The organism is Corallococcus sp. M7 (genome assembly GCF_054512695.1).
Genome location: NZ_CM137252.1, coordinates 2168646 through 2282576 on the forward strand (window position 1 = coordinate 2168646; position 113931 = coordinate 2282576).

Annotated in this window: 100 protein-coding genes, 1 tRNA gene and 2 pseudogenes (2 of these 103 running past the window's edge); 61 read left to right on the forward strand and 42 right to left on the reverse strand. The window is 69.1% G+C overall.

The window, feature by feature from the left end:
* On the reverse strand, positions 1–592 hold the start of the coding sequence (locus ACX114_RS09080; RefSeq protein ID WP_459296702.1) for a hypothetical protein. Its footprint begins 653 nt before the window's first position; 592 of the gene's 1245 nt are visible here — the first part of the coding sequence; the start codon lies at positions 590–592; its stop codon lies beyond the left edge, outside the window.
* A 130-nt stretch (positions 593–722) separates the two neighbouring features.
* Here ACX114_RS09080 and ACX114_RS09085 point away from each other — a divergent pair, with 130 nt between their 5' ends.
* Positions 723–1862: a sensor histidine kinase gene (locus tag ACX114_RS09085; protein WP_459296704.1), complete on the forward strand. Its 1140-nt coding sequence runs from the start codon at positions 723–725 to the stop codon at positions 1860–1862.
* Positions 1859–2659: a LytR/AlgR family response regulator transcription factor gene (locus ACX114_RS09090; protein WP_459296706.1), complete on the forward strand. Its 801-nt coding sequence runs from the start codon at positions 1859–1861 to the stop codon at positions 2657–2659. The genes ACX114_RS09085 and ACX114_RS09090 overlap by 4 nt, the downstream gene beginning before the upstream one ends.
* A gap of 9 nt (positions 2660–2668) precedes the next feature.
* On the opposite strand, the gene ACX114_RS09095 is transcribed toward ACX114_RS09090, so the two are convergent.
* Positions 2669–3124: a hypothetical protein gene (locus tag ACX114_RS09095; RefSeq protein WP_459296708.1), complete on the reverse strand. Its 456-nt coding sequence runs from the start codon at positions 3122–3124 to the stop codon at positions 2669–2671.
* 195 nt (positions 3125–3319) lie between these two features.
* Here ACX114_RS09095 and ACX114_RS09100 point away from each other — a divergent pair, with 195 nt between their 5' ends.
* Entirely contained in the window at positions 3320–4459 is a 1140-nt protein-coding gene (locus ACX114_RS09100; protein WP_459296710.1) for a serine hydrolase domain-containing protein, read from the forward strand.
* A 3-nt stretch (positions 4460–4462) separates the two neighbouring features.
* Here the strand turns inward: ACX114_RS09100 and ACX114_RS09105 are convergent, their stop codons facing one another.
* Positions 4463–5356 (reverse strand): LysR family transcriptional regulator, encoded by an 894-nt coding sequence (locus tag ACX114_RS09105; protein WP_459296712.1) that lies wholly within the window; start codon positions 5354–5356, stop codon positions 4463–4465.
* A gap of 104 nt (positions 5357–5460) precedes the next feature.
* Between ACX114_RS09105 and ACX114_RS09110 the strand changes: the two genes are divergently transcribed.
* Entirely contained in the window at positions 5461–6051 is a 591-nt protein-coding gene (locus tag ACX114_RS09110; RefSeq protein WP_459296714.1) for a glutathione S-transferase family protein, read from the forward strand.
* Between the two features lie 78 nt (positions 6052–6129).
* Complete coding sequence (locus ACX114_RS09115; RefSeq protein WP_459296716.1) at positions 6130–6816, forward strand: hypothetical protein; 687 nt, start codon at positions 6130–6132, stop codon at positions 6814–6816.
* Here the strand turns inward: ACX114_RS09115 and ACX114_RS09120 are convergent, their stop codons facing one another.
* The 3 genes from ACX114_RS09120 to ACX114_RS09130 are packed head-to-tail and all read right to left on the reverse strand — an operon-like array spanning position 6817 to position 9579.
* Positions 6817–7545, reverse strand: coding sequence for a LytR/AlgR family response regulator transcription factor (locus tag ACX114_RS09120; RefSeq protein WP_459296718.1), 729 nt, complete (start codon positions 7543–7545; stop codon positions 6817–6819).
* Positions 7511–8599 carry a sensor histidine kinase gene (locus tag ACX114_RS09125; RefSeq protein ID WP_459296720.1) on the reverse strand — a complete coding sequence of 363 codons (1089 nt, stop codon included), beginning with the start codon at positions 8597–8599 and terminating at the stop codon, positions 7511–7513. Before ACX114_RS09125 ends, ACX114_RS09120 begins: the two co-directional genes overlap by 35 nt.
* An 8-nt stretch (positions 8600–8607) precedes the next feature.
* Positions 8608–9579, reverse strand: a complete 972-nt coding sequence (locus ACX114_RS09130; RefSeq protein WP_459296722.1) for a DJ-1/PfpI family protein — start codon at positions 9577–9579, stop codon at positions 8608–8610.
* Between the two features lie 194 nt (positions 9580–9773).
* Here ACX114_RS09130 and ACX114_RS09135 point away from each other — a divergent pair, with 194 nt between their 5' ends.
* From ACX114_RS09135 to ACX114_RS09160, 6 genes are read left to right on the forward strand one after another with little or no spacing between them, the layout of a single operon-like run.
* Positions 9774–10118 carry an ArsR/SmtB family transcription factor gene (locus ACX114_RS09135; RefSeq protein WP_459296724.1) on the forward strand — a complete coding sequence of 115 codons (345 nt, stop codon included), beginning with the start codon at positions 9774–9776 and terminating at the stop codon, positions 10116–10118.
* A complete protein-coding gene (locus ACX114_RS09140) occupies positions 10115–10681 on the forward strand; it encodes an SRPBCC family protein (protein ID WP_459296726.1) in 567 nt (188 codons plus the stop codon). The genes ACX114_RS09135 and ACX114_RS09140 overlap by 4 nt, the downstream gene beginning before the upstream one ends.
* 11 nt (positions 10682–10692) lie before the next feature.
* On the forward strand, positions 10693–11109 hold the full coding sequence (locus ACX114_RS09145) for a DoxX family protein (protein ID WP_459296728.1): 417 nt from the start codon (positions 10693–10695) through the stop codon (positions 11107–11109).
* The gene (locus tag ACX114_RS09150; protein ID WP_459296730.1) at positions 11106–11540 is read left to right on the forward strand and encodes a DUF1801 domain-containing protein; all 435 of its coding nucleotides are present in this window, start codon (positions 11106–11108) and stop codon (positions 11538–11540) included. Before ACX114_RS09145 ends, ACX114_RS09150 begins: the two co-directional genes overlap by 4 nt.
* A 51-nt stretch (positions 11541–11591) precedes the next feature.
* Entirely contained in the window at positions 11592–12086 is a 495-nt protein-coding gene (locus tag ACX114_RS09155; protein WP_459296732.1) for a hypothetical protein, read from the forward strand.
* An 11-nt stretch (positions 12087–12097) separates the two neighbouring features.
* Entirely contained in the window at positions 12098–12538 is a 441-nt protein-coding gene (locus ACX114_RS09160) for a hypothetical protein (protein ID WP_459296734.1), read from the forward strand.
* 108 nt (positions 12539–12646) lie between these two features.
* Here ACX114_RS09160 and ACX114_RS09165 read toward each other — a convergent pair whose 3' ends face one another.
* Together ACX114_RS09165 and ACX114_RS09170 are read right to left on the reverse strand one after the other, a co-directional pair.
* Positions 12647–14077, reverse strand: a complete 1431-nt coding sequence (locus ACX114_RS09165; RefSeq protein ID WP_459296736.1) for an SH3 domain-containing protein — start codon at positions 14075–14077, stop codon at positions 12647–12649.
* 64 nt (positions 14078–14141) lie between these two features.
* Complete coding sequence (locus ACX114_RS09170; RefSeq protein WP_459296738.1) at positions 14142–15035, reverse strand: GNAT family N-acetyltransferase; 894 nt, start codon at positions 15033–15035, stop codon at positions 14142–14144.
* 85 nt (positions 15036–15120) lie between these two features.
* Between ACX114_RS09170 and ACX114_RS09175 the strand changes: the two genes are divergently transcribed.
* Entirely contained in the window at positions 15121–16968 is a 1848-nt protein-coding gene (locus ACX114_RS09175) for a M48 family metallopeptidase (RefSeq protein ID WP_459296740.1), read from the forward strand.
* Between the two features lie 23 nt (positions 16969–16991).
* Here ACX114_RS09175 and ACX114_RS09180 read toward each other — a convergent pair whose 3' ends face one another.
* Both ACX114_RS09180 and ACX114_RS09185 read right to left on the reverse strand, forming a co-directional pair.
* Positions 16992–17897: an SMI1/KNR4 family protein gene (locus tag ACX114_RS09180; RefSeq protein WP_459296742.1), complete on the reverse strand. Its 906-nt coding sequence runs from the start codon at positions 17895–17897 to the stop codon at positions 16992–16994.
* Positions 17898–17991: 94 nt separating this feature from the next.
* Positions 17992–20016, reverse strand: coding sequence for a CBM96 family carbohydrate-binding protein (locus ACX114_RS09185; protein ID WP_459296744.1), 2025 nt, complete (start codon positions 20014–20016; stop codon positions 17992–17994).
* 361 nt (positions 20017–20377) lie between these two features.
* Here ACX114_RS09185 and ACX114_RS09190 point away from each other — a divergent pair, with 361 nt between their 5' ends.
* Positions 20378–21565 (forward strand): hypothetical protein, encoded by a 1188-nt coding sequence (locus ACX114_RS09190; protein WP_459296746.1) that lies wholly within the window; start codon positions 20378–20380, stop codon positions 21563–21565.
* 781 nt (positions 21566–22346) lie between these two features.
* On the opposite strand, the gene ACX114_RS09195 is transcribed toward ACX114_RS09190, so the two are convergent.
* Together ACX114_RS09195 and ACX114_RS09200 are read right to left on the reverse strand one after the other, a co-directional pair.
* Positions 22347–22559, reverse strand: a complete 213-nt coding sequence (locus ACX114_RS09195) for a hypothetical protein (protein WP_459296748.1) — start codon at positions 22557–22559, stop codon at positions 22347–22349.
* 203 nt (positions 22560–22762) lie between these two features.
* Entirely contained in the window at positions 22763–23509 is a 747-nt protein-coding gene (locus ACX114_RS09200; RefSeq protein ID WP_459296750.1) for an O-methyltransferase, read from the reverse strand.
* A 110-nt stretch (positions 23510–23619) separates the two neighbouring features.
* Between ACX114_RS09200 and ACX114_RS09205 the strand changes: the two genes are divergently transcribed.
* Entirely contained in the window at positions 23620–24513 is an 894-nt protein-coding gene (locus ACX114_RS09205; RefSeq protein WP_459296752.1) for an AraC family transcriptional regulator, read from the forward strand.
* Between the two features lie 150 nt (positions 24514–24663).
* A complete protein-coding gene (locus tag ACX114_RS09210) occupies positions 24664–25686 on the forward strand; it encodes a deoxyhypusine synthase family protein (protein WP_459296754.1) in 1023 nt (340 codons plus the stop codon).
* Between the two features lie 68 nt (positions 25687–25754).
* Here ACX114_RS09210 and ACX114_RS09215 read toward each other — a convergent pair whose 3' ends face one another.
* Positions 25755–27023, reverse strand: coding sequence for an SBBP repeat-containing protein (locus ACX114_RS09215; protein ID WP_459296756.1), 1269 nt, complete (start codon positions 27021–27023; stop codon positions 25755–25757).
* Positions 27024–27166: 143 nt separating this feature from the next.
* Positions 27167–28078, reverse strand: a complete 912-nt coding sequence (locus ACX114_RS09220; RefSeq protein ID WP_459296758.1) for an NmrA family NAD(P)-binding protein — start codon at positions 28076–28078, stop codon at positions 27167–27169.
* A gap of 105 nt (positions 28079–28183) precedes the next feature.
* Between ACX114_RS09220 and ACX114_RS09225 the strand changes: the two genes are divergently transcribed.
* Positions 28184–28735 (forward strand): TetR/AcrR family transcriptional regulator, encoded by a 552-nt coding sequence (locus tag ACX114_RS09225; RefSeq protein WP_459296760.1) that lies wholly within the window; start codon positions 28184–28186, stop codon positions 28733–28735.
* 101 nt (positions 28736–28836) lie between these two features.
* Here the strand turns inward: ACX114_RS09225 and ACX114_RS09230 are convergent, their stop codons facing one another.
* Together ACX114_RS09230 and ACX114_RS09235 are read right to left on the reverse strand one after the other, a co-directional pair.
* Positions 28837–33495 (reverse strand): Ig-like domain-containing protein, encoded by a 4659-nt coding sequence (locus ACX114_RS09230; protein WP_459296761.1) that lies wholly within the window; start codon positions 33493–33495, stop codon positions 28837–28839.
* Between the two features lie 341 nt (positions 33496–33836).
* The gene (locus tag ACX114_RS09235) at positions 33837–36788 is read right to left on the reverse strand and encodes a PQQ-dependent sugar dehydrogenase (RefSeq protein WP_459296762.1); all 2952 of its coding nucleotides are present in this window, start codon (positions 36786–36788) and stop codon (positions 33837–33839) included.
* Between the two features lie 146 nt (positions 36789–36934).
* On the opposite strand from ACX114_RS09235, the gene ACX114_RS09240 reads away from it, so the two are divergent.
* Positions 36935–38695 (forward strand): hypothetical protein, encoded by a 1761-nt coding sequence (locus ACX114_RS09240; protein WP_459296763.1) that lies wholly within the window; start codon positions 36935–36937, stop codon positions 38693–38695.
* A 13-nt stretch (positions 38696–38708) separates the two neighbouring features.
* Positions 38709–39104 carry a GFA family protein gene (locus ACX114_RS09245; RefSeq protein ID WP_459296764.1) on the forward strand — a complete coding sequence of 132 codons (396 nt, stop codon included), beginning with the start codon at positions 38709–38711 and terminating at the stop codon, positions 39102–39104.
* A 34-nt stretch (positions 39105–39138) separates the two neighbouring features.
* On the opposite strand, the gene ACX114_RS09250 is transcribed toward ACX114_RS09245, so the two are convergent.
* Positions 39139–39855, reverse strand: a complete 717-nt coding sequence (locus ACX114_RS09250; RefSeq protein ID WP_459296766.1) for a TetR/AcrR family transcriptional regulator — start codon at positions 39853–39855, stop codon at positions 39139–39141.
* A gap of 39 nt (positions 39856–39894) precedes the next feature.
* Between ACX114_RS09250 and ACX114_RS09255 the strand changes: the two genes are divergently transcribed.
* A complete protein-coding gene (locus ACX114_RS09255; protein WP_459296768.1) occupies positions 39895–41022 on the forward strand; it encodes an FAD-dependent oxidoreductase in 1128 nt (375 codons plus the stop codon).
* Positions 41023–41036: 14 nt separating this feature from the next.
* Here ACX114_RS09255 and ACX114_RS09260 read toward each other — a convergent pair whose 3' ends face one another.
* Together ACX114_RS09260 and ACX114_RS09265 are read right to left on the reverse strand one after the other, a co-directional pair.
* Complete coding sequence (locus ACX114_RS09260; RefSeq protein WP_459296770.1) at positions 41037–41726, reverse strand: hypothetical protein; 690 nt, start codon at positions 41724–41726, stop codon at positions 41037–41039.
* A gap of 46 nt (positions 41727–41772) precedes the next feature.
* A complete protein-coding gene (locus ACX114_RS09265) occupies positions 41773–42291 on the reverse strand; it encodes a putative immunity protein (protein ID WP_459296772.1) in 519 nt (172 codons plus the stop codon).
* Positions 42292–42340: 49 nt separating this feature from the next.
* Between ACX114_RS09265 and ACX114_RS09270 the strand changes: the two genes are divergently transcribed.
* Both ACX114_RS09270 and ACX114_RS09275 read left to right on the forward strand, forming a co-directional pair.
* Positions 42341–43159, forward strand: coding sequence for an SIR2 family NAD-dependent protein deacylase (locus ACX114_RS09270; protein ID WP_459296774.1), 819 nt, complete (start codon positions 42341–42343; stop codon positions 43157–43159).
* A 79-nt stretch (positions 43160–43238) separates the two neighbouring features.
* The gene (locus tag ACX114_RS09275) at positions 43239–44660 is read left to right on the forward strand and encodes a hypothetical protein (RefSeq protein ID WP_459296776.1); all 1422 of its coding nucleotides are present in this window, start codon (positions 43239–43241) and stop codon (positions 44658–44660) included.
* Positions 44661–44685: 25 nt separating this feature from the next.
* On the opposite strand, the gene ACX114_RS09280 is transcribed toward ACX114_RS09275, so the two are convergent.
* A complete protein-coding gene (locus ACX114_RS09280) occupies positions 44686–45807 on the reverse strand; it encodes a helix-turn-helix transcriptional regulator (protein WP_459296778.1) in 1122 nt (373 codons plus the stop codon).
* 156 nt (positions 45808–45963) lie between these two features.
* Here ACX114_RS09280 and ACX114_RS09285 point away from each other — a divergent pair, with 156 nt between their 5' ends.
* The 4 genes from ACX114_RS09285 to ACX114_RS09300 all read left to right on the forward strand — a co-directional run bounded on the left by ACX114_RS09285 (position 45964) and on the right by ACX114_RS09300 (position 49065).
* Entirely contained in the window at positions 45964–46464 is a 501-nt protein-coding gene (locus tag ACX114_RS09285; protein WP_459296780.1) for a hypothetical protein, read from the forward strand.
* A 335-nt stretch (positions 46465–46799) separates the two neighbouring features.
* Complete coding sequence (locus tag ACX114_RS09290; protein ID WP_459296782.1) at positions 46800–47540, forward strand: hypothetical protein; 741 nt, start codon at positions 46800–46802, stop codon at positions 47538–47540.
* Between the two features lie 3 nt (positions 47541–47543).
* A complete protein-coding gene (locus tag ACX114_RS09295; RefSeq protein WP_459296784.1) occupies positions 47544–48119 on the forward strand; it encodes a class I SAM-dependent DNA methyltransferase in 576 nt (191 codons plus the stop codon).
* A gap of 37 nt (positions 48120–48156) precedes the next feature.
* Positions 48157–49065: a Vgb family protein gene (locus tag ACX114_RS09300; protein WP_459296786.1), complete on the forward strand. Its 909-nt coding sequence runs from the start codon at positions 48157–48159 to the stop codon at positions 49063–49065.
* Here ACX114_RS09300 and ACX114_RS09305 read toward each other — a convergent pair.
* Both ACX114_RS09305 and ACX114_RS09310 read right to left on the reverse strand, forming a co-directional pair.
* Entirely contained in the window at positions 49062–49640 is a 579-nt protein-coding gene (locus ACX114_RS09305; RefSeq protein ID WP_459296788.1) for a TMEM175 family protein, read from the reverse strand. The two genes, ACX114_RS09300 and ACX114_RS09305, sit on opposite strands and share 4 nt — an antisense overlap.
* Before the next feature lie 42 nt (positions 49641–49682).
* On the reverse strand, positions 49683–50555 hold the full coding sequence (locus ACX114_RS09310; protein WP_459296790.1) for an aldo/keto reductase family oxidoreductase: 873 nt from the start codon (positions 50553–50555) through the stop codon (positions 49683–49685).
* 15 nt (positions 50556–50570) lie between these two features.
* Between ACX114_RS09310 and ACX114_RS09315 the strand changes: the two genes are divergently transcribed.
* Both ACX114_RS09315 and ACX114_RS09320 read left to right on the forward strand, forming a co-directional pair.
* Positions 50571–51563 (forward strand): LysR family transcriptional regulator, encoded by a 993-nt coding sequence (locus ACX114_RS09315; RefSeq protein ID WP_459296792.1) that lies wholly within the window; start codon positions 50571–50573, stop codon positions 51561–51563.
* A complete protein-coding gene (locus ACX114_RS09320) occupies positions 51560–52030 on the forward strand; it encodes a nucleoside deaminase (protein WP_459296794.1) in 471 nt (156 codons plus the stop codon). Before ACX114_RS09315 ends, ACX114_RS09320 begins: the two co-directional genes overlap by 4 nt.
* Positions 52031–52063: 33 nt before the next feature.
* On the opposite strand, the gene ACX114_RS09325 is transcribed toward ACX114_RS09320, so the two are convergent.
* Entirely contained in the window at positions 52064–55888 is a 3825-nt protein-coding gene (locus ACX114_RS09325) for a kelch repeat-containing protein (RefSeq protein WP_459296796.1), read from the reverse strand.
* Between the two features lie 402 nt (positions 55889–56290).
* Here ACX114_RS09325 and ACX114_RS09330 point away from each other — a divergent pair, with 402 nt between their 5' ends.
* Positions 56291–56920 (forward strand): hypothetical protein, encoded by a 630-nt coding sequence (locus ACX114_RS09330; protein WP_459296798.1) that lies wholly within the window; start codon positions 56291–56293, stop codon positions 56918–56920.
* Positions 56921–57007: 87 nt separating this feature from the next.
* A complete protein-coding gene (locus ACX114_RS09335) occupies positions 57008–57346 on the forward strand; it encodes a hypothetical protein (protein WP_459296800.1) in 339 nt (112 codons plus the stop codon).
* A 21-nt stretch (positions 57347–57367) separates the two neighbouring features.
* Here ACX114_RS09335 and ACX114_RS09340 read toward each other — a convergent pair whose 3' ends face one another.
* Together ACX114_RS09340 and ACX114_RS09345 are read right to left on the reverse strand one after the other, a co-directional pair.
* Positions 57368–58846: an FAD-dependent monooxygenase gene (locus ACX114_RS09340; RefSeq protein WP_459296802.1), complete on the reverse strand. Its 1479-nt coding sequence runs from the start codon at positions 58844–58846 to the stop codon at positions 57368–57370.
* 120 nt (positions 58847–58966) lie between these two features.
* Complete coding sequence (locus tag ACX114_RS09345; protein ID WP_459296804.1) at positions 58967–59887, reverse strand: alpha/beta hydrolase family protein; 921 nt, start codon at positions 59885–59887, stop codon at positions 58967–58969.
* Between the two features lie 56 nt (positions 59888–59943).
* Here ACX114_RS09345 and ACX114_RS09350 point away from each other — a divergent pair, with 56 nt between their 5' ends.
* Both ACX114_RS09350 and ACX114_RS09355 read left to right on the forward strand, forming a co-directional pair.
* A complete protein-coding gene (locus tag ACX114_RS09350; protein WP_459296806.1) occupies positions 59944–60918 on the forward strand; it encodes an AraC family transcriptional regulator in 975 nt (324 codons plus the stop codon).
* Between the two features lie 14 nt (positions 60919–60932).
* Positions 60933–61589: a metallophosphatase domain-containing protein gene (locus tag ACX114_RS09355; protein WP_459296808.1), complete on the forward strand. Its 657-nt coding sequence runs from the start codon at positions 60933–60935 to the stop codon at positions 61587–61589.
* Positions 61590–61643: 54 nt separating this feature from the next.
* Here ACX114_RS09355 and ACX114_RS09360 read toward each other — a convergent pair whose 3' ends face one another.
* The gene (locus tag ACX114_RS09360) at positions 61644–63014 is read right to left on the reverse strand and encodes a PQQ-dependent sugar dehydrogenase (RefSeq protein ID WP_459296810.1); all 1371 of its coding nucleotides are present in this window, start codon (positions 63012–63014) and stop codon (positions 61644–61646) included.
* A gap of 204 nt (positions 63015–63218) precedes the next feature.
* Between ACX114_RS09360 and ACX114_RS09365 the strand changes: the two genes are divergently transcribed.
* Together ACX114_RS09365 and ACX114_RS09370 are read left to right on the forward strand one after the other, a co-directional pair.
* Positions 63219–63839 (forward strand): hypothetical protein, encoded by a 621-nt coding sequence (locus ACX114_RS09365; RefSeq protein ID WP_459296812.1) that lies wholly within the window; start codon positions 63219–63221, stop codon positions 63837–63839.
* A 97-nt stretch (positions 63840–63936) separates the two neighbouring features.
* Complete coding sequence (locus ACX114_RS09370) at positions 63937–64794, forward strand: DUF2911 domain-containing protein (RefSeq protein WP_459296814.1); 858 nt, start codon at positions 63937–63939, stop codon at positions 64792–64794.
* Positions 64795–64817: 23 nt separating this feature from the next.
* Here ACX114_RS09370 and bshA read toward each other — a convergent pair whose 3' ends face one another.
* Genes bshA through bshC form a run of 3 tightly spaced genes read right to left on the reverse strand, consistent with a single transcriptional unit; the run spans position 64818 to position 68454 of the window.
* Entirely contained in the window at positions 64818–65981 is a 1164-nt protein-coding gene (gene bshA, locus ACX114_RS09375; RefSeq protein ID WP_459296816.1) for an N-acetyl-alpha-D-glucosaminyl L-malate synthase BshA, read from the reverse strand.
* A complete protein-coding gene (bshB1, locus tag ACX114_RS09380; protein WP_459296818.1) occupies positions 65978–66784 on the reverse strand; it encodes a bacillithiol biosynthesis deacetylase BshB1 in 807 nt (268 codons plus the stop codon). Before bshB1 ends, bshA begins: the two co-directional genes overlap by 4 nt.
* A complete protein-coding gene (bshC, locus tag ACX114_RS09385; RefSeq protein WP_459296820.1) occupies positions 66781–68454 on the reverse strand; it encodes a bacillithiol biosynthesis cysteine-adding enzyme BshC in 1674 nt (557 codons plus the stop codon). Before bshC ends, bshB1 begins: the two co-directional genes overlap by 4 nt.
* Before the next feature lie 75 nt (positions 68455–68529).
* On the opposite strand from bshC, the gene ACX114_RS09390 reads away from it, so the two are divergent.
* The 7 genes from ACX114_RS09390 to ACX114_RS09420 all read left to right on the forward strand — a co-directional run bounded on the left by ACX114_RS09390 (position 68530) and on the right by ACX114_RS09420 (position 75145).
* Positions 68530–71013 (forward strand): PIG-L family deacetylase, encoded by a 2484-nt coding sequence (locus ACX114_RS09390; protein WP_459296822.1) that lies wholly within the window; start codon positions 68530–68532, stop codon positions 71011–71013.
* Positions 71010–71189, forward strand: a complete 180-nt coding sequence (locus ACX114_RS09395; protein ID WP_459296824.1) for a hypothetical protein — start codon at positions 71010–71012, stop codon at positions 71187–71189. The genes ACX114_RS09390 and ACX114_RS09395 overlap by 4 nt, the downstream gene beginning before the upstream one ends.
* Positions 71186–72898, forward strand: a complete 1713-nt coding sequence (locus tag ACX114_RS09400; protein ID WP_459296826.1) for a sodium:solute symporter family protein — start codon at positions 71186–71188, stop codon at positions 72896–72898. Before ACX114_RS09395 ends, ACX114_RS09400 begins: the two co-directional genes overlap by 4 nt.
* 107 nt (positions 72899–73005) lie before the next feature.
* The gene (locus ACX114_RS09405) at positions 73006–73191 is read left to right on the forward strand and encodes a hypothetical protein (protein WP_459296828.1); all 186 of its coding nucleotides are present in this window, start codon (positions 73006–73008) and stop codon (positions 73189–73191) included.
* A gap of 120 nt (positions 73192–73311) precedes the next feature.
* Positions 73312–73479, forward strand: a complete 168-nt coding sequence (locus ACX114_RS09410; protein WP_459296830.1) for a hypothetical protein — start codon at positions 73312–73314, stop codon at positions 73477–73479.
* Entirely contained in the window at positions 73472–74071 is a 600-nt protein-coding gene (locus tag ACX114_RS09415) for an RNA polymerase sigma factor (protein WP_459296832.1), read from the forward strand. Before ACX114_RS09410 ends, ACX114_RS09415 begins: the two co-directional genes overlap by 8 nt.
* A 54-nt stretch (positions 74072–74125) precedes the next feature.
* Entirely contained in the window at positions 74126–75145 is a 1020-nt protein-coding gene (locus ACX114_RS09420; protein ID WP_459296834.1) for an SDR family oxidoreductase, read from the forward strand.
* A 66-nt stretch (positions 75146–75211) separates the two neighbouring features.
* Here the strand turns inward: ACX114_RS09420 and ACX114_RS09425 are convergent, their stop codons facing one another.
* Entirely contained in the window at positions 75212–76045 is an 834-nt protein-coding gene (locus ACX114_RS09425) for a penicillin-binding transpeptidase domain-containing protein (RefSeq protein ID WP_459296836.1), read from the reverse strand.
* A gap of 172 nt (positions 76046–76217) precedes the next feature.
* On the opposite strand from ACX114_RS09425, the gene ACX114_RS09430 reads away from it, so the two are divergent.
* Positions 76218–76775, forward strand: coding sequence for a DUF1993 family protein (locus ACX114_RS09430; RefSeq protein ID WP_459296838.1), 558 nt, complete (start codon positions 76218–76220; stop codon positions 76773–76775).
* A gap of 54 nt (positions 76776–76829) precedes the next feature.
* Here ACX114_RS09430 and ACX114_RS09435 read toward each other — a convergent pair whose 3' ends face one another.
* A complete protein-coding gene (locus ACX114_RS09435; protein ID WP_459296840.1) occupies positions 76830–77114 on the reverse strand; it encodes a winged helix-turn-helix transcriptional regulator in 285 nt (94 codons plus the stop codon).
* A gap of 125 nt (positions 77115–77239) precedes the next feature.
* Here ACX114_RS09435 and ACX114_RS09440 point away from each other — a divergent pair, with 125 nt between their 5' ends.
* Both ACX114_RS09440 and ACX114_RS09445 read left to right on the forward strand, forming a co-directional pair.
* Complete coding sequence (locus ACX114_RS09440; RefSeq protein WP_459296842.1) at positions 77240–77611, forward strand: SDR family NAD(P)-dependent oxidoreductase; 372 nt, start codon at positions 77240–77242, stop codon at positions 77609–77611.
* Between the two features lie 181 nt (positions 77612–77792).
* Complete coding sequence (locus tag ACX114_RS09445) at positions 77793–78527, forward strand: hypothetical protein (RefSeq protein WP_459296844.1); 735 nt, start codon at positions 77793–77795, stop codon at positions 78525–78527.
* 28 nt (positions 78528–78555) lie between these two features.
* Here ACX114_RS09445 and ACX114_RS09450 read toward each other — a convergent pair whose 3' ends face one another.
* From ACX114_RS09450 to ACX114_RS09460, 3 genes are all read right to left on the reverse strand, one after another.
* Positions 78556–78933 (reverse strand): hypothetical protein, encoded by a 378-nt coding sequence (locus ACX114_RS09450; RefSeq protein ID WP_459296846.1) that lies wholly within the window; start codon positions 78931–78933, stop codon positions 78556–78558.
* A 44-nt stretch (positions 78934–78977) separates the two neighbouring features.
* A complete protein-coding gene (locus ACX114_RS09455) occupies positions 78978–79289 on the reverse strand; it encodes a PRC-barrel domain-containing protein (protein WP_459296848.1) in 312 nt (103 codons plus the stop codon).
* A 138-nt stretch (positions 79290–79427) separates the two neighbouring features.
* Positions 79428–81458, reverse strand: a complete 2031-nt coding sequence (locus tag ACX114_RS09460) for an AsmA family protein (RefSeq protein ID WP_459296850.1) — start codon at positions 81456–81458, stop codon at positions 79428–79430.
* Between the two features lie 204 nt (positions 81459–81662).
* Between ACX114_RS09460 and ACX114_RS09465 the strand changes: the two genes are divergently transcribed.
* From ACX114_RS09465 to ACX114_RS09480, 4 genes are all read left to right on the forward strand, one after another.
* Entirely contained in the window at positions 81663–83573 is a 1911-nt protein-coding gene (locus ACX114_RS09465) for a sensor histidine kinase (RefSeq protein WP_459296852.1), read from the forward strand.
* Positions 83570–84184: a response regulator transcription factor gene (locus ACX114_RS09470; protein ID WP_459296854.1), complete on the forward strand. Its 615-nt coding sequence runs from the start codon at positions 83570–83572 to the stop codon at positions 84182–84184. The genes ACX114_RS09465 and ACX114_RS09470 overlap by 4 nt, the downstream gene beginning before the upstream one ends.
* Before the next feature lie 89 nt (positions 84185–84273).
* The gene (locus ACX114_RS09475; protein WP_459296856.1) at positions 84274–86013 is read left to right on the forward strand and encodes an SMP-30/gluconolactonase/LRE family protein; all 1740 of its coding nucleotides are present in this window, start codon (positions 84274–84276) and stop codon (positions 86011–86013) included.
* A 306-nt stretch (positions 86014–86319) separates the two neighbouring features.
* Positions 86320–88191, forward strand: coding sequence for a kelch repeat-containing protein (locus tag ACX114_RS09480; protein ID WP_459296858.1), 1872 nt, complete (start codon positions 86320–86322; stop codon positions 88189–88191).
* 62 nt (positions 88192–88253) lie between these two features.
* On the opposite strand, the gene ACX114_RS09485 is transcribed toward ACX114_RS09480, so the two are convergent.
* Both ACX114_RS09485 and ACX114_RS09490 read right to left on the reverse strand, forming a co-directional pair.
* Positions 88254–89702 (reverse strand): FAD-binding protein, encoded by a 1449-nt coding sequence (locus tag ACX114_RS09485; protein ID WP_459296860.1) that lies wholly within the window; start codon positions 89700–89702, stop codon positions 88254–88256.
* Positions 89703–89819: 117 nt separating this feature from the next.
* Entirely contained in the window at positions 89820–92099 is a 2280-nt protein-coding gene (locus ACX114_RS09490) for an Ig-like domain-containing protein (RefSeq protein WP_459296862.1), read from the reverse strand.
* Between the two features lie 593 nt (positions 92100–92692).
* Between ACX114_RS09490 and ACX114_RS09495 the strand changes: the two genes are divergently transcribed.
* The 4 genes and pseudogenes from ACX114_RS09495 to ACX114_RS09510 all read left to right on the forward strand — a co-directional run bounded on the left by ACX114_RS09495 (position 92693) and on the right by ACX114_RS09510 (position 97687).
* Positions 92693–93991 carry a M12 family metallopeptidase gene (locus tag ACX114_RS09495; RefSeq protein WP_459296864.1) on the forward strand — a complete coding sequence of 433 codons (1299 nt, stop codon included), beginning with the start codon at positions 92693–92695 and terminating at the stop codon, positions 93989–93991.
* A gap of 312 nt (positions 93992–94303) precedes the next feature.
* On the forward strand, positions 94304–94933 hold the full coding sequence (locus ACX114_RS09500) for a DUF2306 domain-containing protein (protein ID WP_459296866.1): 630 nt from the start codon (positions 94304–94306) through the stop codon (positions 94931–94933).
* A 134-nt stretch (positions 94934–95067) separates the two neighbouring features.
* A pseudogene (locus ACX114_RS09505) lies at positions 95068–95685 on the forward strand (serine hydrolase domain-containing protein); the annotation flags it as partial.
* An 82-nt stretch (positions 95686–95767) separates the two neighbouring features.
* Positions 95768–97687 (forward strand): bifunctional metallophosphatase/5'-nucleotidase, encoded by a 1920-nt coding sequence (locus ACX114_RS09510; protein ID WP_459296868.1) that lies wholly within the window; start codon positions 95768–95770, stop codon positions 97685–97687.
* A 270-nt stretch (positions 97688–97957) separates the two neighbouring features.
* On the opposite strand, the gene ACX114_RS09515 is transcribed toward ACX114_RS09510, so the two are convergent.
* Complete coding sequence (locus ACX114_RS09515) at positions 97958–100873, reverse strand: cell wall anchor protein (protein ID WP_459296870.1); 2916 nt, start codon at positions 100871–100873, stop codon at positions 97958–97960.
* Positions 100874–101581: 708 nt separating this feature from the next.
* Here ACX114_RS09515 and ACX114_RS09520 point away from each other — a divergent pair.
* Complete coding sequence (locus ACX114_RS09520; RefSeq protein WP_459296872.1) at positions 101582–102256, forward strand: hypothetical protein; 675 nt, start codon at positions 101582–101584, stop codon at positions 102254–102256.
* Between the two features lie 500 nt (positions 102257–102756).
* On the opposite strand, the gene ACX114_RS09525 is transcribed toward ACX114_RS09520, so the two are convergent.
* Positions 102757–103659: a LysR family transcriptional regulator gene (locus ACX114_RS09525; RefSeq protein ID WP_459296874.1), complete on the reverse strand. Its 903-nt coding sequence runs from the start codon at positions 103657–103659 to the stop codon at positions 102757–102759.
* An 86-nt stretch (positions 103660–103745) separates the two neighbouring features.
* On the opposite strand from ACX114_RS09525, the gene ACX114_RS09530 reads away from it, so the two are divergent.
* From ACX114_RS09530 to ACX114_RS09540, 3 genes and pseudogenes are all read left to right on the forward strand, one after another.
* On the forward strand, positions 103746–104051 hold the full coding sequence (locus tag ACX114_RS09530) for a nuclear transport factor 2 family protein (protein ID WP_459296876.1): 306 nt from the start codon (positions 103746–103748) through the stop codon (positions 104049–104051).
* Complete coding sequence (locus ACX114_RS09535) at positions 104048–104839, forward strand: SDR family oxidoreductase (RefSeq protein WP_459296878.1); 792 nt, start codon at positions 104048–104050, stop codon at positions 104837–104839. The genes ACX114_RS09530 and ACX114_RS09535 overlap by 4 nt, the downstream gene beginning before the upstream one ends.
* Positions 104840–104915: 76 nt before the next feature.
* Positions 104916–105026 (forward strand): annotated as a pseudogene (locus ACX114_RS09540) (IS5/IS1182 family transposase); the annotation flags it as partial.
* Between the two features lie 230 nt (positions 105027–105256).
* On the opposite strand, the gene ACX114_RS09545 reads toward ACX114_RS09540, so the two are convergent.
* Positions 105257–105329, reverse strand: a tRNA-Asn gene (locus ACX114_RS09545).
* A gap of 141 nt (positions 105330–105470) precedes the next feature.
* Here ACX114_RS09545 and ACX114_RS09550 point away from each other — a divergent pair.
* The 6 genes from ACX114_RS09550 (at position 105471) to ACX114_RS09575 (ending at position 111875) form a co-directional block, all read left to right on the forward strand.
* Positions 105471–106664, forward strand: a complete 1194-nt coding sequence (locus tag ACX114_RS09550) for an RsmB/NOP family class I SAM-dependent RNA methyltransferase (RefSeq protein ID WP_459296880.1) — start codon at positions 105471–105473, stop codon at positions 106662–106664.
* Between the two features lie 216 nt (positions 106665–106880).
* Positions 106881–107795 carry a S66 peptidase family protein gene (locus ACX114_RS09555; protein ID WP_459296882.1) on the forward strand — a complete coding sequence of 305 codons (915 nt, stop codon included), beginning with the start codon at positions 106881–106883 and terminating at the stop codon, positions 107793–107795.
* The gene (locus ACX114_RS09560) at positions 107792–108955 is read left to right on the forward strand and encodes a serine hydrolase domain-containing protein (protein ID WP_459296884.1); all 1164 of its coding nucleotides are present in this window, start codon (positions 107792–107794) and stop codon (positions 108953–108955) included. Before ACX114_RS09555 ends, ACX114_RS09560 begins: the two co-directional genes overlap by 4 nt.
* A 12-nt stretch (positions 108956–108967) precedes the next feature.
* Positions 108968–110437, forward strand: a complete 1470-nt coding sequence (gene mpl, locus ACX114_RS09565) for a UDP-N-acetylmuramate:L-alanyl-gamma-D-glutamyl-meso-diaminopimelate ligase (RefSeq protein ID WP_459296886.1) — start codon at positions 108968–108970, stop codon at positions 110435–110437.
* Between the two features lie 3 nt (positions 110438–110440).
* The gene (locus ACX114_RS09570; RefSeq protein WP_459296888.1) at positions 110441–111025 is read left to right on the forward strand and encodes a TlpA family protein disulfide reductase; all 585 of its coding nucleotides are present in this window, start codon (positions 110441–110443) and stop codon (positions 111023–111025) included.
* A 25-nt stretch (positions 111026–111050) separates the two neighbouring features.
* A complete protein-coding gene (locus tag ACX114_RS09575; protein WP_459296890.1) occupies positions 111051–111875 on the forward strand; it encodes an inositol monophosphatase family protein in 825 nt (274 codons plus the stop codon).
* Here ACX114_RS09575 and ACX114_RS09580 read toward each other — a convergent pair.
* The 3 genes from ACX114_RS09580 to ACX114_RS09590 all read right to left on the reverse strand — a co-directional run.
* Entirely contained in the window at positions 111872–112486 is a 615-nt protein-coding gene (locus tag ACX114_RS09580; RefSeq protein ID WP_459296892.1) for a polysaccharide biosynthesis/export family protein, read from the reverse strand. The two genes, ACX114_RS09575 and ACX114_RS09580, sit on opposite strands and share 4 nt — an antisense overlap.
* A gap of 14 nt (positions 112487–112500) precedes the next feature.
* The gene (locus ACX114_RS09585; RefSeq protein ID WP_459296894.1) at positions 112501–113760 is read right to left on the reverse strand and encodes a hypothetical protein; all 1260 of its coding nucleotides are present in this window, start codon (positions 113758–113760) and stop codon (positions 112501–112503) included.
* Between the two features lie 109 nt (positions 113761–113869).
* A protein-coding gene (locus ACX114_RS09590) for a hypothetical protein (protein ID WP_014394786.1) crosses the window boundary here: on the reverse strand, positions 113870–113931 show its end. Its footprint extends 502 nt past the window's final position; only the last 62 of its 564 coding nucleotides appear in the window; its start codon lies beyond the right edge, outside the window; it ends in the stop codon at positions 113870–113872.

The window sequence follows — 113931 nt, forward strand, 5'->3', positions numbered from 1 at the left end:
CGAACTTGTTGTTCGGATCCTCGGCGGTGTTGATCTCCAGGACGACCGCGCGCAGCCCCACGCCCACCGTCAGCTCGCCATCGAGGAAGCCGCGAGCGAGCTGGAACTGGAAGCGGGTCATGCTCAGGTTGAGCAGCTGCCCATTCGCGTCCTCTCCCAGGGCATAGTTCTGCATCGACGCGGCGCCGCCCAGCCCCCAGGGGCCCCACTGAATCAGCCCGCCAAGCTGCGTGAAGATGAAGTCGTCGTTGGCGAAGCCCACCGCGCCGTTGTTGTCGAAGTCGGTGTCGCGCAGCGAGCTGGGAAACGTGAAGGCCAGCGACAGGTCGTAGTCGACGTGCTTGGACGAATAGAGCGAGCGCACGGCCGGAGCGGCCGTGTTGACGCTGATGCCCTCGACGCCCTCCGCGATGGGCGCGTACGCGCCGGCCAGGTCCGACACGCGCACCGGCGCCAGCACCGGGCCCTGGTACACGTCGATGGCGTAGTTCGAGCTGGTAAGCGGCGGATTGTCCGCGAGCGCCACCCCGCTGGAGAACATGACGGCCAGGGCCGCGAGCCGGGCGAGCGAGGAGGGACGGGGAGAGGCCATGGCGGAAGCGAGGTCCCGCGAGGATACATGGCCCCTGCCAGGGCGCCGTCGTCCCGTTCGCTGCACCCCGGAGCCCTTTGGCTGCACCCGTCCGGAAGTGGACCCGGTTCGGACGTAGACTCCACGGGCCGTGGAATCCACCTCTCCCTCCGCGTCCGCGCCGTCCGTGCTGCTGTCACTGCTGCGCCGCGTGCCGCTGCTGATGCTCGTCTGCGCGGTGCCGGGCGTCGTCTCCGCGCTCCACTCCTGGGTCTATGCCCAGGCCCGGGAGCCGGGCTATCCGCTCAGCCGGGCGCTGCTGGTGCAGGTGCCGCAGTGGCAGTACTGGGCGTTCGCCACGCCCTTCATCCTCGCGCTCGGACAGCGCTTCCGCCTGGAGCGCGGCATCTGGCCCCGGAGCCTCGCGGTCCTCCTGGCCGCGCTCGTCGTGGTCATGGTCCCCTACGTGAGCATCATCTACTTCGCCGCCCGGGCCACGGGGGAGACGTGGCTCCTGGAGAGCTCCTGGGCGCGGATGCTGCCGTTGATGATGGCCAAGTACAGCGTCCTGTCCCTGCTCACCTATGGCGGCATCCTCGCCATCGGCTACGCCGTGGACTACCACCGCCGCTTCCGCGAGGGAGAGCTGGCCCAGGCGCACCTGGAGACGCGCCTGGCGCACGCGCAGCTGGACGCCCTGCGCGCCCAGCTCCACCCGCACTTCCTCTTCAACACGCTCAACGCCATCTCCGTGCTGGTGCGCAAGCAGGACACCGCCGGCTCCATCCGCATGCTCACCGGCGTCAGCGAGCTGCTGCGCATGGCCCTCCACACCTCGGGCCGCCAGCACGTCCCCTTCCACGAGGACGTGGACTTCCTGGAGCGCTACCTGGACATCGAACAGACCCGCTTCCAGGACCGGCTCCAGGTGGTGCGCGCCATCGACCCGGCCACGCTGGGCGCGCTCGTGCCCAGCCTCATCCTCCAGCCCCTGGTGGAGAATGCCATCAAGCACGGCATCGCCACCCGCTCCGGCGCGGGACGCGTGGAGCTGCGCGCCTCACGCGAGGGAGCGCGGCTGGTGCTGGAGGTGCTCGATGATGGCCCCGGGCTCGCACCCGGCTGGGACCACCAGGACGGCCGCATTGGCGTGGCCAACGTGCGGGACCGCCTGCGACAGCTCTACGGCGACCGTCATGTCTTCACGCTGGAGAACCGCGCCGGGGGCGGAGTGCGAGCCCGCCTGGAGCTGCCCTTCCAGGCCGCCGTGCCGGAGGCGCTGGGGGCATGAACACAGCCGCCGCCATCCGCACGCTCGTCGTGGATGACGAGCCCCTGGCCCGCGAGGGGCTGCGCCTGCTGCTGGGCGCGGATCCAGACGTTCGCGTGGTGGGGGAGGCCGGCAACGGACCGGAGGCGGTGCGCCTCATCCGCGAGCATCGGCCGGACCTGGTCCTGCTGGACGTGCAGATGCCGGAGCTCAACGGCTTCGAGGTGCTCGCGCGGCTGGACCCCGGCGAGGTGCCCGCCGTCATCTTCGTCACCGCGTATGACCAGTACGCGCTGCGCGCCTTCGACATCCACGCGCTCGACTATCTGCTCAAGCCCTTCCGCGACGACCGCTTCCACGACGCCATCGGCCGCGCCAAGGCGCAGATCCGCATGGCGCGGATGTCCGACCTCAGCCAGCGCTTGATGTCCGTGCTCTCCACCTACGGTGAGCGGGACAGCACGCCCGCCCCGGCGCCCACGCCCCCCGAACCGTGGATGCGCCGGCTGGCCATCCGCGACGCGGGCCGGGTGGTGTTCCTGGACGTGGACGAAATCGAATACATCGAGGCCGCTGATTACTACGTGCAGATCCACGCGGGCGGGAAGGCGTACCTCCACCGCGAGACGATGCAGAGCCTGGAGACCCGCCTGGAGCCGGAGCGCTTCATGCGCATCCACCGCTCGGCCATCGTGAACGCGCGCCGCATCCGCGAGCTGCGCAGCGAGGGCCGCAGGGACCTGGTCGTGGTGCTCTCGTCCGGCGCGGAGCTGCGCGTCGCCCGCAGCCACCGCGAGAAGTTCCAGCACCTGCGCTGAAGGCCTTCGTCACGAAGCCAGGGACGAGGAGGCGCGGCGCACCGGGAATCGCCGCCACACCTGGCGCTCCCAGAGCGTTCCCCCCAGCAGCACGGCGACGCCGCTCCAGAGCAGCAGCGCATTCTCATCCAGCGCATGGCTGAGGACGAGCAGCCCGCAGCCGGCTCCTGAAATGGCAAGCGGCGCCAGGCGGCGAAGGCGCCACGCCCTCCAGGCATTCACCGCGAGCGACAGGGAGACGGCGACCCCCAGGAAGAGCAGATGGGAAGACTCGGAGAACGAGACGCCGATCCCCACGAAGGACAGCACCTGCGCGGAGGCCGAAAGGTGCCCCGGGCACACGGCACAGGCCAGGAGCGGTATCCATGAAGCCCAGCGGCCCTCGGGGCGTGATGCCTCCACCCGATGGTGGAGGCAGTCACAGGACGCATCCGTCGTGACTGCGCTGGGGTTCGATTCAGACATGGCGTGCTCCAAGGCGAATGAGGGGTTCCAGGTAGTGCGTCACGGATTTAAATGCAACTGTGTTGCGTTTGTGGTCGCCCGTTCGCCGCACGGGCGGACCGGTTCGCCGCGAGGCCGTGCCCGCTGGCTGAACACTTTTCCCTCGGGCCATGCGCGCGGGCACGGTGCCGTCCGTCCACCCCACGGAGGCACTCCATGTCCGCGTCATCCATCCTGAGGTTGTCCGCCCTCGTCCTGGGCATGCTGTTCGCGGTGGCCCCCGCGAGCGCCGCGCCGAACGCGTCGTATCCGCTCCCGCCTGCCTCTTCACGCCACGACGCGCAGGTCCAGCAGGCGCGGGCCTTCGCCCAGAAGCTGCTCAAGGACTTCCAGTTGCCGGGCCTCTCCGTGGCCGTCGCGCATCGCGGGCAGGTCCTCTGGTCGGAAGGCTTTGGCTACGCGGACCTGGAGCAGGGCATCCCCGTCACGCCGCTGACCCGCTTCCGTGTGGGCAGCGTGTCCAAGGTCCTCACCGCCGCCGCCGTGGCCCGGCTGGTGGAGGAGGGGAGACTGAACCTGGATGCCCCCATCCAGAAGTACGTGCCGTCCTTCCCCGTGAAGCCCTGGCCCATCACCACGCGCCAGCTCACCGGGCACCTGGCGGGCATCCGTCACTACCTGGACCGGGATGAAGTCATCTTCCAGGAGGCGAGGCACTTCAGCAGCCTCACCCAGGCCCTGGGCCTCTTCCAGGACGACCCGCTGCTGTCCGAGCCCGGCACGGCCTACGCCTACTCCAGCTATGGCTTCAACCTGGTGGGCGCCGTGGTGGAGGGCGCCGCGCACGAGGAGTTCCTGCGCTACATGCAGCGCGCCGTCTTCGAACCGCTGGGCATGCGCCACACCGGGGCGGACCATCCCCACCAGCTGATTCCGAACCGCACGCGCTTCTATGCGAACGGCCCGGAGGGCGGCCACCGGCACGCCGCCCACGTGGACAACAGCTACAAGTGGCCCGGCGGCGGCTTCCTCTCCACCGCCGAGGACCTGGTCCTCTTCGGCTCCGCGCACCTCCAGCCCGGCTTCCTGCGCAAGGAGACGCTGGCCCTCCTCTTCACCTCGCAGAAGCTCAAGTCCGGCAAGGAGACGGGCGTGGGCCTCGGCTGGCGCATCGGCGTCTCCGCGCAGGGGCGGCGCATCCTCCACCACCGGGGCGCCATCGAGGGGGGACGCGCGATGCTGATGCTCTTCCCGGACTCCCAGCTCGTCGTGGCCCTGCTGGGCAACACGTACGCGGACTTCGCGGAGGAGCAGGCCGCGCAGTTGGGGGAGCTCTTCATGGCCGCGCCCCGGTGAGCCTCACTTCCGCTTTCGTCCGCGGGCCTTCGGTGTCGCCGGCTCCATCTGTGCGGCCAATACATCCACGAAGAGCCGGACCTTGGGCGGAAGGTTCAGCCGGCTGGGATAGACGGCGTGGATGGGCCGCAGCATCGCGGGCTTGGGGCCGAAGAGGATTCTCAGCCGGCCGTCACGCACGGCCTCCCGGCAGAGGATGTCCGGGACGAGCGCGATGCCCACCCCGGCGATGGCCGCCTCGCACGCGAGCTCCAGGTCATTCACCGTCAGGACCGGGTCGATCCGGGTCTTCACCCCCTCGGCCATCCAGGTGTCGAACGCGCTGTAGCCAATGCAGCGCGCGGTGCGGAGCTCCCTGGCGCTCGGGGTGCCGTGCTTCGCGAGGTAGCGGGGGCTCGCGACGAAGTGGTTCGCGCCCTCGCCCAGCTTCCGGGCCACGAGCGATGAGTCGTCGAGCGGACCGATGTGGATGGCGACATCCAGCCCCTCTTCGATGAGGTGGGGACGGCGGTCCGCCAGCACCAGCTCCACCTGCGCCTGGGGATAGCGGTCGAGGTACTTCGCGATGACGGGGGTGAGGTAGCGGCGGCCATAGAGCACCGGCGAGGAGACCCGCAGCAGCCCGGTGGGATCCGCCTGCCCCCGTTGCACCTCGCTGTTCGCTTCGTCGATGAGCGCGGCGATGGCGGCGCAGCGCTCGGAGTACACGACGCCGGCCCCTGTCACGCGCAGGCGCCGCGTGGTCCGTTCGAGGAGCCGCACGCCCAGCCGCTCCTCCAGATGGCGGATGCGCTCACTGACGGTCTGCTTGGTGATTCCGAGCTTGAGCGCCGCGCGGGTGAAGCTCTCCTCGCGGACGACCGTCGCGAAGAGGACCATGTCGGCCGGTGGAATCATGGGCGTCAAGCCTAGCCTGACAATGAGTTCGTCCGGGGCCGCATTGTCCGGGCACTCCGGCGGCCGCATGGTGAGGCCTCACGCAACGTTCAGGAGTGCCACCCATGAAGCTCTACTTCGCCCCCAGGACCCGAGCGGTCCGTCCCCGCTGGCTGCTGGAGGAACTCGGCGTGCCCTACGAGCTGGTCCAGCAGGACACCGTCACCCCCGAGTACCTGGCGGTGCATCCGCTGGGGGACCTCCCCGCCCTGGTGGATGGGGACGTCACGCTGCTCGAGTCCCTGGCCATCTGTCTGCACCTGGCCGACCGGTTCCCGGAGAAGCACCTGGCGCCGCCGGTGGGGAGCGCGGAGCGCGGGGCCTATTACGGCTGGATGGCCTTCGCCGAGTTGAGCCTCGACCCCGTGGTGATGGAGTTCTACCGGGACGCACAGCCGCCGGGAACGCGCGAAGTCCCGGAAGGGGACGTCGCGAAGCTCAGGGCCCGGCTCACGGCGGCGCTCGACCTCATCCAGGGGGGACTCGGCGGCCGTGAGTTCCTCGTGGGGGAGTCCTTCACCGCCGCCGATGTGGTAATGGCTTCCATCCTCCACCTCGCGAACACGCTGATGCTGCTCGGCGGGCATCCGGGACTGGTGGCGTACGTCAGGCGCCACTCGCAACGCCCCGCGGTGCGCAGGGCCGTGGCGGGGTGAGCCCATTGCGATAGCGTCCTACCCATGACGGCTCCCGAGCCTCACGCGTCCGCTCTCGTCTCCGTTGGGATCGCGGGGTTGTCCCTGCTCTTGCTGGCCACATGGGCCACGCTGGCTTCGCGCTACGGCCGAACTCCGCCGGACGGTCCACGTGGAGTCGTGGGCTTCACGGTGGCCCTGCTTGTCTGGGCGGGAGGCTGGTGGGCGCTCGCGTCCAGCGGAGTCCTGGCCCGCCTGGATCCGCGACCGCCGCCGTCCGCGCTCCTGCCGCCCGCGCTCGTCGTGGCGGTGGTGCTTCTGCTGCGAACGGGCACCGCGAAGCGCATGAGCCAACTGACCCCGCTCTGGCTCCTCGTCGGACTCCAGGCCTTCCGCCTCCCGCTGGAGTTGGTGATGCACCAGGCCGCGCTCGAAGGTGTCATGCCCGCGCAGATGACCTTCGGATCCGTGAATGGCGTCACCGGCTGGAACCACGACATCCTGACAGGGGCGACCGCGCTGCCGCTGGCGCTCTGGCTGCGCGCGGGCAACGTGCCCCGCCCGGTCGTGCTGGCCTGGAACGTCCTCGGCAGCGTGCTGCTGCTGGGCATCCTGGGCATCGCCATCGCCAGCACGCCGTTCCTCGCGCGGTTCGGCGGCGCTCCTTCCCAGCTCAATACGTGGATCCTCTTCGCGCCGTTCGTGTGGCTGCCCGCGGTCCTGGTGGGCTCGGCGCTGTTCGGCCACGCGCTCGTCTTCCGCCGGCTCTGGCGCGACGCCGTCTGACTACGCCAGCAGCTCCTTCACCCGCACGGCGTAGCGCCGGCTCATGGTGAGGGGGGCGTCGAGTCCTCGCAGGTGGAGGCGGAAGGTGTCGTTGTCCTCGCGCTCCATGCGCTCCACGTGCTCGAGGTTGACGACGGTGGAGCGGTGGACGCGGACGAAGTGGCGCGGGGGCAGTCTCGACTCCCAGCGCTTGAGCGACTCGTGCACCAGCAGCTCCCGCCCATCGGTGAGTACCAGGCGGGAGTAGTCGTCCTCCGCGCGGATGCAGCGGACGTCGCTCACCCGCACCAGCTCGGTGCGCGCGCCCTCCTGGACGAGCACCCGGTCTTCGAGGGTGAGCCTGCGCTCCCCGGAGGGGCGCTGCCCGGCCAGGGAGGAGCGCAGCCGCTCCAGGGTGCGCGCCAGCCGTGCCGGCGAGACGGGCTTGAGCAGATAGTCGAGCGCGTTCACCTCGAAGGCCCGCACCGCGTGCGCGTCCAGCGCGGTGACGAAGACCACCGCCGTCTCGCCCAGCTCCTCGTCGAGCAGCTCGAAGCCGGAGGCCTCCGCCAGGTGGATGTCCAGGAACACCACCTCCGGACGGCGGGCCCGCAGCACGCGGGTGGCGCCGGGGACGTCTTCCGCTTCGCCCACCACCTCCACGTCGGGGTGGGCCGCAAGCAGCCTGCGCAGCTCCACGCGCGCCAGCCGTTCGTCATCCACCAGCAGCGCCGAGAGTCGTCGTTCCATGGGACACCTTCAGCCGCAGTGTGGCACGCACCCAGCCGTCGTGTTCCTCCAGGTGGAAGGCATGGCGGCCGGGGAGGAGCACCGCCAGCCGCTCCCGCACGTTGCGCAGCCCGATGCCCAGGGAGTCGGGCCCCGCGTGCGCGTCCGCCGCGCGTCGCAGGGTGCCGGTGTTGGCCACTTCGAGGCACAGCTCGTCCGCCTCCAGCGTCGCCCGGAGGGCCACGTGCAGGACCGCGCCGCGCCGGGCCCCGTGCTTGAGCGCGTTCTCCACCAGGGGCTGCACCGTGAGGGCGGGCAGCAGGGCCTGCGCGGCGGCGGGCGACACCGCCCAGTCCACCTGGAGCCGCTCCTCGAAGCGCACCTTCTCCAGGGCCAGGTAGTTGTGGATGCCCTCCAGCTCCTGCTCCAGGGGAACCAGCGCCTGCTGGGGGCCGGTGAGCGTGCTCCGCAGCAGCTCCGCCAGCTGCGTCACCATCGTCTGGGCGCGGCCGGTGTCCTCGGCGATGGTGGCGCGCAGGGAGTTGAGCGCGTTGAAGAGGAAGTGCGGGTTGAGCTGGTAGCGCAGCGCCTGGAGCCGCGCCTCGTGGGCCAGCGCCCGGGTCTCCAGCCGGGCCCGTTCGCCGGCCTGCTTCTCCTGCCAGGACTTCACGCCGTAGTAGACGCTGCACCACCCGCCGAACACCCAGCCCAGGTCCAGCCCGCCGTGCGGCACCCACGTCCAGTCCAGCACGGTGCGCTCCGGGAAGAAGGGCGAGGAGGCCGCGCGCAGCAGCAGCCACCACACGGCGCCCAGTCCCCAGCAGACGGCGAACAACAGCAGCGCTTGTCCCCACGGGGGCAGGGGGCTTGCGCGGACGCGGCGGCAGGCGCGGTGCAGTCCCAGGCTCAGGGCGAAGCCCAGCCCCATGCGCAGCGCCTTGAAGACGAGCATGGCGTTGCGCCGCTCCACCGTCATCCCCGCGAGCACGGGCGCGTAGGTGGTGTAGGTGACCACGCCGTACCCCAGCCACCCGGCGAGGTTCAGCTTCCAGAAGAGGCGGCGGGTGTCCGTCATGGTCCAGGTCAGGGCGAAGGCGTCTGGGCGAAGCGCGCCACCACCCGCGAGTTGAAGGCGGGTAGATCCGCGGGCTGGCGGCTGGTGACGAGCAGGCCATCCTCCACCACCGCCTCGTCCACCCAGGTGGCCCCGGCATTCTGGAGGTCTCGCCGCAGGGAAGGGAAGGACGTCACGCGCCGGCCCTTCACCCCGCCCGCGTCCGCGAGCAGCCACAGCCCGTGACAGATGGCGGCCACCGGCTTCTTCGCGCGCAGGAAGTCCTGCACGAAGGTCACCGCGCCGGGGACGAGGCGCAGGGCGTCCGCGCTGTGCGTGCCGCCCGGCAGGTAGAGGGCGTGATACGCGTCCGGGCGCGCGTCGGACAGCGCCCGGTCCACCGGGAACTCGCTCACCTGTCCCGCGGACACCTCCGCGCGCACGCTGCCCGCGGTGGGGGCCACCAGCTCCACCCGGGCGCCGGCCTCCTCCAGCGCGCGCCGGGTCCCGGTCATCTCCGGCAGGTTGAAGCCATGGGTGAGCAGCAGCGCCACGGTGCGACCCGTGAGAGGGCCCGCGGGCCGGGTCTCCGCGCGGAGCGCGCGGTGGTACACCTTGCTCACGATGGCCCACCTCCCGCCCAGCTTGAGCAGGGAGATGTAGTCGACGAAGTCCGCCTTGGGCGTGCGCACGGCCACCTTGGCGACCGCGGCATCGCCGAAGACGTCCACCTGGAGCACCCGGTCCTCGCGCTCCTTGAGGGGACGCTTCACCGCGCCCTGGATGTAGTCCTGGCCGGGCCAGGTGGCCAGCGCCCCATCCGGCCCCACGGAGAGGAGCTTCGCCTCCGGATGGAAGGCGCGCTGGAGCCGGGCGCCGTCGCCGGACTTCACGCCCTCCGTATAGTCGGCCACCACCGAGCGGATGGCCGCCACGTCGTCACCGGGCGTGGCCAGCAGCCAGGTGGTGATCAGCATCGAGGTGAGGGGAGCCAGGGACATGGAGTCCTCCGTGAGGGGAGGTCGTGACCCTGGCCGTTTTTCCACCATGTCACCGGAAGCATTCCGCGAGCGGCGCCGGCGCTCGGTGAGCGGCGCCGAGGCGCGGTGAGCGGCGGGGCCACGACCGCACGCCTGCTCCCCAATAGGCGTCATATGAATTGACAGGCATATGACCCGATGGGTATATACGGCCCATGGAATCATCGTTCGCGATCATCGCGGAGCCGAACCGCCGGGCCATCCTGAGCCTGCTGGCGGCGTCGGAGCACTCCGTCGGCGAAATCGAGCATCAGCTGCGGATGCCCCAGACGTCGGTGTCCAAGCACCTGCGCGTTCTGCGCGACGCCGGCTTCGTGGAGTCGCGCATCGATGCCCAGCGGCGCGTCTACCGCATCCGGCCGGAGCCGCTCATGGAGGTCGATGAGTGGCTCGCGCCATTCCGGCGCTTCTGGACGGCCCACGTGGACGCGCTCGAACGCCATCTCGACCAGATGGACCTCGAACCCGAACCCGAACCCAAGAAGGGAAAGAAACGATGAGCCACCGTGCGAAGTACACGCCCGGCCCCGCGGCCGGAGCCCGGGTCCAGAAGGAAGGCGAGAAGTGGACGCTCGTCCTCGTCCGGGACCTGCGTCATCCCCCCGCGAAGGTGTGGCAGGCGTTGACCGACCCCACGCACCTGGCCCAGTGGGCGCCGTTCGACGCGGACCGGAACATGGCCAGCGTGGGACCGGTGAAGCTCTCCACGGTCGGAGCGCCGACGCCGATGGTCGCCGAGACCACCGTGAAGCGGGCGGAAGCGCCGAAGCTGCTCGAGTACAGCTGGGGGCAGCAGGACCTGCGCTGGGAGCTGGAACCGGCGGGCACCAACGGCACCCGGCTCACGCTCTGGCACAACATCGACCGTGGCTTCATCTCGTGGGGCGCCGCGGGCTGGCACATCTGCTTCGACGTGCTCGACCAGCTCCTCTCGGGCGACCCGCTGGGCCGCATCGTGGGGCCGGATGCGATGCAGTACGACTGGCAGCGCTTGAACTCCGAGTACGCGGAGCAGTTCGGGGTCCAGAGCCCCACCTGGAAGGCGAGCAAACCCCAGCAGTGAAGGAGCACACCATGGAATCGACCCTGCCTCAGCCGGCGCTCGTCGCCGCCAGGACGTCCCCCAAAGCCGTCACCATCACCTTCTGGATCGCCACCGCGCTCTTCTGCCTGGAGATGGGCTTCACCGCCTACGCGCAGTTGAACCTGCGGGATGCGGCGGACGGGTTCACCCGCCTGGGCTTCCCCGGCTACTTCCGCGTGGAGCTGGCGTGGGCCAAGGTCCTCGGATTGCTGGTGCTGGTCGCACCGGTGCCGTGGCGGCTCAAGGAGTGGGCCTACGCGGGCTTCGCCATCAATCTCGTCTCGGCGCTCATCGCCCACTTCGCGGTGGGAGACGGCCCGGAGGCGTGGGCCTTCGCGGCGTTCACCAGCGTGCTCTGGGTGCTCTCGTATGTCTCCTGGCGCCGGCTCCAGGCGGGACGGGCATGAAGAAGACCGTCGCGACGGAGTCCGCGTCCGCGTTGATCGACCAGCGGATCCAGGACCTGGGGGACTGGCGTGGGAAGACGCTCGCGAAGGTGCGCGCGCTCATCCACGCGGCGGACCCCGAGGTCGTCGAGGAGTGGAAGTGGATGGGGACCCCCGTCTGGTCCCATGACGGCATCATCTGCACGGGGGAGTCGTACAAGGCCGCCGTGAAGCTGACGTTCCTGAAGGGCGCGGCGTTGCCGGACCCGGCCGGGCTCTTCAACTCCAGCCTCGACGGGAACGCCCGGCGCGCCATCGACATCCACGAAGGCGACAAGATCAACGAGACAGCCTTCAAGGCGCTCATCCGCGCCGCGGTGGTGCTCAACCTGGAGAGCAAGAGCAACAAGCCGAAGGCCTCGCGCGCCAGGCGCAAGCCAACTCCGAAGTAACTGTGAGAGGCTTCCCGGACGGCCGCATCACCCTGCGTAGGAGCGCATCCGATGCTTCGTCCCGCTGTCCGGAAGCCTTTCATCCCGTTGACCCTGGCCACCGTGCTGATGGCGCTGGGTGTCCTGCTCATCGGGCCGCCCGCCTGGGCGGAGAAGCCCTCGAAGCCCACGTCCAAGCCCGCGGACCGGCACTACATCCGCAAGGTCGACCAGTCCTCCGTCGCCAAGGACAAGAACACCGTCATCGAGTCGCGGGTCGATGTCAGCCGGGACGTGAAGGACATCAACGACGGCAAGGCGAAGAAGGGCAGCGATTCAGGGGCTGTGACCTGGACGCTCAACGGGCGGACCTACGGAGCCCATGACAATGGTACGCTGTATCCCATCCGTGGCACCGGGTTCCATGAGCTGAACCGCTCGGCCTTCAAGGCATTGGGGGTCTACAACAAGTTCGACGACACCCCGCGCGCGAAGGAGATCCTGGACAAGATGGGCACGCCCCCGGGCGACAGGAAGGCCGCGCTCAAGGCGCACATCGCGGGTTGAGAGGGAGAGCCATGCAGCCGGAAAGACAGGTGGTCGGATTCATCGCGCGGGGAGCCGTGGAGGACGGGCGCCTCTTCGACAGCATCGGCCGCGCGCTCGGTCTGCCTCCCGAAGGTGTGGCGCGCTTCGACGTGGACGGCCCCTCGGATGCGGCGGTGCTCGTCGAGACTGCGCTCCGGTCCAAGGGGTTCCGCACGGATGTGACCCTCTACGTCGATGGCTCCCGCATCCAAGAGCCCTCGGGGCTCACGTCGGTGGACGTGGCCACCCGGGTCGCGGCCCTGCTCGGCGAGGAGCTCCTCGTCTCGCCTCCCGCGGACGACCCGGCGGTCGCCACCTCGTGGTTCCTGGTCACGCCCGACGGGAAGCGCTTCCGCGCCAACGAAGCCTCGCCCAGCCAGGACGAGGAGGACTCCGTCGAGATCGACCGGGCCTCCCTGCGCCCCCTGTAGCGGTCCGCGTCACCAGGGGATGACGCCCGCGTCGTCCGAGTAGGTGCCCGTGGGCCCGTCCGGACTGAGCAGCGCGAGGCGCACGGGGGCGCGCTCGGCCGACTGGGTCTAGGGCCGCGTGACGTGGACGAGGCTCGTCATCGCGTCCACGTACAGGGTCGTGTCGTCGGCGTACAGGGGCAGCAGCGGGGTGACCGACACCTGATTGAGCTTCGTCTTGCGGATCTGCTGCGTGGCCGGGTCCTTGAACACGGCGTAGGGGACATCCTGGATGACGTAGGGCTCGCCGTTCACGTGGCCGATGATCATCAGGACATGTCCCGGGACGACGACGAGGTCGCCCACCTCCGCCTGCTCCAGCGCGCGCACCCGCTCGGCGTGCGAGTCCTGCGCCGTGAAGAGGCGGTGGTTCAGCGCCGCGCTCTTGCCCTGCATCCCGGAGTTGGGCGGCAGCACCAGCCCCATGCTTCGGTACACCTCGCTGGTCAGCCCGCTGCAATCGCGCGCATTGAACTGGTGCCCCCAGCCGTAGCGCTCGCCGAGGAACTTGAAGGACTGGCGGAGGATGTTGGCGCGCGTCAGCGGCAGATAGCCCGGCGCGGTGTCGGCGGTCCGGCGGAGCAGGGTGCTCTTGAAGGCCAGGGAGCCATCCTCTTCGCGCACCGGCAACCGCACCGGCCACGAGGCATAGCTGCTGGCGCCGTTGACGGGCTCGCCGGGTGCCACGTCGGCCCGTGGCAGCGAGACCCCCATGTCGAGCTCGAGCTCGGACACCCCCGGCGCTTCCGGCGTGAAGACCGTGCGCACCTGGTCACCCGTGACGACGCGCCCGGGCGCCTTCGCCACGTAGGAGAACACCGCGTCCGCCGTGCCTTCCGCGATGTCTCCGCGCTGGACCCACGCGGGGCCCTGCGTCGTCTGGACGAACAGCCATTGCTGGTCCGCGCTCTGATGCACGATGACGACCGGCTCACCCGGGAACAGGACGCCGGCCTGGAGGCTTTCGTAGTCGCGCAGGTCCGCCGAAGCGAAGAATCGCCGGCTGGACGGCAGCGCCCGCAGGTGCGTGCGCCGCACGCTGAGGCCGTAGCGCGCGGCGGTGGTCTCCGGGATGTGCCCGGCCGCGGCGTTCTGGCGAAGCCCGTCGAGCATCGCCTCCGTCACCGGTTGGCCCTGCTCGTCGATGGCTGCCTGGATGGGCGTCTGCTGCGCGGTCCTGACCCACTCGGTGACCTGGGCCCGCGTCAGCGTGGCGGGGATGCCCTTCAGGTCAACCAAGCCGCCCTCCGGACCGAACGCGCGCAGGCGCTTCGCCGCCACCTGCCCGGCATCGAGCAGCACGGCATCGGGAGACGGCGCGCGGCGGATCCAGAACTCGGGCGTCAGCATGTCTTCGCTGAACGCCGGCACCCCGGACGGAGACACCGCGAGCGCGGACGGTGTGGCGCAGGCGGTGAGGCTGGCCGCGGCGCCCATCACCGCGAGCGAGAGTGCCCGCATCCGCCACAGGTGAAGAGAAGGGAAGGGCCGGTGGCTCATGGGGGGCTGCTCCCGCTCGAAGGTCGGTTGCTCTCCTTACGGAAGAACGAACTCCCGGTGGGGGCTATTTCGCGGAGGCGTGGCCGAGGTTGCGGTCCACCACGGTGAAGCCGGCGGACTGATAGAGGGCGACGGACGCCGGGTTGTCCTCGAAGGCGTACACGATGGCGCGCCTGGCGCCCATCCCGTGCATGCGTCCCAGCCCCTCGTGCAGGAGCGCGCGCACGAGCCCGCGTCGCCGGTGCTCCGGGGCACACGCGGCCGGTTCGAACTCGCCCACGGCGTTGAGCGCGTCGTACCAACCCAGCGCGCAGGCCGCGAGGCTGCCGTCGGGGGCCTCGGCGACGAGGTCCAACGCCGGCTGGTAGCGCGGCGCCTCCATGAGCCGCGCATACACCTCCGTCGTCATCCGCTCGGTGCCGAAGCCGCGCCGGTGGACGAGGGCGCGCGCTTCCACCTCCTCGGGGCCTCGCACCGCGCGCACCCGGTAGCCCGCGGGCAGCGGCGGCGGCGGGGGCGGCAAGCCGTGGAGCGGCTGCTCCAGATGCAGGTAGCACCCACCCGGGGTGCGCAGGCAGCCCGACCGCTGCAACGCCGCGAGCAGCGGGCCGTTGCTCTCCAGCGCCCACAGGGTGGCCGGCTTCGAGGTGCTCCCGTGGCGTGCGCGCACCCAGGGCAGCACGTCCTGCACGAAGGCGTCCGCGTGCGTGAGGGGATGCACGAGCAGGTCCACGTCGCCGTTGCCGTAGGCCCACGCGAAGCCGGCGAGCTGCCCGTGCCCGGGCTCCCACAGGGCGATGTCTTCCCGTGGCCGCACCTGGGCATTGCGCAGCAGCCGCCAGGTCAGGTCCCCCACCGCGCACTCCACGTGGGGCCCGCGCTCCGCCCAGGCCCGCGCCACGAGGCGCTCCATGGCTTCGAGGTCGGCCACGTCGCGATAGGGGCGGAGGCTGGACATCCCTCCGTTCTACTCCGTCCGGGAGCCTGGAGGGCGGGGGGATGGGGCGGCGCGCGCGGCGCGCTATGCTGTCTCACCAATCCCCATGGCCTCTTCTCGGAAATCCCCTGGTTTCGTCCGCAGCCTCGTGTTGCCCGCGCTGCTGCTCTTCCCCCTGCCGCTGTTCGGGCTCTGGTTCGCCGGTCATGCCTCCGACAGCTTCGACGCGCAGGTGCTCGAAGTCATCGAGAAGCAGATTGGACGGGACACGACGTTGAGCGACGCCGATCGTCAGGAGGCGCTCGCGTTCTATCGCGAGGTCCCCGCGTCGGCGGCCTGTCAGAGCGAAGGCGAGGAGCTGGCGAGCTACCGCAACGGGCTGGGCGAGGGCTGCTCGGACGTGAAGCAGTTCGGGTGGGCGTACCTGGTCTCCTGGGCCCTGCTGGCGCTCGGGCTGGGCTCCGCGGTGGTCGCGCTCCTGTGTGGCCTGGCCGCGTTCATCTCGCGTCCCTTCCAGTACGGCAGCTTCGTGGTGGGCTGGCACGTGCTGCGCATCACCAGCGCGCTCCAGGTGGTGGGGCAGGGCGTGCTCGTCGTGTGGCTCTCCTACTGGGTGACCGCCCTCTGGGCCAATCGTTACTACCCGAAGCTCATCGGCATCATGGGCCTGCTGGCGGCGGGGGCCATCTTCCTGGTGGTGGTGGCCATCTTCAGCCGCCCGCCCATGAACTTCGACGTGGAGGCGGAGGAGGTGCCCGAGGCGCGTGCCCCGGAGCTGTGGGCCTGCGTGCGCCGGCTGTGCGAGCGGCTCCAGACCCAGCCGCCCGACCACATCCTCGCGGGCATCGACACCAACTTCTTCGTCACCGAGAACGACGTGCGCGTGGACGGGAAGGTCCTCTCCGGCCGCACGCTCTTCGTGAGCCTGTCCCTGCTGCGCCTGCTGGAGCGCTCCGAGGCGGAGGCCGTCCTGGCGCACGAGATGGGGCACCTCCTGGGCGGCGACACGGGGCACGGCAAGCGGCTGTCGCCCATGCTCTCGCACTTCGGCCACTACCTGGAGACGCTGTACGAGGGCGGCATCACGCGCCCCATCTTCTATTTCATGGCGGCCTACCGCGCCCTGTTCGAGCTGTCCCTGGGCCGCAGCCGCCGCGCCAGTGAGCTCGCGGCGGACCGGCTGGCGGCGGGTGTCACGTCGGGGCAGGACATCGCCCGCTCGCTGGTGAAGGTGGGCGCGTACTCGAGCTTCCGGGACCGCGTGGAGGCGAAGCTCTTCGCCCAGGACCAGCAGCACCAGACGGTGGCCATCTCGCAGCGGGTCGCGCACGGCTTCTCCGAGTACGCCCAGTCCGAGGCGGTGCACGACGACCTGCAGGGCGCCGTGACGCCCCATCCGTTCGACTCACACCCGCCGCTGGGCGCGCGCATGGAGAACGTGGGCGTCCACCTGAAGCCCGCGGACATGGCGCAGGTGCTGCTGGAGCCCGTGCAGTCCTCGTGGGCGGAGGCCTTCGTGGACGCGGAGGCCATCGAGGCGCGGCTGTGGGGCGTCTACGAGGCGCGCTTCTCCCAGGCCCACGACTTCGCGCTCGCGTGCCGTTACGAGCCGTCCACGGACGAGGAGCGGCAGCACGTGGAGAAGTTCTTCCCGGCGCTCGTCTTCGAGGGCAAGGAGGCCGGATACGAAGTGCAGATGGACTACGCGCAGGTGCGCTGCTCGGAGTGGGAGCAGCCCATCGAGTTCGAGCGGATCGCCAACGCCACCACCTCCGAGCGCCTGTTCAAGAAGTACCTGGACCTGGAGGTCACCGGGGAGGGGCGCTTCCTGGGCCGGCACTCCATCTGCTTGAGCAAGGTGCAGGACCCGGACGCGGTGCTGGGGGCCTTCCAGCGCTACCTGGGCCGGAACAGGCTCATGAAGGACCACCGCTTGAGCTCGCAGGCCGCTTGAGTGGGGCCCGCCGCCCGCGGCTGTCACGCCGCGGGCGGGCGGGGATGGAAGAGCTGCCCGGCCACGAGCTCGAACCGGGTGCCCGCGGGAAGCACGGTCCCCGCGACGTTCGCATCCGCGCGCAGCGTGCCGCTGCTGAGCTTCCCCCGGAGCAGGACCACCCGTGTGCCGCCGGCCAGGGGGAACCCGTCCACGTCGTGGTCGCGGGCCAGCATGCCGCTCACTCCAGGGGAGTAGATGGGATCCTCGACCGTGACCTCGTGGAAGGGGGCCAGCGGGAGGCCGTCGACGACCAGGGGCTCCGCCGGTGTGAACCTCAGCGGGCGTCCCGTCCGCGGATGGAGAGAGAGAACCGTTCCCTCGGCGCACGCGATGCCATCCACGACCGCGCGTTCGGCCAGGGTGACGTAGTGGATGCGACCCTCGCCGGTGATGTGGACGGACGTGCCCGCCCGCGCCACGAAGCCTCCCTCGCAGCGCGCGTTGTCATGCACGGTCACGACGCCGAAGCCGCCGGTGCTCGCGTGGACATGCTCGACGTCCACCAGGCCTTCGATGCCCGGCACGCGCACGTTCTTGGGCGCCTGCCGCGACGCGAGCTGATCGAACGAGGGCATGTCACCCGGTCGCAGCCCCTCCGCGACGCGTTGCAGGAGCTCGTCGTAGGAGGCCGCGATGTAGCGGGTATCGCCATACGTCTCGCTCATGTGGAGGTAGAAGATGGCCCCCACGCCCTTCTTCAGGGCGTCCTCGACGTCGAGGTACCAGACCCCGCCGCCTCCATCCCTGGCGAAGGGAACCAGGGCGGCGGGCAGCTCTTCGCTCTCATCTCCGTGCGGGTCGATGTTGAGGCGCGTGCGCGGCCCCTCGGTGCTGCGCCGCTGGGCCAGGTCTTCCAGAAGCCTGGCGGGAAAGCGTGGGTCGATCATGGCCAGGCAGCTTCCGCCGCGCTCGCGCCGGGCGGCAAGCGCCCCGGCCCGGCCTCATGCAGGGCCGGGACGGGGCAGTGCTTCGCTGGAGGCGCTACGGCGTAAGGCGCAGGAAGAGCAGCTCGGACTCACCGCCGGGCGCGAGGTACTCCTGGGCGCCGAGCGTCACCGGGTCGCGGAAGGCGCCTTCCAGCAGCGTGCTCCCATCCGGCAGGACCTCCATCTCCGTCACGGTCAGGTCGGGGTCCATCACCCGCGACCAGAGGTGCGCGCCCGAGGCGCTGAAGCGGGCCACGAAGCGGCGGCCCTCGGCCGGGTGCCCCAGTTGTCCTCCGCCCAGGTCGAGCAGGCCATTGGACGTCGCGCGGACGGTGATGTTGCCGGCGCTGTCGACGCCGATGTCTCCGAAGGCCTCATCCTTCTCGGTGCCATACTTCCGGACCCAGAGTTCGCCGCCCGAGGCCGACACCGCCCCGAGGAGCGCATCCGACGACGGCCCGCTGTTGGCGGGCTCGCTGGTGAGCGTGTTCCCCGCGAAGCTGAAGACGCCGGAGAAGGCGCCGGCGAAGGCGAGGTTCCCGTCGGGCATGAGCGAGAGGGATTCCAGCCAGCCCGTCGCGCCATTGAAGGCCCGGGACCAGAGGAGCGCGCCCGCCGGGCTGTAGGCGGCGATGAAGGGCGTGGACGGAGCCGTGGCACCCATGCGGCCCGTGCCCGCGACGCCGGTGATGAAGACGCGGCCGTTCGCGTCCGTCACGACCGCGTCCGCGTGGACGCCGTCGTAATACGGGTCGCTGGTGCCCGCGGGGACCGCCAGGGACCACAGGGGATTGCCCTCCCACGAGAACTTCGCGAGGAACAGGCCCTCCTGGGCGTCGGTCGTCCCGGAGATGAACGTGTCACCGCCCAGGTTCAGCTCGCCCACGAAGCCGCCGGTGACGATGAGGCTGCCGTTGGCGTCGCTGGTCACCCGGCTGGCGTTGACGTAGCGCTGGGACAGCTGGGCGCTGCCCGTGGGGGCGAAGCCGCGGGCCCACACGAAGTCGCCATTGGGCGAGTACTTGGCGATGAAGAGGCCCACATCGTCCTCGTCCTCCACCGGCGGCAGGGGGCCCGCGCCCAGGTCCGGCGCACCGTTGTAATTGCCCACCACGAGGATGTTCCCCAGCGGGGTGAGGGTGATGCCCTGCGCGTGGAGGCGCACGTCAGGCTCGAAGGGGACATAGGCCCGCGACCACTGATGCGAGCCATCCGCGGCGTACTTCGCGATGACGAACCTGTTCGCGCCGGTGAAGGTCTGTCCGCCGAAGTTGCCCTGCCCACTATAGGACGCCAGCGTCACGAAGCTGCCGTCGGGGGCCGCGTCCATGCCTTCCGACGCGGCATCGAGCGACTGGGTGCCTTCGCCGCCGCGCGTCCACGTCCAAGCGACGTCTCCGCCCGTGCCCCTGCGCGTGCAGACGCTCTTCGCCACGGTGAGGTCCAGCCGCGGCACGAGGGTCGTCCCACTGGACTCCAAGGAGCGGAAGTCCGTGCCATCGCCGCTCGTGGGCACCAGCACGAAGCCGAACGTGCCCGGCTCCGTCACCACCGGCGTCACGTCGTACTCGACGAGCTGGTGGGTGATGATGCTGCCCTGGTCGCCCAGGAAGAGGCCTGACGCATGGCCCGGACGGTTGTTCCAGTTCAGCGACGCCTCACTCCACTCCGTCCCCGTCTGGTAGAGCGCCGGACCGTCGGAGCTGCCGTCCACGGCATTCAGCTGGAGCTTCGCCCGGACGATGACGCCGCCCTGAAGCAGCGCATGGGGGACGTTGAACTTCAGGAAGCCCTCTGTCTGGGGATTGGCGTCCACGACGAGCCTGTCGAACTCGCCATGGGTGGCCGTGGGGTCGGTCGCGGCGGCGTAGGTGTCCTCCGTCGCCACCACCCGGAGGTTCTCCAACTGCACCACCGCTTCGCACGCGTCCAGCTCCGCTGTCTGTTGTCCCGTGTCCCCGGACAGCGGCTGTCCGTCCTTCACCCGCTCTTCTGCTCCGCCGCAATGGGTCAAGAGCATCATTCCCGCCAGCCATCCCGCGCCCGTGCGCATCCGCCGCCACATCTTCTTCCCCGACATTTCCCTCTCCTCTACCTTTGGCTACCGCGTCTGGGTTCGCGTGCGCCCAAACCCTTGCGTCCGCGCCCCCCGATGTCTGGTCAATACAAGGGCTGTACCAACGGACGTGGTAGGGATTGAGCTGGCTTTGCCGCGCCTCTTCAAAAGTGGCGGGGCCCGGTACGCGAAGCGCGGGTGATGACCGCTGTTCGGGCCCTGGTGACGGCAGTCACCAGCTCCGGGGCTCCTCTTGGGACGTCGCGTCCGCCAACCCCTTGGAATCACGGGCCACGCCGTTCGGCCAGGGTCCGGCATGCCGGGTGCAGTAGGGGAGTGCATCGCTGTACTGCTCCCCCTTCGAAGCACTCCCGAGGTTCCCGCCATGGCCCGTCGCATCGGTTCGTCCCTGCCCCGCACCTCCACCCTCCCGACCTCCTCCACGGTGTCCCAGCCCAAGCCGCCGCCGCGCGCTTCGACGCTCCCCACCTCGACGACGGCCACGAAGCCCACGGCGACGACTCCCGCGGTGACGACTCCCGCGGTGACGACTCCCGCGAACACGGCGGCGGCCACGAAGCCCACGGCGACGACGCCCACCGCGAACACGGCGACGCCGCCGAAGCACGCGGGTGCTCCCGAGGGTCAGCCCTCCTACAGCCCCTGGGAGCTGACCTCGGGCGCCTCGGACGTGGCGGTGAGCGGTGGTGACAACAAGCTCACGGCGCCCGCGGGCGCGAAGCAGAACATGCTCCTCGACAAGCCGGGCAGGCCCTTCGAGAAGGACACCTTCGGCGGTGGCCGGCTGAGCGGCAACGTGGGCTCCATGCAGGCCTCCACCACCAGCCACAGCGGCGGTGGCGTGCACCACTACTCGGCGCAGGCCGAGGTGCAGGGCCCCAACGCCTCCTACGGGTGGCAGAAGTCGCACGCGGGCCGGATGGGCGTGTCGAGCGCGCAGGTCACCGGCGAGGCCAACAGCTTCAAGGCGCAGGCCCAGGCTGGTGTGTCGGCCGACACGAACTCGCACGCCTACACCGCCGCGCTGACGGCCAAGGCGGAGACGGGCGTGGGCGTCACGGCGAGCGCGAACCACGACTTCAACCGGCACGTGGGCGGCTACGTGAAGGGTGAGGCGAAGGCCGGCGCCTCCGCCTACGCCGAGGGCGTGGCCACCATCGACCCGAAGACGGCCACGGCGATGGTCTCCGGTCAGGTGGGCGCGGGCGCCACGGCGGGCGTGTACGGCACGGCGGGCGGGCACGTGGGCCGGGTGCACGGCTCGGTCACCGCCGGCGCGGTGGCGGGCGCGTCGGCCCAGGCGGGCGGCAAGTTCGGCATCGAGAATGGCTTCCTCAAGCACTCCGCGGACGTGAACACGGCCATGGGCGTGGGCACCCACGTGAAGTCGGACGTGGCGGTCGACCTGCGTCACCACATCAAGCCGGGCATCGCCTCGGGTCTGCGCCCGGCTCTCGGCAACGCCATGGCCGTGCCGGCGCCTGCCATCGCCATCGAGCCCGAGAAGTCGGGCATCGAGAGGCTCTTCGCCAGGGCCTTCGGCAAGGAGTAACGCGCGGGGGGCATCCCCCCGTCCGGGTGTTCCTCCCGGGTGTCGTCATGGGTCCCCTCGTGGGTTGCGCTCCCCCTGTTCGTTCGAGCGCGGTGCTGGGGACCTGGGGCGCGGAGGGCGGCGGTACGCCTGGGGCGTCCGCCGGAACGAATCCGCTACGCCGGGCGGACGGCACGCTCAACGTCCGGTTCGAGATCGCCCCACCTCACGGGGGGCGGATCACCAGCCCCAGGTTCATCCAGAAGATCCGGGCGTTCCCGGGGGCGTGGGGATCCACCACGACCCATTGTCTGGAGTCGACCTCGAAGTAGGGCCGTGCCTTCCCCCATTGAGCCGTTACGCGGCTGGAACCATCGCTCACGGAACTTGAGGATGGTTCCCACCGCGGGCGTTCCCCAACGCACGAGCCTGCGAGTCTGTAGCCAGAACCGAAGGGCGTTCAGCAGGAACGTGGCCAGGAGCAGGCCCGAGATGGCCTTGAAGGCAGTCAGTTCGAAGGGAAGCGTCAGAATGACCATCAGCAGCGCCGCGGCGGCAAGGCTCCAGTAGGGGCCGCCAAGCCTGGCGCACTCCTCGGGGAAGTCGTTGAGCGACAGCGGAAGCGAGTCCGCGAAGTCCTCCTGCCTGGGCTGCCGCGGGCCTTTCGGTGCCGGGAGGAACGGGGCTGTTTCCGGAACGCCCGGCTTCCTGGCGCGATGGATGATGCCCGCGCGGCACGACTTCAGGCGCTGGACGTACGCGCGTCCAGCGCCTGCTTCAGGTCCGGTGCGGCGACAGAAGGCTAGTTACAGGGCGCGCCGCAGGTGCCCGCCCCGCGGGCCTGACATGCCGCCGTGTTGATGCAGAACTGGCCATCCCCCGTGCAGCACCCGAGCAAGCGCGAGGGCTCGTCCGTGGTCTCGTCCGGAACCGCGCTGCTGGGGCCGCTCGAGACGAGCACGGCCTCGTCGTTCGCCACGACCTCGCTCGGGGCAAGCTGAGTGGAAACAGCCATTCCCACCACGAAGGCAAAACTCAGGGCAACTCCGGAAACAAGCGTCCGCAGCATCTGATGCTCCTTGGGTTGAGAGGCGTCTGGGATGGTACTCCCAGTGTGTCCCGCAATCCAAGACGCAAACGTCTGGTTTGAGTGGTTGAGTATGGATGTATTTTGATGGGTGCAATGAATGACGCGCTTCGGCGGTCTGCGAAGAATTGTCAGTCCGCTCGCGCCGCCTGCCGGACCGAGTACTCGGTGCCCGAGCGGAAGGGGACGGTCATCGACGCGAAGCCGTGGCGCGGGTTCCGCACCCAGTCGACGTAGTCGCGATAGTCCGCCTTGAAGACACCGACGTTGTCGGTCACCACCACGGCGCCCGGACGCATGGCCGGGGCGACGAGCTTGAGCACGTCGAGCGCCCGCAGGGGGAACCCGTCGTTGAGCATGAAGTCCACTTCACCCAGGCCCTCCCGCAGCGTCCGCGTCGCGTCACCCACGCGAATCTCCACGAAGGATGCGAGCCCTGCCTCCTCCAGGTGCGCCTGCGCGCGCCGCGCCTTCTCCGGCACGAGCTCGGTGCCAATGACGCGGCCGCCGCCGTTGTCGCGCACCGCCGCCGCCAGCCACAGCGTCGAGACGCCAAAGGACGTGCCGAACTCGACGACGGTCGTGGCTCGGAGCGCCCGCGCCGTCAGGTAGCAGAAGGCGCCCTGGGCGCGCTCGATCGAGAGGTACTTGTCAGCGAAGGTGTGCTCCGTGCCCGGCTTGTCGATGGGGCGGCCAAGGAGCATCCGCGGCAGCCGTGGCAGGAGGTGGAGGAGGACGCCCGGAACCTGGCGGTCCGCCTCGCCGTGGAGGCGGCGCAGCACGGCGCGCACCCGTTCGTCGGGCAGGATGGCCAGGGGATCCCAAGCATGGAAGACGGACTCGACGGCGCCTGACGGCGCGGTGGAAGGCGATGGCATGCGGGAGACCCTAGTGAGCCGCGCCCCTGGCCGCATTGCGCAACCTGGACAACTTGTTTATCAAAACGGTCATGGCTGCGAAGCGGCGGAAATCGAAGGCGCCAAGGCCCGTGGATCCGGCGAGCTGGACGTTTGGCGGAGACGTCCAGGTGGCGAACGGGCCTCCTGGCGCGGTGTCGCCGCACGAGTCGCTCGGCGGCCGGTTCGTGCTCGACTCGCGTGGACGCCTGAAGACCACGGTCGAGCGGCCCGTGAACGCGATCGGGATCCGCATGGCGAGCGGCGAGGCCGAGAGCCAACCCCACGCGCACCGCGAATCACAGCTCATGTACCTGGTGCGCGGAGAGATGCTTTGCGAAGCGTCGAACGCGCTCTGGATCGTCCCGCCGCAATCCGCGCTCTGGATTCCCGGGTCCGTGACGCATCGGATCCGGGCTCGCGCGCCGCTCGAAGGCTACAGCGTCTTCCTCAAGCCGCGCGCGGCGCCGAACCTCCCGAAGGATTGCTGCGCGGTGTCGGTGACGCCGCTCTTCCGTGAACTCCTGCTGCGCCTGGCGACGCGTCCCACGCTCTATGACCTCAAGGGGCCGGACGCGCGTCTGGTGACGGTGCTCCTCGACGAGCTCGCGACGGTCTCCATCGAGAAGCACCGCCTGCCGATGCCGGGCGATCCCCGGCTCCGGCGTCTGGTGGACGCGATGGCCGCCGAGCCTGCGATTGGCGTGACGACGAAGACGTGGGCGAAGCGGATCGGCGTCAGCGAGCGCACGTTGAACCGCGTGCTCGTCGAGGAGACGGGCTTGAGCTTCGGCCGCTGGCGCCAGCAGCTCCACATCATCCTCGCCATCCAGAAGCTCTCCCGGGGCGCGGCCGTGCAGAACGTGGCGCTGGACCTGGGCTACGAGAGCGCGAGCAGCTTCGTGACCATGTTCCGCAAGGCGCTCGGAACGTCGCCCGCGCGGTACATGGCGAGCCGCCTGGCCACGCCCGTGTCGAAGCCGTAGCCGCGCGCCCCCCGGCGTGGTACCCCTGGGCCAGCCACTTGACGCTCCGATGGCGGTGCGACGTTTCGTCGCGACCGTAGGGTGTCCTCGGGTGGCATTCGCCGGCTGGCGCCTCCCGGGTCATGACCCCGTTGTCTCTGGAGGCTCCGCATGTCCCCGTCCGAACTGCCCGTCCTCGAGTTCATCCTCACGAACTACAAGAACTTCAACGCCCGCGCGACGCGCGACGCGCTCCTGTCCTACTGGGAGCATGTGTCGAGCGGCGGCCGGATGTTCTGGAGCGTCGCGGGCGCGATGTCGTCCGCGCAGCTCGGCATCACGCTCGCGCCCGCCATCCGCTCGGGCCTGATTCACGGCCTGTCCGTGACGGGCGCCAACCTGGAGGAGTCGCTCTTCCGGCTCGTCGCGCACCACGCGTACAAGGACTTCCCCGAGTACCGCTACATGACCAAGCAGGATGACACGCGCATCCTGGATCAGCGGATGCGCCGGGTCACCGACACGAGCATCCCCGAGGACGAGGCGTTCCGCGCGGTGGAGAAGATCGTCGTCCCCATGTGGAAGCGTGCGACGGAGAAGGGCGAGCGGCGCTTCTGGCACGAGTACTTCTACGAGACCATCACGCTGCTGGAGCCCTCTGTGTACGAGGGTGACCCGGAGGCCTGCTGGCTGCTGGAGGCCGCGAAGCGCAAGCTGCCCATCGTCGTTCCAGGCTACGAGGACTCGACGTTCGGGAACATCTTCGCGTCCTACGTGAAGACGGGCGACTGCAAGGCGAGCATCGTCAAGTCCGGCATCGAGTACATGGCCGACTTCTACGACCGCTACGAGGAGCTGTCCGCGGGCCAGGGCGTGGGCTTCTTCCAGATTGGCGGCGGCATCGCCGGTGACTTCCCCATCTGCGTCGTGCCGTCGACGAAGTACGACCTGCAGAAGCCCGTGAAGCCGTGGGCCTACTTCTGCCAGATCAGCGACTCGACGACGTCCTACGGCTCGTACTCGGGCGCCACGCCCAACGAGAAGATCACCTGGGACAAGCTGACGGAGACGACGCCGATGTTCGTCATCGAGTCGGACGCCACCATCGTCGTCCCGCTGATGCTCCGCGCGCTGCTCGAGTGCCAGGCCAGGCCGGAGGCGGCGAACGCGCTCATCGCCCGCCACCGGCGTTAGTCACGCGCGGCTTGAGGCAGGGCCCGGAAACGCATGGGGCCCTGCCGGGGTTTCGTCAGGCGCCTTGTTCAGAAGCGGGCGAGGAAGGCGTCGTTGCCGCCAGCGTTGACATTGCCGCCCAGGCCTCCGCCGGTCTGTCCGGCGACATAGGCATTGCCGGCGGCGTCCACGGCCACGCCGCGGGCGATGTCCTGGCGCGAGGTGCCCAGGAGCCGGGAGCCCAGCTTCGTGCCGAGCGCGTCGTAGCGGGTGAGGAAGGCATCGGCGGCGCCCGCGGACGGGATGCCGTCGAGCCCGGCGGTGTAGCCGACCACCTGCACGACGTTGTCAGGGCTGACGGCGACACCGAACGCGTAGTCAGGCTGCCCGCCTCCGAGCATGCGGCTCCAGTCGCGGTTGCCGGCGCTGTCGTAGCGGGCGAGCAGCACGTCGATGGTGCCGTTGTTGGTGTTGCCGTCCAGGCCGCCGAACGTCTCGCCAGCGATGTAGACGCCGCCGTCAGGGCCCACGGCGACGCCCTTGGCGTCATCCAGGTCGCCCGCGTCCACCTGCCGGACCCACTGCTGGACGCCGAGGATGTTGAGCTTGAGCAGGAAGATGTCGCTGCTCACCGGCGTGGTGGTGCCGTCGAGGCTGCCGTAGGTGTTCCCGACGATGTAGACCTCATGGCCCGGTGTGACGGCGATGCCGCGTGCCATGTCGCTCATGGGGCTGACGTACTGCTGGAGCCAGTACGGGTTGCCCGCCGTGTCATAGAGCCCGGCGATGATGTCGTAGTTGCCGGGGTTGCCGCCGTTGGCGAAGCTGCCGCCGGTGTAACCCGTGAAGTAGAGGGTGTCGTCCGCGCCCACGGCGATGCCGGTGGCGAAGTCATCCATCTGCGTGCCGTTCTGACGCAACCACAGCCGGTTGCCGGCGGCGTCGTACTTGGCGATGAAGAAGTCGAAGCCGCCCGCATTGGAATAGAAATCGAAGCCGCCGAAGGTGACGCCAGCGACGTAGGCGTTGCCGTCCGCGTCGGTGGCCACGGCGGTGGCGCGGTCCGCCCCGGGGGTGCCCAGCTGGTGGACCCACTGGAGGTTGCCGGCGGTGTCGTACCGGGCAATGAACGCGTCCTGGCCCCCAACCTTCGGGTCGGCGCCGAGCTGGCTGGTCGTCTGACCCACCACGTAGACGCTCGCGCCCGACACGGCCACGGCGTTGGCCTGCTCATCCAGATTGGCGCCGAGCTGGGCCACCCAGGAGGGGGACGGAACCTGGGCCGCGGCGACGGAGGGGAGACCCGCGGCGCCGACAACTCCCGCGAACCCGAACATGCTCAAGAGAAGGTGTTTCATCACGCGCTCCAATTTCTCAGTGGGGGGAACAGCGCCGTGGCGTCAGGAAGGGAAGTCTGACGTCACGGCACTCTTGCAAGACCACGAGAAACGGGTACGCGGGAAGATGGGTACTGAAAGACACGCATGTGACTGTGTCTGACTCAAGTCTGGCGACGCTGCCGTGCCCAGGTCTCGAAGCTGATGGGGGAGAGGCCGTAGGAGCGCGCGATTTCAGGCCGTGCCAGCACCGGGGCGACGTTCATGTACGTCATGCCTTGCGCCACGCCCGGATGCAGGCCGGCCGCGACGGCCTCTTCAATCGACGAGGACTGTGCGACGTACTCCTTGCCGTCGACGCGCGAGAGGATCTCGGTGATTTGGGGAAGCGTGAGCACGTCACCCGCGAGCTCCAGCGTCACGCCATGGAACTTCTGGGGATGGTTGATCGCCGCCGCGGCCGCCTTGCCGACGTCGTCTGGCGCGATCAATCCGATGGGCTTGTCGGCCCTGACCACCGTGAGCAGCCGGCGCCCGTCGACGAAGCCGGCGGGATCCAACATCGCGTGGTCCATGAAGGTGGCGGGCAGGATGAGGGTCCAGTGCTTGAAGCCCGCGGTGCGCACGAGGTCGCACGTGGCCAGCTTGTTCTCCCAGTACTCCTCATGGAACTTCCAGCGCCCCTCCGCCCAGCCCTCGACGTCGCGGTGGGCGCCGACGCCGGTCGTCGCGGTGTGCACGAACGTCTCGACGCCCTCGGCGAGCGCGGCCTCGACGAGGTTCCTTCCTTGCTGACGCTCCTTGCTGAAGTCGACGCCGGTCGCGGAGACGATGGGTGACTGCATCGAGAAGACCGCCCGCGTCCCGGCGCAGGCGGCGCGCAACGACGCGGGATTGTCCAGGTCTCCGACGACCACCTCCGCGCCAGCCGCCGCGAGCGCCCTGGCGTTCGCCGCCTCCGGATTGCGCACCAGGACGCGCACCTTCGAGTGGCCCTCGGCCAGCAAGGCCCGGGCGGTGGCGCCCCCCTGGCGTCCTGTGGCGGCGGTGACGAGAACGACCTCGCTGCGGCTCATTGGCGGCTCCTTTTTAAGTGGGGGACCCCACCGTTTATTTTCGTGTTAAATACGGAGGGGCCCCCCGTTTGTCAAAGAGAAGGGTCTGGTGAGGAGGAGAGGGCCGTGGAGCAGGTGAAGCGGTTGCGCGCGGACGGGCGACGCAATCGAGAGCGGATCGTGGAGGTCGCGGCGGCGCTGGTCGCCCGGGAGGGCGCGCAGGTGTCGCTCGAGGAGATTGCCCGGCAGGCAGGGGTGGGCTCGGCGACGCTGCACCGGCATTTCCCGTCGCGGCAGGCGCTGCTGGAGGTGGTCTTCCGGGATGGCGTCGCGCAGCTCTGTGCGCGGGCCGCCGCGAAACCGGGCAAGGCTCCCGCCGCCGAGCTGGCGGACTGGCTGGAGGAGGTGACGGTCTACACCGCGACCCACCGCGGGCTCGCCGCCGCGCTGCTGGCCGGCCCGGAGGGCCTCTCCGCCGAAGACATCTGCTGCACCGACATGCTGCTCGACGTGGTGAGGGCGCTGGTGTCGCGGGCGTCATCCGCGGGAGCGCTTCAACCGGGCGCCACGGCGGAGGACCTGATGATGCTGTCGAACGCGATCGCCGTCGCGAACGAGAACGACCCGGACACCGCGCGGCGGGTGCTGCGGCTCGCGCTCACCGGCCTCCGGCCGTGAGCGCGGTGCGGCGATGACGAGCCGCACCGCGCCTGGCGAAGGTCGCTACCGGGGGCCGCCAGCGGCACGGGCCCAGGCGGCGTCCTTCGATGGCTCCTTCGTTACTTCGCGGCGCCCGACTTCCTGCGCCGGCGCAGGAAGCTGATGCCGAAGGCAATCGCCAACCAGCTCGCGCTGGAGGCGGGGGCCGCGGAGCATCCTCCCTCCTCCTGAGGCACCTGGGGCGCGGGGCGGGAGATCGTGAAGGTCGTCGACACGGAGGGGCTCTGGTTGCCCATGGCATCCACCGCGCTGACGACCAGTGTGTGGCCTCCCGAAGAGAGCGCCAGGGTGAGCTCGAAGCGCCAGGTGCCGTCGCTGTTCACGCTCGTGCTTCCGATGACGTTGCCATCGATGGAGGCAGTGACCGTGCTGCCGGGCTCGGCCGTGCCGGAGATGACGGACGGGGCGGTATTCAGCACGGCACCGTTGGCGGGCGTCACCACCACCGGCGCGGCCGGCGCCACCGAGTCCACGCTGAAGGTGTGGGAAGCGGAAGGCTGACTGGTATTGCCGGCCGCATTCCTCGCCTGTGCCGTGACGGAGTGCGCTCCCTGGGCCAGCGCGGTGCCCGGCGTGAAGCTCCAGTTCCCCGACCCATCGGCCACGACCTCGAATGAAGTCCCATCGATGGAGAGGATGACCGTGCTGCCGGCCTCGGCCGTGCCGGAGATGACCGGCGTCGCGGTGTTCACCACGGCTCCATCGGCCGGAGTCACCACCACCGGCGCGGCCGGCGCCACCGCGTCCACGCTGAAGGTGCGGGAAGCGGAAGGCTGACTGGTATTGCCAGCCGCATCCCTCGCCTGAGCCGTGACGGAGTGCGCTCCCTGGGCCAATGCGGTGCCCGGCGTGAAGCTCCAGTTCCCCGACCCATCGGCCACGACCTCGAATGAAGTCCCATCGATGGAGAGGATGACCGTGCTGCCGGCCTCGGCCGTGCCGGAGATGACCGGGGTGGTGGTGTTCACCACGGCTCCACTGGCAGGCGTCACCACCACCGGGACAGCCGGTGCCACGGAGTCCACGCTGAAGGCGCGGGCGGCGGAAGGCTGACTGGTATTGCCAGCCGTGTCCTTCGCCTGGGCCGTGACGGAGTGCGCTCCCTGGGCCAGTGCGGTGTTGGGCGTGAAGCTCCAGTTCCCCGTCCCATCGGCAACGACCTCGAATGAAGTCCCATCGATGGAGAGGATGACCGTACTGCCGGGCTCTGCCGTGCCGGAGATGACGGGGGTGGCGGTGTTGAGCAGGGCGCCATTGGCGGGCGTCACCACCACCGGGGTCGCCGGTGCCACCGAGTCCACGCTGAAGGCGCGGACGGCGGAGGTCTGACTGGTATTGCCGGCCGCATCCCTCGCCTGGGCCGTGACGGAATGCGCTCCCTGGGCCAACGCGGTGCCCGGCGTGAAGCTCCAGTTCCCCGACCCATTGGCCACGACCTCCCATGGCGTGCCATCGATGGAGAGGATGACCGTGCTGTTGGCCTCGGCCGTGCCGGAGAGGACCGGCGTGGCGGTGTTCACCACGGCTCCACTGGCAGGCGTCACCACCACCGGAGTCGGTGGCGCCACGGAGTCCACGCGGAAGGTGCGGGTGGCGGAGACCTGACTGGTATTGCCGGCCGCATCCGTCGCCCGGGCCGTGACGGAGTGGGCTCCCTGGGCCAGCGCGGTGCTCGGCGTGAAGCTCCAGTTCCCCGTCCCGTCGACCACCGCCGCCAAGGACGTGCCATCCATGGAGAGGGTGACCGTGCTGCCGGGCTCGGTCGTGCCGGAGATGACAGGGGTGGTGGTGGTCAGCAGGGCACCCTGGGCGGGCGTCACCACCACCGGGGTCGCCGGTGCCACCGAGTCCACGCTGAAGGCGCGGGCGGCGGAGGTCTGGCTGGTATTGCCGGCCGCATCCTTCGCCTGGGCCGTGAAGGAGTGGGCTCCCTGGGCCAGCGCGGTGCTCGGCCTGACGCTCCAGCTTCCCGTGCCATTGGCCGTGGTGGTGAGGGGCGTCACCCCATCCAGGAGGAGGGACACCGTGCTGTTGGCCTCGGCCGTGCCGGAGAGGACCGGCGTCGCGCTGTTCACCACGGCGCCATTGGCTGGTGTCACGATCACCGGTGCGTCCGGCGCCACGGAATCCACGCGGAAGGAGTGGGAAGGGGCGTCAGGGCTGGTATTGCCCTCCGCATCCGTCGTGCGGGCCGAGACGGTGTGCGTCCCCTGAGCCAGCGCGGTGTCTGGCGTGAAGCTCCAGTCGCCACTGTCATTGGCCTCGGTGGTTCCCGCCGCCACTCCATCCAGGAGGAGGGTCACCGTGCTGTTGGCCTCGGCCGTGCCGGAGAAGACGGGGGTCGTGGTGGTGAGCAGGGCGCCATTGGCGGGCGTCAACACCACCGGGGTCAGCAGGAGCGCCCCCTGCACGTGGACCACGCGCCCACCGGGACTGCCGTTCGTGATGACCGTGAGGAAGTAGTAGCCCGCGGGAACGGCGGGCACGGTGGCCGTCACCGAGGTGTCCGAGTAGTTCCCACGGGACATCCTCGTCAGGGCCCCGCCCTCCACGGCCATCAGGCCGAGCAGCGGGACGTTGGTGGGGGAGCTCTGGGTGTTCCCGCCGCTGGCTTCCGAAACGCCGCGGAAGCCCGTGCCTGTCAGCTGGATGCTGGCGCCCGGCCTCGAGTCCGGGGCCTGGAACGCGGGCCGCCACGCATAGGGGGCTCCCGTGTCGTCATACATCTCCGCGGTGTCGAGCGAACCGTCGGCATTCGCGCCTCCGGTGACAAGCACCTGGCCATCCGGCAGCAGCGTCGCCGCATGGCCGCTTCGGGGCAGGACCAAGGACGAGCCGCCGGAAATCCAGCCGGAGAGCTCGGTCGCGTACACCTCCGTGGCGGCGACAGGACCGCTGTCGTTCAAGCCGCCCGTGACCACCACGTTGCCCGAGGGCAGCAGGGTCGCCGTGGCGGAGGTGCGGCCCGTGGACATGGCGCCGGTCAAGGCCCAGGTGCCCCGGGCGGGATCGTACTCCTCCGCGCGCACCACGTAATCGCCGCCGCCGGAACCCCCGATGACGAGCACCTTGCCGTTGGGCAGCAGCGCCGCCGAGTGTCCGTCGCGATAGATGTTCAGGCCGCCGGTCGAGGCCCAGGTGCCTGTCGCGGGGTCGTACAGCTCCGCGGAGTACAAGAGGGCACCGGACTGGTTGCCGCCAGCCACGAGCACCTTGCCGTTGGGCAGCAGCGTCGCGGTGTGACGATCCCGGCTGTACTCCATGGGGCCCGTGGAGGTCCAGGTGCCCGTCGCGGGGTTGTACACCTCACCCCGGGGCAGAAGGCCGCTGCTGTTGGAGCCGCCGGCCACGAGCACCCGTCCATCCCGCAGCAGCGTCGCCGTGTGACCTTCCCGAGGCGAACCCAGGGCGCCCGTCGAAGCCCAGGCACCCGTCGCCGAGTCATACACTTCGGCGCTGGCCAGCGTGCCGTCGGCGTTGGCGCCACCACTGACGAGCACCTTGCCCGAGGGCAGCAGCGTCGCCGTGTGCCGGGTGCGAGCCGTGGCCATCGCGCCCGTGGAAGCCCAGGCGGCCGCCGCGGGGACAAACACCTCGGCGGTGGCCAGCGTGCCGTCGGCGTTGGCGCCACCGGTGACGAGCACCTTCCCCGAGGGCAGCAGCGTCGCCGTGTGGCCGGAGCGGGCCGTGGCCGCGACCGTGGAGACCCAGGTCCCCGTCCCGGGGTCATACAGGTCCACGCTGCGCTGGGATTGACGGCCCCCGTTCTCTCCGCCCGCGATGAGCACCTTGCCCGAGGGCAGCAGGGTCGCCGTGGCCTGGTAGCGCACCGTGCTCAGGGAGCCGGTGGCCGTCCAGGTGCCCGTCGTGGGGTCGTACTCCTCCAGGACGGCGCTACCGTATCCGCCCGCGAGCAGCACCCTGCCCGAAGGCAGCAGGGTCGCCGTAGGGCTGTCGTGTCCGGTGGAGAGGGAACCGGTCGAAGCCCAGGTGCCCGTCGCGGGGTCATACAGCTCGGCGCTGCCTCCACCGCTGCCAGCGACGAGCACCTTGCCGTTGGGCAGCAGCGTCGCCGTGTGGCCGCTCCGGGCGGAGACCATCGCGCCGGTGGAGCTCCAGGTGCCCGTGGCGGGGTCATACACGCTCGCGCTGGCCAGGATGGCATCGCCGTCATAGCCGCCGGCCACGAGCACCTTGCCGTTGGGCAGCAGGGTCGCCGTGTGGGCGCCCCGGGCCGCGGGCATCGCGCCGGTGGAGGTCCAGGTGCCCGTCGCGGGGTCGTACAGCTCCGCCTGGGTCAGGCGGTTGCTGCCTTGCTGGCCACCGGCGACGAGCACCTTGCCCGAGGGCAGCAGCGTCGCGGTGTGATCCCGGCGGGCGCTGAGCATGGAGCCCGCGTCCGTCCAGGTCCCCGTCGCGGGGTCATAGAGCTCCGCGCTGGCAATGCCGCTGCTGATGGAGGTGCTGGCGCCTCCCGCGACGAGCACCTTGCCGTTGGGCAGGAGCGTCGCCGTGTGGGCCTGCCGGACCCCGGCCATCGCGCCCGTGGAAGACCAGGTGCCCGTCGCGGGGTCGAAGACCTCCGCGCTGGCGGTCCCGTTGCCGAGGATGTCCCCACCTCCCGCGACGAGCAGCCTGCCCGACGGGAGCAGTGTCGCCGAGTGCCTGGAGCGCAGCGCCGCCATGGTGCGGAGGGCCCGCAGGCTCACCGCCTTCACCCCGCCATTCCCTCTCTCCCGCTCCAGTGCCTGTCCTTGCTGGGAGGGATGCGCCTGGGATTCCCCGGTGGGAGGCGCCGCGGGGCTGCAGTGGAGCCACATCAGGCCCAACAGCAGTGGCCAGAGCCTGGCCAGGAAAGAAGGCGGGGACGGGAAACGGCTGTCGCGAAACATGTGTGGGAGGCTCCTGAAACCGGCGGGGAGACGCCTTGACCCGTCCCCGGCCGCCGGCCCCAGCCTATGTCGATTGCTGGCCTCCAGGTAAGACACCGCTCAAGGGGAAAGGATCCGGGAGAGGGCCCGGATCCGCATTGACTTCCCACGCATCAAGCGACGCTCAATTACTGAGCGGATGAGGAGCAGGTCGCGGGCTCCAGGTAGAAGGCCTCCCACGAGGTGGCGTCGGTGGGATTGCAGATGCCCACGTTGCCGCCGTTGCCGCTCTGGATGGGAGCGCCGGCGGTGTTCTCCTTCCAGTTGCGCGCGGTGCCAGTCGTCGATTCGAAGCCATAGCGATTGCGGCCGCCGAAGACGCCGCATGCGTGGCGGGTGAATGCCTCCGCCGTGCCGAGCGAGGCGTTCGCGGTGAGCTGATCCGCGACCACCGCCAGGTACGCGCCGCTCGCTCCCTTGAGCTTGTATTTCGCGCCGCTGATGACGAGCTCGAAGACCTCGCCACCGGTCTGCGTCGTTCCCAGGGCGGCCACCTTGCCCGCGCCATCGATGGTGAGCCACTTGTCGGTGCGCTCGCTCTGGATGCGGAAGCAGCCCGCGCTGCCACTGGCCTCGGTGTGGCAGGTCGCATCGCAGCCATCACCCGGCTGGGTGTTGCCATCGTCGCACTGCTCGCCGCTCTCGACCGTGCCGTTGCCGCACACGGGGCCGGTGCTGTTGCCCGGGCAGGCCACCGGCTCCAGGTAGAAGCCCTCCCAGGCTCCGCCATCGGCCGGATTGCAGGCGCCGCCGTTGCCGCCGTCACCACTCTGGATGGGGGCGCCCGTCGTGGTCTCCTTCCAGTGGGGCGCGCTCCCCACCGAGGCCTGGAAGCCGACGCGCGTGCGCCCGCCATAGCCGCAGGCGATCCGGGTGAACGACTCCCCGCTGGTGAAGTTGGCGCTCATCGTGAGCTGGTTCGCCACCACCGTCAGGAACGCGTCGCCGGAGCCCTTGAGCTTGTATTGGGTGCCGTTCGGAACGAGCTGGAAGATCTGCCCGCCTGCCTGTGTCGTGCTGCTGGCGACGACCTTGCCCGCGGTGTCGACGGCGAGCCACTTGTCGGAGCGCTCGCTCTGGATCTGATAGCAGCTCCCGCCCGAGGTCTCGGAGAACAGGGCGGTGTAGGTGGCCGCGCTGCCAGGCGTGACGAAGGTATGGGATTGCGCGCCGCCGTCCGACCATGACGAGAACGCCCAGAACTTCCCGTTCGCATACTGCGGCGACTCCACGCCCACGGAGCGGATGACCCCGACCACGCCCGTCGTCGCGTGCGGCGCCGGGACCGGCCGCCCGTCCATCAACACCTGAAGCCCGCTCGGCACGCTGGTCACCGTGAGCGGGACCGTGACGGGGTGGACGTCGCGATACGTCGTGTGGGTGAGGCCAATCGAGTCGCGCACCGTGAGCCGCACGCGATACCAGACATTGGCCGAGCTCTCGCCAATGTTCGGGATGGGCCAGCTCCCGCTCGCGACGCCGGTGGTGTCGGCCATGGCCGGGTGCGTGTGGGTGTCGTGGTGGAAGGTGATGTTCCAGGTCATCGCGCTCGGCGGCAGCGCGCCATCCTCCTGGTCGCTGGCCGAGCCGGAGAACGTCAGGTTCGTGGACGCGGTGTAGGTCGCGCCCGTGGCCGGCGTGACAATCGTGGCCACCGGCGGCTTGTTGGACGTCACCGTCAGCACGGCCTCGGTGCTGGTGGCCGAGCCCAGCCCGTTGGTCACGACCACGCGGAAGCGCGCGCCGCTGTCGGAGAGCTGCGCGGCGGTCAGCTCATAGGCCGGCGAGGTCGCGCCGGGGATGTCCACGCCGTTCCGCTGCCACCGGTAGGTGAGCGGCGGCTCGCCGCTCGCGGACACCGTGAAGGCCGCCGGGTAGCCGACGGAGACCAACGTGCTCGCCGGCTGCTGCGCGATGCTTGGCGGTAGCGAGGCCGTGTACGCGATGCGGCCCACCTGGCCCGCGCCGCGCGCCAGGTAATAGAGCGCGCCATCAGGCCCGACATCGAGGTCCACGGGCCCCGGGGTGGCCGTCGCGAACAGGGAGTGCGCACCGGTGTTCGGGTCGATGCGGGAGATCCAGTTGTTGGTGTAGTCCGCGAAGAAGTACTGACCGACGTACGCGCTGGGGAACGCCGAGACGGGGGGATTGTAGAAGGCGCCGCCCGCGATGCAGTTGCCGGCGGCCGTGCCGGAGCCATGCGGGTACGCGAAGAACGGCTGCGTGAGCTCCGGGCGGTTGGTGAAATAGCCCTCCGTCATCGGCCAGCCGTAGTTGGCGCCGGCCTGGCCGCGGTTGATCTCCTCCCAGCCGCCTTCGCCCACGTCGTTGATGAACAGGATTCCCGTGCCGGGCTGCACGTCGAAGGTGAAGGGGTTGCGCAGCCCCATCGCCCAGGTCGCCTTCGCGAGCCCGGTGGCGGTCGCGTAGAAGGGGTTGTCCGTGGGGATGCTGCCGTCCGGGTTGAAGCGCAGCAGCTTGCCGAGCGGCGTGTTCAGGCTCTGCGAGTTGGACGAGACCGCGTTCTCTCCGACGGAGACATAGAGCTTGCCGTCGAGTCCGAAGCGAACCGCGCCGCCGTTGTGGTTGGCGGCATCCAGCGTCGGAAAGTCGGCCAGCACGAGCTCGCTTCCGGGAACCACGACGTTGCCGTTGGCGGTGAAGCGGCTGACTCGATTGTGGATGCTGCCCGCGACCGACGTGTAATAGACGTAGAGATAGTGGTTGCTGTCGAAGTTGGGGTCGAACGCCACGCCCATCAGTCCACGCTCATTGTCGGTATCCACGGCGAGCGTCATGAACGGAGTCGCCAGGAGCTGGCCGTTCACGACGACCCGCAGGGAGCCATTCTTCTCCGAGATGAACAGGCGCCCGTCGGGCGCGAAGGTCATCGTCGTGGGGCCCTGGAGGCCACTGACGAAGACCGAGTCGGCGAAGTTGGGCTCTTGAATGACCGCGGCCGCTCTCGCGACCGCCAGCTCCGGTGGCGGCTCCGTCGAGCAGCCCACGAGGAGCGAGAAGACCGCGCACACGAGAGCGCGCGGCAGGGGAAACTCCGCTCGGACATTCGTTCCTGGCATCGCTTCAGCCTGTTCGACTGGAGCGGATTCGGCAATGGATTCCCCCGATGATCGTCATAGGTGCATCGCATCTCGCGGCATGCCTCGGGGGGGAGGCTCACATGGATGGAATCTCTCGTTTCCAATCGGGTCTGAATGGTCTTCGGGTGTCCTCGGGCTCGGACACGGTCTCGCAGCCAGCGGCGTCCCAGGACTCCACCGCTGAGCGCACGCTCCGCGAGCTGTTCTTCCACACCAGCTTCGAGCCGCAGTCCCGTCCCCCGACGTCCTCGTCCTACAGGGCCCTGTCCGAGCCCACGCCTCCTCCGGACGTCTCCAACGCATCCGTTGAGGATTGGCAGGCCTGGTGCGAGCAATTCAGGGGCAACGCCGACGCTGAGCTCACCCGCAAGCGCGGCACCACCCTGCCGGACCTCACCGCCGACCAGGTCATGCATGGCTCCCGTTCGCCCGTGTATCCCGCGGGCCGCTCCACCGTGACCGGCAACGAGAACGTCCCCGCCTTCTTCCAGGACTTCCCCGCCACCGGCGAGCGGCAGATGCAGCTCTACACCTTCTGCCGTCCGCCTCCGGGCCAGACCTTGAACCCCTCGGACCGCAACCAGTGGGTGTCCTTCGAGGTGCATGGCGACATCTGCAAGGCCTACTCGGACAACACCTTCACGAACGGCCGCCAGGGCACCAACTCCCTCCTGGGCTACCCCAACTCCGGCCTCGAGGACGCCGTGCGCACCCGCCCGCCCTTCCTCGATGACCCGATGGTGAAGGCGTTCCGCGACGACCGGGTCGCCGCCGGCAAGCCCGACCGGGTGCCCTTCCAGGAGTTCCAGAACGGCTACCTCGCGGACCTTGGCGGCAAGGTGCAGGCCTTCTCCAAGGACGGACAGCGCCTGGGCACCGCGTGGCCCGGCGGGGACATGACCGCGCGCCCGACGCAGGACCCGGGGGGCGTCCAGCAGCCCACGGGCCCCTACGGCACCACGGGCCCGCTGCACGGGGACACCTCCTTCGGCAACGCGACGGTGCAGATGGGCACCTCCGCGAGCCATGGCGGCGCCGTCACCAGCCTCGTCTACGGCGGCAGGGAATACATCAACAACAAGGACCATGGCCGGCAGATGCAGGTGGCCTTCTCCCTGGACGGCTACGACGAGGCCCTGATGCCGACCGAGGCGGGGAGCAACCGGAACGGCTCGGACCCCGTCTCCACGACGCAGGTGCTGGGCTACGGCGCGCAGCCCGGCCACATGACCAGCACCGTGCATCCCGCCTACTGGCTGGAGCCGGGGGAGGAGGCGGCCCCGTACAACAGCGTTTCCCACGCCGTGAACGAGACCCTGGTTTCCGCGGACACCATCACCAAGGACATCACCGTCGGCGTGGGCGGTCACGACAACGTCATCCAGTACGACAGCCACATCCACCTCGCCGCCCCCCACGACAAGGCCTACGTCGAGGCCCCCACCACCTACCTCAACGGCGAGTTCGAGATGCATTACCGCTTCGACCCGGCGACGGGCGAGTCGCGCCAGTACCCCCGGATTCACTCGGAGCCCGCCGATCCCCCGGAGTCGAGAAAGGGCTTCCCGGACGAAGGGGGGAACGTGCCGCTCATCGTCGCCACGGCGGAGGGCGATCGAGCCATGGCCATCTGGTCGCCGGACGAGGAGGACCAGCCGGACCTCCAGTACCGCCTGCACCAGTTCGACCTTGGCAACCCCACGGACGACTGCACCAAGCTCAGTGTCACCTTCGGCATGACGGGCGGCGTGCCGGAGGACATCAAGACGCGGAGCTACGTCATCGTCGGCACCGTGGAGGAGGTGAAGGCCCGGCTCGCGGAGCTGTACAGTCAGAACCCCACCGGCGTGGAGCGCAAGTGGCCGGAGGACGTTCGCAGTCCTTGAGAGGAGGTCGTCCATGCATCGGGGGTCCTGCTTGTGCGGCGCGGTCCGCTTCACCGTGGAGGGCGAGCTGCCCGCCCCTGATGCCTGCCACTGCGGCAAGTGCCGCAAGCACTCGGGCCATTACTTCGTCTCGACCGACGTGCCGCGCTCCGCCGTCACCATCGAAGGCGCGGACAAGGTCGGCTGGTTCCAGTCGTCCGAGAAGGCGCGGCGCGGGTTCTGCTCCGTCTGCGGCTCGTCGCTGTTCTGGGACCCGCTCCACCGCGATTGGATTGGAATCGCGATGGGCGCCTTCGACACGCCCACCCACACCCGCGTCGCCGTCCACGTCTACATGGCCAACAAGGGCGACTACTACGACGTCGCGGACGGGGTGCCACGGTTCGACACGATCCCGCCGAGGCATTAGCGCTTCGCACCCGTGGACGCCATGGGAGCCCGCTTCAGCGGGAGGCCGCGATTCCCTTCAGGATGAGATCGATGCCGGCGAGGAACTCGGCGAGGTCGTCATGCCCGGGCAGTTGGGCGGCGATCCTGCGGGTGAACGGATACTCGTTCGCGTCGAGCTCCTTCCATCGGGCAGACACCGTGTTGAGGAAATCCACGCGGTTCACGGACGGATCGAGCAGGCGGCCGTTCGCGGCGTTCTGGATGCTCACGCCGACGATGTAGCTCATCAACGCCGACCCCGCCGTGAACCAGGCGCTGTCCGGAACCTTCATCGCCTGGAGCTGGCTCCCGATGCGTTCGAAGATGCGCAGCATCGGGGCCTCCCACGATGCGCGAGAGAGCTGCGTGCCCACCCACGGATGCGCATCGATGGTCTCGTACAGGCCGACAGCGAGCCCGCGAATCGACTCCCGCGGTGTGGCGGAAGCGGGGAGCGCGGCCATCGCGCGGATGACGACGGCGTCGGTCGCCGCGACGAGCAACTCGTCCTTGTTCGCGATGTGCCAGTAGATCGCGCCGGCCCCGGTGGCCAGCCGTGTGGCCAGTGCCCGGAAGGTCAACCCGTCCTCTCCCTGCTCGTCGAGCAGCGCGATCGCCGCGTCGACGATCCGCTCGCGTGAGAGCGCGTCCTCACGCCGTTCCGACCCGCGCCTGGCCTTTCCCATGCCCCCATCTTGACAGAACTGGAACGGCGTTCCACTGTGGTTCATGGAACGGCGTTCCAGTGGCCGGTCTGAAAGGGAAGCACGATGACTCCCATTGCAATCATTGGCGCGGGCCTGGGCGGGCTGACGCTCGCTCGCGTTCTGCATGTCCATGGCATCGCGGCGACGGTCTACGAGGCGGATGCCTCCGCGGAGGCGCGCACGCAGGGCGGGATGCTCGACATCCATGAGCACAACGGACAGCTCGCGCTGAAGACGGCAGGACTGTTCGACGCCTTCCGCCGAATCATCCATCCCGGTGGCGAGGCGACGCGGATTCTCGACCCGCACGGCGCGGTCCTGCTCGACCAGCCCGACGACGGCGGCGGCGGTCGTCCCGAGGTTCCGCGCGGCGAGCTGCGGCGCATCCTGCTCGACTCGCTGCCCGACGGCACCGTTCAATGGGGACGCAAGCTCCAGTCCATCCGTCCGCTCGGCGGCGGGCAGCATGAATTGACGTTCGCGGATGGGACGAGCGTGACGGCGAGCCTCGTGGTCGGTGCGGACGGCGCCTGGTCGAAGGTCCGGCCGCTGCTGTCCGACGCGAAGGCCACGTACGTTGGCACCTCGTACGTCGAGACCTACCTGCTTGACGCCGACGCACGCCACCCGGCCAGCGCGAAGATGGTCGGAGGCGGGGCCCTCTACGCGCTCGCGACCGGCAAGGCCATCCTCGCCCACCGCGAGCCCCACGGGGTCCTGCACACCTACGTCGCGCTCACCCGGCCGCAGGAGTGGTTCGCGGACATCGACTTCGCCGACCCGAAGGCGGTGAAGGCCCGGGTCGCGGCGGAGTTCGACGGCTGGGCGCCAGGGCTCACCGCGCTGATCACCGACGGTGAGACAGCCCCCGTCCTCCGGAAGATCCATGCGCTCCCGCCCGGACACCGGTGGAAGCGCGTGCCCGGGGTGACGTTGCTCGGAGACGCCGCGCACCTGAATCCGCCCGACGGTGAGGGCGCCAACCTGGCGATGTACGACGGGGCCGAGCTGGGCAAGGCCATCGCCGCGCACCGGGATGACCTCGAAGCCGCGCTCGCCGGATACGAGGACGCCATGTTCCTCCGGGGCGTGGACGCCTCCGCCGAGGCCGCGAGGATCCACGACCTCTGCTTCAACGACGCCAACGCGCCGCAGGGGCTGATCAACCTGCTGACCGGCGCGTCGCCCTGACCGGAATCATGACGCTACTCGGGGATGAAGGTGGAGATCTCCTGCCCCTTCAGCCACGCGTCCATCATCCCGTCCTCGAGCAGCTTCCCGACGACGTGGTAGCGCGACACCATCGCCGGGGAGGTGAGGGCGTCCTCGCAGACGACCCTGGCTTCGCCCAGGTAGGACGCGTGGCACATCCATACCTTCGCGCTGTCGTTCCAGAGGAACCCGACGTGGTAGTCGAGCCCGACGACGTAGAGCCCCGCGCCGGCGCTCATCAAGCGGTCGATGACCTCCGACACGGGGCGGTCGCGAAACCGCCAGGTCTTCCGCGGAGGGACCAGCGTCTTCACGATGTACTCGGCGGGCTGCTGGGCCATCCGCACGCGTTCGACGCGGAAGCCCGCGTCCCGCAACACGGTGGAGACGAAGTAGCCACAGGCGATGCTCCCGGTCCCGGGTGTCTGGCTATTGCCGTAGAACTCCCAGGGCGTGCCGTACCAGGCTGGCATCAGTTGCCGGGTGATGGCCTCGAAGACGGTGGAACGGGCCTCGTCCCGCAGGGTTGTGCGTTTGGCGCCGGGCTGCTGCCACCGTGTGCCGAAGTCCTGTCGCCGGGTCTCCAACTCGGAGCGCACGTCGGCATAGGGGCGCGCTGGACGTGAGGCCTCGGGCTCCGCGTCGAGAGGGGCGAGGGCGAGGAGGAGCAGGATGGGAACCATGCGCCTGTGGACGCCTGGCCCCGCGCGGCGGTTCCCTGGGCCTGCGTCACCCGGTGAAGACGCCCCAGCAGATGTCGTTCCGCGCACGCTGGTCTTCGAGGACGAGCTCGCGGAGGTGGGTGGGGATGCGCTTGCGCTGCCACCCGAGCTCCTTCAGGCGAGCCCCTTCCGCGTCATCCTCCGAGACCGACGCGGCGGCGGCACGGAGGGCGTACGCCGCCGCGCCCAGGTAGTGCGCGGCGACATGGGCGACGGCCACCGCCTGGCCTGCCGCGAGCGCCGCGAACTTCGCCGGGTCCGGCGCCCCACTCGCCGCGGCGTTGGCCACGAACGCGGTCTTGTGGGCGTCACGCATCGGCACCTCGCCCCGGATCCACGCCCGTCCCACTGCGATGGCGTCACGGGGGCGCGTGTCCCCGGGGCACGCCTTCTCGAAGAGGGGCAGGACGTGCTCCGCGCAGAGGGCGGCCCACTCCGCGAGCAGGTGGTGGTCCTCGTCGGTCAGGCTCCCGCCTCGACGAAGGGTGATCAACCGGGGGTCTCGCTCCTTCGGCAGGATCGGCATGGTATTCTCCAGCGGGCCCCATCGATATGTGACTTCCGGAGGGACTGCCATGCCCTCGACACGTCTCGAAGCCCTCCTCGACCTGGCACGCGGCCCTCTGGGCGAGTCGGTGCTCGTGGTCACCGGTGCCGGCATCAGCCTGGCCAGCGGCATCCCCACGTTTCGGGGGACGGATCCGGGCGCCGTCTGGGCGAACGAGGTGATGGAGAAGGGGACGTACGACTTCTTTCTGCGCAAGCCCCACGAGTCCTGGCGGATCTATCTCCGGCGCGCCGAGGTGGCCCTGGCGGCGAAGCCCAACCCTGCCCACTTCGCGCTCGCGCAGTGGGAGCGCTGGCAGGAGCAGCGGGGCCGCGCGTTCACGCTCGTCACCCAGAACGTGGACACGCTGCATGAGCAGGCGGGGAGCCGCGCGCTCATCAAGGTCCACGGGAGCCTGGACCGCGCCCGGTGCACCAAGCGGGGCTGTGGGAACGGCGCGCCGCGAGGCTCGGTGCCGCTGGAGTCTTTGGACTTCAGCCCCTTCCACGCGTTTGCGTCGCCACGCACCGTGCCTCGCTGCCCCCGCTGCAACAAGCGGATGCGGCCGCACATCCTCTGGTTCGACGAGTTCTACGCCGAGCACCAGGACTACGGCATCCAACAGGTGGAGGAGCGCGCGAAACGCAGCCGGCTGGTCCTCTTCATCGGGACGTCGTTCTCCGTGGGCGTGACGGACCGGGTGAGCAGCATCGCGCTCCTGCGCGAGGCGAAGGTCCTGAGCATCGACCCCTCGGGCACCTCGCGGGTGCCCGGCATCGAAGTCATCCCGGAGCGCGCGGAGGAGCTGCTGCCTCGGTGGATACAAGCCCTGACGGAATCCCCCTGATTGGCGATGGTCAGCACGACATCGTGCGTCAACCGGTCGGGGTCGATATGCCTTCGCGCCCCCATCGTTCCAGTGGGTCATGCGACGACTTGGATGGATGCTGGGGCTGCTGGGCTGCGTAGGCTGCGCGAGCGCCACGCGAGGCATCTCCACCCGGTACAACCCGGAGACGGGGCGGTATGAGGCGCCCACGCATGAGCTCGTCTATCAGGCGCCCGTCGAGGACGCGCTGCTGACGGCCCGGTACGTCTTCGAGAAGGACCACATCTCCGTGATGGAGAAGGAGGGGGGACTGGAGATGTTCACCTCCTTCATCCCGGACGTCGTCCCCCCCGAGCGCTACTACATCCAGGGGGAGCGCCTTGGGCCCCGGCAGTCACTCGTTCGCGTCTTTCGCCTCCGGTACACCCAGTCGGGGGGCTACGTCGCGGAGGACCCCGGCCGGTCCACCGTGATGGCCCAGGCCCAGGCCCAGGCTCCGGTGCTGGAGGCCTTCAGCAATGTTCCTGGACTGGAGGGCTACCAGCCCGCGCATGGCTTCCGCGACATGGGCATCGAGCAGAAGCTCCTGGCGCTGCTGGAGATGTCCCCCGCGCTGGAGCTGGTGGGCGGCAATCCCCCCGTTCCCCTGGACTCGGTGGTGACGGGGAGCATGGGCGAGCAGGGGGAGACCGCGCCCGGGTGTGGTGCTCCCATGGAGGGCGCCTCGTCCCTGTTCTCCGCGGGAAGCGTCCTGCTCGTGGCGGACCCCCTGGGCACGCGGGAGGTGCCGTCCGCGGCGCTGCGGATGGTGTGCGAGGCCACGGCCCGGGAGCTGCCGGTGACGCTGGCGCTGTCCATTCCTGTCTCGGAGCAGCCGCTCCTCGAGCGCTACCTTTCCAGCGACGGCGATTCCGCGGCCATTCAGGAGCTCCTCTCCGGGAGCGCCTTCTGGCGGCGGATCTACCAGGACGGACGCAGCAGCCGCGCCATGCTGTGGCTCGTCGAGCAGGCCCGCCGCCTGCGCGTCGCCGGACGGGATGTGACCGTGGCCGCCATCGACTCCGACAAGGCCCATGGCAATGAGCGCGAGGCCCAGATGGCCCAGCACCTGCTGAACGCCCAAGCGAAGCGTCCCCAGGCCTGGACGCTGGTGCTCACGGGCGGTGTCCACGCGCGCACCACGAAGGTGAGCTGGGATGGCGACTTCGAGCCCATGGGCGCGCGCGTGGCCCGGGTCCTGCCCTCGGTGCGTGTCCTGGACGTTGGCTTCCAGCGTGGCACGCAGTTCGCCTGCCGCTACAACGTCTGGAATGAGGGCGTGGAGTGCAACGTCTTCGGTATCAGCCCGGCGCTGGAGGCGTGGCAGTCCTCCAAGCAGGCCTCGGGCCTGGAGCTCTTCGCATCCCAGCAGCCTGACGGATTCCACGGCCGGCTCTACCTGGGCGCGCTCACCGCGTCGCCTCCCGCGCTCATGGCGCCGCGCGCAGGTACGCCGCGAGCCGGAGCCCTACCGAGATGATGCGGTGGGGCGAGCTGAGGATCGCTCAGGGGACGAGTGACGACCCTGCCGGCTCGGCGCTTTGCTCCTGAGCCAGGAGGATGAGCTTGGCCCGGCTGGGCACGGCCAGTTTGACGAAGACCCGCTTCAGGTGCGTCTTCAGCGTGTTCAGCGAGCTCCCCAGGTCCTCCGCGATGGTCTGGTTGTCCCAGCCATTCAAGACACGCTCCACCACCTCCAGCTCGCGAGGGGTGAGCCGCTTGCGCCACTCGGTGGGAACCTGGACGCTGTGAGACACCTCCTGGAACAACAGCGCCCAGGGCGTCCTCCCGGAATGGGCTGGCAACGGGAGGAAGGTCACCTTCAAGCTTCGTCCCGGCCGCCGGAACGTCAGGACGTCCTGGCCGGAGATCATCCGCTGGCCGGAGCGGCTCATCCGCTCCAGCGTCTCCAGGAGCACCTGGGGAATACCGAAGCGGCCACACGGCGCATCGGGGAACCAGCGGTGGAGCAGCGCCGTGGAGCGGGGCGTGCGCATCAGTTCGATGGCGGGAGGGCTCAGCACGATGCTCTCCAGCCCTGTGTGGCGGAAGAGCTGGTCCAGGAGGTCTCCCTGACGGGCCAGGTCTCCCAGCATCAGGCAGTTGCGGACCGTCCTGGCCAGGATGGGCGTCAGGCGTTGGAGAAAGGCCTGCTCCTGCTCCGAGAACGCCTTGCGGTGCTCCCGGTACAGGGTGAAGCCGCTGTGCCAGCCCAATCCCATGTCCAGCGACACGGACAGGATGCGCTCCACCGGCATGTGCATCTCCCGGCAGTGCGCATACATGGCGCTGTCGCGCATCGCCTGCCGCGACAGCATCTCGGACTCCCGCAGCACGGTGTTGGGCTGCTGGACCACCGCGGCGCTCACGAAGCACTCGTCCGCGATCTCCGGGTAACGGTCGAAGAAGACCTGGGGCATGTCCTGGATCATGGGCCAGTCGTATTGACCGGGCTCGCCGGGCCTGGACACGCAGAGCCCTCCAAAGTCCGAGTCCAGCACGCGTGACAGGACCTTGTGGGACTCAGAGAAGACCTCCCTCAGGTCGAGCGAACAGGTCAGCGCCGTCATCATCTCCAACAGCACCTGCTCTCGCTGCCTGGAAGCCGAAGGGCCTTTCACGCGCATGACCTTCCTCCACGTCTGGATTCGAGCGTAAGCACGACGGCTGAGATGCTTTTACCATGCGGGACAGCGTCACCCCTATGGGTGATGCCGGCTCTCGACGGGTTCCCGTACCTTCCTCGAGCTACACGCTGGCCCCCATGAACATGGAGAGAGTCGATGCGAAAGCAACTGGTTGCATGTGTCCTGGCTGTCAGTGTCTTTCTGGCCGGAGGCACGGCCGAGGCCTTTCCCCCCGGCTGGGAGATGAATGACCTGGGAGACAAGGTCCTCATCTACAATCACAAGCACGAGCTTGTCTGGTCTGCCGAAGTTGATGAGAAGGGGGACTGGCACGAGACGATCTACAAGCCCACGGGTGGCAGCGGTCGCGAACAGGGTGAAACGCTGGGCGGCATCAAGAGCGCGTCGGGCTACGTCCTGGTTGAGATCCCGAAAAGTGTGGGAGGGCTTGTCGTCATGGACGCGTCGAAGCGGGAAGTCGTCTTCGAGGTCAAGGGAGGCCTGGAGGCGGGGTCGATCGTCAAGATTCCCGCGAGCAAGCTCGGCGGCAACGTGCAGATGCTGGCCACGGTCGATGACGCCGGGGTGACGCTCGACGTCGCGTTCTTCGGATGGGGAGGCACCTGCGACAGCAGGTCCTTCTGGGTCAGTCGCTAACCCCCTGGCGGGCGTCTCGGGGTTCGAGAACGGAGCCCCGATGCACGCCGGCGCAGGACCGGACGCTCAGCACCACGAGGATGAAGGCGGTGACCTGCTGTCGTGATGGGAGTTGGAGCTGCGATGTGCAAGAAGAGCAGGCTACCCGGGAGGGCTCGGTGGATGATGCTGGGCCCTGGATGAGGTGGGAGCGTGCCATGTCGACTCCAGGAGCAATCGCTGTGTACACGTCGGGCTCGGGCGTCCCCGGGCATGTCTCCGAGCGGCCCTGGCGTGGGGTCGAGCATTTCCGGGACGGCTCCCCGTTGGGGCTCGGAAAACACCTCTTGGAGCGCGTGCAGCAGGAGAAGGGCGACATCCAGGCCGTGGTGCGCCAGCTCATCGATGAGGCCCCCTGGGGCTGGACAAACTGCATGCCTCGGCCTGATGCGCCGGAGGGCGAGCGCCACACGGAAGAGGACCCCGGCCCACGGGTCGCACCGGACGAGACCGGGCTCGTGGCCTACATCTACGTCTTCGACCTGGAGGCGCGCCGGCTGGATGCGTTCTCGACCTACGTCGGGGATGACGGCAAACGGATCAGCTCCGTGGTCTTTTCGCCCGATGGCGTGCCCGACCTGCCGGCGCTCGACCTCCTGCCTGAAGAGGCTGTCTCTGAACCGCCCCTGCCTGGAGAAGAACTCTCTCCCCAGGCGCTGAAAGACTTCCTCGATGGCCTGCCGGTGCTCGGAACAGACTCGAGGTATCTCCACTGGGTGAACATCGAAGAGGGGCCGGACCGCTCCCTCTCGATCATCTTCCGGGTGATCACCTTCGAAGAAGAGCAGCTCACCCAGTTGGAGGAACAGGACTGGAATGCTGTGCCTGCATCCGCCCGGCTGGAACCGGAGCGTGTCCGGAACTTCATCGAGGCGCTCGTCGAGGTGGTGGACGAGGATTTGAGCCGGCGGCTCGACTCGTTCTGGATCGCCGAGCAGGACTCCCTGCGCCGTTCCGGGGCAAGGCAGCGCGCGAGCTTCGCGAAGATCCTGAGGGCGCACGTGGCCCGCGACTTCGGCTCCAATGACGGAGACTGACGCGTGCACGAGTACGACTTGATCGCGGACTGGTATGCGTCCCAGCGCGCGGACCTCAGGGGCGTTCCCGAAGTGACAGCGCTCGCGGCCTCACTGCCCGCCGGTGCCTCGGTGTTGGACGCCGGCTGCGGTACGGGGCTGCCGCTGACGCAGGTGCTGCTGGAGCACGGCTGTCAGGTGATGGGCGTGGACAGCTCCCGGGAGATGCTGGCGCGATTTCAGGCGAAGTTTCCCCACGTGCCGGTGCGCTGTGCGTCCATCCAGTCGTGTGAGCTTCAGGAACGGGCGTTCGACGCCGCGATCGCGTGGGGCGTCCTGTTCCACCTGCGCCACGAAGAGCAGGCACTCGCCATCGCCAACATCGCGAGGGCCTTGAAACCTGGCGCGGCGTTCCTCTTCACCTCCGGCGACGCCCACGGCTCCATCGACGGCGCGCCGATGGATGGCGTGCCGTTCCGTTACCACTCGTACAGCGTCGACGGGTATCGCGACCTGCTGCGCGCGCATGGGCTCTCGCTGGAAGAGACACACACGGACCCGGGCGGGAACGTCTACTACCTGGCTCGCAAGACGGGCTGAGGTGGACGCCCGCCATTCGCTTCCATTGGAGCCCTCCATGACACGCGCCCCCGCATTCACCCTTCGCGAGTACCCCATCTGCGACGATGGCTGTGGTCCCTACGACATCACGACGGGGGCGGACGGAGCCCTCTGGTTCACGCTCGTCCACCATGGACAGATTGGCCGGATGACGACGGCAGGGGATGTCACGCGCTTCGCTGTCGAAGGCGCGGATGGACTGTCGCGAATCATTCCCGGTCCCGACGGCGCGCTGTGGTTCACCGAGTTCAAGAGCCACCGCGTTGGACGCATCACCCTGGATGGGAGCGTGAGCAGCTTCCCGATTCCCGGCGAGGGCGGCCCCTACGGAATCACCGTGGGCCCGGAGGGCGCACTCTGGTTCACGCTGATGCACAACGACCGCATTGGCAGACTCACGCCTGATGGAGCCCTCCGCGAGTACCGCCTCCCCACCACGGGGGGATATCCAGCGGCCATCGTCACGGGCGCCGACGGTGCCCTCTGGTTCACCCTCAACCAGACGAACGCCATCGGCAGGATGACCCTGGATGGAACCGTCACCCTCTTTCCGCTCCCGACTCCCGGCGCGGGACCCGTGGGCGCGACTGCGGGGCCGGATGCCATCTGGTTCGTCGAGATCATCGCGGGACAGCTTGGCCGCATGGCCCTGGACGGAACGGTGGCGGAGTTCCCCCTGCCTCATCGCGATGCGAAACCCCACGCCATCGTGGCCGGCAGGGACGGAATGTTCTGGTTCACCGAATGGGGCGGCAACCGCGTTGGCAGCATCAGCGGAGCCGGGGCGATTCAGCTGTATGACCTTCCGACCCCCGCCTCCGAGCCGCACGGCCTGACTGGCCCGGATGGCGCGGTGTGGATCGCCTTGGAGAAGGGCAGGGTGGTCCGCCTGGAGCCACGGCTTCCATTCGGGGGCGAGGACTAGCTTGCAGGCGTCGCCTTCTCGAAGCGGCGATCCGGCACCAGCCACATCAGCGCGGCCAGCACATAGAGCGCCTCGGAGAAGTACCCGTTGAGGAAGGCGCTGGCGATGCCGGCCACGTAGAAGAGCGGTGAAATCTTGCCCTTGAAATCGCGCCCGACCGCCAGGGCCAGGGTCGACTTCCGGCCTTGCATCACCACCAGGCGGCTTTGCAACAACCACCAGGCGAAGGCGCACATCAGCAGCACGAAGCCGTAGAGCGCCAGCGGCACGGACGAGAAATGGTTTTCGCCCATCCACCCCGTGGCGAAGGGGATCAGCGACAGCCAGAACAACAGGTGCAGGTTCGCCCACAGCACGCCGCCGGTGACATGGCTGATGGTGTGCAAGAGGTGATGGTGGTTGTTCCAGTAGATGCCGATGTAGACGAAGCTGAGCACGTAGCTGAGGAAGACCGGGATGAGGGGCCGCAGGTCGGCCAGCTCGCTGCCGTGCGGGACCTTGAGCTCCAGCACCATGATCGTGATGATGATGGCGATGACGCCGTCGCTGAATGCTTCCAGCCGGTGCTTGTCCATGCTTCCCCCCGCGCAAGACCCTGCTTCGGGGATGAGCCGAGGTCAGGTCCGTTCGGCAAGACGGTTCAAGGTTTCCATATCCTCGGCGCTCAAGGTGAGCGCGGCACTGGCGAGGTTCTCCCGGAGGTGTGTGATGGATGACGTGCCCGGAATGAGCAGCACGTTGGGGGACCGGCGCAGGAGCCAGGCCAGCGCCACCTGCATCGGTGTCGCGCCCAGTCGCGCGGCCACGTCGTTCAGCGTGCTCGACTGAAGCGGCGTGAAACCGCCCAGCGGGTAGAACGGCACGTAGGCCGTGCCGCTGGCGGCGAGCTGGTCGATGAGGGCGTCATCACTCCGGTGCGTCAGGTTGTAGTGGTTCTGCACGCAGACGATCTCGGCGATCTTGCGACCCTCGGCGACCTGCGCCGGCGTGACGTTGCTCAAGCCGATGTGGCGGATGAGGCCGCGCCGCTGGAGCTCCGCCAGTGCGGTGAGCGGTGCCTCGATGGAACCCTCCGCCGGGCCCGCGGCGCTGAACATCGCCCGGAAGTTCACGACATCGAGCACCTCGAGCCCGAGATTGCGCAGGTTGTCGTGGACCGAGCGCTCGAGGTCCGCGGGGGAGAACGCAGGCTCCCATGAGCCGTTGGGACCGCGCACCGCGCCGACCTTGGTGGCGATGACCAGACCGTCGCGATACGGGTGAAGCGCCTCACGGATGAGCTGGTTGGTCACGTGGGGGCCGTAGATGTCACTGGTGTCCAGATGGTCGACGCCCTGGGCGATGGCCTCCTTCAGCACCGCGATCGCCGCCTCGCGGTCCCTGGGCGGACCGAAGACGCCGGGGCCGGCGAGCTGCATCGCGCCGTAACCCACGCGGCGGACGGTGTGTGTGCCAATGCGATAGCTGCCTGGGATGCCATTGGGGGCCACGGTGAAGCTCCTTCGTTGAGCGAGATCGCCCATCTCTTTACGGAAGGAATCACTGCGCGACTACCGGTGGTAATCCGCACAGGTCGTGCGAAAATCCGTGCAGTGATGGATGACCTCTCTGATCTCACCGCGTTCTTGACGGTCGCTCGCGAAGGCGGATTCCGCAGCGCTGCTCGCGCATCGGGCACGAGCGCCTCCCGGTTGGGGGATGCGATCCGCCGTCTCGAGGCCCGCCTGGGCGTCCGCTTGCTTCACCGGAACACGCGCAGCGTGACGCCCACTGACGCGGGGGCGCGCCTGCTCGAAAGACTCACACCGGCACTGGGGGAGGTGCGGTCAGCACTGGACATGGTGAACACGTTCCGCGACCGGCCCGCGGGGCGCTTGAGGCTCAATGTGCCGATCGCCGCCGCGCGCCTCATCCTCCCTCGCATCGTGCAGCCGTTCCTCGCGAAGTACCCCGACATCACCCTGGAGGTGACCGCCGAAGAGCGCCTCATCGACGTGGTCGCGGAGGGCTATGACGCCGGAATCCGTTACGAGGAGCGCCTCGAACAGGACATGGTGGCGGTGCCCATCGGGCCACGGACGCAGCGTTATGCGGCGGCCGCATCGCCCGCATACCTCGAGCGTCGGGGTCGGCCGAAGCATCCGCGCGACCTGCTCGAACACGACTGCCTGCGCGGGCGCTTGCTGAGCGGACCGGTGCATGCGTGGGAGTTTGAACGCCGTGGAGAGACGATCCACGTTGAACCCAAGGGGCCGCTGCTCTTCAGCCTCAACACGAGCACCGACCTCGCCGTGGAGGCCGCGGTCGCGGGCGGTGGAATCGTCTATCTGTTGGAGGATTGGCTGCGCCCCTACCTCGACAGGGGAGCGCTGGAGCCCGTGCTCGAACGGTGGTGGCCGAGCTTCTCGGGACCCTTCCTCTACTACTCGGGCCGGAAGAACCTGCCGGTGCCGCTGCGCACGTTCGTCGACTTCATCAAGTCGCTAGGAGGTCAATGATGGATCCGTCCCCTGAAGAGTTCATGCGCGAGGCCATCGCCCTGGCCCGCGCCAACGTCCAGTCAGGTGGCCGTCCGTTCGGGGCCGTGCTCGTTCGCGATGGCCAGGTGCTCGCGCGCGCGGTCAACGAAGTCATTCAGACGAAGGACCCCACCGCCCACGCCGAGCTTCTGGCCATTCGCAATGCAAGCCAGAGCCTGGGGAGCGCCAGCCTGAACGGCTGCGTTATCTACGCCAGCGGTCATCCCTGTCCGATGTGCCTGGCCGCCATGCACCTGTGCGGTATTCAGGGTGCCTTCTTCGCCTACTCCAACGAGGAAGGCGAAGCCTTTGGTCTCTCCACGGCGCCCATCTACGCGCAACTGGCGCGTGGGCCCCAAGGACAGTCCCTGCCCTTGAGGCCCCTGCGCCCGGCGGGCGAGCAGGGACTGTACGGCGAATGGAAACGCCAACAGCGCGACCCGTGAGCCGGAATCCCCCGGCTCACGGGTGCGCCCACGTTACTTCGAGGCTCCCTGCTTCTTGCGGCGACGCAGGCAGCCGAGGCCGAGGGCGATGGCCATCCAAGCCGTGGCGGAGCCGGGGGCCGCCGCGCACCCTTCGCTTTCGGGAGGGAGCTCGGTGGAGGCGAGGTTGACCGTGAAGGACGCCGGGGCGGAGGCCGTGCTGGTGTTGCCCGGAGCGTCCACCGCGGTGACGGCCAGCGTGTGATGTCCCGCCGCAAGGGGCTCCTTGAGCTCGAGGCTCCAGTTGCCGCTGCCGTCCACCTGGGCGCTTCCAACGACGACCCCGTCAATGGACACGTGCACCGTGCTGAAGTGTTCGGCCGTGCCGGAGATGACAGGCGTCTTCGTCTTCACCACGGCGCCTGGGGCCGGGGCCACCACCACGGGGGCATCCGGCGCGATCGAGTCCACGCTGAAGAAGGTCGGAGGGGACACGGGACTGGCGTGGCCCGCCGCATCGCTCGCCTGGACCGTGACGGTGTGCCGCCCCTGGGCCAGCGCGGTGCCCGGCGTGAAGCTCCAGGCGCCCGTGTCGTGGGTCGTCGTGCTCCCCAAAGGCAATCCATCCAGCACGAGGGTCACCGTGCTGCCGGGCTCGGCCCTCCCGGAGAGGATGGGCGTCTGGGTCGTGACCACGGCGTCATGGGCCGGCGTCAGCACCACCGGGGCCTCCGGCGCCTCCAGGTCCACACGGAATGCGTGGGCAGAGGACTCCTGGCTGGGATTGCCGGCCGCATCCGTCGCGTGCGCCGTGAGGGTGTAACTCCCCGTGAGCAGCACGACGGACATCGTGGTGCTCCAGGTCCCCGTGTCGGAGGCCACGACGGTCGCCACGAGCCGTCCATCCAAGGTGAGGGTCACCGTGCTGCCCGGCTCGGCGGTGCCGGAGACCGTGGGGCCCGAGGTGTTCACCACGGCGCCAGGGGCGGGGGTCTTCACCACGGGGGCGTCAGGCGCGATCGAGTCCACGGTGAAGGTGTAGGTCGGGTACTCCGGGCTGCGATTGCCGGCCTCATCCGTCGCGTAGGCCGTGACGGAGTGGATCCCCTGGGCCAGCGGGGTTTCCAAGGGGAAGTCCCAGCGACCGCCGTTGTAGGTCGGCGTGGTCCCCACCAGCACTCCATCCACGAAGAGGGTCACCGTGCTGCCGGACTCGGCGTTGCCGGAAACAAGGGGCGTCGTGGTCCTCTGTGCGTAGCCAGGCGCGGGGAACTGCACCCACGGAGCGGCAGGCGCCACCGAATCGAAGGTGAACTCGCGGGAGGGGGCATCCTGGCTGGTGTGGCCCTCCGCATCCGTGGCCCGGGCCGTGAGCTCGTGGCCGCCCTGGTCCAGCGCGATGCCCGACGTGAAGCTCCAGCCTCCATTGGCATCGGTCCGCGTGCTCCCAGCGTCCCTGCCATCCACCACGAGGGTCACCGTGCTGCCCGGCTCGGCCGTGCCGGAAGCGAGCAGGGCGTTGATCTTGCCGGACGGGACCGGCGTCGCCACCGTGGGGGGCGGCAAGGGGGCGCCCTGGACGCGGACCACGCGCCCACCGGGAATGGCGTTCGTGATGACCGTGAGGAGGTAGTAGCCCGCCGGGACCTGGGGCAGGAGGGCCGTCAGCGAGGTGTCCGACGCGTTCGTCACGGGCACGCGCCACAGGCCATCTCCCTCCACCGCCATCAGGTTGAGCATCGGGAAGTTGGTGGCGGAGCCCTGGGTGTTCCCGCTGCTCGCCTCCGAGAGACCGAGGAAGCCGTTGCCGGTCAGGGGCACGGCCTCTCCAGGTCTCACGACCGGGGCGTCGAAGGTGGGGCGCCACGCGTCGAGCGCTCCCGTGTCCTCATAGACCTCCGCGCTGGCGGTGCCGTCCTCGCCGCTGAACCCACCGGTGCTGAGCACCTTGCCGGAAGGCAGCAGGGTCAAGACGTGAAACAGCCGGGAATGGTTCATGGACGGGGCGCTGGAAGCCCAGGTGCCTGTTTCCTGCTCGTAGAGCTCGACGTCGGCGATGTCGCCGGCGGCGATGGCGCCGCCAGCGATGAGCACCTGCCCCGTGGGCAGCAGGGTCGCCTCGGCGCTGTGGCGGCCCACGTTCAACATGCCGCTCAAGGTCCAGGTGCCCGTCGCGGGGTCATACACTTCCGTGCGCCGCTCATATCCGCTGGCGTTGGAGGAACCCGCGGCGATGAGCACCTTGCCCGAGGGCAGCAGGGTCGCCGTGTGGTTGGTCCTGGGGACATTCGGAGGGCGCGCCGAGGTCCAGGTGCCCGTCGCGGGGTCATACAGCTCCGCGGAGGACCTGGCGGCGGACCCGTTGCCGCCGACGACGAGCACCTTGCCGTCCAGCAGACGCGTCGTCGTGTGGCGGCGTCGTGCAACGCTCATGGCGTTGGTGGCGCTCCAGCTCCCTGTCGCGGGGTCATACACCTCCGCGCTGGCCAGGTCGCTTGTTCTGGTGCTGCCGCCCAGCACGAGCACCTTGCCATTGCCCAACAGCGTTGCCGTATGGCCGGACCGGGGTGAACTCAGGGAGCCGGTGGGGGCCCAGGTGCCCGTCCCGGGATCAAACACCTCGGCCCTGTCCTGGATGCCGCTGTTGTTGTTGTAGCCACCGGCGACGAGGACCTTGCCCGAGGGCAGCAGCGTCGCGGTGGCCCCTTCGCCCCCGGCGGTCATCGAGCCGGTGGCCGTCCAGGTCTCCGCCTGGGGGTCGTAGAGCTCGGCACTGACCGGATAGGCATCATTGGCGGCTCCTCCGGCGACGAGCACCTTGCCCGAGGGCAGCAGGGTCGCCGTGTGAACGATGCGGGGCTCGCTCATGGCGGCGGTGTCAGTCCATGTCCCTGCCCTGGGGGCATACAGCTCCGCGCTGCTCAGGCTGTCATTGCCATGGGAGCCCCCGAGGATGAGCACCTCACCCGAGGGGAGCAGGGTCGCCGTGGCCAGGTCCCGCGAAATGGTCAGGTCGCCGCCGCTCGCCCAGGTTCCCGCCGCCTCGTCATAGAGCTCCATGCGGGTGTCGGGGCTGCCCTGTCCTCCCGCGACGAGCACCTTGCCCGAAGGCAGCAGGGTCGCCGTTGGGTTGTCGTGCGCGATGGCCAGTGCGCCCGTGGCGGTCCAGGTGCCGGTCCCAGGGTCATACACCTCCGCGCTGGCCAGGCTGGCAGTGCCGTTGGAGCCTCCCGCGACGAGCACCTTGCCCGAAGGAAGCAGCGTCGCCGTGTGACGGGTTCGAGGCGAGGTCATGGCGCCCGAGGACGTCCAGGTGCCCGTCGCGGGGTCATAGACGTCCACGCGGGCCAGGGCGTGCTCGCCGTCCCAGCCACCGGCGACGAGGACCTTGCCGGAAGGCAGCAGGGTCGCGGTGTGGTGGCTTCGAGCCGAGGGCAGCGCGCCCGTCGGCGTCCAGGTGTACGTCTGGGGATCATAGAGCTCCGCGCTGGTCATGGCGCCCTGGCCGTCCCAGCCGCCCACGACGAGCACCTTGCCCGAGGGCAGCAGGGTCGCCGTGTGATTGGACCGGGCCTGGTCCATGTGACCGCGGATGAATGGCCTTTCACCCGTCGCGGAGTCGTAGTGCTCCACGCTGTCGGTGACGTGGCCGCCGGTGGTCCGGCCTCCGACGATGATCAGCTTCCCGGAGGGAAGCAGGGTCACGGTGTGATGGGAACGGGCCTCGTTCAGGGTGATCAGTGGCGCCCAAACGCCCGTCGCGACGTCATACACCTCCAGGTTGCGAAGCGCGTTGCCATTGACGTCAGCCCCACCCGTGACCAGCACCTTGCCCGTGGGGAGCAGGGTCGCCGTGTGCTGGGCGCGGGCCACCGCCATGGAGCGGATGGCCCTGGAGCTCCCCGTCAGGCGTTGCGCTGTCGTGACCGCCCGCGCCGGGGGGCGTTCTTTCGACACCGGCTCGGCGGGAGGGGCAGCGGGACTGCAATGGAGCCACAGGGCGGCGAGCACCATCGGCCAGACCCTGATTCCAATAAAGTGAGACAAACGAAAACTGCTGTCGCGCGACATGTTGAAATGCTCCAGGAGAGGCGGGGCGAAGGTGGAAGCTCGGGCTGCATCCAGACGCGTCAGTCTCAGCGTATGTTCACGCTAGGTAACGATGAGCGGTCAAGAGCTTGGGTTTGAGCGCCTTGAAAAGCGAAACGTCCATTCCGTCTGGGATGTATTGCCCATGGGCCCGGCGCCTTTCCATGGTCGGTCGAAGAGGAGGGGTTGCCGGTGCGCATCCTGAAATGGCTCGTGGGGGGTGTGCTGGTCGTGGCGGTGTTGCTGGGCGGGGCGCTCGTCTGGGGCATGCAGCGGGTGACACGGGCGCGCGAGGCTCGCATCGAGGCCCTGAGGCCGCTGCTCCCGCGGGCGAGGGCCATGAAGACCCTGGTCCCCCAGGATGCGTGTCTCATCGCGGAGGGCCATTACATGGAGCAGGCGACGGTGCTCACCACGGAGTGCCGGAACGTCACGCTCCACTTCACGCGCCCCGGGTCGGAAAAGGACGTCTGCGAGGGCCTCCCCACCTTGTCGAAGTCAGAGGTGCTGGTCCTGGACGCGGACTTGCTCGGTGACGACCTCTCCGCGCGGATGGAGCGCACCACGCGCATCGGAGACATGCTCGGCTACCAGGGCATCCCCGCGATGAATCCGCAGGGAATGAACCTGGGGCCGTGCGCGGCGAACCAGCTCATCAGCCATGTCGTGGCCATCGACGACATCGACGAGCTCCAGCTCCCGGAGGAGCTCCTCCTCGTGAAGCGGCAGGACCTGGGCTCCGAGTACCGCAAGCAGGTCAGCGCGGCGCTGCACCAGGGCGTGGAGAAGCTCACCGCGGGCAAGCTGATGGCGGAGTTCTAGGCCCACCGGCCCGGTGAGCTCCTCCGTACTGTAAGCTTATCAAGGCCCGACATCCCATGATGTCGGGCCTTCCCATAAAGGTGCCCCATGTCCTTCCTCCGTCAGTTGTTCGCCGCGACCCTCCTCGCGGCCTCCGTGGCCTCCGCGGAAGCCCCGAACGCGAGCTACGAGGCATCATCCAGCCAGGCCAGGCCTGGTCCCCTCTGTCATGCAAGCCTTTGCGAGACGGACCAGGACTGCTGGAACGCCTGCTCCAGCGCTCGCACCGCGACCTGCGTCCAGAACACCTGCGAGTTCACCTATACGGGCGGTGGTGGCGGTGGTGGCGGTCCGCTCTGCCTGGAGCAGGTCTGCACCGAGAACTGGGAGTGCAGCTGCAACGGCGTCCCGGGCTACTGCGGCTCGGACTGGACCTGCCACTTCTGACGCTTCAGGACGCGAAGCGCGTCACGGCGCACGCGGCGGACCGAACCAACGGGTCAGGGCCTCACGCAGGCCCTGGTCCGTGCCCTGTCCGACCCACGCGACGTGTCCGTCCGGCCGGATCAGCACCGCGACGGGCGCCGTGACCGCGCCGAGCACCGGGAGCTCCCACTCTCCCGTGTAGCGGGCCGTCACGCTCCGGACCCGGTCCGCCCAGGGCGTGATGCCGAGCGTGCCGGGCTCGCCCAGGTCGAGCAGCACGGGCCGCGCGTCATGCAGCAGGTGGAACACGCGCCGGGGGCCGTCGGCGGTGACCAGGTCGAGGTCCGGCATGCGGCGCCCGAGCAGCGGGTGTCCGGTGCCCAGGTCGTAGTGGACGTCCAGTCCCGACATCATCGCCGCGTACTGCTTGCGGGGCCCGTCCATCCGCAGCAGTTCCGCCAGCGTCTCGCGCACGGCGTCCATCCGCGCGTCACCCCGGCTCAGCGCGGTCTGCGCCATGGTCTTTTGCAGCGCCCGGGCCGCCACGGGGTGCCGCTCGGCCTGGTACGTGTCGAGCAGGCTCTCCGGCGAGACGCCGCGCACGACCTGGGCCAGCTTCCACCCCAGGTTCACGGCATCCTGCACGCCCAGGTTGAGCCCCTGTCCGCCCATGGGCGAGTGGATGTGGGCCGCGTCGCCGGCCAGGAGCACCCGCCGGTCCCGGTAGGACGCCGCCTGCCGCGTCATGTCGCTGAACCTGGAGAGGTACGTGGCGCCCCGCAGGCCATGGTCCGTCCCGTAGAGCGCGACGAGTGCCTTTCGCAGGTCCTCGAGGGTCGGCGCGGCGCCCGTGACGACCTGCTCCTCCCTCAGCACGACGCCCACGCGTCCGCCCTCCGCCGGTCCCATGGCGTAGGTGCCCTTCTCATCCCGGCGGATGCCGAACGCCGGCGCTCCGGTCATCTCCACCTCGGCGATGAGGTAGCTGATGGACGCGTCCCACCCCGGGAACCCGATGCCCGCCGCCTTGCGGATGAAGCTGCGGCCTCCGTCGCACCCGACGAGGTACTTCGCCCGCAGCACACGGCCGTCGGACAGCTCCACGTCGACGCCGGTGCCGTCCTGCGCGAAGCCCGTCACCTCGCACCCACGGTAGATGGGCACCGCGAGCTCGCCCACCCACTCCGCCAGGATTCGCTCGAAGCGCTCCTGCAGGAGCGCGAGCCCATGGTTGTGACGCGTCGGGAAGTCGCTGAGGTCCAGAAGCGTCTGGGCGAACGCGACATTCTGGACCGCCTGCCCTTGCGAGGTGAAGCGCTCGGCGACCCCTCGCTGATCAAGCACCTCCAGGCTGCGTGCGTGCAGGCCGCGCGAGCGCGAGCCGGCGACCTCCTGACTGGGGCGCCGCTCGACGATGGCCACGTCCACCCGCGCCAACGCCAGCTCCGCCGCCAGCATCAACCCGGTCGGACCCCCGCCAGCAATCACCACCGCGTGCTGTGTCACCACGTCCGTGTGCATTCCTGCCTCCCGTTCCTGGAGCGAAACGGGCGATGGTGGAGCACGGCCGGGGGGGCTTGCGGCAACACCCGGGTTCTGGCATTTGCTGGCAGTGGAAAGAGCGGAGAGGCCGCGCTCGATTCAGGGGTGCGCTGTCTTGCTTTCGACCCGTCCCTGTGGCGTTGGGCCTGCCATCAACTCCTCGCACGCCACGGCCCACGCACGTTTGCCGGGATAGAACGCCTCGTGGAGGTACGCCCAGGTGGCGCGCTGGACGGCGGCGACTCTCGCGGGGTTCTCGTCGGTCGTCTCCGTCACGCGATACCCGGAGATTCCACCGAGCATGTGCTCGGCGCCAAACAGCGTCAGGAGCGACTTGGGGCCCGGGCTCAAGGTGTACGCGTCCGTGAACCACTCCGGACCGCGCACGGTCAGCGGCGAATGGTCCTGGTCGCCCGCCACGATGAGGGCCGGCGTGGTCATCCCTGAATAGACCTGATTCAGATACGGAAAATGCTCACGCGCGAGAGGGCTCAGCGCATCGCCTCCCCGGCCGCCCGCGCAAAGCAACACACCGACCTTGATGCGGGGATCGGAGAGGTCCTCACCCATGCGGCCATCGGGCCCCTGGATCCTGGCGCCGAGCAGCATCGCCGTGGTCTGCGCGCCAAACGAGTGGCCAGCCAAGGCGAGCCGGCTGCGATCGACGCGGCCCGCGAGCCCCGGAACGGACGCTTCAATGACGTCCAGATGGTCAAGGACGCGCGTGACATCCTCGACGCGGAACTTCCAGATCACCGGCGTCCGCGGATCCTCCGGCCCGAGGCCGTACATCCTCGAATCGAGAAACGTGGGTTGGATCACGACGAAGCCACGCGCCGCCCAATGGTGCGCGAGGGGAAGGTAGCCATCCGACGACGAGCCATGGCCGTGCGCGAAGACGATGATGGGCAGACTGCTTCCCGTGACGGGCGCGGAGACCCGCACTTCCAGATCCACGCCACGCCCCGGCGCGGACAGGACGACGGGCCGCACCGACACCACAGGCGCGGTGTCTTCCATTCGAGGGTTCGATTTGCTCATGGGTCTTGGGATAGCGCCTGCGGTATGGACGAACCATGCGCAAGACTCCAAAGCAGTTAGCTGAAAAGCCAACGCCGCTGGAGCTCCGAGACCCACGTGGAGACGCGGTCGCGGACGTGCTCGGCGCCTCGCTGATCAGGCATGCGCTCTACAGCCCCATCGAGGCGCGCGGGCCGTGGGGGCTTCGCATGCCCCGCCGGAATCGCGCGAGCTTCTACCTGGTCGCGCATGGCAGCGCGCGACTCGAGGTCGAGGGGGCGCGCACGCAGGTCCTGTCGTCTGGAGATGTCGGCTTCGTCCCTCACGGCACGGCTCACGTGCTGCGCGATTCGGCTGACAGCAAGCCGCTCCCGGTCCGCGACGGTTCGTACTCTCTCAACGGGAGTCCCCGGCGCATCGGGGGGCGCGGCGCGGCGACCACCCTGGTCGCTGGCTTCTTCGAGCTGAGCGACGGACTGGGGCCGGTGCTCCTTCAAGGCGTCCCGCCGCTCGTCGTCTTGTCAGCGAGCGACCCTGCTTCGGTGCCCGGGGTCGCCGCCGCGGTTCAGTTCATCCTCGCCGAGAGCGCATCGCCCCGACCGGCGAGCAACATCGTGGTCCAGCGTCTCGCGGATGTGCTGTTCGTGCTCGCCCTCCGCTCGACGGTGGGGGAGGGGCAGTGTCAGCGCGGCGCCATCGCCGCCGTGGCCGACCCACGAATCTACGAATCGCTGAGCCTCATGCACGCCCGCGTCGCGGACCCATGGACCGTGGACCTGCTCGCGCGACGCGTGGGCATGTCGCGCTCGGGGTTCGCGGCGCGCTTCACGGACCTCGTGGGGGAGTCCCCGCTCCAGTACCTCGCGCGCTGGCGCATCGCGCGGGCCGCGGAGCTGCTTCGCGACACCACCGAGAAGGTGGAGACCCTCGCGAACCGCGTAGGCTACGAGAGCGTTCCCGCGTTCAGCCGCGCGTTCAAGCGCTGGCAGGGCATGGGCCCGGCGGCGTTCCGCAAGTCGATGCGGCCCTGAGGCATACTGCGAGGATGCGCATTGTCGCCGTCGCGGACACCCATCTCTTCCACGATGACCTCGTGATGCCTCCGGGCGACATCTTCGTCCACGCGGGCGACATGTGCCGCGCGGGGGATCTGGACGAGCTCGCCCGGGCGGCGGCGTGGATTCGCGGCCTGCCCTACCGTCACAAGGTCATCGTCGCGGGCAATCACGACTGCGCCTTCGCCGACTCGCCCGCGGAGGCCCGGGCGCTTCTGGGCGAGGACGTCATCTACCTGCAGGACGGCGAGGCCACCGTGGCGGGCCTGCGCTTCTGGGGAAGCCCCTGGCAGCCGGCGTACAACGACTGGGCCTTCAACCTGCCACGGGGCGCGGCCCTCGCCAGCAAGTGGGCGGCCATTCCCGAGGGCCTGGACGTCCTCATCACCCACGGGCCTCCGGCGGGCATCGGGGACGGCTCATCGGTGGGAGGACGCACCGGCTGCTCGGACCTGCGCGAGCGCGTGCTCGCCGTGCGCCCCCGGCTGCACCTGTTCGGCCACATCCACGAGGATGGTGGGCTGTGGCGCGAAGGGGACACGTGCTTCGCCAACGTCACGACATGGGAGTGCGAGCGAGCGCCCACCGTCCTCCAACTCGACGCGCGGGGCGTGACGGAGGTGAGCGTTCCTCCAGCGCGGCGTTGAGCCGCTCCCCGAGCGTTGATTCGCTCGGGGAGCGCGCCGTGGCCTACGGATGCTTCACTTCGGCGTGACCTTGAGCACCTTGCCGTTGGTGGCGTCGGTGAGCAGGTAGAGGGCGCCTTCGGGGCCCTGCACCACCTCGCGGATGCGCGCGTTCAGGTTCTTGAGGAGGTGCTCCTCGCCCACCACGCGGTCATTGCGCACCATGAGCCGCACCAGCGTCGTGGCGGCCAGGCCGCCGATGAACATGTTGTTCTTCCATTCGGGGAACAGGGTCCCCGAGTAGAAGGTCATCCCCGAGGGGGCAATCACCGGGTCCCAGTAGTACACAGGCTGCTCCATGCCCGGAGCCTGGGTGCTCTGGTGGATGGGCGCGCCGGAGTACTCCTCGCCATACCCGATGGTGGGCCAGCCGTAGTCCTTGCCTGCCTCGGGGCGGTTCACCTCGTCACCGCCCTGCGGCCCCATCTCCACCGTCCACAGCCGGTTCTGGCTGTCGAGCGCCGCGGACAGGACGTTGCGGTGACCGATGGACCAGATCTCCGGCTTCGCCTGCGGGTTGCTCAGGTACGGGTTGTCCTGGGGGACGGAGCCGTCGGGATTGATGCGGACGATCTTGCCGAAGTGGCTCTTCACGTCCTGGGCCTGGGCACGGCCCTCGAGGATGGAGCGCTCTCCGAGCGTGACGAACAGCTTGCCGTCCGGGGTGAACACCAGCCGTCCCCCGGAGTGCAGCGTCGACTCGAGCGTGGGCATCATGCGGAAGATGACCTGGACGTTCTCCACGCGAGGCTGCGCCGCGTCCACGAGCCGCGCGCGCGCCACCGCCAGGCCGTTGCCGCCCGTCCGGGGCTCGGAATAGGTCCAGTAGATGAGCCCGCTCTGGGCGTAGTCCGGGCCGACCTCCACGTCGAGCAGGCCGCCCTGACCGCGCGCGTCCACCGCGGGCAGGCCGCTGACGGCGGGGGACTTCGCGCCCTGCTGCGTGACGATGTAGAGCGAGCCGGTGGCCTTCTCCGTCACCAGCATGCGCTGATCAGGCAGGAAGGCGATGGCCCACGGGTTCCTGAAGCCCGAGGCAATCTCCGTGACCTGGAACGGCGTCTTCGTCTGGATGGCGGGGACGCGCGTCTGCCCGGGGAAGGCCGGCTGGAACTCGGGCACGTTGGGCGGGCCCTGCGGGACCGGGGGACCGCTGGGGAGCGGATCTTCCGGCACGCCCGCGTCATGAACGACGCCCGCGTCGTTCTCCGGTACGCCCGCGTCATCATCAACGACGCCCGAGTCGTTCTCCGGCACGCCCGAGTCCTGTGCGGGAACGCCCGAGTCCTGCAGCGAGGTGCCCGAATCCGGAGGCTGGGGCTCTGGATCATCCTGGCAACCGACCAGGAGGGTGGCGACGATGAGGGGCCATGACGGGATGCGCATGCGACTCACTCCAGGGGGAAGGGGGAAGAGGAACCATCGCGTGCTTTGAATGGGCTGGGAAGGACGCGTTGCCATGGGTGGCGGAGCCTCGAACGGCGAGCGTGGGAGCGTGGAAAACTTCATCCAGGTCGCTGAAGGCGTGTCGCCGTGGGTCGGGTCCTGCGTGGTAATAAATGGAGGCCTCAGGCGCAGGAGGGCGAAGCGATGGCGCAGTCGGAGCAGCGGAGCGCGAAACCGTACTGGGTGGTCCTGGTCGTGGGCGTGGTCCTGGCCGCCGTGCTGCCCGTCACCTACCTGGCCCTGACGCCCATCCTGGCGCCTCCCGCGGAGCCCGGTGACATCTCCAGCCCCACGCTCGCGAAGGTGCTCAACGAGAGCATCGACACGGCCGTGGCGGACCTGGATCCGAAGAAGTGGCCCGGCCTGATTCCAGAAGCGGCGGCCAACTCGCGCGTGTTCCTGCGCGAGGTGGCCGAGGTCGTCGCCCGCTGTAGCAAGGGGCCGCTGGAGCCCAACCCGAAGTACAACCGGATGCTGTTCCACCTGGTCGGCGTGGATGGCCTCCGCCACGAGCCCATCACCGCGCGGGGGTGCGGCGAGGACTCCATCATCTTCCGCGCCACGTTCAAGGACGGCCGCGTCGCCGAGGTCTTCACCGACGGCCGCGAGCGGCGGCACTCCGTCGAGGAGGTGAAGGGCATGGTCAACATCCGCGATTTCGGACGGCTGCTCATCTCCTCGGACAAGCGGAGTCATCCCGAGCGCTACTACCCGCCCGCCTCGCCCCAGCCGCCTCCTCGGGATGTCTCGAAGGACTGGGAGTGAGGCCCGCTCCTGAGAAGGCGTGAATGCGGTACGGAGGCGGAACCTCGTCTATACACTCCGCAGGCTCTGCGACCCTTCACGGGTCGGAAAGGACGAAGTGAAGACGATGAGGAACGCGCTTTTCGGCTGGACGGCCTCCGCGCTCATGACCCTGGCGGCGACGCCCGCGCTGGCCCAGCTCCAACTGCCGGCCCCGAGCCCCGCGGCGAAGGTGTCGCAGGCGGTGGGTGTCTCTGAAATCTCCGTCGAATATTCCAGCCCCGGAGTGAAGGGCCGGAAGGTCTGGGGCGAACTGGTCCCCAATGACAAGGTGTGGCGCAGCGGCGCCAACGCGGCGACGAAGATCACCTTCAGCCACCCTGTCACCTTCGGCGACAAGGCCGTCCCCGCCGGTTCCTACGCCATCGTCAGCCTGCCCTCGCAGAAGGGCTGGAAGGTGATGCTGAACACGGACCTGGGCCTGTGGCGGGGCGGCACGTCCTATGACGCCTCCAAGGACGTGGCCACGGTGAGCGCCACCACCGCGGCGATTCCGGCGCGTGAGCGCCTGACGTACCTCTTCACCGACACCACGGACACCGGCACGCGGCTGGACCTGGAGTGGGAGAAGCTGCGCGTCTCCGTGCCCATCACGGTGGACACCGCCGCCTTCGCGAAGGCCAACATCGAGAAGGCGGAGAAGGACGCGGCCAGCATGCACGCGAACGCGGCCTCCTACCTGGCGGGCACCGCCAAGGACCCCGCCGCCGCGCTGAAGCACGCCGACGCGGCCGTGGCCGCCAACCCCACGTGGTACGCCCACTGGACCCGCGCGAACGTCCTGTCGCAGATGGGCCGCTACGCCGACGCCCGCAAGGCCGCGCAGACCGCGTGGGACCTGGGGCAGAAGGACAAGAACTTCTACGCCCGTGACGAGGTGACCCAGGCGCTGGCGGACTGGAAGAACAAGAAGTAGTCCGCTTTCGCTCCCGGAGCCCCTCAGCGACGGAGGGGCTCCGCGAGGAGCCGGCGGTAGAGCGCTTCGTAGCGGTCGATGGCGGGTTCCATCTGGAAGTGCTCCAGGACCCGCGCCCGCGCGCGCTGTGAGAAGCCCCGCCAGCGCTCCCTGTCCTCGACCAGCGTGAGCACGTGCCGGACCATGGCGGGGACATCCCCCAGCGGCGCCAGGAAGCCCGTCTCTCCGTGCGTGACGAGCTCCGGGATTCCGCCCAGGTCGCTGGCCACCACCGGGATGCCGCAGCTCAGCGCCTCCAGCGCGGCGAGCCCGAAGCTCTCCTGCTCGCTGGGGAGCAGGAAGACGTCGGAGGCGGCGACGAGTTCCTCGAAGCGGTCCTGCTTGCCGAGGAACGCGACGTGGTCCTCCAGGCCCTTCTCCCGCAGCATCCGCTCCGCGGGCGAGCGCTCCGGACCGTCGCCCACCATCACCAGCCGGCAGGGACGGCGGCGGTGGACCTCGGTGAAGATGGCGACCACGTCGGTGATGCGCTTCACCGGCCGGAAGTTGGAGACGTGGATGAGCACCGGCTCGTCTTCACGCAGGGCCGGGAAGAGCGCGCGCAGGCAGGCGCGGTCGCGCACCGGGGCGTAGCGCGCGGTGTCCGCGAAGTTCGCGATGACGTCGATGGGGACGCTCTCGGGGATGCCGAAGCCCTGCCACGTCGCGCGGCGCAGGTAGGCCGACGGCACCGTCACCGCGTCGCTGCGCAGGATGGAGAAGCGCGTGATGGGCAGGTAGCTGGGGTCGATTCCCACCAGCGTGGTGTCCGTCCCGTGCAGCGTGGTGACGACGCGCGGCGCCCGGGTTCCCAGCACCTCGCGCGCCATCCACGCGGCGGTGGCATGCGGCACCGCGTAGTGGACGTGCAGGATGTCCAGGCGCTCGTAGCTGGCGACTTCAATCATCTTGGAGGCCAGCGCGATGGGATAGGTGCTGGACTGCTGGAGCGCCGGGTAGTCGCTCTCCGTCACCTCATGGAAGACGACCTTCCGGTTCGTGCCATGGAGCCGGACCGGCAGGTCCCGGGCGATGAAGTGGACGCGGTGGCCCCGGTCCGCCATCGCGAGGCCAATCTCCGTGGCGACCATGCCGCTGCCACCGAAGGTCGGAAAGCAGGTGATGGCCACGTTGAGCGGGGCGTTCATGGGCGTGGCGGGAAGAACAGGGGCCGGGCGAAGCTATTCCTGCGGAAGTGGTCGAGCGGGTCGGCCAGTCCCAGCGCCTCGCGGAGGATGTAGGGCTCGCCGTGGGTGACGCCAATCTGCGCGCCATGGAAGCGGTCCCGGGCCTCCAGCGAGGACAGCGACAGCGGTGAGCCCACCAGGGTGGGCGGGGCGTCCGGGCGGGGCATCACCTGGCTGGAGTAGCAGTGCACCGCCGCGAGCTTGCGCTCGTAGACGGCGGAGACGTCGACGATGACGCTGGGCCCGGCCAGGTGCCGCAGCGGATAGTAGAGGACCTGCCGCGGCGTGAAGGGCTCCGCGGCGGACCGCGCTTCAAACTTGCGCACGCCCGCGAAGAAGAGGGCGCGCGTCACCAGCGCGCTGGCCGCCTCGTGGTCCGGGTGCCGCTCCTGCTCCCAGGGCACGACGACCAGCTCCGGACGCAGGCGGCGCAGCGCCTCCACCACGCGGGCCACGGCGGCGGTGCCGGTGCGCTCGGGCTCGGGCATGTCGAAGCCCGCCCACGGATTGAGCCAGCCGTCTGGCAGCTCCAGGTTCTCCCGGTGGGCCAGCCCCAGCGCGCGGGTGGCGGCTTCGGTCTCCTCCGCGCGGGATTGCGGCGTGCCGCGCGAGCTCTTCTCGCCGCGCGTCAGGTCGACGATGCCGGTGCGGTAGCCGCGGGCGGCCATGCTCGCCATCAGCCCGCCGCAGAACAGCTCCACGTCATCCGGGTGGGGGCCAAAGGCGAGGACGTCGATGTCGTAGGCGGTGCCGGTCGCGCTCATGGCGTCAGGTCCTTGGAGTCACCGGAGAAGGGGACACACGCGTCCAGCACCAGCTTCGTGAAGGCACGCGCCCCGATGCGGCAGGCGAAGTAGGGCAGGCCCAGGACGCGCTCCTGGGGCGCGTCCTGGGGGAAGAGGAACGTGCGCAGGCGGTCCACCTGTCCGGCCACCGTGGCATCGCGCCGGGCAAGCGCGCGGCGGTAGCGGCCCGTTAGGCGGGACACCGCGACTTGCACCGTGCCCCGGGTGCGGCGCAGCGCGTCCTGGAGGCTTGGGTCCACCGCCGACACCTGTCCGACGACGCGCTCCAGCTCGGAGGAGAATGCGCCGAAGAGGCGGGCCTCCAGGGCCTCGGGCGTCTCCAGCGGCTCCGGGGCATCGCGTGTAGCCAGCCGCGTGAGCAGCGTGTCGCGCGGCACGTTCACCTCATCCGGCTGGAGCCCCACCTTGCCCAGCCACCGGCGCGCGCGGTCATCGAGCACGCGGAAGCGGGCCCGGGGAATGGCGAGCGGCATCGGCTGGCCCGCGTGGGCGTAGAGCGGCGCCAGTTGCGCGAAGTAGGCCAGCTCTCCCGGGCCGCCGACATACGCCGCCGTGGGCAGCCAGGTGTCCTGGAGGAGGGGGCGCAGCAGCGCGGACGTGGTGAAGCGCAGCGGCTCACGCTCCAGCGCGGCGTGCAGCGCGTCCTGGGAGAGGACGCTGCCTTCCGGGTGGCCCACCAGACGCCAGGCGCCGGCCCCCGCCGGATCCATCCGGTAGCGCGGGCCATCGAGCGCATCCGGTGAGAAGAAGCTGAGCGGCGAGCCAGGGCGGACATGGACCTGCACCGCGTAGCCCGCGCGGGTGAGTTCCTCCGCGCGGGCCGCGAGCGCCTCGGAGAGCGCTCCCGCTTCCTGGAGGGCGAAGCGATGCACGGGCGCGGCCAGTGGCGCGAGCCGCGCGTCCCTCGGGTCGAGGAAGACCAGGCCCTCGTCGGCGAAGAGGGACGACAGCACGGCGGTGAAGGCACCCGCGAGCGTGGCCTCGGGACGGTAGGCCTGCTCCAGCAGGGAGAGGAACGCTTCCGCGTGGGGTTCCGCTCCCAGCTCGGCGCGGAGGGTGGCCAGGGCGGGGAGGACGCTCGGGCCCAGGTGGCGGTGGGCGATGGGCGCTCGAGACGTCTCCGCATCCGGAAGCTCGAGCGCCAGGCGACAGGGTCCTCCGCCCGGGCGTGGGATGACACAGTGGTCGATCTCCGGAAGGTCGTGGTCCTCCGTCTGGAGCCAGAAGACGGGAACACAGGGCCGGCCGGTTTCTTCCTGGAGCGCGCGCGCCGTGACGATGGCGGACGCGGCCTTGTAGAGGGTGTACAGCGGGCCCAGGAAGAGGCCCATCTGCTGTCCCGTCACCACCGCCACGGTGCCGGGCCGCGCGAGCAGCGCGAGGTTCCGCTCCCGTGCGGGACTCGGCGCGAGGCGCGCGTTCTGCGCGGCGAGCACGTCCAGCAGCGCGGGCGACACCGTGCGCGACGCGGCGGCCGCCACGGCCCGGGCGCGCGCTTCACGGCGCCGATAGTCATCCGAAAGGAAGGAGAGCGCGGACGCATCTCCGCGCAGCCACGCGGTCGAGAACGAGGACGTCACGGCCTGCGGTGATAACAGGTCGTGGCGGGCCCGCCACCGGAAGTGCATGCGCGCCCGGACATGGCGGCGGGCGTCATTCCGGAATGAATGCGGACCGCGCGGGTTGGTATAGGGTCCGTGCGAATGCGGACCCTGCTCCTTGGAATGACGCTGGCCATGAGCCTCGGATTCGGATCGACGGCGGTGGCGCGGCCTGCCCGGCAGCTCCACGCGGGTGAGATCGCGGCGGGCCTGGAGCGGCTCGGGGTGACGGGCAGTGTGCTCTATGTCGCGGCCCACCCGGACGACGAGAACACGCGCCTGCTCGCGTGGCTGGTGGGAGAACGCGGCCTGCGCACGGGTTACCTGTCCGTGACGCGCGGCGATGGGGGGCAGAACCTCATCGGCACCGAGCAGGGCGCCCTGCTCGGACTCATCCGCACGCATGAGCTGCTCGCCGCGCGGAGCGTGGACGGCGCGGAGCAGTTCTTCACGCGGGCGCGGGACTTCGGCTATTCGAAGAGCGCGGAAGAGGCGCTGCGTATCTGGGGCCATGACGCGGTGCTGGCGGATGTGGTGCTCGCCATCCGGCGCTTCCAGCCGGACGTCATCATCACCCGCTTCACCACGCAGCCGCCCAACCACGGCCACCACACGGCCTCCGCGCTGCTGGCGGCGGAGGCCTTCATCGCCGCCGCGGACCCGAAGCGCTTCCCCGAGCAGTTGTCCGAGGTGAAGCCGTGGAAGGCGGACCGCCTGCTGCAGAACGCCTCCTCGTGGTCGTTCAAGCCCGATGAGGACCTGTCCCGCTACGTGAAGCTGGAGGTAGGCGGCTACGACCCGTTGCTCGGGCGTTCATGGGGCGAGGTGGCCGCGGAGAGCCGCAGCCAGCACAAGAGCCAGGGCTTCGGCCAGGCCTCGGACCGCGGCCCCGCCGCCGAGTACTTCACGCCGCTGGCGGGGACGCTCCCGAAGCGCGACGTGTTCGAGGGGCTCGACTTCACCTGGAAGCGTTGGCCGGGCTCGGAGGCGGTGTCCCGCGCGGTGGCCGCCGCGACGAAGGCGTTCGATGCGCGCGCTCCCCACCGCTCCCTGCCCGCGCTCGTCCGGGTCCACGAGGCGCTGACCGCGCTGCCGGACACCCACCCGTGGAAGGCGCTCAAGCTGCGCGAGGTGGAGGCGCTCATCGCCCACTGCGCGGGGCTGTTCCTGGAGGTGCGGGCCGCCGCGCCCACGGGCATCCCGGGGCTGCCCGTGGCGTTGGACGTGGTGGCCCTGAACCGCTCGCCCGCCGCCGTCGAGTGGGTGGGGCTGACGCTGCCTGGCGAGAAGCCCGAGGCCGTGGGGAAGGCGCTGGCCGCGAACGTGCCCCTGAAGCTGTCGCGCACGGTGACGCTGCCCACGACGGCGCCCATCTCCACGCCCTACTGGCTCCGGGAGCCGGTCACCGGAGGGCTCTACACGCTCAAGGACGAAGACCGCGCGCTCACCGGACAGCCGGAGGGCAATCCCGCGCTGTCGGTCACGTTCGAGTACCAGGTCGCGGGCCGGCGCTTCCGCGCGGTGCGTCCGGTGGTCCACGCCTGGACGGATCCAGTACGCGGCGAGCTCTATCGTGACTTCGAGGTCGTCCCGCCCGTCACCGCCACGCTGGCGCAGGACGTGCTCATGTTCCCCAACGGCGAGTCCCGCGCCGTGCCGGTGGTGCTGGCCGCGGGGATGGACCAGGTGCCGGGCACGGTGCGGATGCTGGCGCCGCCCGGCTGGCGCGTGGCGCCCGCGTCGGTCGAGTTCAAGCTCGCGGCACGCGGAGACGAGCGCACCGTCACCTTCCAGGTCACGCCGCCCCCGGGAGCGACGCAGCAGGGAGTCCTCTCCGTGGATGTCGACGTGGGGGACCGCGCCTGGTCGTGGAGCGCCAACTCCGTGTCCCATCCCCACATCCCGCCGTTGACGGTGCGCCAGCCCTCCACGGCCACGGTGGTGCCGTTCTCCCTGGCCATGAAGGGCAAGCGCATCGGCTACATCCCCGGCCCGGGCGACCGCGTCGCGGAGAGCCTGGCCGCGGTGGGCTACGAGGTGACGCTGCTCCCCGAGGAGCGGCTGGCCCGCGAGCCGCTGGAGCGCTTCGACGCCATCCTCGTGGGCGTGCGCGCCTTCAACGCCAACGCGCACCTGGCCGTCCACCGGGAGCGGCTGCTCCAGTACGTGGAGGGCGGCGGGCGGCTGGTGGTGCAGTACAACACCAACAGCCGCGTGGGGCCGCTCACGTCCTTCGTCGGGCCCTATCCGCTGGAGATTGGCCGCGACCGGGTGACGGACGAGACGGCGGAGATGACGCCCGTGCGCGCCAATGAACCGCTGCTGCGCGCGCCCAACGCGCTGACGGCCGCGGACTTCGAGGGCTGGGTGCAGGAGCGTGGCCTCTACTTCGCGTCGTCGTGGGACGCCCGCTACCAGCCCGTGTTCGCCATGCACGACGCCGGCGAGGCGCCGCTCCAGGGCGCGCTGCTGGTCGCGCGTCATGGCAAGGGCACCTTCATCTACACAGGCCTCGCCTTCTTCCGTCAGCTCCCCGCCGGGGTTCCCGGCGCCTACCGCCTGTTGGCCAACATCCTCTCGCCATGAGCACTGCTCCCCAACCGACCCCTCCCGAGCCCGCCGACGCCGCCCCCGCGCGCCGGCCCGAGCTCGATGACGCGCCGCCGCTGCTGGGCTCCTGGCGCAACATCTACATCCTGGTGCTGGGCACCTTCGTGCTGTTCGTCGCCGTGTTCTGGGGCCTCACCGAGGCGTACGCGTGACGGGGCTCGACTGGCTGGTCCTGGGCGGGACGATCGCGTTCATCGTGGTGTGGGGGCTCTGGAAGTCCCGGGGGAAGGCCACCAGCGACGAATACATGCGTGGAGCCCGTGAGCTGAAGTGGCCCACCATCGGCCTGGGCGTCATGGCCACGCAGGCGAGCGCCGTCACCTTCCTCTCGGTCCCCGGACAGGCCTACGAGGATGGGATGCGCTTCGTGCAGTTCTACTTCGGCCTGCCGATCGCGATGGTCATCATCAGCGCGGTCTTCGTGCCCATCTACTACCGGCTGAATGTCATCACCGCGTACGAATACCTGGAGTCGCGCTTCGACCTGAAGACGCGGCTCCTGGGAGCCTTCCTCTTCCTCGTCCAGCGTGGGCTGGCCGCGGGCATCACCATCTACGCGCCGTCCATCATCCTCTCCACCATCCTCGGCTGGCCGCTGGAGCCCACGGTCATCGTCATGGGCGCGCTCGTCATCCTCTACACGGTGACGGGAGGCTCCAAGGCGGTGAGCCAGACGCAGAAGCAGCAGATGGTGGTGATGATGGGCGGCATGGTGGTGGCCGCCGCGGTCATCCTCTGGCGCCTGCCGGAGCACGTGTCGTTCGGCAAGGCGGTGGACGTCGCGGGCGCGTTCGGCCGGATGAATCTGGTGAGCTTCGACCTGGACATGCAGGACCGCTACAACTTCTGGTCCGGCATCACGGGAGGGCTGTTCCTGTCGCTGTCGTACTTCGGCACGGACCAGTCCCAGGTGGGCCGCTACCTGACGGGCCGCTCCATCTCCGAGAGCCGGCTGGGGCTGCTCTTCAACGGCGTGCTGAAGATCCCGATGCAGTTCCTCATCCTCTTCGTCGGGGTGCTCGTCTTCGTCTTCTACCAGTTCAGCACGCCGCCGCTGCTCTTCAACGAAGCGCTGCGCACCCGCGTGCAGGGCACGGCGCAGGGCACCGAGTACGCCGAGCTGGAAGCGAAGTGGGAGCAGCTCCAGTCCGGCAAGCGCGCGGAGGTGGGGCGCTACCTGGCGGCCGTCGAGTCGGGCGACGTGGCGGCCGGCGAGGCGTCACGGGCGCTGCTCCAGGGCGCGCAGCGGCAGGCGGGCGAGGTCCGCAAGGAGGCCAAGGCCATGGTGGCGCGCGCGCTTCCGGGCGCGGAGACGAAGGACTCGGACTACATCTTCATCGCCTTCGTGAAGCGTTGGTTGCCCAGCGGGCTGTTCGGGCTGCTCATCGCCGTCATCCTGTCCGCGGCCATGAGCTCCATCGCCAGCGAGCTGGCGGCATTGGGGACCACCACGACGGTGGACTTCTACCGGCGGGTGTTCCGGCCCGACGCCTCGGACCGTCAGGTGCTGGTGGCGTCCAAGCTGTTCACCGTGTTCTGGGGGCTGGTCGCGATGGCCTTCGCGACCTTCGCTTCGCTGCTGGACAACCTCATCCAGGCCGTCAACATCCTGGGCTCCATCTTCTATGGCACGGTGCTGGGCATCTTCCTGGTGGCCTTCTTCGTGAAGCACGTGCGCGGCCATGCCGTGTTCGCGGCGGCGGTCATCTCCCAGGCGACGGTGATTGCCCTCTTCTTCCTCTCCGACGTGGGCTACCTCTGGTTCAACGTCATCGGCTGTGCGCTGGTGGTGGTGCTGGGCCTGGTGCTGCAGGGCGTCCTGCCGCGCGAAGAGGCGCCGGCCCCGGTGACGGGGGCATGAGGCCACGGGGACCTGGGCGCAGGAATCGGATGTGGGTGTTGGCGATGGGCGCTGCTGTCCTCCTTGCCGGAGCGGCAGTGGCCGTGGGGGTGCTTCGAGGCCGCTCGGTGGAAGAGCCATCCCTCGACGCAGCGCCAGGCGAGGACGACTTTGCCGCCGACCTGGAGGAGCGCCCGAAGTGCTGGGTGAAGGTGAAGTCCTCGGAGCCGGGAAAGTGCCCTGGCGGTGTGGGGCAGGTCCACAAGGGGGCGTGCTACCTGCCCAACTGGGCTGAGTGCGCGAAGTACCTCTGAAGGTCACGGGGCTGATTTCGACGCCGAAGTGTAACGCTTGGCCTCCTCGGACCTCTCACCCGCATGCTCCCCACCTGTCGCGAAGCCACGCTTCTGCTTGACGTGGTCCATGACGCTCGCGTGCCGCTCCTCACGCGCTGGCGCGCGCGCTTCCACCTTCGCTACTGTGACAAGTGCCATCGCTTCGCGGAGCAGTACCGGGCCACGGCCCAGGTGCTGCGGGTGCTCGCCACGCCTCCGGGTGAGACCGGCATCAATGCCTTCCGGGCGTGGCGCGCGCGTGGATGACGCCGATGCGCGGTTGATCGCGGCGCTGCGCACTGGCGACGAGGAGGCGTTCGTCGCGCTCTGTCGCGGCGTGGAGGGGCCGCTGCGTGGACTGATTCGTCGCTTCGTGCCCGATGCGTCGGTGGATGACGTCGTGCAGCAGACCTGGATGCGCGCGCTGGAGTCGCTCGGCCAGTTTGAGGGGCGCGCACGCCTCTCCACGTGGGTGCTCCAGATTGGCCTGAACTTCGCGCGCTCGGTGGTGCAACTCGAACACCGCGAGGTCCCGCTTCCGGAGGGGGCGGACCCGGACGACGGCTGCTTCACCGAGGACGGATGGTGGGTGACGCCTCCCTCCGGATGGCCCGCGATGGCACTCAATCCCGAGCAGGCGACCGCGAATCGTGAGTTGCTTCGGCATCTCGAAGCCGAGCTGCGCAAGCTGCCCGACGCATGGCGGGCGGCGGTCGTGCTCTGCGACGTGGAGGGACTGGCGCCGCGCGAGGCGGCGATCGTGCTGTCGGTCCAAGAGGGCAACCTCCGCGTGCTGCTCCACCGTGGGAGAGCTCGGCTGCGGCGCTGCCTGGAACCGCTCATGCGCACGCAGGTGTAACGTTTCGCGCCGTCGCCACTCCCATCCGCGAGACGCAGTCAGGAGACACGCGACATGGCGACAGTCCTGGTGACGGGCGGTTCGGGATTCATCGGCGTGCACTGCATCGTGCAGTTGCTGAACGCGGGGCACCGTGTGCGAACAACGCTCAGGAACCTGGCACGAACAGAGGAGGTCCGCGCGATGGTGCGAGAGGGCGGAGCCGATGCCGGTGATGGACTCGCATTCCTGGCGGCGGACCTGGGCTCCGACGCCGCGTGGACGGACGCGGTGGATGGCTGCGAGTTCGTCATTCATCCTGCCTCACCCACGCCCGCCATCCAGGCCCGGACCGACGATGACTTCATCCTGCCGGCGCGCGACGGCGTGCTCCGCGTGCTTCGAGCCGCGCGCGACGCGGGCGTGAAGCGGGTGGTGTTCACGTCCGCCTTCGGCGCCATCGTGTACAGCCCCACGCCGAAGCGCGGACCGTACCTGGAGACGGACTGGTCCGAGACCGACCCTTCCGTGCCGCTGTATCAGCGCTCGAAGACGCTGTCGGAGCGCGCGGCATGGGACTTCATCGCGCGTGAAGGCGGAGCGCTCGAGCTCAGCGTCGTGAACCCGACCGCCGTGCTCGGTCCGGTGCTGGGGCCCGACACCTCGCACTCCATCGGCATCATCAAGCAGATGCTGGGAGGAGGGAGCCAAGGCTTTCCCAAGATCTACTCGCCGTACGTCGATGTCCGCGACGTGGCCGCGCTCCACCTGCAGGCGATGATTCATCCCGCGGCGAAGGGCGAGCGCTTCATCGCCTCGGCACCCGGAACGTGGTCGATGGCCGACATCGCACGTGTGCTGAAGCGGAACCTGGGGACAGCAGGCGCGCGCGTACCTACGCGTGAGCTGCCGAACTGGCTCGTGCGTCTGGCCGCGCTGCGGAACCCGACCGCGAAGATGGTGCTGCCCCACCTCGGGGTCATGCGCGAGACGAGCAGCGAGAAGGCGCAACGGATGCTCGGGTGGGCGCCGCGACCGTTCGACGAGGCGGTCCTCGCGACCGCCGAGAGCCTCCAACGGCTTGGACTTGCGTGAGCGTTCGTACGGACCTGTCTGGAGCCAGGCGGCATGGACCGGCTTCCAGGGAGGCACCCCTCACGGTCAGAGCAATCCCTGGGCCTTCAAGGCGTCGATGGCGGCGGCCAACGCGGGATGGGGTGACACCCACGCCCCCGGGGAGCGCACCGCGCTGACAAAGACAAAGGCGCCCTCCTTCGTGGCCACGTGCCCCACCAGCCAGGTCACATTCTCTTCTGGAAGCGTGAGCGAGCCTGTCTTCGCGCTGAGCACCGAGCCCTCCTTCCAGGGGCCGCCCATGTCGATGCCGTCCCGGACGTGCGACACGGTCTGGGGGCCCTGCACCAGGGTGCGCTTCACGATCTCCTGGGTGGCCGCGCTCACGGGGAGCTGTCCCCGGTAGAGCCGTGCCAGGAATTGGAGCTGCTCCTCGGGGGAGATGCGGAGCGGGCCGCCAAGCCAGAACAGGGTGATGTCTCCCGAAGCCTCCGCGTTTCCGTACTGAAGGCGCTTCATCCATGCTTCCTCGCGTTCACGGCCGAGTCGGGTCGCGAGCTCCTGGAAGACCCACAAGGCCGAGCGGCGCATGGCCGTGTCCAGCGTCTGATCCTGGTTCCAGGCCTGGACGGAACGCGGGGTGCCGTCCCATCGGAACACCTCGTCTGGCTTCAGCACGCCCTCCTCCAGCGCGATGAGCGCATGCGGAATCTTGAAGGTGGAAGCGGGTGCCAGGCGCTGTTGGCAGAGGCTGCTGTCGTTGAAGGCCACCTGGCCCGTTTCCAGGTTCATCAGGCCGAAGCAGCCGGGATGGCGGGAGACGATGCGGAGCGGGGCGGGGCGATGACCCACGCACGCGAAGGACATGAGCAGCACCAGCCATCCGGCGAGGTGGAACCTGGGAGAGGGGAGTCGGGACATGGGCGCGGGGCACAGCAAACCTCGCGCCAGCATTCGTCTATGCGGGAGCGCGGTCGTAGGGCCGCAGTTGTGCTTGGAGAGACACGGTTCGAATTCCGCCGCACGGCCTGGCCGCGTCACCGTTGCGGTGGGACCGGTTGGCACTGGCGCCTGAGGCGGTGAATGATGTGCCATGTCATTGAATGCCTACGAGCCATCTGCTGGCCTGTTCGTCCGCGGACTGACCAACTTGAAGACGCAGTTGACGAAGGCCGAAGCCCATGCCGCTGCCAGTGGCATCGGTGAAGCGGCGTTGCTGGACGCGCGACTCGCAGCGGAAGGACTCATGCGCGGCGTTGCGAGTGACGTGCCCGCGGACCTGCACATGTACACGCTTGCCGCTCAAGTCCACTGGGCCGCGGAGGGAGCCCGGTTGGCGATGGCGCAGTTGCTGGGGGCGCCACGGGAGCCGGCAGCGAACGATGCAAAGAGCTTCGCGGATCTGTACCAGCGGCTCGATGCGACGATCGCGTATCTCCGAGAGATCTCGCCCAGTGACCTCGAAGCCGGCCTCGAGCGGGAGATCGTGATCGAGCACCGTCGTGGCTCGATGCACTCCAGTGGCCGCCAGTTCCTGATCGCCTTCGCGATCCCCCACTTCTTCTATCACGTGACCACCGCCTACGGCATCTTGCGCAACCAAGGCGTGCGGCTCACCATGGGCGACTTCTTGGGCAACTGGGGGCAGTGACGCCTATGCCTTCGAGGACTCCTCTTCACGCTTCAGCGTGGGCCGGCTCTCTGCTCAGGACAGCAATTCGTCAAGGGCCGGGCACAGGGACTGGCCCCAGTCGGTCAGGTGGTACTCGACCTTCGGTGGGACCTGGGCGTGCACGATGCGCGCGACGATGCCGTCCTGCTCCAGCTGCCGGAGTTGCTGGCTGAGCATCTTCTGCGAGACGGCGGGGATGGCGCGCTCGAGGTCGGAGAAGCGCAGCGTCTTCCCGCCGAAGAGGTGGAAGAGGATGACCAGCTTCCAGCGGCCTTCGAGCATCTGGATGGCGCCCTCGATGCCGCTGGCCGCCGTCATGGGCGTGTGAGGGTCATGCTTACCCAAAAGTATGTACCCCACTTTTTCGTGCGTTCTTGTGGAAGAGATACCGCGCGATTACCTGGATGGCCATGACAACGAATCACTCGCTTGGAGATCGCTTCATGGGCTTCGATCTCGAATTGAAGGGCAAACGGGCGCTCGTCACGGGTGGGACCAAGGGCGTCGGGGCGGCTGTCGTCGCGGCGCTGGTCAAGGCTGGCGTCCGCGTCATCGCCACGGCGCGAACGGTGCCGGGGGACACGAAGGACGTCCACCATGTCGCGGCCGACGTGACGACGGCGGAGGGCTGCGCGGAGGTCGTCCGGCAGGCCATGGCGCGCCTCGGTGGCATCGACATCCTCGTGAATGTGCTGGGAGGCTCCACCGCCCCGAGCGGCGGCTTCGCGGCACTCTCGGACGACGACTGGCAGAAGGAGCTGAACCTGAACCCCACCTCATCGCCTTCGTCGCTTCTCCACGCGCGGGCTCGGTGACGGAGTTCGTCGTCGATGGCGGGACGGTCCCCACGGCGTGAGTGGCGGCACGGTCTTCTGCTATGAAGCCCGAGCAGTCGATTGGAGGGGTTGTCTCTTGAGACGGGTTGCAAGCCATGCGTGGGTGTGTCTCGTTGCAGTGGGGTGCATGCATACGCCCCAGGGTTACCAGGCGAACGGAGTGACCCTGACAACGAGGGATGAGGCCTCGGCCTCTGGCTTCAAGCCGTGGAAGCTGTCGGTTGCCTTCGGTGCCCGGCAGGATGGTACCGAGCTGCTGCTCGACTTCATGAAGCGCGCGGAAGCCGCCGGGGGGCGCTACGTCAGCGACGTGCACATCGTGCTGGCGAGTGAGCAGGATGGGGAGCCGGTGGAGTGCCGGACGGAGATCGTGCCGGAGTCTTCAGCGGAGACTGGCCGGATGCTTCAAAGCACGCCGGGGCATACCGAGATGCGGCATCACCTGGTTCCTGTCACGAAGACTGTCTTCGAGAGCCAGTTTCAATGCCAGTCCGTCACGGAGCCACGCACTGTCTCGGAGACCTACTACGAGAGTCAGTATGACCCGTCCTCGAAGACGACCCGCTCCGTGCCGCGCACGCGAATGGTGACGCGCTTCGAGCCCCGTCAGAAATGCGGTCACGTGCCCATGACGCGTACCGTGACGCGCTTCGAGTACCAGTTCCGCAGCGAGTACATCCCGCCGCGCCTGGAATGGGTGCCACGGCAGTACACCCGGTGGAGCCTGAAGGAGACGCTGCCTGCGTGCGCGCCATCTTCGCCGCGGACGGGTGACTCGCCCTCCATGCCCCACCGGATCGAAGGGGAGGTGTACGGCTGCTCGCTCGGACCGGCGCTGAATGAGTCCAGGCAGGAGGGGGGAGACTCGGGGCGAGCACCGGGCTGCGGGGACTGACGCCTGTACCATGCCGGAGCACCGGGCCTCAGCCGCCGTGGTCGGGGCTGTACGGGTGGCTGCCGTCCTCCTGCTGTCCCGAGTCGTTCGATTCCGCGGCGGGCGATGCCTGGCGCGCCAGCGGGCTCATGCTCCAGCTGCCGAAGTCCAGCAACTGGAGGGTGCGATCTTCCGCCTGGACGCGGTACGCAATCCACTGGTCGCCCAGGAACACGCGGTGAATGCCTGGCGAGACGACCGCGAGTTCCTTCGCATGGGGGCGATTCACCCGGGATGGGGATTGAGCGGCGTCGTCGGCCGCCGCGGCGAGCATGTGCAGCCGCTCCTGGATGGGGTGCCGCTCGGAGGCAGGAAGCTGCTCGTACACCTCCGATAGTTCGGGGACGATGGTAACGCGATAAGACATGGTGAGACACCTCCGTGAAGGGGCTGAAGCTGAATGCAGCCTGTCTAGGGCGGCACTCCGTGTGAGCGCTGTGTCGAGTCCAAAGGGAGGACCTGACGAAGCTCGTCCACGGAGACCGAGAGCACGACGGTGTCGCTGACTGACTGGACGATACGGGTGGGCAGCTCGACCCGGCCGGCGTGGAAGAAATTCCAGAATGCCCCAATCTGGTCGGCGGTCTCGGAGCCCAGCTTCACTTGAAGCCCCTCGACCTTCCAGGTCTCGTCGTCAATGAACAGGGCCTCCACGACGCCTATCTGTTCGCCCCCCGCGGCGACGACGGTGCGGCCTGAGTGGATACGCTCGGAAAATCGCATGTGCCAACGCTCCTCTTCCTCAACAGGATGGACACGCGAGCATGGGCGTGCCGTGGGCATCGCGATGCATGAGCAGACGGCAGGCCGGGCGTTGGCTCTGCTCACCTGCCGCCGTGAGGATCTCCGTCGGCGGGCTGATCACTTCTCGCGGGGCCGCATCTGGAAGAAGTCCTTCAGCCCCTTGCGCGCCTGGTTCACAGGGCCCTTGAGCTCCTTCGGCACGGGCACCGCCGGCAGCAGGCCCTGCGCGATGTCCGTGGGGCTGCCGGCCTTCACCTGGGGATCCTTCAGCGTGCCGGTGATGGTGATGGGAACCGAGACCGGCGCCCTGAGGGGGACCGCGCCGTGGGTGAGCTCGGACACGAACTGCTGGGAGGCCTGGATCTCTCCCTTCAGCTCCAGGCGCTCATCCAATGACACCCGTCCGTCCAGTGCCCCCTTTCCCAGGTCCGAATCGAACGCCATGGGCTGGGTGAAGGACGCCCAGCCATCCTGGATGCGGAAGCGCGCGTCCAGGTCCTTGAAGCGCGTGCCTTGCCCCGCCTTCCGCACGGTCCCGGCGGCCCCCTTCTTTCCCAGGGCCTCCAGTCCCTGCGAGACGGTGGACGCCACCGTCTCGCCCAGGTCCGTCGACGTGTAGACGCCCTCCCGCAGCAGCAAGGTCCCCGTGCCCGTCATCTGGTGGCGGACCCGCTCCCAGTCCAGGCCCGCTCCGGAGAGCTGGAGGTCCCCGCTGGCCGCGCCCTGGAGCGAGGCGTGTCCCGTGAGCGCCTGGAAGGCCTTCGCCGTGTCCATTCCGTCCAGCGTCGCCTTGAGCGACCACACCGGCTGCGCCTTCGTGAAGTCCACGCGAGAGCCGGTGAGGTTCGCGCGTCCACCGTACACATTCGCGGTGCCTCGCTGGACCAGGAGGGCGCCATCGTCCAGCTTCGCCCGGACGTCGACGTCCGATGCTGTCAGCGCGCCGTGGCGCAGGGTCGCGATGCGGAGCGTTCCCCCCACGTCCACCTTCCCGATCCCCGCGCGCTTCGAGATGAGCGGCGTGTTGGAGGGGCGCGCCTCATCCGGGGCGGAGCGCGGTGGCATCGCTCCGAGCAGGTGCCCCAGGTCCAGTTCCCTGCCCGCCAGCGAGAACTGTACTCGCGCGGGTTCCAGTTGCGCGGACGCGGTTCCTCCCAGTTCGACTCCAGGGCCCGACAGGGCGATTCGCGTGAACGCCACCTTCGCCGCCTGGGGCTGGTCCGGGTCGATGCGCGAGTCGAAGGCAAACGAGCCGTTCGCCGGATCTCCTCGCAGCCTCAGCCCCTTCGCCGAGCCATGTCCCGAGAGCACGTACCGGCCCTGGTCGGTCTTCAGGTCCGCATCGACGTTCAACGTCCCTCCGGTGAAGTACTCCGTCGCGGAGTCCGGGAGGAAACGGCGGAACGCGCTCACGGCCACATCCTTGCCCTTCAGGTGCGCTGTCGCCCGGGGCCAGGGCTGCCCTGCTCGAGGCAGGCTTCGCGGAAGCGAGTCGACCTTCAGGTTCAATTCCACGTTCTGCTTGGGAGCGGCCACCGCCATCCGCACCTTGCCCTCGAGTGGCTGACCCTGCCCGACATGATTCAGGTCCGCGTCGATGTCCTGGAGGGCGACCACCGCGGGCCTCCCCTCCGCCTCCTGGTCCATCACGCGCACCACGCCATCCCGGATGCGCAGGTGCTCGATGGCCGTATCGCTTTCCGATGCTCCGGAGGGGCCCTCGGGCGGATGCCTGAGCGTCTCGTGGTTCCAGGAGCCATCCGGGTGGTGGACCAGGTTCAGCGTGGGTTCCACGAGCCGCACCGAGCCAACACGCACGTCCTTGCCCAGGCTCCGCACGAAAGGCCAGAGCTGGACGGTCGCCGTGACACGGGAGGCTTCGAGGAAGGGCGGCTCGGAGTCCGCCCCCTCGGCGCGGAAGTTCGTGATGGTGGCGCCGGGCGTGGGGAGCAGGTGAGCGTCGAGCTTCTCGATGGTCACCTCGCGGCCAAGTGAGCGCGTCGCCACTGCCTCGATCCGCGCGCGCAGTTGCTCACCGAGCCAGGAGGGCTTGATGGCCAGCGCCGCGAGGGTCAGCACGAACGCCACGCCCACGAGGGCAAGCGCCACCTTCAGGGCTCGACGAGGGGGATGAGACGTTCGGCTCATGTCGATAAGGATGGGGGGACGCCAGGGGGTTGGCGCCGCTCGGCGGGCCGGGCCCTTCCTCTGTCCGTGCCACCCGTGGCTGCCGGAAATCAGGGTCCAGTGCTCCGAGGTGCTTGCGACGCAGTGACCGGATTGGGGTAGACACCCCCGCCCATCGCGCGCCGGAAGGGGGCACGGCGAGTACGTCCGTTCAAAGTGGCGACCATGTCCTGGCACACCGTCCTGGCCTTCTGCCTCCTCTCGCTGCTGTGCCCCCAGGCGGTGGCCCAGGAAGCGCGTCCGGCTGCGAAGTCCGTGCTCCTGCTCATTCCCGAGGATACGGCGCTGCCCGCCATGGCGACGCTCGTCGCCAGTCTCCGCTCCTCCTTGTGGGAGGCCCAGGGCGGTCCAATCACCCTGGATGTCGAGAGCCTGGATCTGGGCTGGGCTCGCGGGGCTGCCTACTCACAGGCCCTGCACACCTGGTACCTGGCCAAATACCGGGAGCGTCGGCCGGATGCGCTCATTGCCTTCCGCTCCGACGCCATCCAGTTGGCCCTGCGGCTGCGCCAGGAGCTGTGGCCGGATATCCCGATGATCGTCCTCTCCGAGGACGAGCGGCTCTGGGAGCAGCAGCCTCGCCTGGAGCGGGTGGCCGGCCTCTGGCTGCGTTATGACATGCGGGCCACCGCGGAGCTGGCCCTGCGACTGCTGCCCGACACACGGAGGCTGGCGCTCGTCAACGGCTCCAGTCCCTGGGAGCGCGCTCAGCAGGAGCGGATGGTGCGAGAGCTGCAACCGCTGCTGGCGCGGCGGGGGCTGGAGTTCATCGACCTGAGCAACCTCCCGCTGGCCGAGCTGCTCGAGCGCGCGAGGACCCTCCCCGAGGACACCGCGGTCCTCACCTTCACCTTCATGACCGATCCCAGCGGGAGACCCTTCGTGGGCCGCGAGATCGCGCGCATGTTTCTCTCCGCCAGCAATCGGCCCTGCTTCGCCCTCCATGACACTGTCATGGGGCTGGGGTTCGTCGGCGGAGCGCTCGTCAGCTACGAGGCCGTGGGCCAACAGCTGGGCGTGCTCACCTCCCGCGTGTTGCGCGGAGCGCAGGAGGAATTCCTCGCGCCCCTGAAGCCGGCATCCGTGGACACGCTGACGGTCGATGCCCGTGCGCTGCGGCGCTGGGACATCCCCCGTGAGCGGGTGCCTCCCGGGGTGCGGCTCGCCTTCGACGAGCCCACGCTCTGGGAGCGCTACCGCTGGTGGGGCCTGGGGGCCCTGACGCTCAGCGGCCTGCAGGCGCTGGTGGCCGGGGGGCTCGTGGTGGAGCGCCGCCGCCGCATGCGTGCCCAGACCGAGCTCCTCGAGCGCCAGCGCATGGAGAAGCTCGCGGAGATGGAGGCACGACGAACCCTGGAGCAACTGGCCCACGTGAGCCGGGTGGCCGCCCTGGGCGAGCTGACCGCCTCCCTGGCGCATGAAATCAACCAGCCCCTGTCCGCGATTCTCAGCAACGCCCAGGCCGTACGCCGCCAGCTCAACGCCACTCCCACGGAGCTGGAGGAGATGCGCGAGGCCCTCGGGGACATCATCGCCGACGGCAAGCGCGCGGGCGAAGTCATTCACCGCATGCGCGTGCTGCTCAAGCGGGGGGAGCCAAGGCGGGAGCTCCACTCCCTCAATGACCTGGTGCGTGAGGTGGCGCGCCTGCTGGTCAACGACATGCACCTGCGCGGCGCGGAGCTGCACCTGTCGCTGGACCCGGCGCTGCCCGCCGTCGAGGGGGATGGAATCCAGCTCCAACAGGTGGTGCTCAACCTGCTCATCAACGCCATGGATGCCATGGCCGAGGTCCCCGCGGGCCAGCGCCAGGTGCGCGTCCTCACCGCCTCGCCAGTCGCGGGGCGGGTGGAGCTGCGCGTGCAGGACTCGGGAGGAGGGATTGAGCCCTCGCGGCTGGCCCGCATCTTCGAACCCTTCTACTCCACCAAGGAACACGGGCTGGGCATGGGGCTGTCCATCAGCCGCTCCATCGTCGAGGCGCACGGTGGCCGCTTGCAGGCCGAGAGCCCTCCCGGGCAGGGGGCTCTGTTACGGTGCGTGCTTCCCGCCGTCCACCCGGAGTCCTCGTCATGACACAGGCCCCCGCGACCATCTTCCTCGTGGACGACGATGCGTCCGTGCTGCGGGGGCTGGGGCGGCTGCTGCGCGCCGCCGGCCATGCCACGAAGTCCTTCGCCTCGCCCGCCGACTTCATCGCGCAGCTGCCCGGGGACATGCCGGGCTGCGCCGTCCTGGACCTGCGGATGCCGTGGCTGAACGGGCTGGAGCTGCAGCAGGCCATGGAGTCCATGGGCTGCCACCTTCCTGTCATCTTCATCTCCGGCCATGGGGATGTGCCGGCCAGCGTCAGGGCCATGAAGGCCGGCGCCGTGGACTTCCTCCTCAAGCCCTTTGATGAGCAGCAGCTGCTGGGCGCCATCTCCCAGGCCCTGCTCAAGGACGCGGCGGCCCGCGCGAGCCGCGCCGAGACATCCGCGCTGCATGCCCGTCACGCGGTCCTTACTTCTCGCGAGCGCGAGGTCTGCGCGCTGGTGGCCCAGGGGCTGACCAACAAGGAAGTCGCCCAGCGGCTGGGCATCGCGGAGAAGACCGTCAAGGTGCACCGCGCCCGTGTCATCGAGAAGCTGGAGGTGGGCTCGGTGGCGGAGTTGGTGCGGTTCGTGGACCGCCTGGGCCTGGGCTGAGCCCGCGCTGTGTAGGCACTAGGGCCTATATTCATGCGCTGACACCCGGAGTAGAGGTGCCGGCCTTCTGAAGGCCACGAGGAACGTTCATGTCATCTCTGTTTTCGTCGGTGCGCACCGCATTGGTGCTTGGACTGGCCGCCAGCACCCTGGCCGCGTGCCGCGACAAGGACCCGTCGCCCAACGTTCCGCCGGTGTCCCGCAACGTCACCCTCGAGACGGTGGAAGACACGCCCCTGGAGGTGAACCTGCCGGCCAGCGGCAACGGGGCGCTCACGTTCACCATCGTCGACGCACCGGACCACGGCACGTTGAGTGAGATTGGCGCCAATGGCGCCATCACCTACACCCCCGCCGCCGACTACCATGGCGAAGATGCGCTCGTCTTTCGTGCCACCGACCGCAAGGGCCAGAGCGCCCAGGGCACGGTGACCCTCACCATCACCCCGGTGAACGACCTTCCCACGCTCTCCCCGGTGGCCAACCAGACCCTCGACGAGGACAGTGCGACCGGTGACCTGACCTTCACCGTGGGCGACGTGGAGACCCTCGCCGACGGCCTCGTGGTCACCGCCACGTCCTCCAACACCGCCCTGGTGCCGAACGCCGCCGCGAACCTCATCTTCGGAGGCTCCAGCGGCAGCCGCACCCTCAAGGTGGTCCCCGCCGCGAACGCCAGCGGCTCCACCACCATCACCCTCTCGGTGAGTGATGGCTCCGCCACCACCTCCACCTCCACCTCCTTCCTGGTCGGCGTCACCGAGGTGAACGACCTTCCCACCCTCTCCCCGGTGGCCAACCAGAGCGTCAAGGCTGGCGGCTCGACCGGCGACCTGGCCTTCACCGTGAGCGACGTGGAGACCGCGGCCGACAGCCTCGTCGTCACCGCCACGTCCTCCAATGCCGACCTGGTGCCGAACGCCCCCGCGAACCTCATCTTCGGCGGCTCCGGCTCCAGCCGCACCCTCAACGTCGTCCCCGCCGCCAGCGCCACCGGATCCACCCTCATCACCCTCCTGGTGAGTGACGGCACCGCCACCACCTCCACCTCCTTCACGGTCGAGGTCACCGGTCTTGCGAAACTCTATTGGGTGACGGCCACCGGCTCGCTGTGGCGGGTGGACGTGGACGGCGCGAATGCCATTGAGCTCAAGACCGGCATCAGCGGGACAGGTGTCATCGCCACGGACCCGGTCACCCGTACCGTCTTCTACACGCGCGACAGCGCCATCGTTCGCGCGGACAGCGAAGGGGCGAATCCGGTCGATGTCGTGGCGAATGGAGGCTACCCCAGCGGGCTGGCGGTCGATTCAACGAACCGCAAGCTGTACTGGTCCGATTTCAACGGGAGGCGGATCATGCGCGCCGAGCTGGACGGCAGCAATGCCACTCAGATTGTCAGCGGCATCGATAGCCCGTCCGCCCTCGCCTTCGATATCCCGAATGGCAAGGCGTATGTGATTACCTACAACAACACCGTGCTCGTCCGCTTCAACCTGGATGGGACCAGCGTGGAGACGGTCGCTTCAAGCCTGGGGGGCCAGGGCGTGGGCCTGGCGATCGATTCGAGCAGCGGGAAGGTGTACTACTCGACCCGCGGCAACAGTCTCTATGTCATCAACCTGGACGGCTCCAACCCCACCGCCCTGGTGACCAATCAGAGCACGGTGCATGGGATTGCCATCGATGCCACGGCCGGGCGGCTGTATTGGGCGGATTGGCTGGGGACCGCGATCCGCAGCGCCAATCTGGCTGACGGCGGAGACATCCAGACCGTGAACTCGGGCAGCGCCCGGAACCTGGGGCTGGCCTGGATGCCCGCGCCGTAGCTCCTCGCAGGCGGCAGTTCGCGCCCGGGAGCCCCAATGGCCCCGGGACGCGCGCGTTGTTCATGAAGGCGTTCCTTGATGGTCGTCATCCGCCAGCGCGTCACGTTCAACAACACGAGGGAATAGAGATAGGCATATCCCTCGCAGCCCATCTCATATGCCGTATCGAAGCCCGAGTCAGCGCTCCTGCGCGGTGTAAGCATCAGGTCCCATATCCATGCCCTGGCGCCCAGAGTAAGGGGGGCCGCCGACGTGACTTGGGCCCCTGCTCGGGTTGCTGGCCGGCTGGGCCAAGAGCCTCTTCACATGAAAAACCTACCCACCTCACTTCTTGCCTTCTGCCTGGCGCTGGCAGTCATTGGCTGCCATGAGCAGCCGTCTCCGCTTCCTCCCGACCGCTCCTCACTCAAGGTCGTCCTCGCGGAGACCCGCATCTCCGCGGGGATGACGACCCTCGCGAAGGCCCAGCGGGTCCATGCGGATGGCCGCGCCGTCGACCTGGACGCCTCCACCTCACGGCAATGGACGTCGTCCGCTCCTCAAGTGGCCTCCGTCGAACCGCAACCGGATGGCACTGCCAAAGTGACGGCGCTCAAGGCCGGTAGCGCCATCATCACCGTCAACGCGGACAAGGCCTCGGGTGAGGCAGCCCTCGAAATCACCGCCGCCCAGCTCCTCTCGCTGGAGGTGTCACCCTCCCTTGCGTCTGTGTCCGTAGGAGTCACCCAGCAATTCACCGCCCGGGGCAGCTACAGCGACGGCACCACGGTCGATGTGACGAGCAGCGCGACGTGGACGACGAGCGACAGCGCCATTGCCACCGTGAGCAACACGGGCCTGGGCACCGGCGTGGCCGCAGGTGGGCCCGTCACCCTCACCGCCACCCTGGGTGGCGTGAGCGGCACGGCTCAGTTCACCATCAAGACTCCGCCGCCCGTGCTCACCTCCATCGAGCTCACTCCCGCGGCGGGTTCGGTGCTCTCGGGCTCGACACAGCAGTTCACCGCCCAGGGCAGCTACAGCGACGGCACCACGGCCGATGTGACGAGCAGCGCGACGTGGACGACGAGCGACAGCGCCGTGGCCACCGTGAGCAACACGGGCCTGGGCACCGGCGTGGCCGCGGGGGGGCCGGTCACCCTCACCGCCACCCTGGGTGGCGTGAGCGGCACGGCTCAACTCAGCGTCACCGGGTGGGCGTCCGCAGGGGCGCTGTCCACGGGCCGCTACAACCACACGGCCACGCGGCTCGCCTCGGGCCGGGTGCTCATCGCTGGGGGGCGCGATGGGACGAACCCCCTGGGCAGTGCGGAGTCGTACGACCCAGCGACTCACTCCTGGTCTCCTGTCAGTGCCATGTCAAATGGCCGCTTCGCTCACGCCGCCGTCCTGCTCTCCGATGGTTACGTGTTCGTCACCGGGGGCGTCGGCGCCCTGACCAGCGCGGAGATGTATGATCCGGAGGGCAACGCCTGGTATCCGGTCAGCCCCATGAGTGGGGGCCGCTCCGGTCACACCATGACGCTGCTCCCCTCGGACCGGGTTCTCGTCACCGGCGGCAACGATGGCAACAACGCCGTGGCCACCGCGGAGGTGTTCGAATCGCTCGCCAACCTCTGGATCAGGCCCAGCGTCATGAGCACCGCCCGCTTCAACCATACGGCCACATTGCTCTCCTCGGGCAAGGTCCTTGTCGCAGGGGGGACCAACGGCTCCGGGAGCTTGAGCAGCGCGGAGTTGTACGACCCGGCCACCAATACGTGGGCTCCCGCTGGCGCCATGGTGTCGCGACGCAGCCTTCACTCGGCCACGCTGCTCCCCTCCGGCAAGGTGCTCATCTCAGGGGGGCAATCGCCCGCCGAACCCGCGTCCGCCGAGCTGTATGATCCCGCCACGAACACCTGGTCCGCGGCAGGCTCCATGGTCGAAGGCCGCTCCCGCCACACCGCCACGCTGCTTCCTTCGGGCAAGGTGCTCGTCGCGGGAGGCGAGGGCAGCGGCTATTACAACTCCGCGGAGTTGTACGACCCGGCCACGTCTTCCTGGTCCGCCATCAGCTCCATGGCCGAGCCCCGCGGAGCTCACACCGCGACGCTGCTGACCTCAGGCAGGGTTCTCGTCGTGGGGGGCGAAGATGGAGCCCACCCACTTTCCACGGCGGAAGTGTACGTGCCCTGAGCGCACAGCCTCTCGGGAGGCATGCGGCCCCGGGCACGAGGAGACCCCCTTCGGGGGGCTGATCAGAAGATGCCTTGTCCCGGGGTGAGGATGCGGTCCGGGTCGTAGCGCCGCTTCGCGTGCTCGAACCGCTCCCAGGCAGGGTGGAAGTGGCGGCGCCAGTCCGCGGGACTCAGGGGCACCGCATCCACGGGATAGATCTTCCCGCCGATGGCCGTGAGCCGGTCGAAGATGGCGCGGTTCTTCTGCAAGAGGGAGGCGACGTTCTCCGGCGTCGGTGGAATGGCGGTGCGCAGCAGGGAGAAGAGGAAGACGTGTCTGTCGTTGGGGGTGCGCAGGAAGGGCGTGGTCAGCTCCGAGGCGCGGAAGGGGTAGAGGAGGATGGGCCCCTGACCCATGTCGGCCTCGGTGGTCTGCGAGAGGACCTCCTGGACGAAGGACTCGGCGGACCGGGCGGGGACGAACATGTCCAGCCACGGATGGGGGAAGCCCCAGACGCCGAGTTGCTTGAGCAGCTCGACCAGCGGCGCGAGCCGGTTGGCGAAGTCGAAGTAGCTGCCGTCGCTCACCTGGAGCGTTCCCGGCTGGAAGCCGAGGCCCGCGAGCAGTCTCGCATCGTTCGGCTCCGAGCCCGGCGTGAAGTACTTCACCACCTCGAGTTGATACGCCCGGCCCCCGTTGGAGGCGACGACGGAGCCCTCGACGTAGTCGAAGCGACCGTCCTCGATGAGCCGCCGCTGGTCCTCCATGAAGCGGTGGAGGTCGTTGTACAGCGCGATGTACGTCCGGGCGCGGGGCTGCACCTCGACGAGCCGCACCCTCGCTCGCACGATGATGCCGAACTGGCCCAGGCCCGAGCGCACGGCGTCGAACAGGGGCCGCTCACGCCAGCGCGAGCACCGCACGAGCTCCCCCCGGCCCGTGATGACGTCCATCTCCAGGACGTTGTCCACCTGGAGGCCCCAGCGAAACGCCTGCCCGCCGATGCCCCCCGCGGACAGCGTTCCCCCGACGCTCAGCTCGATGTAGTCGGTCAGCACCGGCGGGCTCTTGCCGTGGGGAAGCGAGGCCTGGAGCAGCTCGTGCCACCGGACGCCTGCATCCACCCAGGCGCTGTCCTCGCCAATCTCGTGGACGGTCGACAGCGTGGACATGTCGATGACGATGCCTGCCGCCACCTGGGACTGTCCGAAGGTGCTGTGGCTCTCACCGAGGCCCCGAGCGGCGGCGATCTTCAGGTCCTGGCGTCGCGCGAAGCGGACCATGGCCACGATGTCCTGCACCGAGCCGGGAACGAGCACCGCCCACGGCGTGCGGTGAAGGATGTGCCCGAAGTCCTCCGAGGCCGCGGTCCGCGACGCCGTGTCCATCAGCAACTCGCCATCGAGTGGCGGTAGGGGGACCGCGCCCGCCTCCAGCGTGGAGGCCCAGCTCCGGCTCATGGGGTTGAATGCCACTGCCACCAGCGCACCTTGGAGCAACGTCCTCCGGGAGACGGTTCGACCCGACATTCAATCCTCCTTCGATGTCGGAGATTTCTATCCCGAGGCCGCTCCCCTCAACAATCGGCGGCCTGGATGCGCGCCTCCCTCACGAACTGGAAGGCGCGCATCAGGGACTGCGTCAATTCAGTACACGACCACCGAGGCGTAGACGCTGGTGCCGTTCGTGTAGGCCACCAGGGCTCCGCCGTTCGACGGGAGCGCCGCGACCGCTGGCGCGGCGCCTGGTCCCACCGTCCTGGCATCCGTGGTCAGAATTGTGGCCGCCCCCACGAGCATCCGGTCCAACTGGATGTCGCCCGTTCCCCGCTGGGTGGCGATGTAGCCGTTGCCGAGCGCGTCCGCGTCAATCGTCCGGAAGGAACCGGGGCCAACGTCCGTGGGCAGGCCCGGCACCTGGGTGCTCGTCCCTGGCGCGGACACCGGGATGACGTCCACGTTGTCGTCCCCGACGGAGCCCGTGGTGTAGATGAAGCCGTTGGAGCCCGTCCAGTCCGAGAAATAGGCCTGCCCCGGCGGGGAGCTCAGCGCGCCGAAGGTGGTCCCCTGGTCGCTGCTGCGACGGATGCGGAAGGAGGGGTCGTCGCTCACCGAGAAGACATCTCCGCTGATCTTGTCCACGATGACGTCGAAGTAGGCATTGCGCTGCTCCACGTCCGTCACGCTGAAGTCGTTCGCGCCTCGCGCGAAGTTCCGGAGGACGCGCATCCCCGCGGAGCCTTGCGAGACGGAGATGTAGAGGGCGTCTCCCCTGGAATCCAGGCTGAGGGTCGGGTTGGCCGCCGTGCTGAGGACTCGCGGCGCCTCCCAGCTCGCTCCCGCGTCGACGGTCCGGGTGAAGACCAGCGTGCCCGCGCTGGTGGCCGCGACGTAGGCGATTCCCGTGGGTCCGCCTTCAATCGCGACCTCCGCCGTGTTGGTGATGCCCAGGGGCGTGGGCCCCACCCAGGTGTGGCCACGGTCCACGCTCACGCTGACGTGGACCTCGCCACCGCACCGCATGACGGCGTAGAAGCGCCCCAAGGCATCCACCGCGACCTTGCGCCCCGTGTTCGTGTTGGCCGTGGTGCAGTTCAGCGCTCCGCTGATGAGCGTGGGGGGCACATTCGTAAAGGCATCCAGCTGGCACGTGGCGTCGCAGCCATCCCCCGGGGTCGTGCCGCCATCGTCGCACTGCTCTCCCGTCACGCTGTCGACCAGGCCGTCGCCGCACACCTCCACGCCCTGGCAGTCCGCCCGGCAGCCGTCGCCCGCGACGCGGTTGCCGTCGTCACACACCTCACCCGAGTCCATGAAGCCGTCGCCGCAGACGGGCGGCCCCCTGACGGTGAGGGTGAGGGTGGCGGTATTGGAGACCAGCGCGCCGTCGCTGGCCGTGAAGGAGAACGCGTCCTGCCCCTGGAAGTCCGCGGCCGGCGTGTAGAGCAACGAGGCGCCCGTCCCGGACAGGGTTCCGTGTGCAGGAGGCGCCGTCACGGTGTACGTGAGCGCGTCCCCCTCCACGTCCGTGGCCACCAACGTGATGGGCGTCGACGTGTTGTAGTTCACCGTCACCGAGGCGGAGGCGGCCACGGGCGCGTCGTTGACCGGCGTCACGGTGACGGAGACGGTGGCCGTTGTCTGCTTGCTGCCGTCGGAGACCGTGACCTGGAAGGAGTCCTCTCCGGCGAAGTTCGCGCTCGGGGTGTACGTCACCGACGCCCCTGACAGCGAGAGCGTGCCGTGGCCAGGCGTGGAATAGGAGAACGAAAGTGCGTCGCCATCCGGGTCCGTCGCGGGGATGGTGATGTTCACCGAGGTGTCCTCGGGAGTGGTCGCGTGGACGTCTTCGACAATGGGCGCTGCGTTGTTATCGCAGACGCTCGGCTGCCCCGTGCAGGTGTAGCCCGGCTCCACCTCACAGACGCTGTTACAGCCGTCGCCGGAGAGCTGGTTGCCGTCGTCACAGATTTCGGCCCCACCGATCACGCCGTCGCCACAGATGACTCGCAGCGACGTCTCCACCGCGTCCACCAGGTAGAGCGCCACCGCGCCCTTCAGGCGCACGTAGCGATAGGGCACGTTCCCCGGGTACGTCGCCACCGCGACATGCGTCCCCAGGCCCAGCTCCACCAGGTGCAACGAGCTGGAGCCAATGAAGGTCCCATCCGCCATCAGGAAGTCCACCTGGGCCACCAGCGCCAACGACAGGCCCTGGTAATAGACGCGCAGGTCGCCGGTGCCTTCCTCACCCTGACCCAGGTCCAGCACCAGCGCCGCGTTGAGCAGGCCCAGCAGCGTCGCGGCCCGCCCGTCCGGAGCGCCCAGCGCCGCGCTCGCGTTGAGCACCGTCGCCGTGGTGCCCGACGCCACTGCGTCCGCATGCGGGTCCCACGTCAACGAGGCTCCCAGCGTCTCGCTCGTCAACGCCCCTTGGGCTTCTTGCGACACCCGATCCGCGGGAGGACGGGACTCCACACCACACGCCCCCAGCGACAAGGCCAATGTCACGCCCAACCACCACGACCACGGAACACCAGGACGGCTTCGCATCGAGTGTCTCCCCCAATGAGCGGGATGGAGCCCGGAACGGACCCTCCCCCCATGGAATGAAAGGCACTATCCCTTCCTTTCTCCTGCTCGGCGCGCAACATGCGAATGGCCAGCGTCCTCTGGCGCCCCGCCAGCAAGCACCCGGGGACCATCGACACGGAATCCATGGCATGCATTTGAGCGTCTTCGCGAGCCGACCCATGCTGCTGGATCCCTTGCACCTGGAGCCCGAGTTCAGCGCCATGGTGGATACGGGGAAGCCGCATGTGCCGGTTCGCCTTGGCGCTCATGAATCCAGGCGCAATGCATTTCTTCCATCCGGCGGAGGCTCCGGGGCATGTCACGAATGGATGATGGCCCTCAAGTCCGAACGACAAACGTCAGAGGGCTGTGATGGTCTCCCCGCTCCCCGGAATGCCTTCCGGAAAGGAGGCACCATGCTTCGAAGCACATTGAAGTCTGCTCTGGTGGCACTGTTCATCCCCAGCCTGCTGCTCACCGCCTGCGGTGAGGGCCCGGAGTCGCGTCCCGCCCTGGACCCGGAGATGGCCCGAGTGCCGGCGGGCGCCCCGGTCCGCGAGGGCTACGCCTGGAACGCCGCGAGAGGGAAGCTGGTGCCAGTGAGGTACGCCGAGGTGGATGGCCTGGCCATCCTCGAGGGAGACATGGTGCTCGGCACGGTGGAGGAGATGGAGGCGCGCGTGCGCGAGGTGAAGGCCCGGGGAGGTCTCGACGCCCCGGGGGTCCATGCCCAGGGCGTGGCCATCACCGGAGCAGTCTTCCGCTGGCCCAACTCCGAGGTGCCCTACGCCATCGACGCGGCTGTGCCAAACCAGGTGCGCATCACGGACGCCATCAATCACTGGCAGCAGCGTACGCACCTGCGCTTCGTGCAACGCACCGTGCTCAACGCGGCGCTGTACCCGAACTACATCCAGTTCCAGACGGGCACCGGGTGCAGTGCCAACGTGGGACGGATTGGTGGCAGGCAAGGGGTGTGGCTGGAGGGGGGCTGCAGCACGGGCAACGTCATCCATGAAATCGGACACGCCCTGGGCCTGTGGCACGAACAGTCGCGCGAGGACCGCAACAACTACGTGCTCATCCGGCCCGAGAACATCACTCCGGGCTATGAGCACAACTTCAGCCAGCAGATCGCCGACGGTGACGACATCCTCGCCTATGACTACGGCTCCATCATGCACTACCCGAGGACGGCGTTCTCGCGGAATGGGCTGCCCACCATCGAGCCACTGGGGGGGCAGGCCATCGGGCAGCGCGATTCGCTGAGCATCACGGACGCGGCAACCGTGGCGCGTCTCTACTCGAGAACCGTCTCCCTGCGTGCCTTGCGCGGCCACTACGTGGTGGCCGAGGGCGGCGGCGGCGGCGCGGTGAACGCGAATCGTGCCGCCGTGGGGCCCTGGGAGAAGTTCCAACTGGTGGACCGCAACGGCTTCGAGCTTCAGACCGGCGACCTCATCCACCTGCAGACGGCCTCAGGCAACTATGTCATGGCCGTGAACGGTGGCGGTTCGGGGGTGACCGCCACCTCCACGGCGCCTGGCAATTATGAAACCTTCCGCATCATGAAGATCTCCGGCACGGGCCTGCTCACCATCGGCAATGGAGACACCGTGGCCCTGGCGACGAACGATCTCCTCAACCCCCGCTATCTGTATGCCGATAACGGTGGCGACGGCGCTGTGTATGCCGCCGGCGCCGCCGTGGGGCAATGGGAGCAGTTCACCATCAACTTCTACTGAGGGATGGGGTAGGGCAGAGCAGCTCCGGGCGAAAGCAGGCACGCGTCTGGGAGGGCGTGGTCGCGGGAAGTACCGTGGCCACGCCCAGGTCCTTGTAGAGCACGTGATGCCATCCCAAATCGTGCCGGTGGCTCTGGGCAGGCCGTCTAGTGGACGGCTTTTCTGGATGCTTCAGTCGGTGCCCGCCTCCGTATAGGCTGGACAGATGTTTCACGCGCAGCGCTTCGGCGTTCAATTCCGAGTAACATCGCACGCGGCTTCGGGTGTTCCCCCTTACTCCATGTGCCTCTCCGCCCCGAACCACGAGTCTCCATGATGGCAAGCAAGGCGTGCTGGATCCTCTTCTCCGCTCTCTGTCTTGCTGTGGGCCTCTATCCCGGCAGCTACTTCCTCGCGGCCTCGAACTTCGGACTTCGTGCTTTGAAGAGCAGCGAGCTCCTGACCGACCCCGTCTGGAACGCGGCTTTCTATACGCACATCGCCCTGGGAGGACTCGCGCTGGCCATCGGCTGGACCCAGTTCGTCGCGAGACTGCGACTCCAACGCCCGGGGGCACACCGTCTGCTCGGAAAGGTCTACGTCGGGGCGGTCCTGCTGAGCGGGCTCGCCGGCGTCTACGTCGGCTTCTTCGCCACGGGGGGCGTCATCGCCGCGGCGGGCTTCGTCAGCCTGGGCATCGTCTGGCTCTACACCACGGTCTCCGCCTATCGGTTCATCAAGAGCCGGCGAATCGAAGAACACCGGCTCATGATGACCTACAGTTATGCCGCCTGCTTCGCGGCAGTCACGCTGAGACTCTGGATGCCCGTCCTGAGCTACGCTCTGGGTGACTTCATCACGGCCTACAGAATTGTCGCCTGGCTCTGCTGGCTCCCCAACCTTGGCGTGGCATACCTCCTCTTGCGCAGACGGCTCCAGGAGCGCGAACTCGCGCTTTCGTGACGAGCCCCCGTTGTCATGGATGGTATTGTCATGGAATGAGGGCCCTTCGGTTGACGCCGTATGGCGGCTCCGCTTGCGCATGTCTGGCATGGAGTCGCTGAAAGCTCAATGCCGCCTATGCGGACTACGGGCAGCCGCGGTTCTGGCAGGACCTGCACACCGTCAGCATCCAGGGCCCGCTCGGCAAGGACCATGCTTACTCGAGCGCCGGCACCGAGTTGGTCGCGCACACCCTGGAGAAGATCCACGGGGCTCCCTACGAGTCGTTGCTCGCGGAGTTCCTGGCGCGGGAAGCCGGTATGCACGACACGCGGCTGCGCCTGCGTGCCCAGGACGCCCACCGCCTGGCTCCTGGCTACCACAGCGACAACCCGGTCGGCACCACGCCGATGCCACTCCTGCCCTGGGGCGCGGCGGGAGCCTTGAAGGCGACGATGCCGGAGATGGTGAAGTACTTGCGCTTGCAGTTGAGCAACCATCCCGCGGTGACAGAGTCACACAAGCCGCTGGTGCGCTTCGCGGAGGACTTCAGCATTGGCTATTTCTGGAACATCGGCCAGAGCAGCCAGTTGGGCATCCACTGCGTGCATCACGGCGGCGTGCCTCGCGCGCAATGCTATCTCTACCTCGTGCCGAAGTATCAGTTGGGGGTGTTCATCATCACCCACCAGAGCGGCGATGCGACCGCCAACGCCATGGAACGCGCGCTGGCGCCCCTCTTCGACAGGGTCGAATCCATGCAGGGTCGCTAGCACGGCGAACAACAGGATGAAGCCGCGCCATCGTCCACGAACCAGAGTAGGTTCCCCCTCCCTGTTCGTTGGAGTTCCGTCGATGCCACAAGCCACACCGCGCTCGTCACTTCTGGGAGCGCGTCCCAGCGTCTTCCTGCTCGCCGGAGCGTTCGTCACCGGCATGTTCCTCTTCGCCCAGGGCGGCTGCGGAGGTGACGAGTGCCAGGACGCCGCCGACTGCCGTGAAGACAAGGGACCGCCGGCTTCGAACACGGAGTGGGTCTGCGAGGACAAGCGCTGTGGGCAGCATTCCGTCCAGGTGCCGCCCCCGGATTCCGGCACGGACGCGGGGACGCCCGACGCGGGGACGCCCGACGCGGGGAGATCCGACGCGGGGACTCCCGACTCGGGTCCCACCACGGTGAGCGTGCAGGTGCTCGCGTTCAATGACTTCCACGGGCAGCTCGAGGAGCCCGCGGGCCAGATTCTGACGGGCGTGGCGCCCGACGGTGGAGCGGTGCGGGTGAAGGCGGGCGGCGTGACGTACTTCGCCCGGCACATCGCGGCCCTGCGGGCCGCCAATCCGAACACGGTGGTGGTCGCGGCGGGAGACCTCATCGGCGCCTCCCCGCTGCTGTCGGGGCTCTTCCACGACGAGCCCACCGTCGAGGCGATGAACCTGATTGGCCTGGACCTGGTCGCGGTGGGCAACCACGAGTTCGACGAGGGCAGCACGGAGCTGTTGCGCATGCAGTCGGGCGGCTGCCACCCGGTGGATGGCTGCCTGGACGGGGATGGCTTCCCGGGCGCGACGTTCAAGTTCCTGGCGGCCAACGTGGCCACGGGCGTGGACCGCACGCTGTTCCCCCGCTACGACGTGCGCGAGTTCGAGGGCGTGAAGGTGGCCTTCATCGGCATGACGTTGGAGGCCACGCCGGAAAGCGTCATCCCCACGGGCGTGGCGGGGCTCACCTTCAAGGACGAAGTGCAGACGGTGAACGCGCTGGTGCCGGAGCTGCGGCGGCAGGGCATCGAAGCCATCATCGTGGTGGTGCACCAGGGTGGAATTCCGACCGCGGGCTCGCTGGTGAACGACTGCAAGGGCGCGGGCGCGGACGGCCTCATCTCAGGTGCCATCGTGGGCGTGGCCAAGGGCCTCAACGACGCGGTGGATGTCATCGTCAGCGGCCACACGCATCAGGCCTACAACTGCGTCATCGATGGCAAGGTCGTCACGAGCGCCTCGTCGATGGGGCAGCTCGTCACGGACATCGACCTGACGTTGAGCAAGGCGACGGGCGACGTCGTGGAGGCGCGAGCGAACAACGTCATCGTCACTCGCGACGTGCAGGAGGTCGGCGCGGTGAAGGAGCTGGTGACGAAGTACCAGGAACTCGTCACGCCGAGGGCCAACCGGGTCATCGGCTGGGTGTCGCAGACGCTCAGGACACAGTCGGACTCCGTGGGCCAGTCCACCCTGGGCTTCGTCATCGCGGACTCGCATCTGGAGGCGACGAAGCCCGCGAACCTGGGTGGGGCGCAGGTGGCCTTCATGAACCCGGGCGGCATGCGCGCGGACATCGCCCAGGGCGAGGTCACCTACGGCGAGGCCTTCACCACGCAGCCGTTCGGCAACAGCCTGGTCACCCTGACGCTGACGGGCGCGCAAATCGAGCAACTGCTGGAGTGGCAGTGGCGGCCGTCGGGAGCCACCCTCAAGCTGCTTCCGTCGGCGGGCTTCACCTATGCGTTCAGCGCGTCGGCGCCCGTCGGAAGCCGCGTCGACCCGGCGTCCATCCGGCTCAACGGCGTGACGGTGGATCCGGCGGCGAACTACCGCGTCACCGCGAACAACTACCTCGCGAGTGGGGGTGATGGCTTCCAGGTGTTCGCCGAGGGGACGAACCGGCTGGGTGGCGCCGTGGACAGCGACGCGCTGGAGGCATACCTGAAGGCACACAGCAGCCAGGCGAGCCCCTTGCCCACCCCCGCGCTCAATCGCATCACCCTGCTGCCCTGAGCGCCCGGATGGGGCAGGGCCTTCTTTTTTGCTCCCCGAATGAAGCCCTGCGCGAACCCGTTCTCGGCTTTTCTCTCAGAGTGCTCAAACTCTTTGAGCGGTGGAAAGGCGAATAACGTTCAGTGGTTTCAAGGAGGGGACGGCTGGCGCCCATCAATCGGGGGCCGATCTTGATGTCCGCATGACGCAGCGACCGGTTTTTGGGTGGGCACACCGGCCATGGGGACGTGCCCCACGACCGGCCTTGCTCCTCGGCGTGTCGACGCGGTCCTACCGCAGGGGCACGCGCTTGAGCCTGAAGGGCGAGGGGCTCTCGCTCATCGTGAAGTAGCTCGCGCCGTTGGCCTCGTACTCGATCGCCTCACCCTGGCCCTCGGTGGTGTCGGTCAGCGTGACGGGCGTCGCGAAGACGGCCGACTCGAAGCCGAGTCCCGGCGTCGCACGGAACTCGTAGACAGTGCGGTAGGTGCGAAGGAGGAAGCGATTTGCGCATGGGTGGATCGCCGCCGCGGTCGCGGCCGAGAAGTTGGCGTCTCCGTTCAGCGGCAGCTGGATCGTGTGGACGTGGATCAGCGTGGCCTGCACGCCCGGCGTCAGCGGCTGGGGGAACTTGTACACGCCGCTCTGCCCCGTGTCCCCGTTCTTGGTGACGACGTAGATGTCCCCGGTGATAGGGTGCACCATCAGCGACTCCGCGTCCTTCGCGCCGTCCGGATAGACGAACGGGAAGGCCTCGGCGACGAGCCCCCCCGAGGTCTGGCCGTTGGCGAGATCCGGCTCGGGCACGCGGTAGATCGTGAACGACGTGGGGCTGCCACCCGGAGGGAAGTTGGCGCTCCACTTCCCGATGTCACCGATGAAGATGCACGAGCCGCTCGGGCAGGGCCCGGTTGCGAGGTCCTCCCAGTCGGCCGGCGTCACGTTGGTCACGTTGAACGTGCCGATCGTGCTCGCGTTGAGGGTGTTGATCGCGACGATCGCGGTGGTGTCCTCGTTGTGCACGTAGAGCGCGTTGCCGACCACGCGGCTCGCGGCCAGGCCCGAGGGCTCCACGATTTGCGGCGCGGTCACGGTGCCCTGGAGCGTGAAGGTGCTCGCGTACGTGTCGCCGACCATGCAACTGGGGGCGTTGGCGGCGCGCAGGACGATCACGTGCGCGGTGTTGGTCTGCACGAACGCGGAGCTGCCGGAGAGGCCCGTCTGGAGGCCCGGCGCGGTGAGCGACCGGTAGGCCGCATTGAAGAGCAGTCCATTGGTGTGACCCAGGCACGCGTCGAAGGCCTCGGTGAAGCCGAGCGGCGGCTCGATGCCGGTGGCAGGGCAGGTGGCGTCCGGCCAGACCTGGGAGCCGTACCAGACGGCGAGGCCACCCGCGCTGCCGGTCACCACGTCGGGCACGGTGAACGACGCGGAGTCGCCGTTCTTCTGGCCTGCGTGCACGTCGATTGGCTGGATCGGATCGACGCCGCTGAAGGCCTCCACGCTCCCCGCCATGTGGGTGGTCGCGTCCAGTCCGAACGCGTAGCTCGCGGGCTCGGAGGCGCCCGCGACGCGGTAGAAGATCCAGGTGCGGATGGCCCAGGCGCTCTGCTCCGAGCGCAGGAACGTCCAGCCGGCGGGCGGCGTGACGGTCGCGGAGATGTTGTTGCGCACGATCACCCGCGCGATGAGCGCGTCGTTGGCCTGGGTCCCCGACGGCTTGGGGATCGACAGCGAAGCGACCGACAGGCCGCTGTGGCGCGAGCTCCCACGCAACGCGACCCCCGAGGACGGTGCGACCTCGGCGCGGCGAAGGGCGACGACCTGCGCGACGTTGGTCTCGGCGAACGTCGAGCTCCCGTTGAACGGTCCCTGGAGGCCGGCACCGGCGAGGGGCATGAAGGCGGCGTTGAAGACGAGGCCCTGGGACGAGGACACCAGGCAGGTGTCGTAGGTCTCGGCGAAGCCCACGGGGGGCTCGATCGCCGGCGTCGGACACGCGGCGCCGGTCCACGCCTGCGCGCCGAACCAGACGGCAGCCCCGCCCGCGGTCGAGGTGCTCAGCTGCGGCGTCGTGAAGGCCGTCGAGCCGCTGTTGCTCTTGCCAGCGTGCGTGTCGATCGGGTTGGCCGGATTGACGCCGGCATACGCCACGAGGTTGCCGACGAGGTAGCTCGCGATGGAGCTCTGGAACGTGTGGCTCGCGGGCTCGCTGGCGGTGGCGACGCGGACGAAGACCCAGCCGCGGATGCTCCAGGTGCTCATGTCGGTGCGCACCAGCGTCCAACCCGCGGGCGGGGTGAGCTCGGCGTCGATCTGGTTCCGGTTCGCAAGGTGCGCCAGCAGCACGTTACCGGCGGCGACGCCCGTAGGGGTCGAGAGGGTCAGGCTGGTGACCGTCTTGCCGCTCGCGTGCGTGGTGCCGACGAGGGTGATCTCCCCGGTGGCCGGCGGCTGGAGGGGACGCAGCACCACCGCGTGCGTGATGTTGGTGTTGGGGAGCGTGGAGCTGCCGGTGAAGGCGGGCTGGGCACCCGCGGCCCCGAGCTCCGAGGTGGCGGCGCTGTGCAGCACGCCGAGCGACGGCGAGACGAGGCAGGTGTCGAGCTGCTCGGTGAAGCCCGTCGGAGGGGTGTGGACCGCGGGGCACGCGGCGCCTCCCCAGACCTGGGCCGAGAACCACACTGCGAGGCCGTTCGCGGACGACGTGGTGGCGACGGGCAGCGCGAGGCTCGCGCTGTTGCCATTCTTCTGGCCCACGTGCACGTCGATCGGCTGGAGCGGATCCGCGCCCGACACCGCGACCAGGGTGGCCGCCATGGAGCTGGCGAGGTCGAGGGTGAAGGTGTGACTGCTCGGCTCGGCCGCGCTGGCCACGCGGAGGAAGAGCCAGGACTTGATGGCCGAGGCGCTCTGCTCGGAGCGCAGCAGCGTCCAGCCAGCGGGTGGGGTGGCGACGGCGGTGACAGCCTCGCGATTGCTCAGCTGCATCACCAGCACATCTCCGGCGGCCGTACCGACGGGGGTGGGGATGGAGAGGGTGGTGGTGGCCAGGCCGCTCGCGCTGGTGTTTCCTCGCACGGAGAGCGTGGAGAGGCCCTGGGCCGTCGTCGCATCCTGTACGTTGTCGGGCTGCGCGAGTTCAGTCGTTCCACAGGCGGCCATCAGCAGGGCGGCCGCGAGCCACAGACTTCGGAATGGGGTCATGGGGTTTCGATCGGGTGTCGACTCACCGGACTGGAGGTCCGGGATTCGGCCATGTGAAGGACCCCGAAGTGCGAAGCGCAATCGACTGTCATGACACGGGAAAGCTGCCGTGAAATGGTTGGGAACGTCGGGTGTCATCAAAAGAAGGTGGCAGTCCTGTCCATGCGGTCACGCGGAGTCCTTGGAGAGCGCGAAGCCCAAGGACATCTGCGCACGGTGCAAGGGCCGAAGGGCGGTCGGCACCCCGAGGGTGGGCCTCCAGGCAAGCCTCGTGACCGTGGCTGTGACCGGCTCGTGACGTCAGCAGAACGGTGCTGACATCCTGTGATCTGGAGCGTGCCTGGGACTGTGGGCTTCGTCGCGCTCGTGGGGCACGAAGCCATTGGAGGCCCTGCTCTTCGGGCGTCCGACCCAGAGGGAGTCGATTGGGGGGGCCTTGCGCTTGCGGTCCCTGCGGTGTGGGGCAATCCGCTTCACGCCATGCTCGTCCCAGACTCGCTCGTCGAGTTCGCTCACACCTGCCGCCAGGTATCGAGCCGCTGCGGAAACCCATCAGACTTCAGCGGGTTGTCTCGCTCAATTTCGAGATTGGCTCTGCGCTGCCCACGTTGGTAAGCGCGACGCTTCCCGGAGGAGGCTCTTCCTCCGGGGGCCTGGCGCGGGGGGCGCCAGCTCATCGATGAGGCCCCCTGGGGCTGGTCGCTCTGCATGCCGGACGCCGCGAAGCCGGAGGGCCAACGCTTCTCGGAGGAGGAGCCGGGACTGCGCGTCGGACCGGAGGAGACCGGTGCCGTGGCCTATGTCTATGTCTTCGATGTGGAGGCACGTCGGCTCGACATGTTCGCCACCCACGTCGGAGGCGAAGGCAGACGGCTCAGCTCGGTGAGCTTCTCCTCCACGGGCTCGCCCGACCTGCCGGCGCTCGACCTCCATCCCGAGGAGACTGTCACGGAGCCGTTCCTTCCCGGAGAGGCGCTCTCGGCTCGGGCGCTGAAGGACTGTCTCGAGGGCCTGCCGCCGCTCGAGGCGGTGCGCGAGACCGACTCCGTGCGCCTCGAATGGGTGACCACCCAGCAGGAGCCCGACGAATCGCTCTCCATCCTCTTCCGCGTGGTCACCTTCGAGGACGGATTCATCTCCAACGTGGTGGAGCAGGAATGGGATCTCGTGCCGCCCTCCGCGCGACGGGAGCCGGAGCGTGTCCGGCACTTCCTCGAGGCGTTCGCCGAGGTGCTGCTCGAGGACCCGAAGCGGTTCAACCCGTTCTGGATCTCCGCGCAAGACTCGCTGCGTCGTTCCGGCGCGAGGCAGCGTGAGAGCTTCGCGCGAATCCTGAGGGCGCACTGGGCCCGCGACTTCGGCTCGGAGGACGCGTCGTCGTAGGAGGACCTCCGGGTCTGGAGTTTGCGGCAGGGTCCCACGCTTCGACGGCCGCGCGCCCACGGTGCTCGTCAGTGCCATTGCTGGACCGAAAGGCTCGACTCAAACCTGGCGCGGCGCCCGAGCCCTGATGGGTCTACAGGTCAGCCACGAAATTGCTCAGCGACATGGGCGGCAACGCCCACCAGCAGGAAGATCAGGGCAGCGATGTCCGCCATGAAGACACGCGCGAGCTGGGTGTTGTAGCCACCCACGGACCAGGCCAGCCGGAGAAAGGAGATGACGCTGACAAAGCCGGCAATGAATGCCGTGGTCTATAGCGAAGGGTGAAACGCGGCGAATACGAGAAACAGTCCAAGAAGGCCAAAATGCACTGTCTGGATGGCTCGGGCTGCTGTGCGCTGAGAGCGCTCTTCGTAGAGCCCCACGCGATGGGCCTTCTCACCTTTTTATGCATCTTCGGTCTTCCCGCAGAATGCTCATGACTTTTCATTCTGCGAGCCTCATTCGCGAGCTGCCGCGACTTCGCGGGCCAGTGCGACGAACGCCGTGTGAGCGGCCGAGGAATTGCGCCGGCCAGGGTAGTAGAGGCAGAGCCGAGCGAGCTCCGGTGTCCAGTCCTCGAGCACGCGAACGAGACGTCCCGCTTCAATGTCGTCTCGCACGTCCGGCTCCATGAAGAAGCCGAGTCCGATGCCCTCCAGGACTGCGATCCGCGAGAGGCTGGCCTCGTCCAGTGTGATGGGACCCGTCACATCAATCAGGGCCGTCTGCCCCCGCTTACGGAACTCCCACCGGAAGAGGCTGCCATTCGGCAAGCGCACCCGGATACATCGATGACGGAAAAGGTCCGATGGGACGCGCGGCCGACCGTGCTTCTTCAGGTACGCCGGCGAAGCGACGATGGCATGGCGTTGGGGCTCTCCCAGCGGAATGGCAATCATGTCGCTGGGCACGAGGTTCGCCATCCGCACGCCGAAGTCGAACCCCTCGGCGACGACGTCGACCAGCCGGCCTTCGGTCACGACGTCGACATGCACGTCCGGATGGCGGCGGAGGTACTCCAGCACCAGTGGCGCGAGGATCTCGCGCGCCGCTGTCGCGAATGTGTTGATGCGCAGCATGCCGGACGGCTTTGCCTGCTGGGAGCGAGCCGCGTCCATCGCGCCGCGGATGTCCTCGAGTCCTGGAGCCACCTGTTCGACGAACGCTCTGCCGGCGTCGGTCAGCGAGACGCTGCGCGTCGTGCGGTTGAAGAGGCGTACGCCAAGATGTGCTTCGAGCTTCGCGACCGCGCTGCTCATCGCCGTGGTCGACATCCCGAGATCGAGGGCAGCGCCGCGAAACGAGCTCCTGCGAGCGACGGCGAGGACGGCATCGAGATCATTCAGTCCGGGTTGATACATCGATAGTCCTCTAAATCGGGATGCCACATCCTATTTTGTCCCTATTGAGCGGGCAATCGCGCGGGCTTACCTCTTGGGTCATGACAATGCACCCATCGATTCGAGCCTATTTCGACGCGGACAGTGCCACGCCGCTCCACGCCTTCGCGCCCGATGCCGTTGTCGAGGATGAGGGACATCGGCATGTCGGGCATGCGGCCATCGACGAATGGTGGCGCGACTCCCAGGAGAAGTATCAGGCCGTCGCGCAGCCAATCGAGGTGAACGCGAAGGGCGATGCCTGCGAGGTTCGCGCGAGAGTGACGGGCCAGTTTCCCGGCAGTCCCATCACGCTCACGTTTGCGTTCCGGATGAAGGGCGATCGGATCGCGGCTTTGAGCATCGGCGCGTGAGTCGCGATTCCCATTTCAACCCTGCAGAAGGAGATGACGTGATGAGAGAGCTAGAGGGGAAGCGCGCGCTCGTGACGGGTGGAACGAAGGGTATCGGCCGGGCGGTGGTCGCATGGCTGCGCGCGGCCGGCGCGACGGTGCTGACGACCGCGCGGGAGGGAACGGGCGAGGGCTTCATCGCCGCCGATGTCGCCACGGCCGAGGGCTGCGCGCGCGTCGTCAAGGCCGCCGGAGCAGTGGACATCCTGGTCCACGTCGTGGGTGGAACGTCGGCGCCGGCGGGCGGCTTCTCCGTCCTCGACGACGACGCATGGCAGAAGACGATCGACCTGAACCTGATGGCGGCGGTGCGTCTCGACCGGGCACTGGTCCCCGGAATGCGCGAGCGCCGGACCGGCGCGGTCGTGCACGTGACGTCGATCCAGCGGCAGATGCCGCTTCATGAAGCGACGACCGCGTACGCCTCGGCCAAGGCCGCACTCTCGAACTACAGCAAAGCCCTCTCGAAGGAGGTCGCACCGCAGGGCGTGCGCGTGAATCGCGTGTCACCGGGCTGGGTCGAGACCGAGGCCTCGGTCGGATTCATGAGCGAGATCGCGGCGAAGAACGGCACCGACGAGGCGGGAGCGAAGGAAATCGTGATGCGCTCGCTCGGCGGAATTCCTCTCGGGCGCCCCGCGCGTCCGGCCGAGGTCGCCGAGCTGATCGGGTTTCTCGTCTCGGACCGAGCGAGCGCGATCACCGGCGCGGAGTACGTGATCGACGGCGGGACGGTGCCCGTGAGCTAGCAGGCTGCTGGAAAACTCCGGTGCGGGGACGACCTCCCGCACCGGAGCTGGGTCTCCTCCTGACCTGGTGAGCCAGGAGCCTCCGGACGACAAGGGCAATCCCACCGTCGACTTCCACGGCGAGAAGAGAAGCAACGCCGCGCACGCGTCAACGACCGACCCGGAGTCGAGGCTGGCGCGCAGTGGATGCCGGGTATGACGTGCAGTGCTTCGTGGAAGCTGTACGGGAGCGACGGATGACTCCGCACGTGGCCCAAACGCGGGACGTGCGCCGGGCCAGCCGGATCGACGGCCGGGCCCCCCGCCATACGGGCTGCGCCCTGCCAGCGCGCGCTCTTCAATGCCCTGCGGTGTTCATCGCGAGGCCCGTGGAAAGCAAAAAGGCCCTGCCGGTTTAGGGCAGGGCCTTCTTTTTTGCTCCCCGACGTGGACTCGAACCACGGACATGGTGATTAACAGTCACCCGCTCTACCAGCTGAGCTATCGGGGAATATGTCCCGTCGCGGCGGTGCGTTGCCGTGACGGATGCGACTTCTAGAGAACCGAGCCTGCCCTGTCAACTGTCCTGTTCGATCCGATCTCCCGGCTTACTTCGCAGCCCTGGTCCGCACTGGAGGGACTGAGCCCTGTCGTGTCCGGGGCGCTTGCCCGCGTCCTCTCGGGCGACCCCGCCGAGCGCGTTCTCGACCGGACCCTGCGCTCCCATCGCGACCTGTCCCGCGAGGGGCGCCAGGCACTGAAGGAGGCCGTCTTCAACGTGGGCCTCTGGCGCCGCCGCCTGGCGTTCCTCCTGGACTCGCCGGATCCGTCGCCCTCCCAGCTTCTGTTCGCGCTCCTGCATGGGCTCGTGGGCGTTCCCGCCTCGGATGCCGCGGCCTGGGCGGGATTGGAGGCTCCGGTTCCTCTGCGGACCGGAACGCCCCCATCGCTGGCGCTCCGGGCCTCGTTGCCGGACTGGCTCGCGGACCACTTCGTCCGTGAGCTGGGGACGGAGGCGGAGGACTTCTGTGCCCACCTCAACGTCCCAGGCCCCATCTCGCTCCGAGTGAATCCGGCCCGCATCTCGCGTGAGGAGCTGGCCTCTCGCCTGGCCTCCGAGGGCGTCTCGACCCGCCCTGGCTCCTGGAGCCCCTTGGCCCTTCATGTCGATGGGCCCCGGCCGAACCTCTACGCCCTTCCTTCTCTTCGTGAGGGCCTGTTCGAGGTCCAGGACGAGGGCAGCCAGCTCCTGGGGCTCCTCGTGGAGGCCCAGCCCGGGGAGACGGTGCTGGACCTCTGCGCCGGGGCAGGGGGCAAGACGCTTCAGTTGGGCGCGGCCATGAAGGACTCCGGCCGGCTGCTTGCCTACGACCCGGATGCGGAGCGGCTGGACCGGCTCCAGCAACGCGCCTCCCGGGCCGGGCTCAACCGCGTCCAGGTGCTCCGGACGCCTCCGTCGCTGGGCCTCAACGCCGACCGTGTCCTCGCGGACGCGCCCTGTTCCGAGCTGGGCTCGCTCCGCCGGGGGCCGGACCTCCGCTTCCGGCTCACGCCGGACTCGCTCTCCCGGTACACCGCCGTCCAGCGCGACATCCTGGCCCGGGCTGGCGACGTGGTGCGCCCCGGGGGCCGGGTCGTCTACGCGACGTGCACCGTCAACCGCGCGGAGAACCAGGACGTGGTCGCGGACTTCCTCCGCTCCCGCCCTGACTTCCGGGCCGTCACTCCGGGCTCCGGGTGGCTTCCGGACGCGTGCGTCCAGGACGGGTTCCTCCTCGTCACCCCGCATCGGCACGGCACGGACGGCTTCTTCGCGGCGGTGCTCGAACGCGGCACGGCGGGGTAGGGCGCGTCGGCGCCAAACCTGTCCGACAGTCGGACAGGTTTCCGCAACTCGGCGGGGGAGGGCGGGCCGGCTCAAAGCCGGTCCGACAGTCGGATAGGTTTCCAGTGACGGCCAGGCGGACGAGCGCTCCATGGGGCCTCGTTCCTCCGTCCTGCGGTACTCAACGCTTCGGGCCCGGGCTCCCTGAAACACCGTTTCCCCCTCGCACCGGGTGCTATGAAGCGCTGCGTGCGTTGGCTCAAGCCCCTTCCGCTCCGTCCCCGCGACACGGTGCAGGTCGTTGCCCCCGCGGGCCCCTTCGAACAGGCCCCCTTCGAGGCCGGTCTGCGCATCCTCTCCGAGCGCTACTCCCCGGTGGTCCGGCCCGATATCGGCGCCTCGCACCGCTACCTCGCCGGGGATGACGCCCGCCGTCAGGCGGAGCTGTCGCACGCGTTCCTCGACCGCGCCTCCCGCGCCATCTTCTGCGCTCGGGGCGGCTATGGCAGCGCGCGCCTGTTGCCGGAGTTGCCCATCGACAAGGCCGGCCCCGTCGCCTTCACCGGCTTCTCCGACCTGACGTCCATCCACTGCGCGCTCCAGGCCCTGGGCCGCGTCTCCATCCACGCGCCCGTCCTCACGCAGCTGGGCCGCCAGTCCACCCAGGTCCACGACTACTTCTTCCGCCTGCTCGAATCCGCGGAGGCCCCGCCGCCCCTCACCGGCAACGCCACCTATGTTCCCGGTACCGCCGAGGGCGTGCTCGTGGGCGGCAACCTGTCCGTGTTCTCCCGGCTCCTGGGCACGCCGTACATGCCGCCGCTCGACGGCGCCGTGCTCCTCCTGGAGGACGTCACCGAGCGCCCCTACCGCATCGACCGCATGTGGACCCATCTGCGGCTCGCCGGTGTCTTCTCCCGCGTGCGCGGCATCGTCCTGGGTGACTTCACCGCCTGCGAGGAGAAGGACGCGAGCTACTCCAGCGCGGACGTGCTCCGCGAGCTGGCCCGGGACGCGAAGGTCCCCTGCGCCGCGGGCTTCCCCATCGGCCATGGCGCCATCAACTACCCCGTGGCCCTGGGCACCCACGTGCGCCTGGACGCGGACGCCGCGCGCCTCACGTTCCTTGAAGGCGCGGTGAGCCCGGGATGAGCCAGCACCCCATCGCCAACCTCCAGGCCGTGCTCGATGACGGCGTGGAGCTGGGCATCTTCCCCGCCGCCCAGGCCGTGGTGCTCCACAAGGGCATGCAGGTCTTCGGCGGCGTCGCCGGCAACGTGAAGGGCGATACGAGATTCGACCTCGCGTCCCTCACCAAGGCCATGTCCACCACCGCGCTCTTCCTGCGCCTGTGGACCGAGGGCAAGGTGGGCCCGGACACGCTCGTGTCCCGCTACTTCCCAGGTTCGCCCGCGGGCGACGCGGGCGTCACCGTCGCGGACCTGCTCTACCACCGCTCCGGACTGCCGGCCTTCGTCCCGTTCTTCGCGGAGGCGCTCAAGGCCCACCCGGAGCTGCTCGACGCCGGCTGCCCTGCCTCCGTCCGCGCGCAGGTCCACGCGGACGTCCTGCATGCCGCCGCGGCCACGCCGCTCGACGCGCCCGTGCGCACGAAGTCCGTGTACAGCGACGTGGGCTTCATCCTCCTGGGGGACATCCTCGCCCGCGCCGGTGGCGCTCCGCTGGACGTGCTCTTCCACCGCCACGTCGCGGAGCCGCTGGACCTGAAGGCCCGCTTCCATCGCCTCACCGACTTCCCGGCTGACGGCGCCACCGCGCCCACCGGCGCCATGCGCCCGCGCGAGCCCGCTCCCGGCCAGGAGTCGCTGTGGAAGGACGTGCCGTCCCAGCCGTCCCGCCCCGCGGAGGTGGATGACGACAACGCCTGGGTGCTGGACGGCGTCGCCGGACACGCGGGCCTCTTCGGCACCGCCGTGGACGTGGCCCGCTTCGGACAGGCCGTGCTGGAGGGCGCCGCGGGCACGCATGCCGCGATTGCTCCGGGGCCGTTGTGGCACCGCGCGCTCGCCACGGATCCGATCGTGGCCGGCAGCACCCGCTCCATGGGCTTCGACTCTCCGTCGAAGGGCCACTCCAGCGCGGGCCGCTTCATCGGCGACACGCCCCCGGGCGCGGTGGGCCACCTGGGCTTCACCGGCACCAGCCTCTGGGTGGACCTGAGGCGGTCGCTCGTCGTCGCGCTCATCACCAACCGCGTGGCCCAGGGCCGTCAGGACCTGCGCATCCGCGACTTCCGCCCCGCCTTCCACGAGCTCGTCGTGGAGGCGCTCGACCTTCACGTCCTCCCCTGAGGAAACCGCAGCATGGCTGACGACAACGGCAACGTCCTCGACTCACTCGACCCGAAGTCCGTGCGCCGCATCCACCTGGTGGGCGTGGCCGGCACAGGCATGGGCTCCTTCGCCGGCATGCTCAAGGCCGCCGGCTACGACGTCACCGGCAGCGACGAGAACGTCTATCCGCCCATGAGCGACATGCTCCGCACGTGGGGCATCCCCGTCAGCACGCCGTACGCGCCCGCCAACCTGGACTCTGCGAAGCCGGACCTGGTCATCATCGGCAACGTCATCCGCCGCGTGAACCCGGAGGCCACCGCCGTGCGTGAGCGCGGCCTCAAGCAGATGAGCTTCCCCGCCGCGCTGGGCACGCTCTTCCTGGACCGCTCGCACTCCGTCGTCGTGGCCGGCACGCACGGCAAGACCACGACGTCCTCGCTCATGGCCCACGTGCTGGTGGCCGCGGGCAAGGACCCGAGCTTCCTCGTGGGCGGCGTCACCCAGAACTACGCGGGCAACTACCGCGTGGGGAAGGGGCCGCACTTCGTCGTCGAAGGCGATGAGTACGACACGGCCTACTGGGACAAGGGCTCCAAGTTCCTCCACTACCGGCCGCGCACCGCCATCGTCACCAGCGTGGAGTTCGACCACGCGGACATCTTCCGCGACCTGCCCCACTACGAGGCCACCTTCGAGAAGTTCGTGCGACTGGTGCCCAAGGACGGCCAGTTGGTCGTCTGCGCCGCGTACCCCAACGCCGTGCGCATCGCGCGCGGAGGCACCGCGCCCGTCAGCACCTACGTGGCCAAGGAGGGCGCGGACGCGGACTACACGCCGAAGAACCTCTCCTTCGGTCCCGAGGGCGCCCGCTTCAACGTCATCGAGAAGGGCCAGGACCTGGGCACCGTGACGCTGCCCCTGTCCGGCGCGCACAACGTGGAGAACGCGCTCGCGGTCATCGCCGCCGCGCGCGGCCTGGGCCTCACCTTCGCTGAAATCCAGCAGGGCCTGTCCACCTTCCAGGGCGTGAAGCGCCGGCAGGAGGTGCGCGCGGAGATTGAGGGCGTGCTCGTGGTGGACGACTTCGCGCACCACCCCACCGCCGTGCGCGAGACCATCGCCGCCATCCGCCACCGCTACCCGGACCGGCGCCTGTGGGCCATCTTCGAGCCGCGCTCCAACACCAGCCGCCGCAACATCCACCAGGAGGACTACGCGCACGCCTTCCCCGGCGCCGCGCGGGCCAGCCTCAAGGTTCCCGAGCGCCACGACAAGGTGCCCGAGGGCGAGGAGCTCAACGTCCCCAAGCTCATCGAAGCGCTCAAGGGCCAGGGCATCGCCGCGGACGGCGCCACCGACGTGCAGACGCTGGTGGACCGCGTCGCTTCCGAGGCGAAGTCCGGCGACGTGCTGCTCGTCATGAGCAACGGCGCCTTCGGAGGCTTCATCGAGAAGCTGCTCACCGCCCTGAAGGCCCGGGCGGGGAAGGGGACCTGAGCCATGCGCCGTCCATTCCTCCTCTCGCTGGGGGCCCTGGCGTTCGCCATGGGCTGTGCCTCGTCGTCGGCATCGTCACTGCCGCCTCTCACGGACCGCACCGGTGACGGTCCGCGCTCCAGCAGCTCCGCCCTGGAGTCGTCGAACAAGGGCCCGGGCCAGCCGCTGGCCTTCCAGGTGAAGCGCTACCCGGACAACAGCCCGTATGACTTGAAGAGCGACCGCGGGCAGGTCGTCCTGCTGGACGTGTGGGCCACGTGGTGCGAGCCCTGCAAGGACGCGCTGCCCATGTACGCGCAGCTTCAGAAGGAGTACGGCTCGCGCGGCTTCAAGGCCTACGCCCTCAACGTGGACGAGGACGTGCGCGCCATTCCTCACTTCCTGGAGGAGGCGAAGGTGGAGGTGCCCATCCTCCTGGACGCCAACGCGCTGGTGTCCGAGCGCCTGCTGAAGGTGCGGCTGATGCCCACCACCTTCCTCATTGACCGCAAGGGCGTCATCCGGCACGTGCACGAGGGCTTCGCCGAGGAGTTCCTCCAGCAGTTCCAGACGGAAATCGAGCAGCTGCTCGCCGAGCCCGCCTCCTAGCGCGCACCCGAGGGAAAACGCATCCATGGCCCACGAACCGGAAACGCCCGCCGCGCTGCGCCGCACCGCGGAGGAGGGCGCCCGCATGGCCGGCCGCATCCTCCGGGAGCGCTTCCCGCAGCACCGCACCATCGAGTTCAAGGGCGGCATCGACCTGGTCACCGATGCCGACCGCGCGTCCGAGGCCGCGCTGCTGGACTTCCTTCGCCAGCGCCACCCGCACCACGCCATCCTCGCGGAGGAGAGCGGGGCCACGCAGGGCACGGACACGTTCCGGTGGATCGTGGATCCGCTGGACGGCACGACCAACTACTCGCACCAGGTGCCGCACTTCTGCGTCAGCGTGGCGGTGGAGGGCCCGGAGGGCACCGTAGCGGGCGCCGTCTACGACCCCATGCGCGACGAGCTCTTCTCCGCCGCGAAGGGGGAGGGCGCCACGCTCAACGGCGTGCACCTGAAGGCCAGCCCCACGGCCACGCTGGAGCGCGCGCTCCTGTGCACGGGCTTCCCCTACGACGTGCGCGAGCGCCCGGACCTGCCCGTGGGCCTCTTCTCCCAGCTCATCCTGCTGGCGCAGGGCATGCGCCGCACCGGCAGCGCCGCGCTGGACCTGGCGTACGTCGCGGCCGGCCGCTTCGACGGCTACTTCGAGTTCGGCCTCAAGCCCTGGGACATCGCCGCGGGCGGCCTGCTGGTGGCGGAGGCCGGCGGCGTCATCGTGCACATCGACGGGCGGCCCTTCGACGTGCTCAAGGGCGACGTGCTGGCGAGCGGCGCGAACCTGGCGCCCCAGCTCATGACCCAGGCGAAGCGCTTCCTGGATGAAATCGGCTGGACGTCGCGCGACTAGAAGAAGCTCTCCGGCACGAAGACGATGTCGCCGGCCTGGAGCAGGAAGTTGCGCTCGCGGCCCACGCCGATGTCCTCCACGGGCACGCGAATCTTGCGCTCCTGCCCGTCCACCACGCGCGTGACGAGCGTGTTGTTCTTCGCCGCCAGCTTGGTGAAGCCACCGGCCAGGGTAATCGCCTGGATGATGGAGACCTCGCCGGTGACGGGGAAGGTGCCCGGCTTCTGCACCTCACCGAAGACGAAGATCTTCTGCGAGTTGTACTCCCGCACCAGCACGGACACCTGCGGGCGGCGCAGGTAGCGCGCCAGGCAGTCGCGCAGCGCGTCCGCCGCGGCGCTGGCGGTGAGGCCGGACAGCGCCACCTTGCCGCACAGCGGATAGTCGATGGTGCCTTCCGGCGACACGCGCCAGGTGCCGGAGTGCTCGGGCTCCTGGAAGACGCGCACCTCCACCACGTCCCCGGCGCCCAGGCTGTCCCCGGACTTCGCGGCGGTCTGCATCGACGCGGCGGGCGTGGGCGGAGGGGGCGGCGGGCGCGTGTCCGCGTGACACGCTGCCAACACCGCGAGGAGGACCGGCAGGATGAAGCGGAGCCGCGAGGGACGCATGGGCGCGGAGGGCCTCAGTAGGAGACGGACACCCGCGCGTAGCCTTCGTGGCGGGTGTAGTTGAGGCCGGCGGCGCCGAGTGACGACGAGCGGGTGCCCAGCATGTAGCCCACCGCGCCCACCAGCCACGGGCGGATTTGATACTCGGGCCCCAGGTCCAGCGTCACCAGCGTGTCGCCGCGGCCGCCCGCGAAGGAGAGGAAGTCCAGCGCGCCCGTGGCGTGCAGCGCGAGCCGGCTGCCCATGACGGAGCGCCCTTCCGCGTAGACGCGGTCGTCCCGGAAGGTGCCGTAGGCGGCCACCGGCTGGAAGGCGCGCAGGTAGCCGCCCTTCACGGTGAGCGACGGGCCCAGGAGGTACGTGCCCTCCAACTGGCCCACCACGGTGCCGCCGCCGCTCGAGCCCAGGTTCTGGCTCCAGCCGGCCTTCGCCGTCAGGGTGATGCGCGGGGACACCAGGCCGGAGACGCCCGCCATGGCGTGCAGGATGGCCGCGCTCGGCGTGGTGGTGTCGTTGAAGTAGCCCCGGTACTGGAGGCCCGTGTCCACCACCACCGCCGTCTTGGGCAGGAAGCGCCAGCGGCCCTCGGCGCCCAGGCGCAGGTTGCCGTAGTTGAACTGGCTGGCGGCGAGCGGATCACACGCGGCGTCGGTACAGCCCACGGGCGTCATGCCGCCCAGGGGCTCGAAGAACTCCATCGCGTACGCCAGCGTCGGCGTCACTTCCAGCGCGCCGCCGCCGGGCTTCCACTGCGCCCTCACGCGCGCCTCGTTGAAGAGGCTGAGGATGCCCGCGCCCAGCGCCGCCGTGCGCGTGCGGTCCGAGCGCATCAGCTCGTCGCCCACCTCGATGGACAGCTCGCTCTCCTGGTTGAACCGCAGCGCCAGGTCCGCCGCGCCCTCCAGGTGCGATGCCGCGCCGGAGCCCGAGGTGATCAGGCCCGTGTAGGCCACGTAGTCCAGGTTGCCGCGCAGGGCGATGGCCAGCTTGGGGGACGGCACGTCCAGCATCAGCCCGGGGCGCACGTGCAGCGCCAGCTCTCCGGACAGGTCCGGGGACAGGGGACCGGTGCCCCCTTCGCGGAAGTAGCCCACGCCGCTGTCCAGCCGCGTCTCCAGCTCCAGCGTCGGGTGCAGCCGCCCGTTGCCCACCTTGAGGCCATTGCCCCCCGGAGGCCGGCCGCCCACGAACGCCTGCGCCGACGCCGTCAGCGGCAGCAGCGCCGCGAGCGCCAGGGCCCCGAGGGCCAGACGGAATGTCCCAGGCTGCTTCATGGTGTCAGAGCTGCTCCACGCGGTGAGACGGCGGGCATAGCACGCGGGTTCCCGCACCGGAACAAACGGTCCAGGGCCGGGACCGCGCGAGGTGGAAGGAAGCAGCCACTCAGTCCACGGGGCTCGCGGGAGGAGGCCGGACGACCAGGTCCGGCGGCGGCGGGGGGCGCG

Excerpts from the sequence above, each read along its gene's own strand:
- ACX114_RS09220 (WP_459296758.1), bottom strand. The coding sequence starts at position 28,078 with ATGAGCCGCAGCGAGGTCGTTCTCGTCACCGCCGCCACAGGACGCCAG.
- ACX114_RS09365 (WP_459296812.1), top strand. The coding sequence starts at position 63,219 with ATGGCGCAGTCGGAGCAGCGGAGCGCGAAACCGTACTGGGTGGTCCTG.
- ACX114_RS09285 (WP_459296780.1), top strand. The coding sequence starts at position 45,964 with ATGCGAAAGCAACTGGTTGCATGTGTCCTGGCTGTCAGTGTCTTTCTG.
- ACX114_RS09305 (WP_459296788.1), bottom strand. The coding sequence starts at position 49,640 with ATGGACAAGCACCGGCTGGAAGCATTCAGCGACGGCGTCATCGCCATC.
- ACX114_RS09155 (WP_459296732.1), top strand. The coding sequence starts at position 11,592 with ATGCTTCGTCCCGCTGTCCGGAAGCCTTTCATCCCGTTGACCCTGGCC.
- ACX114_RS09480 (WP_459296858.1), top strand. The coding sequence starts at position 86,320 with ATGAAAAACCTACCCACCTCACTTCTTGCCTTCTGCCTGGCGCTGGCA.
- ACX114_RS09250 (WP_459296766.1), bottom strand. The coding sequence starts at position 39,855 with ATGAACCACAGTGGAACGCCGTTCCAGTTCTGTCAAGATGGGGGCATG.
- ACX114_RS09500 (WP_459296866.1), top strand. The coding sequence starts at position 94,304 with ATGATGGCAAGCAAGGCGTGCTGGATCCTCTTCTCCGCTCTCTGTCTT.
- ACX114_RS09440 (WP_459296842.1), top strand. The coding sequence starts at position 77,240 with ATGGGCTTCGATCTCGAATTGAAGGGCAAACGGGCGCTCGTCACGGGT.
- ACX114_RS09450 (WP_459296846.1), bottom strand. The coding sequence starts at position 78,933 with ATGTCTTATCGCGTTACCATCGTCCCCGAACTATCGGAGGTGTACGAG.
- ACX114_RS09300 (WP_459296786.1), top strand. The coding sequence starts at position 48,157 with ATGACACGCGCCCCCGCATTCACCCTTCGCGAGTACCCCATCTGCGAC.
- ACX114_RS09510 (WP_459296868.1), top strand. The coding sequence starts at position 95,768 with ATGCCACAAGCCACACCGCGCTCGTCACTTCTGGGAGCGCGTCCCAGC.
- ACX114_RS09585 (WP_459296894.1), bottom strand. The coding sequence starts at position 113,760 with ATGAAGCAGCCTGGGACATTCCGTCTGGCCCTCGGGGCCCTGGCGCTC.
- ACX114_RS09325 (WP_459296796.1), bottom strand. The coding sequence starts at position 55,888 with ATGGCGGTGGCCCGCGCCCAGCACACGGCGACCCTGCTCCCCACGGGC.
- ACX114_RS09350 (WP_459296806.1), top strand. The coding sequence starts at position 59,944 with ATGCGCAAGACTCCAAAGCAGTTAGCTGAAAAGCCAACGCCGCTGGAG.
- bshB1 (WP_459296818.1), bottom strand. The coding sequence starts at position 66,784 with ATGAGCGCGACCGGCACCGCCTACGACATCGACGTCCTCGCCTTTGGC.
- ACX114_RS09110 (WP_459296714.1), top strand. The coding sequence starts at position 5,461 with ATGAAGCTCTACTTCGCCCCCAGGACCCGAGCGGTCCGTCCCCGCTGG.
- ACX114_RS09255 (WP_459296768.1), top strand. The coding sequence starts at position 39,895 with ATGACTCCCATTGCAATCATTGGCGCGGGCCTGGGCGGGCTGACGCTC.
- ACX114_RS09145 (WP_459296728.1), top strand. The coding sequence starts at position 10,693 with ATGGAATCGACCCTGCCTCAGCCGGCGCTCGTCGCCGCCAGGACGTCC.
- ACX114_RS09360 (WP_459296810.1), bottom strand. The coding sequence starts at position 63,014 with ATGCGCATCCCGTCATGGCCCCTCATCGTCGCCACCCTCCTGGTCGGT.
- ACX114_RS09580 (WP_459296892.1), bottom strand. The coding sequence starts at position 112,486 with ATGCGTCCCTCGCGGCTCCGCTTCATCCTGCCGGTCCTCCTCGCGGTG.
- ACX114_RS09100 (WP_459296710.1), top strand. The coding sequence starts at position 3,320 with ATGTCCGCGTCATCCATCCTGAGGTTGTCCGCCCTCGTCCTGGGCATG.
- ACX114_RS09260 (WP_459296770.1), bottom strand. The coding sequence starts at position 41,726 with ATGGTTCCCATCCTGCTCCTCCTCGCCCTCGCCCCTCTCGACGCGGAG.
- bshC (WP_459296820.1), bottom strand. The coding sequence starts at position 68,454 with ATGCACTTCCGGTGGCGGGCCCGCCACGACCTGTTATCACCGCAGGCC.
- ACX114_RS09515 (WP_459296870.1), bottom strand. The coding sequence starts at position 100,873 with ATGACCCCATTCCGAAGTCTGTGGCTCGCGGCCGCCCTGCTGATGGCC.
- ACX114_RS09555 (WP_459296882.1), top strand. The coding sequence starts at position 106,881 with ATGAAGCGCTGCGTGCGTTGGCTCAAGCCCCTTCCGCTCCGTCCCCGC.
- ACX114_RS09525 (WP_459296874.1), bottom strand. The coding sequence starts at position 103,659 with ATGTATCAACCCGGACTGAATGATCTCGATGCCGTCCTCGCCGTCGCT.
- ACX114_RS09570 (WP_459296888.1), top strand. The coding sequence starts at position 110,441 with ATGCGCCGTCCATTCCTCCTCTCGCTGGGGGCCCTGGCGTTCGCCATG.
- ACX114_RS09335 (WP_459296800.1), top strand. The coding sequence starts at position 57,008 with ATGTCCTTCCTCCGTCAGTTGTTCGCCGCGACCCTCCTCGCGGCCTCC.
- ACX114_RS09120 (WP_459296718.1), bottom strand. The coding sequence starts at position 7,545 with ATGGAACGACGACTCTCGGCGCTGCTGGTGGATGACGAACGGCTGGCG.
- ACX114_RS09465 (WP_459296852.1), top strand. The coding sequence starts at position 81,663 with ATGTCCTGGCACACCGTCCTGGCCTTCTGCCTCCTCTCGCTGCTGTGC.
- ACX114_RS09175 (WP_459296740.1), top strand. The coding sequence starts at position 15,121 with ATGGCCTCTTCTCGGAAATCCCCTGGTTTCGTCCGCAGCCTCGTGTTG.
- ACX114_RS09245 (WP_459296764.1), top strand. The coding sequence starts at position 38,709 with ATGCATCGGGGGTCCTGCTTGTGCGGCGCGGTCCGCTTCACCGTGGAG.
- ACX114_RS09390 (WP_459296822.1), top strand. The coding sequence starts at position 68,530 with ATGCGGACCCTGCTCCTTGGAATGACGCTGGCCATGAGCCTCGGATTC.
- ACX114_RS09270 (WP_459296774.1), top strand. The coding sequence starts at position 42,341 with ATGCCCTCGACACGTCTCGAAGCCCTCCTCGACCTGGCACGCGGCCCT.
- ACX114_RS09320 (WP_459296794.1), top strand. The coding sequence starts at position 51,560 with ATGATGGATCCGTCCCCTGAAGAGTTCATGCGCGAGGCCATCGCCCTG.
- ACX114_RS09235 (WP_459296762.1), bottom strand. The coding sequence starts at position 36,788 with ATGCCAGGAACGAATGTCCGAGCGGAGTTTCCCCTGCCGCGCGCTCTC.
- ACX114_RS09395 (WP_459296824.1), top strand. The coding sequence starts at position 71,010 with ATGAGCACTGCTCCCCAACCGACCCCTCCCGAGCCCGCCGACGCCGCC.
- ACX114_RS09425 (WP_459296836.1), bottom strand. The coding sequence starts at position 76,045 with ATGTCCCGACTCCCCTCTCCCAGGTTCCACCTCGCCGGATGGCTGGTG.
- ACX114_RS09475 (WP_459296856.1), top strand. The coding sequence starts at position 84,274 with ATGTCATCTCTGTTTTCGTCGGTGCGCACCGCATTGGTGCTTGGACTG.
- ACX114_RS09165 (WP_459296736.1), bottom strand. The coding sequence starts at position 14,077 with ATGAGCCACCGGCCCTTCCCTTCTCTTCACCTGTGGCGGATGCGGGCA.
- ACX114_RS09190 (WP_459296746.1), top strand. The coding sequence starts at position 20,378 with ATGGCCCGTCGCATCGGTTCGTCCCTGCCCCGCACCTCCACCCTCCCG.
- ACX114_RS09420 (WP_459296834.1), top strand. The coding sequence starts at position 74,126 with ATGGCGACAGTCCTGGTGACGGGCGGTTCGGGATTCATCGGCGTGCAC.
- ACX114_RS09575 (WP_459296890.1), top strand. The coding sequence starts at position 111,051 with ATGGCCCACGAACCGGAAACGCCCGCCGCGCTGCGCCGCACCGCGGAG.
- ACX114_RS09135 (WP_459296724.1), top strand. The coding sequence starts at position 9,774 with ATGGAATCATCGTTCGCGATCATCGCGGAGCCGAACCGCCGGGCCATC.
- ACX114_RS09210 (WP_459296754.1), top strand. The coding sequence starts at position 24,664 with ATGTCCCCGTCCGAACTGCCCGTCCTCGAGTTCATCCTCACGAACTAC.
- ACX114_RS09460 (WP_459296850.1), bottom strand. The coding sequence starts at position 81,458 with ATGAGCCGAACGTCTCATCCCCCTCGTCGAGCCCTGAAGGTGGCGCTT.
- ACX114_RS09125 (WP_459296720.1), bottom strand. The coding sequence starts at position 8,599 with ATGACGGACACCCGCCGCCTCTTCTGGAAGCTGAACCTCGCCGGGTGG.
- ACX114_RS09345 (WP_459296804.1), bottom strand. The coding sequence starts at position 59,887 with ATGGAAGACACCGCGCCTGTGGTGTCGGTGCGGCCCGTCGTCCTGTCC.
- ACX114_RS09090 (WP_459296706.1), top strand. The coding sequence starts at position 1,859 with ATGAACACAGCCGCCGCCATCCGCACGCTCGTCGTGGATGACGAGCCC.
- ACX114_RS09280 (WP_459296778.1), bottom strand. The coding sequence starts at position 45,807 with ATGCGCGTGAAAGGCCCTTCGGCTTCCAGGCAGCGAGAGCAGGTGCTG.
- ACX114_RS09530 (WP_459296876.1), top strand. The coding sequence starts at position 103,746 with ATGCACCCATCGATTCGAGCCTATTTCGACGCGGACAGTGCCACGCCG.
- ACX114_RS09435 (WP_459296840.1), bottom strand. The coding sequence starts at position 77,114 with ATGACGGCGGCCAGCGGCATCGAGGGCGCCATCCAGATGCTCGAAGGC.
- ACX114_RS09455 (WP_459296848.1), bottom strand. The coding sequence starts at position 79,289 with ATGCGATTTTCCGAGCGTATCCACTCAGGCCGCACCGTCGTCGCCGCG.
- ACX114_RS09160 (WP_459296734.1), top strand. The coding sequence starts at position 12,098 with ATGCAGCCGGAAAGACAGGTGGTCGGATTCATCGCGCGGGGAGCCGTG.
- ACX114_RS09275 (WP_459296776.1), top strand. The coding sequence starts at position 43,239 with ATGCGACGACTTGGATGGATGCTGGGGCTGCTGGGCTGCGTAGGCTGC.
- ACX114_RS09215 (WP_459296756.1), bottom strand. The coding sequence starts at position 27,023 with ATGAAACACCTTCTCTTGAGCATGTTCGGGTTCGCGGGAGTTGTCGGC.
- ACX114_RS09265 (WP_459296772.1), bottom strand. The coding sequence starts at position 42,291 with ATGCCGATCCTGCCGAAGGAGCGAGACCCCCGGTTGATCACCCTTCGT.
- ACX114_RS09170 (WP_459296738.1), bottom strand. The coding sequence starts at position 15,035 with ATGTCCAGCCTCCGCCCCTATCGCGACGTGGCCGACCTCGAAGCCATG.
- ACX114_RS09485 (WP_459296860.1), bottom strand. The coding sequence starts at position 89,702 with ATGTCGGGTCGAACCGTCTCCCGGAGGACGTTGCTCCAAGGTGCGCTG.
- ACX114_RS09430 (WP_459296838.1), top strand. The coding sequence starts at position 76,218 with ATGTCATTGAATGCCTACGAGCCATCTGCTGGCCTGTTCGTCCGCGGA.
- ACX114_RS09195 (WP_459296748.1), bottom strand. The coding sequence starts at position 22,559 with ATGGCTGTTTCCACTCAGCTTGCCCCGAGCGAGGTCGTGGCGAACGAC.
- ACX114_RS09355 (WP_459296808.1), top strand. The coding sequence starts at position 60,933 with ATGCGCATTGTCGCCGTCGCGGACACCCATCTCTTCCACGATGACCTC.
- ACX114_RS09470 (WP_459296854.1), top strand. The coding sequence starts at position 83,570 with ATGACACAGGCCCCCGCGACCATCTTCCTCGTGGACGACGATGCGTCC.
- ACX114_RS09200 (WP_459296750.1), bottom strand. The coding sequence starts at position 23,509 with ATGCCATCGCCTTCCACCGCGCCGTCAGGCGCCGTCGAGTCCGTCTTC.
- ACX114_RS09180 (WP_459296742.1), bottom strand. The coding sequence starts at position 17,897 with ATGATCGACCCACGCTTTCCCGCCAGGCTTCTGGAAGACCTGGCCCAG.
- mpl (WP_459296886.1), top strand. The coding sequence starts at position 108,968 with ATGGCTGACGACAACGGCAACGTCCTCGACTCACTCGACCCGAAGTCC.
- ACX114_RS09140 (WP_459296726.1), top strand. The coding sequence starts at position 10,115 with ATGAGCCACCGTGCGAAGTACACGCCCGGCCCCGCGGCCGGAGCCCGG.
- ACX114_RS09095 (WP_459296708.1), bottom strand. The coding sequence starts at position 3,124 with ATGTCTGAATCGAACCCCAGCGCAGTCACGACGGATGCGTCCTGTGAC.
- bshA (WP_459296816.1), bottom strand. The coding sequence starts at position 65,981 with ATGAACGCCCCGCTCAACGTGGCCATCACCTGCTTTCCGACCTTCGGT.
- ACX114_RS09130 (WP_459296722.1), bottom strand. The coding sequence starts at position 9,579 with ATGTCCCTGGCTCCCCTCACCTCGATGCTGATCACCACCTGGCTGCTG.
- ACX114_RS09150 (WP_459296730.1), top strand. The coding sequence starts at position 11,106 with ATGAAGAAGACCGTCGCGACGGAGTCCGCGTCCGCGTTGATCGACCAG.
- ACX114_RS09560 (WP_459296884.1), top strand. The coding sequence starts at position 107,792 with ATGAGCCAGCACCCCATCGCCAACCTCCAGGCCGTGCTCGATGACGGC.
- ACX114_RS09185 (WP_459296744.1), bottom strand. The coding sequence starts at position 20,016 with ATGTCGGGGAAGAAGATGTGGCGGCGGATGCGCACGGGCGCGGGATGG.
- ACX114_RS09105 (WP_459296712.1), bottom strand. The coding sequence starts at position 5,356 with ATGATTCCACCGGCCGACATGGTCCTCTTCGCGACGGTCGTCCGCGAG.
- ACX114_RS09340 (WP_459296802.1), bottom strand. The coding sequence starts at position 58,846 with ATGCACACGGACGTGGTGACACAGCACGCGGTGGTGATTGCTGGCGGG.
- ACX114_RS09520 (WP_459296872.1), top strand. The coding sequence starts at position 101,582 with ATGCCGGACGCCGCGAAGCCGGAGGGCCAACGCTTCTCGGAGGAGGAG.